Source organism: Chelatococcus sp. XZ-Ab1 (assembly GCF_029309855.1).
Classification (GTDB): Bacteria; Pseudomonadota; Alphaproteobacteria; order Rhizobiales; family Beijerinckiaceae; genus Chelatococcus_A; species Chelatococcus_A sambhunathii.
This window is the reverse complement of the sequence record NZ_JARKII010000001.1, coordinates 111,982-222,160: the sequence shown is the minus strand read 5'-3', so window position 1 is coordinate 222,160 and position 110,179 is coordinate 111,982. Positions and strand designations below refer to the sequence as shown.

The following is a 110,179-nucleotide window of genomic DNA, read 5'->3' as shown; positions in this document are numbered from 1 at the left end:
ATGTCGCCCTGCCGGGCGCGGTCTGGGACGCAATCGAGGCCGGCGAGAACGCGGTGCGCGTCCTGCGCAAGCACCGCGGCCTCACCCAGGCCGCGCTCGCTGAGGCCGTGGGTGTGTCCCAGGGCTACATCGCCGAGCTCGAGGGCGGCCGGAAGTCCGGCACGCCCGAGACGCTGCGCGCCCTCGCCAAGGCCCTCGGCGTCCCGCTCGACGTGCTGGTGGAGTGAGGGTGCGCTCATAGACCGCACCCCGCTTCGCAGACCATGAGCATGCCATGACCGCGCTCTGCGGCGGTGGAAAGGTCCACCTCGGCGAGCGGCTGACGTGAGCTGTGCAGGAACTCCAGCTCGCGCATTCCCGGCGTGCTTCGGATCAGGCGGTCGATTTCGACCGCCTCAGCCCAGCCCTCCGGGTCGTTGTCACGTAGCCAGCGCCATTCCGAGTCGCTTCGGTACGGGCAAAAGATGCAAGCGCTCTTCGGTGGCACGCGGAGACCGCGCTCAGAAAGCCACCGGACGCAGTCCTGGCGCGACATTCGCATCTCGAGCAGCGGATATCGGTTTACAACCCAGCCTGCGAACGCGGCGCCGGCGCGCACAACCTCGTCCGTGCTGATGCCGATCCAGACCTCGCACGAGCGAGCTGGAATGCGCTGCCGGGGCTTGTACCCGAGGAGGTCACGCTGTCGGCGCTCCAGCGGCTCAGTCTTGAATTCGCGCGTGCACTGCCGCCGCCCTTGGCCCCCGTTGGAGGTAAAGAACGGCGCGGCGACGAACCGCTTCCCGCTTCCGAAGCCACGGTCACCAGTCGATCTCGCCCGAATTGTCTCGGTGAGCGCCATCTCCTCTCCGACACGCAGAAACTGGACATAGTTGCTCGCCTGCCGGACGCGTTCCTCCATGCGCGCGACATGCTCGCGCGTCCGCTGACCATCATTGTTTTCCGCGTAGATGATGGCATCGACCCACGGCAGCACCCCGGCGATCATCATCTCGACAAGCGTCGTCGACTGGATCCCGCCTCCGAACGAGAGTGTCCGCAGCTTTGCACCCTCGACCGGTCCCCAGGACCAGCCGCCGCGACGGACGCGGGGCTTCTTCGGGGCGGCAGGAGACGTCAAGGCAAATTCGTTCATTGCGTCCTCCATCAGCCGAACAGGGCGAGCGCCTCGTCGGCCGGCCGGGCGCGATGGCGCATCTCGAGTGTCTCGTCGGGCACGAAGTTGGCGCCGACCAGGGCGGCGGCAATGGGCGGACACACGCTGTTGCCGCACATACGCACCTGTGCCGTCTTCGTCAGCGGCACCTCGACATGGCCATCGTCGAAGGCGCCGGTGACGCGCAGGCCCGTCTCGATCTCGTAGGATTCAGGAAAACCCTGCGCGCGGAACAGCTCGCGCGGGGTCAGCATGCGCATGCCGATATCGACGATGACGAACTCGCCGACCGTGGCATATTCACCTTCGACGGCTACCCCGTGAGCGCGCAGGAAGTCCGCGACCTGCAGGGCCCGGGCCCGCATGGCATCCGTCAGGGGCGGCACTGCGCCGTCGACCGCGGCAAGGCCGAACCGGTCCCGGGTGGTGACGGTGCGCATGGGCTCGCCCGTCCCGACGCCGTCGGTCTCAGAGCCGTAATACGGGATGAGAGAAGCCCCGACGACGGCCTGCGTGCAGCCCTTGCCGACGATGGTCGAGACCGGCTTGCGCGCATCGTGGCCGACCATGTCGGTGTTGTGCTGCGCGAGATAGGTGGCGACGAGATGCGATTTTCCGCCGCCTCCATCGGTCATGACCGTGCGGGTGGGCGAATCCACTGACGATCCGATGGCCGTGCCGAACTGGCGCGCCAGATGAACGGCGGCGAGGCTGCCGCCGTTCGCCGTTGGCACGACGACCGGCATCGGTTCCTCGATCGAGCGCGTGCGCGGTTCCTGCCCCGGCCGCTCGCCGTAGCGAGGCACGAGATACGGGACCGCGAGGCAGGTATCTGCCTTTGCCGTGCCCGTATGCGTTGGCTCGTTGGCACTGCGCGGGCGGCTCTGACCGGCGCGACCGCCGCAACCGACCAGGATGGGAGTGATAATCGCCTTCTCACCGCGATGTGCGGCTGTGACCGTCTTTACAGGCTCGCCGACGGGTTCAACCCGTTTGCCGCCGTGGTGTGTCAGGCTGACGATGAACGGCTCCGCGGCATCGATCACGTACCGCTGCACGCCTTTGGCGATGCGCGCCATCGTGGCCGGCGCGAGCGGGCGGTTCACGCCTTCGGCGCGGCCATCTTCGCGGGTCAGAAAGATGGAAGGGCACGGCAGCGACCAGTCGAGGACCTCGGCGGCCGTCCGCCAGGGCTTGAGCTTGCCGCATTGGACCGCCTCCGAATTCGGGTCGCCGTGCGTCGGTTCGGGCCACACGATGGGCCGGCCGTCACGCCGGGCGATGAGGAAGAGCCGCTTGCGGATCGTTGGCGCGCCGTAGTCGCAGGCCCGCAGCTCGCGCCAGGCGACACGGTAGCCGAGCCGCTTGAGGTCACCGATCCAGCGCCTGAACGTCTCGCCGCGCCGCTCCGGACACGGCCGATGGTCCGCGCCGACCGGTCCCCAATCCTGAAACTCCTCGACGTTCTCGAGGATGATGACGCGCGGTCGCACCTGCCGGGCCCAGCGCACCACGACCCATGCGAGATCGCGGATGTTGCGCTTCACGGGCTTGCCGCCCTTGGCCTTGGAGAAATGCTTGCAGTCCGGCGACGCCCAGAGCAGCCCGACCGGACGGCGGCCGCACACGTCGAGCGGGTCCACCTTCCAGACGTTGTGCGGCAGGTGCAAGGTGTCGGGGTGATTGGCCGCATGCATGGCGAGGGCCATGTCGTCGTGGTTGATGGCGATGTCTGGCGAGCGGCCGAGCGCCATCTCGATACCGGTGGAAGCGCCTCCGCCGCCGGCGAAGGAATCGACGATGATCTCGCGCATCACACCCACCCCCATGCAACATGCTGCGGCCGGGGGCCGTCCTTCCGCTTCTCCCTCACCGGCGCCGGCGCATAGCTGAGGCGCGTGTGCTCGGCGCAATAGGGCGAGCAGCCGTCGGAGAAGACGCCCGGCCGGCGCAGGCGCGAGGCGCCGCAGAAGCGCTGCCGGCCGTCGGGACCGGTGCCGACCGGATAGCGGCAATGCCGAAGATCGAGGTCGCCGATGCCGACGCCGCCTTCCGGCGCCGGCTCGTCGACCGGCACCGGCAAGGAACTGGGCACGGGCTTTGGCGGCAAGGCCACCGGCGCGCTGCCGCGCCTGTCCGCGATGGGCTCGGCTGCCACCGGCTCCGGCACGGGCCGAGGCTCCGGCCGAGCGACGGCCGCTCGCACGGCGCGAGGCGCCCGCCGAGGCCCGGCATTGTTGCGCGGGGCGGTGCCGCGCAGCTCGGCCGGCACATGGCGGTTCCACAGGCCAATCACAGCGTTGCGGCTGAGGCCATAGCGCTCGCCGACCGTGCGGGCCGATTCCCGTCCATAGGCGGCGACGATGGCGGCGCGGGTTTCGGGATCCGTCATGGCTCTCTCCACGACATGCGCATGAGTTCGATGGGTGTCCCCGCAGGGCGCGGGTCGGCGGAGAAGACGAACCAGGCAAAGGGGGCGCCGGAGTTCGTTAGGCGGTTCCCGCTCCAGCCTTCGCGATGCATCGTCGGCAGACGTTCGATGCCGGCCCACACGCGCACGAGGTGCCGGTCGATGAGGTCGGATCGCCCCGCCCCCTCGATCGCCATCAGGCGCAGCAGCACGATGACGGTCGGCACGAGAGCCAGCCCGTGTCGGATGAAGGCATCGGCCAGCTTGTAAGGCGGGTTCGTCACGATGCACGCGCATCCGGCGGGCGCCGCTCGCTCCAACAGGAAATCGATGGGCGTCACGATGCCGGGGTCGGCGCCCGCATGCGGCACGAGGTCGAACGCGACCACGTCATGGCCGGCCGCGGTCAGCTCGCGCGCGATGGCGCCCCGGCCGGCGCACGGCTCCCATATTCTTTGCGGCAGGGGCTGCACGCGCAGCAGCGCACGGGTCGCAACCGGCGGCGTCTCATAAAGGTCATCCTTGCGCGCAGCGAGCGCGTGCCTGGCGGCGCCCTGCCTCATCCCGCCACCCCTTCGAGAAGATCGTTGAAATCCGCCCCGGCCGGCGCCCAGGCGTTGCGGATGGTCCGGCCCTCGCGCGCATAGCGGGCGGCGCCGCGCTTGAGGGCGCATTCGGTGAGGAAGCGTTCGGAATCGCCGTCGCCGAGCTGCACCAGGTCCGTCACGCTGTCGTGCACGGGAATGCCCGGCTGGCTCAGTTCCGGCACCGGGCCGGGAACGAGAACGGGTCGCGCGCGCCCGGCGCGGTCCACCTGTGTCAGGGTCGGGTGCGGCACCGTCCCGGCATGCAGGCCGCCGAGGTTGCCGAGGTCGACCGAGGACTGGAACACCGTCGCGCCGAGGTCCGCCCCCTGCGCCACGAGCGCCTTGCGCACCGAGAGCACCGTCTCGATGCCCTCCCCGCGGATGATGCGCGTCGGCCGTGCGTCCGGCCCGAACGGCCCGGCAAGGTGGATGTGCCCGCCCCGCTTGGAGCCGCGCACCTTCTTCACGGGCAGCACCTCGCCCGTCTCCGGATCGACGATGAAGGCCTTGCCCTTCGGCCGCGACGGGTCCACCCAGGTGATGTGCAGCCCGGCGAAGCGCCAGTCGGGCCCGATGATGCCGGCGAGCATGGCCGGCCCCGTGTAGATCACGCGCTGGCGCGTCTTGCCCGGCCGCCGCGGGTCCGGCTCCTCGCCGTGGAAATAGGGCATCTCACGCGCGGCGCGCAGCCGCCCCTCAGGCGGGGGCTCCAGCCCGCGCAGGCGCAGGTATTCCTCGGCCGCCGTGCCGCGGATCGGCGTCGCGCCCTGCCACAAGCGGAACAGCCGCTCGCGCTCCTTTTCGCGGAAGATGGCCGCCGCGCGCTCGCGCCGGGCGCGCTTGCGCTCCCGCTCCTCCTGCCGGCGCCGCTCCTCCTCGGGGTCCAGCACCTCGGCCCCGCCGAGCCACGCGACGGCGGCGCGGAAGTCGAGCCCCTGCACCTTCTCCACGAGGCGGATGACGTCGCCGCCGTCGCAGCACACGGCGCACACCCAGCGCTCGCCATCCACCTCGAAGCGCCCGGCCGTCCGGCTCTGTCGGTCGTCGGAGCAGATCGGACACGGCCCGATGAACTTGCCGCCCGAGCGGCGCAGGCTCACCCACCGGCCGGCCACATCGGCCACCGGCTGGCGGGCGCGCAGATCGTCGAGGGAAGCGTCGGAAAGCCGCGCCATCACGCCGCCCTCCGGAACATGGCGCGCTCTTCCGCGCTCCACAGGCCCGCCCCCGCCAGCACCGCAGCCAGCCGCTCCGCCCGCATGCCGAGCGCGCGGCAAATCGCATGCGCCGGCCAGCCGGCAGCCGCCATGCGCCGGGCGATGCGCCCGCGGCGCGGGTGGCGCAGGTGGTGGACGGTGAAGCGCCGGCGCATGTCACTCGCCCTTGCCGGCGAGGCCGGTGAGCTTGCGCTGCACGCTGGTGAGGGCGTCGAGATGCTCGCCGATGGCCGCCTTCACGGCCTTCGCCTCGCGCGGCGTCACCACCCCGTCGGCGAGCGCCGAGCCGAGCTCGCTCGACACGCGGGCGCCCGTGCTCGTCGTCTTCACGAGGTCGCCCACCAGGTCGTCCGCGCCGGCGTCGTCCGCCAGCGGCACCAGCCGGTGGCTGGTGAGCGAGGCGAGCGCCCGCGAGACGATGGGCTTTTGGGTGACGAATTCGAGCTGGAAGATCACGTCTAGCGGCGGCAGGTCCTTGTAGGCGTCGCCCTGCCAGCGGCTGATGGTGCCGCGCGAATAGCCGGTGAGCTGCTCGACACGCTCGGGCCCCGTGGTGCCCGGCACCGCGCAGGCCGCAACCTGTGCGCGGATCGCGCTCTTGATGAGGGTGATGAGCCCATCTGGCAAAAGGATATCGCTCACGAAAAAAGCTCCTCGGCTTTTTCGTTCCGAAAACGGCGCGGTGGTGGGACAGTCAGGCGGTCAGATCACGGGGGACCACGCAGATGCAGCAGCACGAGACGGAGAGGCAAAGGCGTATCGAAGCGGCGCGCGAGCGCCTGCGCGGCGCAATGCAGCGCTACGCCCTGGCCGAGGCCATGGCTGAGGCACTCTCCGAGGGCCTGGTCGACACGTTGGAGGCTGACGTTGCCCAAACTCATGCCGGCTCCTCCGAAAGGGCCGGGGCGGAGGCGCGCTCCGCCCCGGCAGGAGTGCCCAGGTCAGGGGCACGGGAGGACCGTCGATGAGATTGACAGGGATCCACAACGCACGGCACAGCTTCCCGCGCCATGCGCTCACGAATGAACTCCCGCACGCGGTCCGCCGTCTCGATGCGGATGGATCGCCCATCCCGCAGCCGACGGAGCAGCTTGCTGTTCCCTACAGCGATTTGGCCGAAGTACGACTCACTCATGCCGGTCGAGGACAGAAATGAATCGATCTCCGCGAGGAGGTCTTCCCGGGCTGTCATGGCCCTAGAATGTGGGCTACGGCCTACACTGTCAATAGGCTACAGCCGCAATGTCTGAGAAGCGCGAGGCGGGCATGGTCCCGCATGTGCCAAGTGCTCCCTACAATCGCCTGCGCGCTGACTGGCGCGACATATTGCGCCGCGCGCTCGCGGAGCGTGGGCTGAGCTATCGCAAGGCATCGCTCGCCGCCGGCCTCAACGAAACAGCGGTGAGCGAGTGGCTGCGCCAGACGCCAGGCCACAAGCCCAAGCAGCCGTCCTTTGATTCCATGGCCAAGGTGGCCGCCGTCCTTAACGTCTCGATGGACATCTTCACCGAGGGCGAGCCCGGCGAACGACCCGAGCCCTCGACATTGAAACAGGTTGTGCACAAAGCCGTGCCGGTCGTAGGCTACATCCAAGCTGGGATGTGGCAAGAGCCTGAAATGTTAACTGTCGAAGATGAGACCTATGTTCCTTACATTCCGAATCCAAAATACACCGGAATGAGGCAAGTTGCTTGGCGCGTCCTCGGGCCGAGCATGAACCGTATCGCCAAGAACGGCGAGTATATTATAGGCGTCTCCATTATAGAGTTGGGCTATACGCCGCCGGAAGGCTCGCCCGTCGTCGTGGTGCGACGGCGCGGCAGCACCTATGAATATACCGTTAAGCGCGTGCATTATTTGCCGGCCGGCGGCGCGGAGCTGCGCCCCGACAGCGAGGACCCGCGCTTTCAGGAGGTCGTCTGGACGGTGAACCACGCCGAGGACGGCGACGAGGTCGAGATCACCCACCTCGTCATCGGCGTCTACCGCGATCTGGGCATGCTGTAGGTCGCAGATCGCAGCAGCCCACATTCTGTAGGCTGCTAGCTTGACAGTATAGGCCACAGCCCATATCGTCCCTCCATCAACCCCGATGGAGGGCATCATGCTCGCACCCACCGCTTCCCTCACGCCCATCCATGATGCGCCGGCGCAGGACCGCGCGCTGCACAAGGCGGCGATGAATGCCCGCGTCGCGGCCATGGCGCGCGTCATGTACGAGACGAGCCTGCAGTCCGGCGGCTGCACGGCGGACGATCTCGCCCGCGCCGGCTTCACCGCCGCCGAGATCCTCGAGCACGCCGACGACGCCCGCGCCCTCGCCGGGCTGATCGATCAGGAAGCCGCGTGATGTGGCCCGCCTGCGCCGTCGCGGCCGGGCACTTCCTCTGCCGCGCCCTCTACGACGCCTTCGAGGTCCTGTGCCTCGCGGCCTTCTCGGCGCCATCGGCCTTTGGGCCGATGCGCTCCGCTATGGAGGCTGAGGTGGCGGACGTTCTCTCCAACATCGCCGCCGTCGTCCTCATCGGGCTCGGCCTCTGCCTCGCGGGCATCGCCTGGGCGCGCCTCTTCGGCGCCCCGGCCCGCGAGTACTTCGGCGACCAGATCGACGAGGACCGGCCATGAGCGGCTTCGCATTCTATGCGCAGGGGTTCGAGAACAGCGAGCACCCTTGCGTCATCCGGGACGATCCGGCCGGCGGGGACCCGCATGTCCTTTGCACGGTCCGCCGCATCCACAACCCGGGCGCGCTCAATGAGCTCTGCGCGAAGGCAAACACCATTGAGCCGCTGACGGACGCGCTCGCAACCGCGCAGGCCTTCATCCAGGCATATCGGGACGAGGTCTTCGCCAGCGTCACGGTCGGCGGCGACGCCGCCACGATGGACGACATAGACAAGCCCATCGTCGAGGAGATGGACGCGCTGCTGGCGACGATCGACGCCGCCCTCTCTGCCGCGCGGGAGGCTCGCCAATGACCTGGCTCCCCACCACCACCGGCAAAATCGTCGACCTGCTGCGGCCGGACCCGGCGTCGATCGACTTCCGCGGCGACGTGGCGCCCCAGCTCGCCCGCGTGGCCCGCTTCGGCGGTGCCACGGGCGGCGGCATCTTCTCGGTCGCCCAGCACTGCGCCGTCGGCGCCGACGCCCTCTTTCACGAGACGCGCGACCCCGCCCTCGCTGCGGCCTTCCTGCTGCACGACGCCCACGAATACCTCATGGGCGACATCATCACCCCCGTGGTCGAGGCCCTGTGCGTGCACCTCACGCTCGACAGCAACGGCCGCGAGGTCGCCGTGCGCGTGCCGGAGGTGAAGGCGCAGATCACGCGCCTCAAGTCCCGCCTCGACCATGCCATCCACCGCGCCGCCGGCCTGCCCTGGCCGTTGCCGCAGCACGCGGCGAAAGCCGTGAAGGCGATGGACCTGCGCATGCTGCGCACCGAGCGCGACCATCTCACCGTGTCCTGCGGCCGCAAATGGGCGGCCGAGGTGGAGGCGGCCGAGCCGGTCCCCATGCGCGGACGCCTCACCATCTGGCCGTGGCCCAAGGCCGCCGACGAATGGCTCATGCGTCTCGACCGCTACTGCCCCCAAGCCCTCAACCGCGCGGCGTGAACCGCAACCGAAGGAGGCCCCATGTCCGCCCGCCCGATCCGCCGCATCGAGGAGCTTCTGCCGCTCCTCTCCCGCGGCAACTTCCTCGACAAGTGCAACGAGCACCTTGCCAAGTCCATCGAGACCCTGGAGGCCCTGCCGCAGGAGAAGGGCACCGCCACCATCACGGTGACGCTCACCTTCACCTACGAATCCGGCCGGCTCGACGTGAAGCCCGCCGTGAAGTCCAAGCTGCCGGAGGAGAAGGCGTTCTCCGGCACCCCGTTCTGGACCTACGAGGGCGCCCTCTCCGTCCAGCATCCCAGCCAGATCGACATGTTCGCCGGCCCGCGTGACGTGGGTATGGGCGCGCGTGCCGAGGGCTGATCCACCGGAGCCTCGCCACATGAACAAGCCTGCCCCTCTCTCCAACGACGTGCCGGCCGCCGGCGCCGCCGCGCTGATCGCCGATCTCGCCACCCGGGCGTCGGCGCCCGAGGTCGTGAATATCCCCACCGCCGGCCTCGGCCCCGGCCTGCCGCCGACCGTGCCGGTGCTGTTCGACCGCCACAATCAGCGCGCCATTGCGCTCATGGCGGAGATCGAGGCCGCCCGCCAGTTGCCGAAGCGGCGCACCGGCACGGCAAAGGTCGATACGCTGTCGTCCTTCATCGACCTCGTGAACCGCCACAAGGACGAGCATTCCGTCATCTTCGCCAAGGCGCAGTGGCCGGATCCGGCGCTCATCGCCGTGCTCGACTATCACGAGACCACCCACGGCCCGCGCTGGGGCAAGCACCGCGTCGTCTACACCTTCCCGGTGACGGACGAGCTCAAGACGTGGATCGAGCTCAACAAGAAGCCGATGGAGCAGGCCGACTTTGCCGCCTTCCTCGAGGAGCACGCGGCCGAGCTCGCGGCACCGAGCGACGGTGAAGTGGCCGAGTTCGAGCGCCTGTTCAAGGAACGCTTCGCCACGCCGGCCGAACTCATCGACCTGTCGCGCTCCCTCGAAGTGTTCGTCGGCGCCAAGGTCAAGCGCGCGGAGCGGTTGCAGACGGGCGAGCGGACGGTGGAGTTCGTTGAGGAGCACCTCAACGGCAAGGGTGAGAAGGTCGACATTCCCGGCATCTTCATGGTGTCGGTTCCGGCCTTCCTCGACGGCGAACCCGTGCGCATCCCCGCCCGCCTGCGTTATCGCGTCAGTGGCGGCGGCATCACGTGGTTCTACCAACTCTATCGCTGGGAATACTGGCTGCGCACGCGCGTGCAGAATGATCTCGGCATCGCCGGAGACAAGACCGAGCTGCCCACCTTCGAGGGCGCACCGGAGATGAGCGCCTGACGCGCGACGCCTCCTGCCCCCTCTCCCCGCCCGCGGGGAGAGGGTTGGGGTGAGGGGCAACCACCACCCGACACCGCCAGCCGAGAGCCCGAGCCCCATGAAACTCGTCATCGATCGCGCCGACCTATTGAAACCGCTCGCGGCCCTCAATCGCATCGTCGAGCGCCGCACCACCATCCCCATCATCGCCAACGTGCTGCTGCGCGCCGAAGGCGGCCGGCTCAACCTGGCGGCGACGGATCTCGACATCTCGGCCGAGGCCAGCGTGCCCGCGGCCATCGGCGAGCCCGGCGCCCTCACCGTGCCGGCCGCCACCCTCAACGACATCGCCCGCAAGCTGCCGGACGGCTGCCAGATCGAACTTTCCGCCGAGGCCGACGGCTCCCGCCTCACCGTCAAGGCCGGCCGCTCGCGCTTCGTCCTGCAGGCCCTGCCGGTGGACGACTGGCCCGACGTCTCCGCCGACGACCTGCCGCACCAATTCGCGCTGCCGGCCAAGACGCTACAGCGCATCCTTGCGCACACCACCTTCGCCATCTCGACGGAGGAGACGCGCTACTACCTCAACGGCATCCATCTCCACGCCGACGGCGAGGGCCGCCTCAACGCCGTGGCGACCGACGGGCACCGTCTGGCGCACCTCACCGTGCCCCTGCCCGAGGGCGCGGGCGACATGCCGCCCATCATCGTGCCGCGCAAGACGGTGGGCGAGATCGCCCGCCTCGTGGCCGACGCCGAGGGCGACATCGACATCGCCGTCTCCAGGGCCAAGGTGCGCTTCGTCGTCGGGGGCATCACGCTCACGTCGAAGCTCATCGATGGCACCTTCCCCGACTATCAGCGGGTGATTCCGACGAGCAACGACCGCGTCGCGGTGCTCGACACCGCCACCGTGAAGGACGCCGTCGCCCGCGTCGCCACCATCACAGGCGAGAACGGCCGGGCCGTGAAGATGGAATTCGCCCCGGGCGTCCTCACCCTATCCGTCAGCAACGCCGACACCGGCGAGGCACGCGAGGAGATCGAGGCCGACTTCGAGGGCGAGCCGCTCGGCATCGGCTTCAACGGCAAATATCTCGCCGAGGTCCTCGGCATCGCCGCAGCGGACACGGTGCGCCTCGCCCTCGCCGATCCCGGCTCCCCCTGCCTGATCAAGAGCCACGAGAGCGCCGACGCGCTCATCGTGCTCATGCCGATGAGGGTGTGACATGGCACGCATCTACGCAGCATCATCGTGGCGCAATCCCTATCAGCCGATGGTCGTCGAGCATCTCCGCATGCACGGCCATGAGGTCTACGACTTCCGCAACCCGCCCAACGGCGTGCCCGGCTTCGCCTGGTCGGAGATCGATCCGGATTGGCAGGCATGGTCGGCCGAGCTGTATCGGCACCTTCTGACCACCCATCCGATTGCCGCGCGAGGGTTCCTCAACGACCTGCGCGGCATGCAGTGGGCCGATACCTGCCTGCTCATCCTCCCGTGCGGGCGGTCTGCACACCTCGAGGCCGGATGGTTCTGTGGGCAGGGCAAGCGCTGCATCATCCTCACCCAGGACGGGGAGGAGCCGGAGCTGATGGCGCTCCTGGCGAACGATATCTGCATCTCGATTCCCGAGGTCATCGAGAAGCTCGCCGAGGCTCATCCCTGTGGCCTCCGCAGCAACAAGATGGTGCCCAGCCTTTCACTGCGGAGGGGCGAATGAGGTGCCTCACCATGATCGAGCGCTTCGAGGCCGAGCGCCACCGCTGCCGGCAGGCCTACGAGAAGGCCCGGCGCGGCCACCGCAATGTCGGCCGTGCCGCCGAGGCGCTGCGGACGGCCACCCACGCCGCCCTGAAAGCCGAGGTCGACGAGCTCCGCCGCCTGAAGCGCGCCGTCGAGAAATCCGCCCGCCGCCGCGACGAGCGCATCCCCGACCTGTTCATGGAGGCCGCCCATGGGTGACCGCTCCGCGATCGAATGGACCGAGGCAACGTGGAATCCCATCGTCGGTTGCTCGGTCGTCTCGCCCGGCTGCGCCAACTGCTACGCCATGAAAATGGCCGCCCGCATCGAGCGGATGGCGGCCGGCGCCGGCAAGTGGACGCACTACAACGGCACGACGCAGGCGAGCAAGGCCGGCCCGGTGTGGACCGGCAGGCTCACCCTCGCCCCCGACGAGATCCTGACGGCGCCGCTGCGCTGGAAGCGCCCGCGCCGGATATTCGTCAACAGCATGTCGGACCTCTTCCATGAGAGCGTTCGAGACGAGTGGATCGACCGCATCTTCGCCGTCATGGCGATGTGCCCTCAGCACACGTTCCAGGTGCTGACGAAGCGCTCCAGCCGGATGCGCGAGTACATGAACGGCATCCAGTCGAAGATCCCGTTCTTCGGCCGGATGCCACTTGAGCGCATCCACCTTGAGGCTGCCGCGCATATGGAAGGCGACAGCGGCTTCATGGATACGTTGAAAGATCGAGGCAACGTCTACAGCCTCTATCTCGACGCGCCCTGGCCCCTCCCAAACGTCTGGCTCGGCGTCAGCACCGAGGACCAACGCCGCGCCGACGAGCGCATGCCGGATCTGCGTGAGACGCCGGCGGCCGTGCGGTTCGTCTCGGCGGAGCCACTGCTCGGCGCGATCGACTTCGAGCCGTGGCTTGACCGGATCGACTGGATCATCGCCGGCGGCGAGAGCGGCCCCGGCGCCCGGCCGATGCATCCCGATTGGGCGCGCTCGATCCGCGACCAGTGCGCGGCGGCGGGCGTGCCGTTCTTCTTCAAGCAGTGGGGCGAGTGGCTCGACGAGCAGGTCGCTACCGCAATGCATCTCGCTCCCGACGCGGCGATGTTTGATCGCTTCGGCGCGCCAAAGGGGCCGAAATGGCATCCTTACGAGGCGAGCGATCGCAATGGCGGCGCGCTGATCTGCGTCGGCAAGAAGGCCGCCGGCCGCCTGCTCGACGGCCGCGAGCACAGCGACATGCCGGAGGCGAGGCCGCTATGATCGAGATCCCCCGCTTCGCCCTCTCGGTACGGCAGCCGTGGGCCTACTGCCTCGCGGTCGGCTGGAAGCCCGTCGAGAACCGCTCCTGGCACAAGCCGAACCCGGCCCTCAAGTTCCGCGGCCCCTTTGCCATCCACGCCTCGACGGGCATGACACGTGACGAATATGCCGATTGCGCCGATCTGTGCGCGCGGCTCGGCTTCGCGTTGCCCGCGCCGGGCGATCTGTTGCGTGGCGGCATCGTCGGCGTCGCCACGATCGTGGACATCGTGAGGGAGTTCGACAGTCGATGGTTCTTCGGGCCGTGCGGGCTGGTGATCGCCGATGCGCGGCCGGCGGATTTTATCCCGGTCGGTGGCCGCCTCGGCTTCTTCGACTGGCGCGAGCTGCTGCCGTACCGGAAGAGCGACGCTCCGGCGCCGCCCGCAAAATGGATGCTGCCGCGGGCAGGCGCTCCGAATCCACTCTCGGCCGCAGGCATGCAAGGGAGGCTACTTTGACGCCGCCCACCCGCATCCAGCTCTCCCGCCGAAAGGGCTGGCGCATGCCGCCCGACACGGTGAAGGTCGACCGCTCCACTCGCTGGGGCAATCCCTTCGTCGTCGGCCGGCACGGCACCCAAGCCGAATGCGTAGCGCTTTACGCCCGGCTCGCCGGCGGCCATGTCCCCATCAGCTTCGGCCGCGAGACGTATGAGGCCGCCCGCGAAAGCCTGCGGCTCATCTGCGAGGACATCGGCGAGCTGCGCGGCAAGAACCTCGCCTGCTGGTGCCGGCTCGGTGAGCCGTGCCATGCCGACGTGCAGCTCGCCCTCGCCAATCCCCCCAAATGTGAGGAAATCGCCTGATGGCCGGATCCGTCAACAAGGTCATGCTCATCGGCCACCTCGGCCGCGATCCCGAGATCAGGCGCAACCAGGCCGGGGAGCCAATCGCCAACCTGCGGCTCGCCACCTCCGAGACGTGGCGCGACAAGGCCACCGGCGAGCGCCGGGAGCGCACGGAGTGGCACACCGTCGTCATCTTCAATCCGCGCCTTGCCGAGGTCGCGGAGAAGTACCTGCGCAAGGGCTCCAAGGTCTACCTCGAGGGCCAGCTCGCCACCCGCAAGTGGCAGGACCGTGACAACAAGGACCGGTACACCACCGAGGTGGTGCTCTCCCAGTTTCGCGGCGAGATCACCCTGCTCGACAGCCAGCGCAACGCCCCGCCACCGGCCGCCGACCCGGAGGACTACGGCACCACGCGCTCGCGCGACGATGGCGGCTATGCGGCTGCGAGGGGCGGCGACAGCCCCACCCGGTCGGCGCCCGCCGACCTCGACGACGATATCCCGTTCTGAGGCGCCGCCATGCTGATGCGCACTCCCGGCCACCCGAATCCCCGCAGCGCGCCCCGGCGCTTCCGCCGGCATGCCGCGATCATCCTCGGTGGACTCATCGCGCTCTACCTCATCATATTCGCCGCGCTCAGCGTCGCGAACGCGGCCGAACCGCTCATCGTGGCGGTCGACGGCGACACGATCCATGTCGACGACGAGCGCATCCGCATCGTCGGCCTCGACGCGCCGGAGACGTACCAGGCACGGTGTGAGAGCGAGCGCCAGCGCGGCCACCGCGCCACCGCCCACCTGCGGCGTCTGCTCGCCGGCGGCACCATCACCATCCGCCGGCAGGGCCGCGACCGCTACGGACGCACGCTTGCCCGCGTCTTCGTCGACGGTCGCGACGTTGCCGGCCTCATGATCCGCGCCGGGCACGCTGTGCGCTACACCTGCCCGCGCGGGCGCTGCCCGCGGCGCATCGACTGGTGCGGAGGCCGGCCATGATGGACGTCCGCCTCATCGCCGCCGTAGGCCGGCGCGGGCAGATCGGCCTCGCCGGCCGGCTGCCTTGGCACGAGCCCGAGGACCTAGCCTGGTTCAGGGCACAGACCTTGGGCCATGTTGTCGTCATGGGCTGGCGCACAGCCCGCATCGTCGGCAACCTTGCCAACCGCATCGTGGTGCCGTGGCTCGGCGAGGACGACCCGGCCAAGTTCCTCGCCCGGACTGCCCACCGCTTCCCCGGCCGCGTGATCTGGATCGCCGGCGGAGCGAAGACCTATCGCGCCTTCATGCCCCACGTCCGCCGGGCCGTAATCACCCTCGTCGACTACGACGGCCCGGCCGACGTGTGGATGCCGCCGCTTTGGGAGGGCGCCCGATGAGAATCACAGAGCGCCGCAACGCGCTGCCGCTCTCGCTCCCCCCGCGCGGGCTCTCGCGCGTGGAGGCTGCCACCTACATCGGCGTGTCGCCGTCAAAGTTCGATGAACTGGTGAGAGACGGTCGCATGCCGCCCCCGATCCATATCGACGCCCGCCGGGTATGGGACCGCAACAAGATCGACATCGCTTTCGACGGCTTGCCACAGAATCACACCGACGATCATAATCCATGGGACGACTGAACCGTGAGCGCATCCGTGGCCGCAATCGAACTGCCCTACCTTGTTCGCGACCGGGATAGGCACGGAAACGTTCGGTATTACGTTCGCGTCCCCGGGCAGAAGAAGGTGCGCCTGCGCGGTGAGCCGGGATCGGAAGCGTTCATGGCACAGTACCATGCCGCACGATCCGGCGCCGCAGACGACAAGACGCGCGCCGCGGCTCGCCCTGGGTCCTTCCGATGGCTATGCCAAGCCTATTTCGGCAGCCATCAATTCAAAGCGCTCGATGCCAGCACCAAGAGCTGGCGCAGGCGTGCTTTGGAGAGCGCGTGCCAGAAGCACGGCGACAAGCCGGTGCGCCTCATGGAAAGCCGCCACGTTCGCAAGCTGCGCGACGAGCTGGCGGACAAGCCCGGCGCGGCCAATCAGAGGCTCAAGGCCATGAAAGCGCTATTCGCGTGGGGGGTGATCGAGGAGCCGGACATCGTCAAGAACAACCCCACCCGTGACGTGAAACTCATCAGCTACAAGAGCGACGGGCATCACACGTGGACGCTGGAGGAAGTGGCGACGTTCGAGGAGAAGTACCCCATCGGCACAAAGGCCCGGCTGGCCATGGCCCTGCTTCTCTATACCGCATGTCGGCGGGAGGACGTGGTGAGGCTCGGCCGCCAGCACATCCGTGGCGGTCGTATCAAGTTCGTTCAGGCCAAGAACGAGCACCGGAAGCCGGTCGAGATCGATATTCCTGTGCACCCCGACCTCGCTGCGGCCATCGCCGGAGCGGACGCCGGGAATTTGACCTTCCTCATCACGGACTACGGCAAACCCTTCACCGTCGCCGGCTTCGGAAATCGATTTCGGGAGTGGTGCAATGCGGCCGGTCTGCCTCATTGCAGCGCTCACGGGCTGCGCAAGGCGACGGCTGCCCGTCTCGCCGAGCGAGGGGCCACCCCGCACGAGATCATGTCCATCACTGGACACCGGAGCCTTGATGAAGTCGAGCGCTACACACGCGCTGCGCAGCAGGCGAAGCTCGCTGACCGCGCCATGGGGAAGCTCTAAAGGTGAACATATGCTGTCCCACCTCGTGTCCCACCTGCGATTTTTTTGATGTTTTTCAGGCGCTTATGAGGCGGGTGGCGCTCCCAAGGGGACTCGAACCCCTGTTTTCGCCGTGAGAGGGCGACGTCCTAGACCGCTAGACGATGGGAGCGTCTCGCGTGAGGCCGCTTCTATATAAGCGCTTCGCCCCCTGTTCAAGTCCTGTCGCGGCACTTTGTGTCAAAAACCGTCCGTCTCCACAGTCTCAAGACGGTTCTGTTGCCGGGAGAGGCTTGACTGGACTGCCGCGACGGGCGACGAGCGCTCATGAGCGACAAGATGGCGGATGCCGGCCGAACCATCCATCTGACCGCCGGGGCAGATGATGCCGGCGTGCGGCTCGACCGCGCGCTCGCGCTCAGGCTTCCGGACCTGTCGCGCAGCCGCATCCAAGAACTCATTAAGGATGGTCACGTCAGCGTCGGCGGAAAGCCCGAAACGAATGCATCGCGCAAGCTCGCCGCCGGCCTCCCTCTCGCCGTCACCGTGCCTCCGGCGGCGGCGGCGGAACCGTCCGGCGAGGATATCCCCCTCAGTGTGCTCTATGAGGACAACGCGCTCATCGTGATCGACAAGCCGGCGGGTCTTGTCGTGCACCCGGCCCCCGGCAACGAGACGGGCACGCTCGTCAACGCCCTCATCGCCCATTGCGGCGCGAGCCTCTCGGGCATCGGCGGCGTCCGGCGGCCGGGCATCGTGCATCGCCTCGACAAGGACACGTCCGGCGTCATGGTGGTGGCGAAGACCGACGAGGCGCACAAGGGGCTGAGCGCCCAGTTCGCCGACCACGGCCGCACCGGGCCGCTTCACCGGGCCTATGTGGCGGTGGTCTGGGGCGTGCCGCAGCCGCTGGCCGGCACGATCAGTGCGCCGATCGACCGCGCCCCGCACAACCGGGAGAAGATGGCGGTCGCCCGCGCCGGCCATGGACGCGAAGCGGTCACGCACTATATGGTGGAGGAGCGTTTCGCCGCCGGGCACGCGGCGGATGTGGCGAGCTTTGTGCGCTGCCGCCTTGAAACGGGGCGCACGCACCAGATCAGGGTGCATCTCGCCCACCGCGGCCATCCGCTCCTCGGCGACGCAATCTACGGCAGCGGCTTCCGGACGAAGTCGGCCCTTCTCGGAGAGGCGGCGCGCCAGGCGTTGAGCGTGCTGTCTCGCCAGGCGCTTCATGCGGCCGAGTTGGGCTTCGCCCATCCAGTGACGGGCGAAGAAATGCGCTTTGCAAGCCCGCTGCCGCCAGAGCTACTGAGGCTCGTGAACGCGCTGCGCGCGAACACCTGAAAGCGCGGGTGCGGAGTCCGATGTGTGCGCTAGCGCACATGCCGGACGAAACCAACGGCCGAAACTGCGGTTCTGAGACAGTCGGATGCCCTCTTTCGGACAATGTGTTCCCGGATGTAGGGTGTTCAGGACGGCTGGCCAGGGGGCGGCCGTCACACGGCCTGCCGACAGGGGGCCGAAAGGAGGTGAAAATGGCTACCGGCGCACTTCCCACGCTCGCCAGCGAGGGCGGGCTTTCGCGCTATCTCGAAGAGATCCGCCGTTTCCCGATGCTGAAGCCCGATGAGGAATTCATGCTCGCGAAGCAGTGGCGGGAACACGGAGACCGCGACGCGGCGCACAAGCTCGTAACGTCGCATCTGCGGCTCGTCGCGAAGATTGCGATGGGCTACCGCGGCTATGGTCTGCCCATCGCCGAGGTGGTCTCGGAAGGCAACGTCGGCCTGATGCAGGCCGTCAAGCGCTTCGAGCCCGACAAGGGCTTCCGTCTCGCGACCTACGCCATGTGGTGGATCAAGGCTGCGATTCAGGAATACATCCTGCGTTCTTGGTCGCTCGTGAAGATGGGCACGACCGCGAGCCAGAAGAAGCTGTTCTTCAACCTGCGCAAGGCCAAGGGCCGCATATCCGCCTATGAGGAGGGCGACCTGCGACCGGAACAGGTCAGGGCCATTGCCAAGCGCCTGGGCGTGCCCGAGCAGGACGTGGTCGAGATGAATCGCCGCCTCGGCGGCGACACTTCGCTCAACGCTCCCCTGCGCCAGGACGGTGACGGGGAATGGCAGGACTGGCTGGTCGACGAGAGCGACGACCAGGAAGCCAACCTCGTGGCCGAGGAGGAGGGGCGCAACCGGCTCGCTGCCCTGCGCCAGGCGCTCGGCGTGCTCAACGAGCGCGAGCGGCGCATCTTCGAGGCGCGTCGCCTGCGCGACGATCCGATCACGCTCGAGGATCTCTCCAGTGAATTCGGCGTCTCCCGCGAGCGCGTGCGCCAGATCGAGGTCCGCGCCTTCGAGAAGGTACAGGAGGCCGTCAAGCAGGGTCTCGCCCGCATTGAGGCGCCGAAGGGCGACGGTCAGGCGCTGAGCCCCGCCTGACGTTGCGGCCGAGTGGCCTCTGAAGAGCAACGGCGGCCGGGGGCCGCCGTTTTGTTGTGCAGGTCTGCCCGTCCGATGGGTGTCGCGGGGGCTGCCTCACCGGCGCCCCACAAGGCTTGCTATTGCTGGCCTGCCCAGACGCGCAGGGCGGCCTCGAGCGCCTGCTCGCCCGACAATCCCTTCTCGAAGGCGAGCACGGCGCGCCGGCCGGATGCATAGCGCAGCGGAATGTCCATCCACGACCGCGACCGCAGCAGCTCGGTGTTGCGCTCCACATCGCTGGCGAGGTTGGAGAGCCCGACCAGGAAGAAGTTCGACGTCACCGGCACCGGCAGCCCGGCGAGCGGCGTGCCGCGCGCCCCTTCGTCCGTCTTGAGCTGCGGCACGCCGACTTCCCGGACCGCCCGTTGGGGATCCGTTTCCTCGAACGTCATCTCGACGGTATGGGATGCCGGCAGCGTCGCGTCGGTGTTGCGGCGGAAGGTCAGATTCAGCGTGAAGCCTGCCTCGGGCACGGCAACTTCGGCACGTACCACCGTTTCGAGCGGCTGCCCTTCGCCGGGGTTGACGGTGTCGAGCCGCCAGACCGCACGCCCGCCAGTGGCCCGCGGCGCCTGGTTGGCATCGCCGGTCTCCTCATAGAGGATGGCCCGCTGCGAGACCGCCACCGCGCCGCCGGGCGGCGTCGCCTGCTGCGGCGGCTGCGGCTGCGGCTGCGCCGGCGGGGCCTGGTCGGACGGCGGACCGCCGATGCGATCGTTGAACTTTGCCTCACCCTCCGTCGGCGTCTCGCCGGGCTCCGTCTGTGCCTGGTCCGGCACCGGTGCGGGCGCCTCCTGCCGCAGCCACAGGGCCGTGCCGGCTATTGCCGCGATGGCAAGGGCGAGGACGCCGGCAACGATCAGCGTGCGACGGCGCTCGCCACCGTCGCGAGCGCCGCGCGACGGAGACAGGCGCGGCCGCGCCGGGCGCTCGTCCTCGCCCCGGGGCAACGCTCCGTATCCGCCCGGCATACCGGGCGGCTCGGCCGACTGGTCGTCGCCCGGCCCGTAGCGGTCAATCTCGCCATAGCCCCCGCCGCTCCGGTAGGGATCCCGGTCATCGTCGTAGCCTGCCGTCGCCCCTACCGCCTCATCGAAACGCGGCTCCAGCGGATCGTCATAGAGAGGCGGCGCATATTCGTTCTCGATCCGCGCGATGACATCATCGAGCGCGATCTGTTCGCGCTCGATATCGGCCTCCGACAACGGCGGGTCCACCGCCCGCAACTGCTGCAGCAGCACGACGCGCGCCCGGTCGTAGATCGCGCGCCGCGTCTCGGGGGTGTTGTCCGGCAGGCCGGCCACGGCCCGCGAGAGCAAAGGATAATAGTCCGCCATCGGCTCCCGAATGTCCCGAAAACGTGGGGCCCGTCAACCTTCGAAGGGATTATGCACGAGGATCGTATCGTCGCGCTCCGGGCTCGTCGACAGAAGCGCGACGGGGGCGCCGATCAACTCCTCGATGCGCCGGACATATTTGATGGCCTGGGCCGGCAGGTCCGCCCAGGAACGCGCGCCCGCTGTCGTGCCGGGCCAGCCCTCGATGGTCTCGTAGACCGGCTCGACGCGCGCCTGAGCGCCCTGGCTTGCCGGCAGATGATCGAGCACCTCGCCGTCGAGGCGATAACCGACACAGACCTTGATCTCGTCGAAGCCGTCGAGAATGTCGAGCTTCGTCAGCGCGATGCCGTCAATACCCGAGGTGCGTACCGTCTGGCGCACCAGAACGGCGTCGAACCAGCCGCAGCGACGCTTGCGCCCCGTTACCGTGCCGAACTCGCGGCCACGCTCGCCGATGCGCTGCCCGATCTCGTCGTCGAGCTCCGTCGGGAAAGGCCCCTCGCCCACCCGAGTCGTATAGGCCTTGGCGATACCGAGCACATAGCCCACCGCCTTCGGCCCGAGGCCGGTGCCCGTCGCCGCCTGGCCCGCCACCGTGTGCGAGGAGGTGACGAAGGGATAGGTGCCGTGGTCGATATCGAGCAGGGCCCCCTGCGCGCCCTCGAAGAGGATGCGGCTGCCGTGGCGGCGTTCCTCGTCGAGCAGGCGCCACACCGTGTCCATGTAGGGCAGCACCTTCGGCGCCACGGCGGAAAGCTCGTCGAAGATCTCCTCGGCGCCGAACTCGGCGAGACCGAAGCCGCGGCGCAGGGCGTTGTGATGCGACAGGAGGCGCTCGATCTTGGCGGGCAGCGTCTCGAGGTCTGCAAGGTCCATCAGGCGTATGGCGCGACGGCCGACCTTGTCCTCATAGGCCGGGCCGATGCCGCGGCGCGTGGTGCCGATGCGCGTGCCGGCGTTGGAATTCTCGCGCAGCGCATCAAGCTCGCGGTGCAGCGGCAAGATGAGCGTGGCATTGTCGGCGATGCGCAGGTTGTCGCGCGTGATGCTCACCCCTTGGGTGGCGAGGCGATCGATCTCGTCGACGAGCGCCTGCGGATCGAGCACGACACCATTGCCGATGACGGCGAGCTTGCCGGGGCGGACGACGCCGGACGGCAAAAGCGAGAGCTTGTAGACGGCATCACCGATGACGAGCGTGTGGCCTGCATTATGCCCGCCCTGGAAGCGCGCGACGATGTCGGCCTGCTCGCAGAGCCAGTCGACGATCTTGCCCTTGCCCTCGTCGCCCCACTGGGCGCCGACCACCACGACATTCGCCATTTACGTCCAGCCTCCGGCTGTTCCGGCCATCAACATGATAAACCCCGGCGCAAGCTCACCTTGGCCGGGGTTTCCTTGCACCCTCTCTTGGGCGATCGGGAGGCGAAAATCAAGCCCGGCGCATGCGCCCACTGCGATTTGCGACGGCTCCCGGGTCAATGCCGCATCGTGCCGCCGTTGCGGCAACCGGCGACGAAATTGCGGATTTCGAGCGTGCGCAACGCCTCCACGAGCACCTGCTCGTCGAGGCCGTGTCGCCAGGCGAGGTCGCGTCGGCTGCGGTCGGCATCGAGCGCCCTGAGGTCACCGACATAGCCGGCAACTTCGGCCGGGTCGCGGAAGAAGCCTTCGTCGGTCAGCGGCCCGGCCATGCGGTCCATGATCGCGGCGAGCTCGGTCAGCGAGAATTCCGGGTGATACTGCACGCCCCAGAAGACGCCTCGCCCGTGGCGGATCTCCGCCGCCTGCACGCCGGCCATGCCGTTGGACGCAAGCACGATGGCGTTCGCCGGCAGGCTGGCGACCACATCGAGATGCACGCAGGGCGCATCGAAGGCACCGGGGCGTCCCGCGAGCAGCGGATGCCCCCTGCCCGCCTCGCTCGGCGTGATTCGTCGCGCAAAACCCACCTCGCGTCCGAGCGGGTTGGGCGTCACCGTCCCGCCGGCGGCGACTGCCGCCACCTGCAGCCCCCAGCAGGAGCCGAAGGACGGCACGCCGCTGTCGTAGACCGCCCGCATCAGCTCGATCTGCCGCCGCACCGGCGCCTCGTCATGGTAGACGTGCAGCGGCGAGCCCGTGAGGATCACCGCATCGTAGGAGGAGAGCCCGGCGCCGGACGGCAGCTGCGCATCGGCATCGGCAGGCAGCGCGATATCGCAGGCGGCGGCCGGCGCGATGCCCTTCACGACGGCAGCATAAGCCTCGCCCGGCGTCAGACCGAAGCCTGCATGGTGGCGTTCGCGAGCATCTGCCGGATAACCATCGACGATCAGAAACCGCATCCTGTGACACCTTCTGCCGCAATGCTCCCCTGCGTCTAGGCCCCTTACAGGCCGGCGGCAAGCACCCTAGTCTGCAAAGCCATCTTCACGGAAGCCGATCTTGACCCTCCAGCCGTTGACCGCCGCCCGCCATCGCCTCGACCACGCCTACCTGCTCCTGACGCTCACCACGCTCATGTGGGGTGGCAATGCCGTCGCGAGCAAGCTTGCGGTCGGCCACATCACGCCGATGGTGCTGACGTCGGCGCGCTGGATCGTCGTCTGCCTCATCCTGCTGCCGCTCTACGGCCGGGCCCTGCGCGACAACTGGCGCATGATCGCCTCCCACCGGCACCGCGTAATCCTGATGGGTGCCTTCGGCTTCACCGGCTTCAACGCGCTCTTCTATCTCGCCGGCCACCATACGAGCGCGGTCAACATCGCGATCATGCAGGGATCGATGCCGATCCTCGTACTCGTCGGCGCGCTCATCTTCTTCGGCGTTCGGGCCACCTGGCTGCAGATCGTCGGCGTCATCGTGACGCTCGGCGGCGTCGCCATGACGGCGACCCACGGCGATATCGCCACCATCACGCAGTTCGCCTTCAACATCGGCGACGTGTGGATGTTGATCGCCTGCGTATTCTACACGGGTTACACCCTTGCCCTGCGCGGCCGCCCGGACGTGCCGGGGCTCGTCTTCTTCCTGGCGCTCGCCATCGTCGCCTGCCTCACCTCCTTGCCGCTGCTGGCCTGGGAGATCAGCGCCGGCGACGCCTACTGGCCGACCTGGCAGGGCTATCTCGTCCTCATCTTCGTCGCGCTGTTTCCGTCCCTGCTCTCGCAGATCACCTTCATGCGCGGGGTCGAACTCATCGGGCCGAGTCGCGCCGGCGTCTTCGTCAATCTCGTGCCCGTCTTCGGCGCCCTGCTCGCCGTCCTCATCGTCGGCGAGCCCTTCGGCTGGCACCACGCGGTCGCCATGGCCATGGTGCTCGGCGGCATCTTCATCGCCGAGCGCCTGGGGCGGAAGATCGGCTGAGCAGGTGCGGCAAGCTCGCCTCCGTGGCTTGCCCGAGCAGGGCCTATTGTGTACACATATGAGTGCACGCGAGGATCGCCATGGCTCAGGCACGGAAGGACAATCAGGTCAGGGTCGGCGTCCGTGAGTTGCGGGCCAATCTCAGCGGGCTGCTCCGGCAGGCCCGCCAGGGAACATCGGTCCTCGTCATGTCGCGCAACGAAATCATTGCTGAGATCGGCCCACCTCCCGGGGGAGAACGTCCGCGCCGGATGCCGGGGATGCTCAAGGGAAGCATCCGCATGGCGCCGGATTTCAACACGCTCCCCGAGGAGATCCTGTCCGCCATGGAAGGGGACGCTGATTGAGGCTGCTGCTCGACACGCATGCCCTCTTGTGGTGGCTGTCGGGCGACGCGCGGATTGAGAGTAGGGCTGAGGATCTCATCAGCGACCCAGCGAACGACATCTTCGTCAGCACGGCTTCGCTGTGGGAGATCGTCGTGAAGGTGCGTATTGGCAAGCTCGAAGCCGGCATCGGGGACATCCTTGCCGCGATTGACGCCCAAGGCTTCGAAATGCTCGACATCCGCCCGGATCACCTCGACGAGCTTGCCCGTCTGCCGATGCACCACAGGGATCCCTTCGATCACCTGCTCATCGCCCAGGCCATCGCCGAACGCCTCACCCTCCTGTCGGACGACCGGCACGTGCCAGCCTACCCGGTGGCGCATGTCACGTGTCGCGACGGCGATCCATAATCGGCTTTGACACTGGTCCGTCAGGTCGGATCAACATCGAAGACGGCTTTCCCCGAAACAAAAACCCGGCGCGTCGGTCGCGTCGGGTCTTGTTGCTGCAGCAGTCGCGTCGGGTCTTGTTGCTGCAGCAATTGTCTCACGCTGCCCCCGTCACGGCATGGCCGGGCTTGTCCCGGCCATCCACGCGTTGCTCGCTTCCCGGCGTGGATGCCATGCGACGAGCGCGGGCATGACGGCGAAGCGCGGCGCGGTTTGTCCCCCTCAGAACGTCAGCGCCTTGGCCTGCTTCACGCCCGGGATGGTCTGGATGTCCTCCAGCACCTTGGCGGGCACCTCGCCGTCCACCTCGACGAGCGCGATGGCGGAGCCGCCGGGGGTGTCGCGGCCGAGGGCGAAAGTGGCAATGTTGACACCCGCATTGCCCAGGATGCCGGCGAAGCGACCGATGAAGCCGGGCTTGTCCTCGTTCGTCACATAGATCATCGACGGGGCGAACTCGGCGTCGACCGTGATGCCCTTGATGTTGACGATGCGCGGCTTGCCGTTGGCGAAGACCGTGCCGGCGACCGAGCGGGTCTGCCGTTCGGTGACGACCGTCAGGGTGATGAGCGCGTCGTAGTCGTGCTCGGCCTCGCGCACGGTCTCCTCGACGACGATGCCGCGCTCCTTGGCGACGACCGGCGCCGACACGACGTTGACATCCTGCAGGATCGGCCGCAGCAGGCCGGCGATGGCGGCCGACGAGAGTGCGCGCGTGTTGAGATGCGCCACGGTCCCCTCGTAGGTGATGTGCACGCTCTTCATGCCGGTCTCGGTAAGCTGCCCGGCGAAGGAGCCGAGCTTTTCCGCAAGCGCGATGAAGGGCTTGAGCTTGGGCGCCTCTTCGGCCGTGATCGATGGGAAGTTCACGGCGTTCGAGATGGCGCCGCGCAGCAGGTAGTCCGACATCTGCTCGGCCACCTGCAAGGCGACGTTCTCCTGCGCCTCCGTCGTCGCGGCGCCGAGATGCGGCGTGCACACGACGTTAGGGTGGCCGAACAGTGGGTTCTCCGTCGCAGGCTCAACGGTGAAGACGTCGAAGGCGGCACCCGCCACATGCCCTTCGTCAAGCGCCTTGCGCAGCGCCACCTCGTCGACGAGGCCGCCACGGGCGCAGTTGACGATGCGCACGCCCTTCTTCGTCTTGGCGATGTTTTCGGCCGAGAGGACGTTCTTCGTCTTCTCGGTGAGCGGCGTGTGCAGGGTGATGATATCGGCCCGCGCCAGAAGGTCGTCCAGTTCCACCTTCTCGACGCCAATGTCGAGCGCGCGCTCGGGTGACAGGAACGGGTCGTAGGCGATCACCTTCATCCTCAGGCCGAGCGCCCGCTCGGCGACGATTGAACCGATGTTGCCGCAGCCGATGATGCCGAGCGTCTTGCCCGTGATCTCGACACCCATGAAGCGGTTCTTCTCCCATTTACCGGCCTGGGTCGAGGCGTCGGCAGCGGGAATTTCACGCGCGAGCGCGAACATCATGGCAATGGCATGTTCGGCGGTGGTGATGGAATTGCCAAAGGGCGTGTTCATCACGATGATGCCCTTGGCCGTTGCGGCCGGGATGTCGACATTGTCGACGCCAATGCCGGCCCGGCCGATGACCTTGAGGCGCGAGGCCTGCTCCAGAATCTTCGGCGTGACCTTGGTGGCCGAGCGGATGGCGAGGCCGTCGTAGTTGCCGATGATCTCGGCAAGCTTGTCCTTGTCCTTGCCGAGGTTCGGCTGGAAATCGACCTCAATGCCGCGATCCTTGAAGATCTGCACGGCAGCGGGCGACAGGGCATCAGAAATGAGAACCTTGGGGGCGGTCATGGGTTTTCGCCTCGATGGAATTGGGCAGTCGGCAATCGGCAGATAGGCAGTCGGAGAAGGCAGATCGACGATTGCCGACTGTCCCGACTGCCCCCGCCGTCAGGCGGCAGCGGCGAGCTTCGCCTTCTCGGCGGCGAAGGCCCAGTCGAGCCAGGCCGTCAGGGCCTTGACGTCGTCTGTCTCGACAGTGGCGCCGCACCAGATGCGCAGACCGGGAGGTGCGTCGCGATAGGCGCCGATGTCATAGGCGACGCCCTCCTTCTCGAGGGCGGCGGCGATGCCCTTGGCGACCGCGGCGACCGTTTCGGGCCCTTTCGTCACCACCTCGGGATCGACGATCTTGAGGCAGACGGAGGTGTTGGAAGCCGTCGCCGGATCCTCGGCGAGATTGGCGATCCACGGGCTCGCCTCGACCCAGTCGAGGAGCGCCTTCGCATTGGCGTCGGCCTTCGCGACGAGCGCCTTGAGGCCGCCGAGCGACTTCGCCCATTGGAGCGCGTCGATATAGTCCTCGACACAGAGCATCGACGGCGTGTTGATCGTCTCGCCCTGGAAGATGCCCTCGATGAGCTTGCCGCCCTTGGTCATGCGGAAGATCTTGGGCAGCGGCCAGGCGGGCGTGTAACTCTCGAGCCGTTCGACGGCGCGCGGCGAGAGGATCAGCATGCCGTGCGCCGCCTCGCCGCCGAGCACCTTCTGCCAGGAGAAGGTGACGACATCGAGCTTCTGCCAGTCGAGGTCCTGCGCGAAGGCGGCGGAGGTCGCGTCGCAGATGACGAGGCCTTCGCGGTCGTCGGCGATCCAGTCGGCATTCGGCACGCGCACGCCCGAGGTCGTGCCGTTCCAGGTGAAGACCACGTCGCGCGTCCGGGTGTCGACCTCGGCGAGGTTCGGCAGCGTGCCGTAGGGCGCCTTGATGACGCGCGCGTCGTTGAGCTTGAGCTGCTTGACGACGTCGGTGACCCAACCCTCACCGAACGATTCCCAGGCGAGCATGTCGACGCCGCGGGCGCCGAGCATCGACCACAGCGCCATCTCCACGGCGCCGGTGTCGGACGCCGGCACGATGCCGATGCGATACTCCGCCGGCACGTTCAGAACTTCGCGGGTGAGGTCGATGGCGAGCTTCAGCTTCGCCTTGCCCACCTTGGCGCGGTGTGAGCGGCCGAGCGGCGCGTCGTTGAGGGCTTCAAGGGTCCAGCCGGGGCGCTTGGCGCAGGGGCCGGAAGAAAACTGCGCGCGCGCGGGCCGCGCGGCGGGAGCATTCGTCGTCATGTATCCATCCTCTCAGATGGGCGCTTCCCGTTGGGGGGAAGTGTCCCGCGGATGGGGATACGCGAGCCCCGCTCCCGCGTCAACGGCGGAATTTGGACAACGATGCCGCAGGGGGCAAAGAGACCGTCGGCGGTCGGGCGATCTCCCGCCACTCCCTCACGAGCGGCCTCGTTTCCCGGACGCATGCGACGAGGCGGTATGCCGCCCGGGGACCCAGCACAGGGAACCGCCGACGGCGCCATGACAGAGGCCCCGGATCAGCTCCGCATCCTTCTCGTGAGCGGTGTGTCCGGGGCTCGAAGGTGCGGTGGGGACCAGAGGTTCGCCTGTGAGCGCCTCGCAAGCCCCATTCAGAACTTCGCCGCCACCGCGCCCCGCACGGTGTGGAGATCCGCGTTCACGTTCTCGAACGAGCCGAACCGGACATATTCGTATTCGCCGCGAAGGAAGAGGTTCTCGGTCAGGAGAATGTCGAGACCCAGGCCTGCGGCAATGCCGACCGCATAGGTATCCTTCTTGCGCTCGCTGGCCGAGCCGTAGAGCCCCGCCGCGCAGGCCGGCGGTGTGCTGCCCGTCGTGTCCTCGCACAGATAGACGTTCGCGCTGCGGGTCACATCGGCGCGACCAACCGCAAGACCGAGCGTCGCATAGGGCAGGAAATTGCCAAGATCGTAGCCGGCGCGTCCGCGGAACGTCAGATAGTCGGTCAGCTTCACCTGGGCGCTGGATTCCAGCCCGACATTATACGTGTAGCCGTTGCTGGTGGCCGTCCAGAACCTGTTGCTGTCCGAAGCCGTCGCATCGAGATTGAGTCGCGTGTAGCCGAGCTCGACGCCGAGGACCACATCCTCCCACTGGCTGTTGTAGCCGACGAGAAAGCCGTAGTTGCCGCCGCGCACGTCGCGCTCCGGCAGCACCGTTGCGCCCGAGATGCGGCGCTCCTGCTCGACGGAGAGATTGCGCAGGATATAGGCGATCTGGCTGCTGTTCGCCGTGCCGAAATCGATATTGGCGTTGGAATAGCCGCCCTGCACGCCGATGTAGAAGCCGCCCCAGGCGCCGGTCGGCTCGCTGTCGCCATAGGCGGGCATCGAGCCGCGCAGCCAGCTGTCGCCGAGATCGGCAGCATGAGCGGCCGGAGCCGCGAAAGCCCAGCCGAGACCAATGACCAGGCCCGGAAGAAGCGCGCGCATCGATCAGAACTCCCCAACCTCCAGTACAGCCTCGATCATTGCCCGTTAACCTTAATATTCCGTTGCGAATGCCGCTCAATCGAAGGTGTAGCGCAGGCCGAAGCGCACCTCGTGGCTGCGCAGGTCGCCGACGCGCACCGCCCCGCCCGCCGCCCGCGCCTTGCCGAGATCGGCGAAGCGATAGCCGAGATCGAACTTGAGCGAGGTGGTGATATCGATGGCCGCGCCCGCCATCAGCGCCCAGGCGAATCCGGTGCGCGTGCCGCCGTCATAGGCGATGTCCGTACCGGTCGCCGTCGCGGTCTCCCGGACGGAGCCGAGCCGGTTGACCGCAAGACCGGCACCCGCGCCGACATAGGGTGTGATGCCGGACCACGTGCCGAGGTCGGCATAGAGATTGGCGAGCACCGCGACGGAATTGAGCTTGGCCGTGGCGGCAAGGCCCGGGGCGGAGGCCGAGAGGCTGCGCTCGGCGAAGACATCCCCCGTCACGTCCGCCCGCAGCCAACCGAAGTCGTAGCCGAGCCCGAGCCCGAAGGTGGCGTTCTTGTCCAGCCGCTCCCCGATGTAGCCGAGGCCGTTGATGGACAGCGCGGGGTCGATCGGCATGGCGTAGCCGACGTCGCCGCGCAGGTAGAAACCCTCCCCGCTCGCCAGCACCCCCGGCTCGGGATCGAGCACCGGCGCCGGCGGAAGCTCGGCCGCAGCGACGGGGGCCGCCACGACGAGGGACAGGGCTGCGACGAGAAAGGCATGACGCATCGAGAAATACTCCCGGGACGGACGCAATGGGCGCGGGCAAGGGAGGCACCACCATTTGCCGGGAGCTTGCCGCCAAGAAGTTAAGTGACCATTAACCTTAACGAATGTTGACCGAAGATCTCGACTCCTTTCGCCGACGGCCGGCAAAAAGAAAGCGCGGCGTAGGACGCCGCGCTCCTAGAACTGCGATGATGGCCCGCTCTGCAGCCGATCAGTATTTGGCGACGATCGGCTCGTAGCTCTCGGCAACCACGGGGCCGCCGAACATCCAGCGCATGCCGAGCTTCACGTCGTGCGAGGACAGGTCCTTGAACTTCATCGGGTTGTACACGTTGTTCGTGCCCGTGTACGTGATGATGTCGCCGCTCTGCGCATCGCCCAGATTGACGTAGCGATAGCCGAGCTCGACTGTAAAGTTCGGCGTCACGGCATAGGCAAGGCCCGCATAGAGCGCCCAGGCGAAGTTCCACTTCGAGGCATCGCGCGCATAGGCCGAACCGAGGTTCGGCACGTTCTCGTCGCGGAAGCTGTGGATGGTGTTGTAGGAGCCGCCAACGCCGGCGCCGACGAAGGGCGTCACGCCGTGCCAAGTGCCGAGGTCGAGATAGGCATTGGCAAGGAACAGCCATTCGGACTTCGAGCCCGAATAGTTGTTGGAGCCCGCGGCATAGCCGGGGCCGGCCGGATAGACGTCGTAGCCGTGGAAATTCGCCCGGGCGCGATATTCGCCCGTGACGTCGAAACGTAACCAGCTGTTGAACTGGTAACCGAGGCCGACGCCGAAGAACGGTGCCGCATCGAAGGCCTTGTCGATGTTCACGACGGTGGCGTCGTAGAGCACGTTGTCGAGCTTGTCGACTTCCTGGTTGCTGAAGCCGATGTCGCCTCTGAGATACCAGCCGCCGAAAGCGACGGGTTCGGGCACCGGCAGGGGCGCCGGCGCAGGCAGAAGATCGGCCGCCCGGGCGCCGGAGACGAGCCCGGCGGCCATGAGGCCGGCGCACGCAATGAATTTCAGGCTGCCCATGAGTATTTCCTTCGTACCGGGCAAATCGTGCTTGCCCGCAAAACCGCAGACGAAGGCAATCTAGGCACTACTCGTTAAATATCGCTTAAGCCTAACGCTTAACCCTACCGATCCGTTAAGATGAATCGACAGCGGCGGCCGCCGGAACGGCGCTGGAGGACGGCCGGCGACCTTCCTTGCCCTCGACGGGTGGGACGTGCCGCCGCATCGCCGACCGCTCGCTCCTGTTGCCGGGTGCGCAGACCCTGCACGATGCCGGCGTCAGGCGGCGGCCCTCGTCAGCGCGTCGCAGACCTCGCCCACCACCTGCTCCACGAGGTCGCGGTCGTCGCCCTCGGCCATCACGCGGATCACCGGCTCGGTACCGGAGGGCCGGATCACCAGGCGTCCGTTGCTGCCGAGCCGCTCGCGCGCCGCATCGACGGCATTGGCGACGGAATCGTTCTTCAGCGGCTGGCCGTCCCGGTAGCGCACGTTCTTCAACACCTGAGGCAACGGCTCAAAGCAGTGGCACACCTCGCTCACCGGCCGGTCCTGCGCCTTGAGGACGGCCAGCAGTTGCAAGGCCGCGATGAGGCCGTCGCCGGTCGTCGTATGGTCGGACAGGATGATGTGGCCGGACTGCTCGCCGCCGAGATTGTAGCCGTGCGCCCGCATGTGCTCCAACACGTAGCGGTCGCCCACCGCCGTGCGGGCGAGTTCCAGTCCGCGGCCCGCGAGATAGCGCTCGAGGCCGAGGTTCGACATGATGGTGGCGACGATACCGGGCTTCGACAGGCGCCCGTCAGCCTGCCAGCTCGAGGCGATGACGGCCATCAGCTGGTCGCCGTCCACAAGATGGCCCTTCTCGTCGACGATGAGCACGCGGTCGGCATCGCCGTCGAGCGCGATGCCGATGTCGGCACGGGTCTCGCGTACCTTGCGCACCAGCGCCTCCGGTGCCGTCGAGCCGACCTCGTGATTGATGTTGAAGCCGTCCGGCTCGTCGCCGATGGTGATGACCTCGGCCCCCAGTTCCCACAGCGCCTCGGGCGCAACCTTGTAGGCGGCGCCATTGGCGCAGTCGACGACGATGCGCAGGCCCTCGAGGTCGAGCTGGCGCGGCAGGGTGCGCTTGGCAAATTCGATGTAGCGCGCGTGCACGCTCTCGATGCGCTTGGCCCGGCCGAGCCCCGCGGGCGGCGCCAGCCGGCTCGTCAGATCGCTCGTCATCAGAGCCTCGATCTCGCGCTCGACCTCGTCGGACAGCTTGTAGCCGTCCGGGCCGAAGAGTTTGATGCCGTTGTCTTCGTACGGATTGTGCGAGGCGGAGATCATCACGCCGAGGTCGCAGCGCATGGAGCGCGTCAGCATGGCGACCGCCGGTGTCGGCACTGGCCCGAGCAGCAGCACGTCCATGCCGACCGAGGTGAATCCGGCCTGCAGGGCGGATTCGATCATATAGCCGGACAGGCGCGTGTCCTTGCCGATGACGACACGGTGGCGATAGTCGCCGCGATGGAAGACGAGGCCGGCCGCCTGGCCGACGCGCAGGGCGAGCTCGGGCGTGATGGTGCCGTTGGCCCGGCCACGGATGCCGTCGGTTCCGAAGAAGCTGCGTGTCATGTGCGTAGAGCTCGGTGCGTGCAAGAAGAGGCCACTCTTATCTGAACCCGCGCGAATATATCATCCGGCATCGGCCAATGATGCGCGCGCTTTGTTCACAAAGTATGAGCGCAGATTACAGCCGCTCGATCAGAAAGACGAACGGCGCCCGACGGCGCCGTTCGGCCTGCGTTGGGCGTAAGCGTATCAGGCCTGCGGCTGCGGCTCGAGGCCGGCGTCCGGCTCGCCGCGCGGGCGGTTGAAGCCAGCCGACGGCACGGGCGAGTGGCGCGTGGGCGCCGCCGGCTCGCCGGCATCGCGCACGGGTGGCTTGCCGTCGAGCAGATCGCGGATTTCCTCGCCTGTCAGCGTCTCGTATTCGAGCAGCCCCTTCGCCAGAAGCTCCAGCTGATCGGCCTTCTCCTTGAGGATGCGGGTCGCCTCGGCGTAGCCCGCCTCAACGAAGCGGCGGATCTCGGCATCGATCTTCTGGGCGGTCGCCTCCGAGACGTTCTGCTGGCGTGCCACCGACATGCCGAGGAAGACCTCGTCCTGATTCTCCCCGTACATGACGGTGCCGAGCTCGTCGGAGAAGCCCCACTGCGTCACCATCATGCGGGCGAGCTTGGTCGCCTGCTGGATATCGGAGGCAGCGCCGGAGGTCACCTTGTCCTTGCCGAAGACGAGTTCCTCTGCCACGCGGCCGCCCATCATGATGGCGAGGCGCGAGGTCATCTGCTCGTAGCTCATGGAGAGCTTGTCGCGCTCCGGCAGCTGCATGACCATGCCCAGCGCGCGGCCGCGCGGGATGATGGTCGCCTTGTGTACCGGGTCTGTCGCCGGAACGTTGAGGGCAACCACGGCGTGGCCGGCCTCGTGATAGGCGGTGAGACGCTTCTCCTCCTCGCTCATGACGAGGGTGCGGCGCTCGGCGCCCATCATCACCTTGTCCTTGGCGTCCTCGAACTCGCGCATGGTGACGATGCGCTTGGAGCGGCGGGCAGCAAGCAGGGCCGCCTCATTGACGAGATTCATCAGGTCGGCGCCGGAGAAGCCCGGCGTGCCGCGGGCGATGACCTTGAGGTCGACATCCGGAGCGAGCGGCACCTTACGCACGTGCACGCGCAGGATCTTCTCGCGGCCGGCGACATCCGGGTTCGGCACCACGATCTGACGGTCGAAGCGACCGGGGCGCAGGAGAGCCGGATCAAGCACGTCCGGGCGATTGGTGGCGGCGATGATGATGACGCCCTCGTTGGCCTCGAAGCCGTCCATCTCGACGAGCAACTGGTTCAGGGTCTGCTCGCGCTCGTCATTGCCGCCGCCGAGGCCGGCGCCGCGGTGGCGGCCAACCGCGTCGATCTCGTCGATGAAGATGATGCAGGGCGCGTTCTTCTTCGCCTGTTCGAACATGTCGCGCACGCGGCTCGCGCCGACGCCCACGAACATCTCGACGAAGTCCGATCCCGAAATCGTGAAGAAAGGCACGTTCGCTTCACCCGCGACGGCGCGGGCGGTTAGCGTCTTGCCGGTGCCCGGCGGGCCGACGAGCAGGCAGCCGCGCGGGATGCGCCCGCCGAGCCGCTGGAACTTCTGCGGATCGCGGAGGAACTCCACGATCTCCTGCAGGTCCTCCTTGGCCTCCTCGATGCCGGCGACGTCCTCGAAAGTCACGCGCCCGTGCGCCTCGGTCAGGAGCTTGGCCTTGGACTTGCCGAAGCCCATGGCGCGACCGGCGCCGTTCTGCATCTGGCGCGACAGGAAGATCCAGGCGCCGATGAAGACAAGCAGCGGCAGCCAGTTGACGAGCAGGGCGATGAACCAGGGCGTGGAATCCTGCGGCGGCTTGGCCGTGATCTGCACGCCCTTCTGCGACAGCTTGCTGATCAGGTTGGGGTCGTAGGGCGCGTAGGTGGTGAAGGTGCCGCCCCCGCCGATATAGGTGCCCGTGATGTTCTGGCCCGAGATCACCACGGAGCCGATGCGGCCGTTCTCGGCGTCGGCGATGAGCTGCGAATAGGGAATTTCGTTCGCGGCCTGCCGCTGCCCAGGGTTCTGGAAGAGCGTGACCAGTGCCAGCACCAGGAGAAAGATGACTACCCAGAGGGCGAAATTACGAAAATTGGGATTCATCGTTTCCCTGTCGCTTTGTTCTTCGGCACCGGAACCCGGGCCGCACTCATGTCCAAGCTAATTTAAGATCGCGCTAAACCCTTGCCAAGGGAAACCCAACCCGAGAGGCCCCTTAAGGGAATGTTCGTATCAGCTCCGTATCAGCCAGATGTCGGCGGCTTTTCTGGGGCGCGCCGGCCGCGCCGGCGTGGGGGTTCGGGCGTGATGCGCACGCGACCGCCGGCATCGAGCGCAACGAGCATCCCCGCCAGCGTCGCGCGCATGGTGCTGCCGGCTGCTTGCACCCGCCGCAGGGACGAGGCCAGGGCCTCCAACCGCTCGAGACGCAAGGGCATTGTCGGCGAGGTCGCTCCACCCGCGGCTTCCGCAATGGCACGCTCGAGCACGCGCAGCATCAACTCCTCCGGCAGGCGAAAGATCTCAGCCAATATTTCGACACCCCCATTTCCTTCCGCAAAAGGGTGGATGAGCCGGGCCGCCTCGGCCTGCGCGACCGACGCGAGGGCCTCATCCGCCCTTGCAGCCCGCGCCGCGAGGCGCACGAGCCTCTCCCGCGTCAAACCGAGCGTAGCGGCAGCAGCTCGCGCCGCGGGGCCGCGCAGCCGCGCCCGCGCGTAGGTCGGATCGCGGTTCGAGGGATCGTCCGTTGGCACCAGACCGGCTGCCGTCACCGTCGCCGCGAGACGCGCCTTGGGAATGGCGATGAACGGCCGCGCGAGGCACAGGCTTGGCGCGACCGCGACCCGCGGTCGCATGGCAGCCAGGCCGGCGATGCCGCTGCCTGCGGCAAGACGCATCAGCACGGTCTCGGCCTGATCGTCGCCGTGATGGGCTGTGGCGATGCAATCGGCGCCGATCGCGGCGGCATGGTCAGCGAGCAGGCGGTAGCGCGCCGCACGGGCCGCTTCCTGGATGCCGTGCGCCGGTTTCTCGCCATGCCAGCGTAGGGTCGCGTGCGCCAAGCCGAAGCCAGCCGAAATCCGCGCCACGGCCTCGGCCTCCGCCGCGCTTTCAGCCCTGAGGCCATGGTCGACGGTGGCGACGCTGACGCGCGGCTTGCGTCCGGCACGGTCCAGCCAGCCGGCAATGGTGATCAGAAGGGCAAGGGAATCGGGGCCGCCGGAAACGGCGAGAAGAAGATGGCGGCTGTCGACGAGTTTCAAGAAGGCCGCATCGACCTCGTCCGGAGCGAGAGGCTCATCTTTGGCGTGCGAGGACCCGTTCACGGGTCAGCAGCGCGCCCGCTCGCGCTCGGCCGCCTGACGCACGGCTCCGGGAGCCTGCGGATATTTGCGGGTGACTTCGGCGAAGGTGGCGCAGGCCTGCTCGCGGGCGCCGATCGCGTTGAGCGCCTGTCCGAGCTTGAGCAGCCCCTCGGGGGCACGGCCGGCACTGGGATAGTCTGTGGCGAGCTTCAGATACTGCTCGGCCGCCTCGTTGTAGCGCTTGCGCTGGTAATAGGTTTCGCCGAGAAAAAAGGTTGCGTCGGGCACGAGCCGGTCGCGTGGATGTGACTGGAGAAATTGGCGCAGGCCCATCTCCGCCGCATCATACTGGCGTTGCCGCAGCAGTGCGACGGCCGTTTCATAATCCTGCGCCGGGTTCGCCGATCCCGTCGCAGCGATGCTCGGTCCACTGCGCGCCGTCGGCGCAGAAGCCGCCATCGCCTCCCGCGCCAGCGAATTGATGTCCAGTGGCGTGCCGGCACCGGGTGCAGGATCGTCGCCGATGATGGCGACCCCGCCCGTGGCGCTGTTGGCCGTGTTCACCGGCGCCTCGCCGAGATTGCGCGGAGCCCCCGGCGCCGCAGGCGCGGCCGTGGGGTCGAAGGCATCGCCGCGCCGCTGCGGTGCAGGGGCAGGCGCCGGCTGGGTGCGCGGTGTCGTGGCGCCGGAGCGACCAGCCCCGCCCCCTTCCTGGAAGCGGAATTCCACGTCCTCCTGGAACCGCTGCAGCGTTTGCATGAGCTGCCGGTTCTGGTGCTGCAGCTGCTCGACCTGGCCCGAGAGTTCCCGCACCTGCCCTTCGAGGCGGTTGAGGCGCACGAACATGTCAGCGGCATCCTGCGCGCGTGCGCCTTCGGGCAGGACGATCATGACAGCGGCCGTCGCGAGGAGCGCGACGGCGATGCTTCGGAAGGTCTGGATCATGCGATGCATTCGGTTAGCCGCGTTTGTCGCGTCGGCCTAGCAGAACAGGCCGGTTGCGGCCACAATATGGCTGCAGACCGGCCCTTCCCCACGCAGACGCCACGTCGGGCGAGGGCAGCACCTGTCAGGCGCCGGCCCCGGCATCGAGCACCGTGACGGCGCGGCGGTTCTGCGACCAGCAGGAAATGTCGTTGCACACCGCCACCGGGCGCTCCTTGCCATAGGAGATGGTGCGCATGCGTGAGGCGGGCACGCCGCGCGAGGCGAGATAGTCGCGCACCGTCTGCGCGCGACGGGCACCGAGCGAGAAGTTGTACTCGCGCGTGCCGCGCTCGTCGGCATGGCCCTCGATGAGGAAGGTATAGCGCGGATACTGCGCCAGCCACTGCGCCTGCTTGTTCAAGGTCGCGATCGCGGTCGGCGTCAGATCGGAGGAATCGGTTTCGAAGAAGACGCGATCGCCGACATTCACCACAAAGTCCTGGGCAGTGCCGGGGGCCGCATAGCCGCCGGTACCCGCACCACCGGCGAGGCCGTCCTTGTTGGGATCGGACGAGCAGGCGGCCAGCGTCAGGGCCGCAGCCAGGGCGGCCGCCACCTTGAGGCCGCCCGACGAGAAGAGCGAGGACATCATCTGACAACTCCTTGACGCACCTCCGGCTGTCGGCGACCACCGGACAGACGCGGAACGAAGCCTGATCAATGAGCCGTCAACCTTGACGAGAGGTTGACGACAGGGACCCGAAAGCGACAGGTGCCGTAAAGCTCGCTTTGGGGTTAACCGCCGGTAAACGCCGCCGTCAGCGCACGTCCGTCAGAAGCGGCGACCAAGCGGGATCGGAGCCGAAGGACGGTGTCGGCACCGGCACCTCCACGCGGCCGGTCACGTCCACCATGTAGAGCTTGCCGCCGCCCTGCCCGCCAGGATCGCGCCAGAACATGAGATACTGGCCGTTCGGCGCCCAGCTCGGCCCCTCGTTGTGGAAGCCTTCGGTCAGGATGCGCTCGCCCGTACCATCCGGCCGCATGATGCCGATGGAAAAGGTGCCGCCCTTCTGTCGCGTGAAGGCGATGTAGTCGCCACGCGGCGACCAGACTGGTTGGGCGTAGGAGCCCTCGCCGAAGGAAACGCGCTGCACGTCGGATCCGTCGACGTTCATCACGTAGATCTGCTGCCGCCCGCCACGGTCGGATTCGAAGGCGATGCGCGCGCCGTCGGGCGAGAAGGACGGCGAGGTGTCGATGGCGTTGGTCGAGGTTATGCGGGTCGTCGTGCGCGAGCGCAGGTCCATGATGTAGATGTTGGCATTGCCGCCCTGCTGCAGACTCATGACGATGCGCTGGCCGTCCGGCGAGAAGCGCGGGCTCGACGTCATGTCGGGAAAGTTACCGACGATCTCGCGCTGGCCGGTGTCGAGATTGAGCAACTGCACGTGCGGCTGCTCGCCCGTGCGCTGCGACATGAAGGTGATCTCCTGCGCCACCGGCGAGAAGCGCGGCGTGACGACGAGGTCCTCGCCACGCGTGAGATAGCGCAGGTTGGCGCCGTCCTGGTCCATGATGGCGAGGCGCTTGCGCCGCGCCTCCTTCGGCCCGGATTCGTCGACGAAGACGACGCGCGTGTCGAAGAAGCCCTTGAGGCCGGTGATCCGCGTGAAGATGGCGTCCGAGATGATATGCGCGATGCGCCGCCAGTTGTTTGGATCGGTGAAATACTGCTGGCCGGTGAGCTGCTGGCCGGCGAAGACATCCCACAGGCGGAACTCGGCCTTGAGCCGCCCGCCCCCCTCGCGCGTCACCCTCCCCGTCACCAGTGCCTGGGCGTTGATCGCCTGCCAGGCACTGAACTGGGGCGCGGCGTCGAAGGCCGGCGACGGCTCGACGAAGGCCTGCGCATCGATCGGCACGAAATAGCCGCAGCGGCGCAGGTTGGCGGTGATGACCTCGGCGATGCGCGCGCCGAATTCGACGTCACCGCCGAAATTGGTGACGGCGATCGGCAGCGGCTGAAAGTTCGCACGGTCGAGCGTGATGGTGATTTCCGCGCGCGCTGGCGTCAGCACCGCCGGCACCAGGGTCATCGCCGCGATCAGCGGCAGCGCGAGGCGCGCCATCAGGGTCTTCATCATCGGGCTTTTCTTGGCTCTTGCCGGGAGAGACATGACGTTCGTGGGGCGTTGGTTATGGATGAGGCTGACGGCGAAACCATGTCAGCCCAGGAATTCACTCGGGTCGAGGATGACATTCCACTCCTGCCAGTCGGCATAGAAGGGCTGGAAGCGCTCGGGAATGCGGAAGGGCGCACAGCGCCGCACGGCCCTGAGCGCGCTGTCCGCTACCGAGCGGAATGCGGCCTCGCCGGATGCGTTCGCCAGCGTCGGCGTTGCCCTCAGCGAGCCGTCCGGATTGAGGCTCATGCGCACGATCGGCTTCACCGCGGGATTGGCACCCGGTGGCGGCGACCAGCACTGGGCCAACTGCTCGCGCACGATCCCGCCGAGAATATCGGCGTCGGCGGGCGACAGCCTGGCGGCATTCCCGGTGCGTGTGCCGAGCGAGGCGGTGCGGTTCACCTCCTGCCCGGTCGCTGCGGCGTTCTGCGGCTTGTCCTTGCTCTCGAGCAGCTTGCGGATGTCGTTCGGGCTGAACTTGCGGTCCGGCTCCTGTGACCGCGCGGGCGCCGGCCTCTCCTGCGGCTTCGTGTTCTCGATGAGCTTGGCGAGGTCCTCGCGCTTCGGCTCGGGCTTGGGCTCGGGCTTCCTGGGTTCCGGCTGGCGCTCGGGCGGCTTGTCCGCGATCTCGGGCCGCTTCGGCGGCTGCGGCGCGGGCTCCGTCCGGGCGGGTTCGGGCTTTTCTTCGGCCTGCTTCTCGGCGGTCTCGGTAGTGGGCGCCGGCTGTGGCTTCGGCGGCGTGACCTGCTGGGGTGGAGGGGGCGGCGGCGGAGGCGGCGGCTTCGGCGTCTCGGGCTGCTCGGTCTCGGCTGTCTGCGGTCGCGACGGCGGCGCCGGCACGTCACGCGGCGCCTCGCCTGGCTTCGGCTGCTCCTCGACCTTCTCCGACTGCTTGTCGACCACCGGCCGCGGGTTCTCGGCGACCTTCTTTTCGGTCGGCGTGCCGCGCGTCAGTTCGCGCAGATCGCTCTCGCTGATCACGTCTACGGCAATCGCCTCCTGCTGGTCGGCGAAGGGCGTCGCCGTCGAAAAGGCGACGAGCCCCGCCACGAGCACGGCGGCATGGCCGACGCCCGAAACGATCAAACCCGGTTGCTGGCGAAAGAAGCGCAGCGCCACGGTCCCGCCCTCAGCTGTGCTGCTCCGGCTCCGTCACCAGCGCAACGCGCTTGAAGCCGGCAGCGGTGACGAGCGCCATGACCTGGGCGACGCGGCCGTAGTCGACCTGGCGGGCGCCGCGGATATAGATGCGTTCCTCGGCCCCGGCCTTGGCCACCGCCATCAGCTTGGGGACGATCTCGCCGTCCTCGAGCGGCGTCTCCATCAGGAAGACGCGTCCCTTGTCGTCGATCGACAGCATCAGCGGCTTCTGCTCGACGTTGATCGGCTTGGCGGCCGTCTCGGGCAGGTCGAGCGGCACGCCAACCGTGAGGAGCGGCGCCGCGACCATGAAGATGATGAGCAGCACGAGCATGACGTCGATGAACGGCGTCATGTTGATCTCGGACATGGCGCCGTGGCCGCGGCGCCCACCCCCGCCCCGGCCCCCCCCCCCCCGGCCGCGGCCACCTCCGCCCGCTCCTGCTCCGATGGACATGGCCATGGCAGTTCCCTCTCGTTCCTCGCCCGTCAGGCAGCCGCGCGCTCGTCGATCTGGCGCGACAGGATGGCGGAGAACTCGTCGGCGAAGCCCTCCAGGCGCCCCTGCGCCTTCGCCGCCTCGGCCTGAAGCCGGTTGTAGGCGATGACGGCGGGAATGGCAGCGAAGAGGCCGATGGCCGTGGCGAAGAGCGCCTCGGCGATGCCCGGCGCGACGACCGCGAGGCTCGTATTCTTCGAGGCGGCAATGGAGCGGAAGGAGGTCATGATGCCCCAGACCGTACCGAACAGGCCGATGAAGGGCGAGGCCGAGCCGATAGTGGCGAGCACGAGCAGCTTCGATTCGAGCCGTTCCACTTCGCGCTGGATCGACACATCGAGCACCTTGTCGATGCGCTGGGCAAGGCTCGCGACCGCCCGGCCGCTGCCCTCGAAGGAGCGCTTCCACTCGCGCATGGCGGCGACGAACAGGGCACCCATCCCCGAGACCGGACGGTTCGCGAGCGAGCGATAGAGATCCTCGAGCGACTGGCCGGACCAGAAGACCTCTTCGAAACGGTCCATCTGCCGCTTGGTGCGCATGAACAGCAGCGTCTTGTCGACGATGATCGCCCAGGACCAGATGGAGGCACCGAGAAGGCCCAGCATCACGAGCTTGACGACGAAATGCGCCTGCCAGAACAGCCCCCAGAGGGATACCTCGTTCACAGCCTGCAGGGCACCTTGCGTCACTTCGGCGGGGTCCATTCGCTTGTCCTTTGCACTCTCGCGCGCCGCATGCGCCGCGGCATTCGCCGTCGTCAACGGCAAACGGCAGGCTGTCGAAATTCCGGAAGCGTCACGCAGATGCTCACTCGCTTCCGAATCTGTCGAAATGAGGGCGCCCCTGGCCCCCGCTTCCCGCGCAACGGGCAACTTGCCGTTGTCACAGTTAGTCCCCCGACACGGTTAACGCCGGGTTTCCGAGGCGCGCGGCATTGAGGGCAAGGCTGGTCGGCAACGGCAAATGAAAACGCCCGCCTGATGAGGCGGGCGTCCGCAAGGCAGCTGGCCTTTCGGCAAGGTAGGCGGCGTTACGCCGCGGGCGCCTCGGGCTGCGGGCGCTGGCGACGCTCGGCCATGAACTGGTCGAACTCGGCCTTGTCCTTGGCAAAGCGCAGCTTGTCGAGGAAGGTCTTGAACTCGCGCTGCTCCTCCTCGAGCCGGCGCAGCGTTTCCTCGCGGTATTCGTCGAAGGCGCGGTTACCGCTGGTGCCGCCCGTCCAGCCGCCATGGCCTTCCATACGGGCGCGCAGACGATCCATCTTCTCCTGCAGGCGCGACATCTTATGCTCCCAGCGGTCACTGCCTCTTCCGCACATCATGCGTCCGCTCCACATTGCATAAATCAGGACAAACAGGCCGAGAGGCCACCAGACGAGAAAGCCGAGGATCGTGAGCGCAATCCATGCCCCCCGTCCCATCTCGTCGAGCTTCGCCGCGATCGGCATGACTGGGCTCCATCGGTGAGTGTCGATCGGCTGTGAATGTAAATCACATTTACATAGGTAGGCAAGGGGCGTGGCCTTGTCAAGCGAAAGCGGTCGTTGGTCGGATCGGGCGCCCGCTGCCGCCGGGCGCTGCCTTGTGTTCTTGGCGTATCGCGCACGCCGACGGCAGCAGGACTCCCGCACGAGGGATCGGAGCGAATATCCGGGACCAGCATACCGGGGTGCCAGTGTGCACCCGGCGGCCATGGCGCGCGATCCGACGAAGCCCGCTTGCGGCCGCCATCGGGAGGCTTCATCGCTTGTGGACAGGCCGGTTGCCCCGGTTGTAGCCCGTGCCCGAATCTCCGAGCGTTCAAAGGTGTTCTGTGCGTCGGGACTCCGGCGCGCTATAGTCGAAGAGAAAGGTGATTCGTCGCAGGCCTCCGGTCTATTTGGATCAATGCCTGTAACGAATACGTCGTTGGCGCGATATCTCTTCGAAATATAGCGGCAACGGCGTGGTCGCGTCGCCCGTGTACTGCGTTGCTTCACGGCAGCCGGGGTCATGGCCGGTTGCCCGAACCGTCCGAGCGAGCCGAGGTATCGGCAATGACCCACGTCGAGTTTGATTACGAACGCAGTGAACACCCGCTCGATGTCGTCGAGCGGCTTGCCAATATCAACGACTGGACTTTCGACCGGGCCGAAGACGACGAGATGTCGATTTCGGTAGCGGGCGTGTGGGCGGAATACCACATCGCCTTCACCTGGATCGAGGACGTCGAGGCGGTGCATGTCGCCTGCGCTTTCGACCTCAAGGTGCCCGAGCGGCGGAAGGCGGAGTTGCTGCAACTCGTCGCGCTCATCAACGAGCAGCTCTGGGTCGGGCATTTCGACCTGTGGAGCGCGCAGGACGTCGTCATGTTCCGTCATGCCCTGCTCCTGAGTGGCGGCGCTGAACCGACGCGCAGCCAGTGCGAGAGCATGCTGCGGACCGCCCTCGAAGCATGCGAGCGGCACTACCAGGCCTTCCAGTTCGTGCTCTGGGCCGGCAAGAGCGCCCGCGAGGCGCTGGAGAGCGTCCTGTTCGAGACCGAAGGCGAGGCCTGACGCCGCAGCCCGACAGGTCGCGGTGGCAAGTTGTGCCCGCGCGGCCTACAACGGCGGGCATGGGCTGTGCCTTTGGCGCAGGTCGATCTTCTTCGGATAGGGCCCGATGTCTCTCGTATTTCCCGAAACCCTCGTTCTCGTCGGCGCCGGCAAGATGGGCGGCGCCATGCTCGACGGCTGGCTCGCCAATGGCCTGGCGCCGGAGGCCGTGACCATTCTCGACCCACACCCCGCGCAGGAACTGACGGCGCTGGCGCGCGAGAAGGGCCTCCGGCTCAACCCGCCACTCGCCGAAATCGCGCCGCCGGCCGCCCTCGTACTCGCCATCAAGCCACAGTCGCTCGATGCGAGCGCCGACACGATTGCACGACTCGCCGGCGCCGGGACGCTCGTCGTCTCGATTCTCGCCGGCAAGACCATCGCCAACCTGCGCGCACGCCTGCCCGCCGCCGGCGCCATCGTGCGCGCCATGCCGAACCTGCCGGCGGCCGTACGCCGCGGCGTCACCGCAGCCGTCACCGGCCGCGAGACCAGCCGCGAGCGGCGCCTCATTGCCGACAGCCTGCTGAAGGGCGTCGGCACCGTCGAATGGCTCGACGACGAGAGCCTGATCGATGCGGTCACGGCGGTATCCGGCTCGGGCCCAGCTTATGTCTTCCACCTTACCGAATGCCTTGCCGAAGCGGGCGCCGCCGCCGGCTTGCCGCCGGACCTCGCCGCCCGGCTCGCCCGCGCCACGGTGGTCGGCGCCGGCGAGATGCTGCGCCAGACGGAGCTCACCCCCGCCAAGCTGCGCCAGAACGTCACCTCCCCCGGCGGCACCACGGCCGCCGCCCTCGACGTGCTGATGGCGAAGGACGGGCTGCAGCCGCTGCTGACGAAGGCCGTCGCGGCAGCCAGGAAACGCGCCGGCGAACTGTCGGGCTGACAGAGCTGCCGGCCGCCATTCGCCGGCAGCGTCGACGGGCTGTCGGGGCGCGCAATCGCGCCCTGCCGGCACGATTCCCCTTCCGATGCCGGCGGCAATGCCTATCTTGAAGACAGACCGTGCATCGAGGAGGACGACATGGCAGCCAAGGGCACCGAAAAGGCGCGCGACATCCGCGGTGACATCGTCGAGGCCCTCATGCGCCTCGCCGCCGAGAGGGACTGGGACGCGATACGCCTCTCCGACATTGCTGCCGAGGCGGGCGTGACGCTGGCCGAGTTCCGCGGCGCCTTCGGCTCCAAGGGCGCTGTCCTCGCCGAGTTCAGCCGCCGCATCGACAAGGCGGTGCTCGAAGCCATGCCGGCGCCCGAGGCGCCCGACAGCATGGCAGACCAGCCGGCCCGCGAGCGCGTCTTCGACGTCATGATGCGCCGGCTCGATGCGCTGACGCCCTACCGGGCCGCCCTCAAGCGCCTGTCCCGCAGTCTCCGGCGCGAACTGACGGCCCTGCCGGAGCTGGCGCGGCTGGCACTCAATTCCCAGCGCTTCATGCTGGAGGCCGCTGGCATCGACACGGAAGGCGCCATGGGGCGGTTGCGCCTGCAGGGCGCCGTCCTCGTCTACGCCCGCGTGCTCGACACCTGGTACGACGACGACGATCCGGCGCTCGCCGCGACCATGGCCCGGCTCGACCGGGAGTTGACGCGCGGGGAGCGCATGCTGCGCTGCGCCGAGGATGCCTACCGTCTTGCCGCCCCGTTCCGGGCCGCCGCACGCGTCTTCTGCGAGGGCCGCGCCCGCAATCGCCGCTATTGGCGCGAGCGGGCGCGCAGCCGCCGCGACATCGACGGCGACGACAACGAATCCTTCGCCCCGGCCATCTGACCCCCATCATTCGGGCCCGCCGCAGAATCTGCTGCGGCGGGCCCGGATGCGGCATCTTCTGTCATCATCGGTCGTTTCTCCACGCCGACGTTGGGATGCGTTGCGCGATGATCTTGCATTGGAGCGTCGCCGGCGGCACATGCGGCGACGCCCGCAACCGATGGAGAATTCCTGCCCATGTCGACGACGGACCTCGCAAGCGAACGCATCACCTTCGACGATTTCCTCAAGATCGACATCCGCGTCGGCACCATCGTCGAGGTCGCCCCCTTCCCGGAGGCCCGCAAGCCGGCATTCAAGCTCGTGATCGATTTCGGCGGTGACATCGGCCGCAGGAAGTCGTCGGCCCAGATCACCCAGAACCACGCGCCCGAGGATCTCGTCGGCCGGCAGGTGCTGGCGGTCGTCAACTTCGCCCCGCGCCAGATCGGCCCCTTCATGTCCGAGGTACTGACGCTCGGCGTGCCCGACGCGGCCGGCAACGTCATGCTCATCGGCCCCGACCGCCCCGTGCCGAATGGCGGGCGGCTGTACTGAGGCCTGCTAGACGGGTATGCGCACCATCGCCCGGAGGCCGCCGAGCGGGCTGTCCATCAGCGTCACGTCGCCGCCATGGGAGCGGGCGATGTCGCGGGCGATGGCAAGGCCGAGGCCGGTGCCGCCGTCGTCGACGTTGCGCGCCTCGTCGAGACGCACGAAGGGCTTGAACACCTCCTCGCGCAGCTCCTTCGGCACGCCGGGGCCGTCGTCGTCCACCGTGATGATGAGCCAGCGCAGGTCGCGTAGGGCATTGATGGCGATGGTCTTGCCATGTCGCGCCGCATTGGCCACCAGGTTGACGAGGAGGCGCCGGAAAGCGTCCGGCCGCACGGTGACGACGAGGTCATCGGCCACGGTCACGCTCGTCGCATGGCCCTGCCGCTCGAGATCAGCCTGCAGGTCCTCGAGCAGGTCCCGCATGTCGGTCGGTGCCGGCTGCTCGCCGGCATCGCCGCGCGCGAAGGCGAGATAGGCCTCGAGCATGCGTGTCATCTCGTCGACGTCCTTGCGCAGGGCCTCGACGTCCGGTGTGTCCTCCAGCATGGCGAGCGACAGCTTGAACCGCGTCAAGATTGTGCGCAGGTCGTGGCTGACACCGTTCAGCATGGTCGTGCGCTGGTCGATGGCCCGCTCGACGCGCTGCTTCATCTCGAGGAAGGCCTGGCCGGCCCGGCGCACCTCGCGCGCGCCGCGCGGGTGGAACTCGACCTCGCGCCCCTTGCCGAAGGCTTCGGAAGCGTCGGCAAGGCGCAGGATCGGCTTGATCTGGTTGCGCAGAAAGAGGATGGCGACGGCGAGCAGCACCAGCGATGCCGTCACCATCCACACGAGGAAGATGTGGGAGTTCGACGCATAGGCGAGGCTGCGCCGCGCGATGATGCGCATCACCGCCTTGTCGAGCTTGATGCGGATCTCGATGAGGTTGGAGCGCCCCACGGTGTCGATCCAGAACGGGCGCGCCACCTGCTTGCGGATCTCGTCGGAGAGCACGCTGTCGAGGATGGAGAAGAAGGGCTTCGGCCCCGGCGGCGGCAGTTCCTCGCCCGGCAGGATGTCTACGTCGAGCCCGAGATCCTGCGCCGCGATGCGCGTAAGGATCGTCGCCTCGGCATCCTGCGGATAGCTCTCGTAGACGTGGATGAGCGCCGCGACGTCGCCTGATACGGCGGACGACAGCCGCCGGGTGACGAGTTGCCAGTGCCGCTCCATGAAGACATAGGCAACGACGGACTGCAGGATAACGACCGGTGCGATGATGATGATAAGCGAGCGGGCATAGAGGCCCTTGGGCATCATCGAGCCAACCCAGCGCAAGGCCCGGTGGAAGAAGGCCGACGGTCGACCCATCGCACTGATTAGGCTCATGAGGTCACGTCATTCGTCCACGAGCAACCGGTAGCCTATGCCGCGCACGGTCTGCAGATGCACCGGGTTGGCCGGGTCACGCTCGATCTTGCGGCGCAGCCGGTTGATCTGCACATCTACCGTGCGCTCGCTGGCACCGGCCCCGAGCCCGGCGAGCGCCTCGCGCGGCACCTGCTGGCCCGGGCGCGAGCCAAGGATGCTCAGGATCTCCCGCTCCCGGTCCGTGATGCGGATGATCTCGTCGCCGCGGCGCAGTTCGCCCCGGTCGAGGCGGAAGGTGAACTCGCCGAAGCGGATGGCATCGGCCGGCGCCTGGGCGCCCTCGCCGTTGCCCGCCCGCTTGAGGATGTTGCCGACGCGCAGCAGGAGTTCACGCGGTTCGAAGGGCTTCGACAGATAGTCGTCCGCACCGATCTCGAGCCCCCTCACCCGGTCGCCGGCATCCGCCCGCGCCGTCAGCATCAGGATCGGCATGCCCGACAGCAGCCGCAGGCGTCTGGCGAAGTCGAAGCCGTTCTCGCCGGGCATCATGATGTCGAGCACCATCAGGTCGAAGACCATGTGGCCGAGCCGTGACTCGGCCTCGGCCGCATTGGCGGCCGGCGTCACGCGGTAGCCGTTCTCGCTGAGGAACCGTGTGAGGAGATCGCGCAGGCGCCTGTCGTCATCAACCACGAGAATGTGCGGTGCATCGTCCGCCAGCGAGATCGCCCTTCGCATCCGTCAATCCCCGACAGGCGGCACCCGCCCGTCACTGCCCCTTCCGTTGGCCCGCACCGTACACGAGGCGCGCCACGTGGTCGCGATCGTTTTCGTCGATCATGGCGAAAAGAAAGCGTAGCGCCGCCTGCCTGTCGTCCTCGCCACAGCGCTCGATCGCCCGGCGAATGCGCTCGCCCTGCAACCGGGAGAGCGCGAGCGCCAGGTCGCGGCCCTTGACGGTGGGGAACAGGAGGCGCTGGCGCCGGTCCTGCACGCCGGTGCGCTGCTCGACGAAGCCCTTTTCGACCAGCTCCTTGAGCACGCGGTTGAGGCTCTGCTTGGTGATGCGCAGGATGTCGAGCAGCTCGGCGATGGTGAGACCCGGCTGGCGGTTGACGAAATGCAGTACCCGGTGATGGGCCCGGCCGAAGCCGTAGTCCGTCAGGATGCGGTCGGGATCGCTGACGAAGTCGCGATAGGCGAAGAAGAGAAGCTCGATCACGTCGAAACAAGATTGCGTCTCGACGGGGTCGATCGCAGCCGCGGGCGGCGCCTCGGCAAGGGCTCCAGACAATGCGTCACTCCGTTACGTCAGCCTTATTGACATATCTCAAGCCGATTGTTACTCGTCAAGCGCGATCCGCGAAACGAATGAACTTTGCCGGGCTGTTTTGGGTAGCATTCTGACCCTCCGGCACCGAAGGCGGACGAGGTCGTGAGGAGAATCTCCCAATGTCAGTCATTCCGTTCGATCAGCGTGAAGGTGTCATCTGGTTCGATGGCAAGCTCGTCCCCTGGCAGGACGCGACGCTGCACGTACTCTCCCACGGCCTGCACTATGCCTCCTGCGTGTTCGAGGGCGAGCGCGCCTATGGCGGCGCTATTTTCAAGTCTACCGAGCACTCGCAGCGCCTGAAGAAGTCGGCGGAATACCTCGATTTCGAGATCCCGTTCTCGGTCGAGGAGATCGACGCCGCCAAGCGCCTGGTGCTGGAGAAGAACGGTCAGGTCGACGCTTATGTGCGCCCGGTCGCCTGGCGCGGCTCGGAGATGATGGGCGTCTCGGCCCAGCACAATAAGATCCACCTCGCCATCGCCACCTGGGAATGGCCGAGCTATTTCGACCCGGCCCAGCGCCTCAAGGGCATCCGGCTCGACATGGCCGAGTTCCGCCGCCCGGATCCGGCGACGATCCCGTGCAAGTCCAAGGCTGCCGGCCTCTACATGATCTGCACGATCTCCAAGCACAAGGCCGAGCGCAAGGGCTATGCCGACGCCCTGATGCTCGACTGGCGCGGCCAGGTCGCCGAGTGCACGGGCGCCAACGTCTTCTTCGTGAAGGACGGCGCGCTGCACACGCCGACACCGGACTGCTTCCTCGACGGCATCACCCGCCGCACGGTCATCGACCTCGCCAAGCGCCGCGGCTTCGAGGTCGTCGAGCGCGCCATCCTGCCGGGCGAGCTCGAGGGCTTCTCGGAGTGTTTCATCACCGGCACCGCCGCCGAGGTGACGCCGGTCGCCGAGATTGGCCCCTACACCTTCGTGCCCGGCGCCATCACCAAGGCCCTGCTCGATGACTACATGGCCGAGGTGCAGCCGAAGGCCCGGGCGGCGTGAGGTATGGCGGCGGGTGCCTCCCGGCGCCCGCCCGCCTTTTGCGATGAACGATATCCAGCGCCATGGCCGGGCTTGTCCCGCCATCTACTTCTGAACGCGGCGCTTGCCTGTTGAAGGCGTGGATGCCCGCAGCAGGCGCGGGCGTGACGCGCCGGGATACGCTGTTCCCTCACTCCCAGCGTGTTGTCGCCTCGTCGTCCTCCTGCCGCGGCGCCACCCAGCCGCCGCTGGTGCCGTCGGCGAGATACTCCTTCTTCCAGAACGGCGCGCGGGTCTTCAGGTAATCCATCAGGAACGACGCCGCCTCGAAGGCCGCCTGCCGATGATCCGAGGCGGTGACGACGAGCACGATGTTCTCGCCGGGGCGGATGAGGCCGTAGCGGTGGATGACGCAAAGGCCCTTCAGCGGCCAGCGCCGCTCCGCCTCCGCGGCCACGCGCGCGATCTCCTCCTCCGCCATGCCGGGATAATGCTCGAGCTCGAGCGCGGCGAGCCGCCCGCCGTCGTTCCGGCACACGCCGATGAAGGTGACGACGGCACCAATGTCATGAGGGCCGGGCTCCCGGGCACCCGCATCCCCGCCGGCCTGCAGCGCCGCCACTTCCGCCGCGACATCGAAATCGGCCGACTGGACGCGGATATCGGCCATGGTGTCAGCCGCCTGTCATGGGCGGGAAGAAGGCGATCTCGCCCGCTCCCGCGATGGGCGCATCGGGCCTGACGTGGCGCCGGTCGATGGCCGCGCGCACGATATCCGGCTCGGCGAAGGCATGGGCATATTCCTCGCCCCTGCCCCTGAGCCAGCCGGCGAGTTCGGCGACCGTGCGCACCTCGTCCGGTGGCGTCACGGTTTCCTCGGTCTTGCCGATCCGCTCGCGCACCCACGCGAAATAGACGATTTTCATGACCGCCGCGCGTCCTCCTCGAGGAGATGCTTGATCCCGGCCTTCATATAGTCCCACCCGGTGTAGAGCGTCAGCACCGCGGCGAGCCACAGGAGCACGATGCCGATCACGATCGTGCCGGGCAATACACGCTCCCCGGCCGGACCGGCCACGAGAAAGCCGATGGAAAGGAGCTGGAACGTCGTCTTCCACTTGGCGACACGCGTCACCGGAACGCTGACGCGCAGTTCCGCCAGGAATTCGCGCAGACCCGAAACGAGGATCTCGCGGCACAGGATGATGATGGCCGCCCACATGCTCCAACCGCGGATGGTCCCGTCCGAGGCGAGCATGAGGAGGCACGCCGCCACGAGGAGCTTGTCGGCGATGGGGTCGAGCATGCGCCCAAGCGCCGATTGCTGCGACCAGGCGCGCGCCAGCCAGCCGTCGAGATAATCCGTCACCGCCGCTGCGATATAGAGGCCAAGCGCGATCCAGCGCGTCCACAGGTCCTCCGGCCAGAAGAGGCAGACGACCACCGCCGGCACGGCCGCGATGCGACCATAGGTCAGGAGATTCGGCAGGCTCAGCGCGCCATTCCGGCGCGTGGTGGCAGTCTCACTCATCGGGCGCGAGCAAACCTTTTCTGTTGCGGTGCGTCAACCTCGGGCAGTCTATCGCCCATCCGTCTCGTGGAAGAAATCATAGACGAGTCGCGCTGTGGCGGCATTGATCCCGGGCACGCGCTGCAGGTCGTCGAGCGAGGCGCGCGAGACCGCCTTCGCCGTGCCGAAGTGGTGCAGCAGCGCCCGCTTGCGCGCCGGGCCGACGCCGGCGATCTCGTCGAGCGGATTGCGGCCGATGTCGCGCCTGCGCCTGGCCCGGTGCGTGCCAATGGCGAAGCGGTGCGCCTCATCGCGCAGACGCTGGATGAAATAGAGGGCCGGATCGCGCGGCGGCAGACGGAAGGGCTCGCGTCCGGGGATGACGAAGGTCTCGCGACCGGCATCGCGATCCGCTCCCTTGGCGACACCGACGAGCGGCACGTCCGTGATGCCGAGTTCGGCGAGCACCTGGCGCGCGGCCTCGATCTGGCCCTTGCCGCCGTCGATGAGCACGAGATCCGGCCAGGCGGGAAAGGCTCCGTCCCCGTCCCCGTCCGTTTCCGGCGGGAGGTCCGGAAGGCCATCGGCACCTCGTTTCTCCGCCGAGCGGGAGGGATCGGACGCCATATCCGCCTGCGACATGTCGCGGGCCTCCTCCGGCCTCACCCGCGGCGCCTCCTTCAGCAACCGCGCGAACCGCCGCTGCATCACCTGGCGCATCATGCCGTAGTCGTCGCCGGGCGTGAGGTCCTGCGAGCGGATGTTGAAGGTGCGGTAGTGGCTCTTCATGAACCCGTCCGCACCCGCGACGATCATGGCGCCGACGGCGTTTGTGCCGGAGATGTGCGAGTTGTCGTAGACCTCGATGCGCCGCGGTGCTTCGGCGAGGCCGAGCGCCTCGCCCACCGCGGCAAGCAGCTTGCGCTGCGAGCTCGTGTCGGCCAGACGCCGGCCCAGGGCCTCGCGCGCGTTCTGCGCCGCGTGCGCCACAAGGTCGCGCTTCTCGCCGCGTTTCGGCGCCGCGATCTCGACGCGCTGGCCGGCGCGGGCCGACAGGGCTTCCACGAGCAGATCGCGCTCGGCCGGCTCGTGCGAGACGAGTACGAGCCGCGGGCACGGCTTGTCGTCGTAGAACTGGGCAATGAAGGAGGTCAGCACCTCCTCCGGCGGCAAGCTCTTGTCGGCCTTCGGAAAATAGGCGCGGTTGCCCCAGTTCTGGTGATTGCGGAAGAAGAAGACCTGCACGCAGAACTGCCCGGCCTGTTCATCGAGCGCGAAGACGTCCGCCTCTTCCACGCCCTGCGGGTTGATGTCCTGGCTCGTCTGCACGGCCGACAGCGCCGCGAGACGGTCGCGGTAGCGCGCCGCTCTCTCGAATTCGAGCGCCTCGGAAGCCGCCTGCATCTCGCCTGCCAGCATCTGCTTCACCGCGCTGGAGCGGCCGGAGAGGAATCCGCGCGCCTCCTCGACGAGATGGCCGTAATCCGCGAGCGAGATTTCCCCGGTGCAGGGCGCGGCGCAGCGCTTGATCTGGAACAGCAGGCACGGGCGCGTGCGGTTCTCGTAATAGCTGTCGGTGCAGGTGCGCAGAAGGAAGGCGCGCTGCAGGGCGTTGACGGTGCGCGTCACGGCGCCCGCATTGGCGAAGGGGCCGTAGTAATTGCCCTTGCGCGTACGGGCGCCACGGTGCTTGACGAGTTGCGGCGCCTCATGGTCGCCGGTGATGAGAATGTAGGGGAAGGACTTGTCGTCGCGTAACAACACATTGTAGCGCGGCCGCAACTGCTTGATGAGATTGGCCTCGAGCAGTAACGCCTCGGTCTCCGTCTGCGTGGTGACGAATTCCATGGCCGCCGTCTCGGCGATCATCCGCATGGTGCGATGCCCGCCGTGGCCGATGCCGCGCATGTAGTTGGCGACGCGCTTCTTGAGGCTGCGCGCCTTGCCGACATAGAGCACGTCGCCCGAGGCGTCGATCATGCGATAGACGCCGGGGCTGTTGGGCAATGTCTTCCAAAAGTCGCGGATGACCTCCGCGCCAGCGCGCACGGAAGCCGGCGCATCGGCGACGAGATGCTCGATCTCGCGCAGTTCGCCGCCATTCTCGCCCGTCTCCGCCGGGACGTCCTCGTCCTGCCGCGCGGGGGCTCTTCCGCTCTTCGAGTCGTCCGCCATCATGGCGATGAGGTGACGCCGTGCGGATGGAAGGTCAAGAGGCCGGCGCGGGATGCAGCATCACGCCGGCGCGAGGCCGATCCGGGCGTCGCGCTGGCGCAGCCAGTGGATGAAGGGCACGGCGAGAAGCACCATCCATGCCTTGCCGATGACCTGGCCGGCGAAGAAGTCAAGGCTGCCGAAGGCGAGTTGCAGGAAGACGGCGCTGTCGACCACGAGGCCGACGACGCTCGACAGCACGACCGCCGTCACGAAGCGCTTGCGCTGCAGCGGCGTATAGACGGCGAAATCGGCCAGTTCCGACAGGAGGAAGGCCGCGGCAGACGCTATGACTATGGCCTGCGGCGCAAGCAGGGCCGAGAGCGCCGTGCCGACGACGATCGCTCCGAGCGCGGCCTTGGCGCCGAGGCGCCGCTGCACGATGTCGCGCGCGACGAGCGCAAGGCCGATCATCAGCACGCCACTCGGCGCCATGATGCCGGGTGCAACCGGGATGAGGCACGGCCCCTCCGGCACGCAGACCGTGCCGGCATTGCCGATGAGCCAGTTGGCGGCGGGGATGGTGAGGCCGAAGACGAGGAGGGCGAGGATGCCCTCGAACTGTTTCTGCCGGATCTTGTCGGTCGTCGGGTTCATGGTCCGTCGTTGTCTTCCGTGTTGCGCCCGGTGCGCCATTTCGCCCAGCCGGCGGCGCGCAACTCGCAGGCCGGGCAGGTGCCGCAGCCATAGCCCCAGTCGTGGCGGCGCGAGCGCTCGCCAAGGTAGCACGTGTGCGTCTCCTCGACGACGAGGGCGAGGAAATCCGCGCCGCCCAGCCGCTCGGCGAGCGCGAAGGTCTCCGCCTTGTCGCGCCACATCAGCGGCGTGTGCAGCACGAAGCGGCTGTCGGTGCCGAGATTGATGGCGACCTGCATCGCCTTGATTGTGTCGTCGCGGCAGTCAGGATAGCCGGAGTAATCCGTCTCGCACACGCCGAGCACGATGTGGCGCGTCCCGCGCCGATAGGCGAGCGCCGCCGCGAAAGTGAGGAAGATGAGGTTGCGGCCGGGGACGAAGGTCGTCGGCAGGCCGTTCTCGCCCGTCGCGATCGCGACCTCGCGCGTCATCGCCGTGTCGGAGATGGCGCCGAGCGCGGCAAGCGGCACGACATGGTCGCGGCCGAGCCGCCTCTCCCCCATCGCGCCCGGCCGGGCAAGGCGCTCGCGGATCACCCCGCGGCAGGTCAGCTCCACCGCATGGCGCTGGCCGTAGTCGAAGCCGATCGTTTCCACATGGGCGAAGCGCTCAAGCGCCCAGCCGAGGCAGACGGTGGAATCCTGCCCGCCGGAAAAGAGGACGAGGGCCTTGTCGTCGGCGAGCTCGGGCATCGCACCGATCAGTCGAACAGGCTGGAGACGCTCGATTCCGTCGCCGTGCGGCCGATGGCCTCGCCGATGAGCGGGGCGATGGTGATGACGCGGATGTTCGGCGCCACCTTCACGGCCTCGGTCGGCTGGATGGAATCGGTGATGACGAGTTGCTTGAGGCGCGAGGACGAGATGCGCGCCACGGCCCCGCCGGAGAGCACGCCATGCGTGCAATAGGCGTAGACCTCGCGCGCGCCCTTGGCGAGCAGCGCGTCGGCGGCGTTGCACAGCGTGCCGCCGGAATCGATGATATCGTCGACGAGAATGCAGGAACGACCCTCGACATTGCCGATGATGTTCATCACCTCCGACTCGCCCGGCCGCTCGCGGCGCTTGTCGACGATGGCAAGCGGTGCGTCGATCCGCTTGGCGAGCGCGCGGGCGCGCACCACGCCGCCGACGTCCGGCGAGACCACCATGACATTGGCGAGGTCCATGTGTTCGCGGATGTCGCGCACCATCACCGGCGCGCCATAGAGGTTGTCGGTCGGGATGTCGAAGAAGCCCTGGATCTGCCCGGCGTGCAGGTCGAGCGTCAGCACACGGTCGGCGCCGGCGCGAGTGATGAGGTTGGCGACGAGCTTGGCCGAGATCGGCGTGCGCGGGCCGGGCTTGCGGTCCTGCCGGGCATAGCCGAAATAGGGCAGCACGGCCGTGATGCGGCGGGCGGAGGAGCGGCGCAGCGCATCGATGATGATGAGCAGCTCCATCAGGTGGTCGTTGGCCGGGAACGAGGTCGACTGGATGACGAAGACATCCTCGCCGCGTACGTTCTCCTGAATCTCGACGAACACCTCCATGTCGGCGAAGCGCTTGACCTGGCAGGTCGCGAGCGGCACCTCGAGATAGTTCGAGATGGCCTCGGCGAGCGGACGGTTCGAATTGCCCGCGACGAGCTTGATCGAGGGTTTCATCCAGCGCGTTCCCGTATGTTGAGCGGAGCTGTGGAACTAGAGCCTGGCCGTCTGCCACGGGTCGCGCTGTCACAACCCGGACATATTGGTCTGCGCGGCTCTTATCAGCGATGGCGCGGGTGAACAATAGCACTTGTGCTGCAGCGCGGCATCTGGATGGCCGGCATGCCCCTCCCCGCTAGTGGCAAGAGGGTTCCAGGCCTTGCTCAACACAGCACGAGATCGAGTGAGGGCAGGTTCAGCGCGTCGGGCGCACCCTCCGTCACGAGATAGGTGCGGCCGAGGCACATGGCGGTCCCGCTTTGCGAATCCATCAGGATCATGTGCGCGAACATCACCATGCCCGGCACCAGCGGCCAGTCGTTATCCTCGTAGAACATCGGCCAGTCCATCCACGACGGGGTGAACTTGGCGCCTAGCGAATAGCCGCAGGCGTTGAGGCGGTGGCCGGCGAGCCCCGCCGCGTCCAGTGCCTTGGCATGGGCTGTGAAGACGTCCCCCGCCGTCTTGCCCGGCCGCATAGCCGCCTCGCAGGCGAGCAACGCCTCCTGCGCCGCTCGGTGATAGGTGAGATGCTCGGGCCGCGGGTCGCCGATGACGAGCGTGCGCATGGCCGCGACGTGGTAGTGCCGGTAGACGCCGGCGAATTCGAGCGTCAGCTGGTCGCGCGGATCGAGCACGCGCCGGCCGCTCTTGTAGCGGCACAGCAGGGCCTCGCGTCCGGAGCCGATGATGAACTCGTTGGCGGGATAGTCGCCACCGCCGCGGAAGATCGCCGCGTGCTGGGCGGCGAGGATCTCGCCCTCGTCGGCCCCGGCCCGCGTCAGGGCGATGGCCGCCCGGTCGGCCTCATCCGCGAGCACCGCCGCCCGGCGCACATAGGCGAGTTCCTCCTGCGACTTCACCGCCCTCAGGCGCGTGACGACGAGCGAGGCATCCGTGAGCTGCGCAAGGCCATCGAAGGCGGCGTCGAGCCTGCGGCCGTTGGCGGCGACGAGGCCGTAGGATTCGTATTCGACGCCGATGCGTTTGCCGGCGAGGCCCTTCTCGGCCGCGATGGCGCTGAGCTCGCCCGCCGGGTCGGCGTCCCGGCCGTCCCTCCAGATGCGGATGTCCTCGATATTCGACGTCAGCTCCGCCTGCCGCAGATCGGCGGAGCGGGTGAGAAGCACGATGTCGCCGCCGGCCGTAACGAGAAGGCTCTGGAAAAAGCAGAAGCCGAAGGTGTCGTAGCCGGTCAGCCAGTACATCGATTCCTGCTGGAACAGGAGGAGCCCGTCGAGCTTCTCCCGTTCCATCGCGGCAAGCAGGCTTTCCTTGCGGCGGGCGAATTCGGCTGGCGAGAAATGCAGGGCCATGCGGGTTCCTCATGGGTGGACCGGGCGGATGCAATCCACTCATCAATGCCAGCTTCGGACCCGCCCCGTCGAGGCCGCACGGCGCTTTCCGCAGTAAGAATTCCTTGTCTTCTGCGCGCTACAGACATCATCCTGAAGCAACTGATGCGTCGGGGACGGGAATGCGTGCAGCGGCAGGGCTCGGATCGGGGTTGATCGCCGGCAACGCCGCCGATGCGCACGCAGGCCCCCTGACCGGCGGCAATGAAGGCTTCATCGACGCGCTGGCCATGCACATCGGCCAGGCGGGGCGCGCCCTATGGGACGTGCTCGTTGCGACGCCACAGATCCCCTCCGCCTTTGCCGACGTGTGGGATGTCATGACGGCCGACGTCCCCGAGGCCGGCACGCTCCTCGCCCACGCCGTCGTCATCGGCGTCGCGGTGCTCTTCGTTCCCACGCTGGTGCGCCGCCTTGCCGGGGGTGCAGAGATTCATGCGGATGACGACGGGCGAGCACGGCTCAAGAAGGCCGTGCGTCGGCTCGTCGTCGATGCGGCCGGCCTCATCGTCATGGTTGCTATCACGGCATTGCTGGCGCGGCTGTTCCTGCGCGGCGACACGCCGGTGCATGGGCTTGCCGTTGCGATCGTCGGGGCGGCCGTGCGCTGGCGGCTGGCCATGCTGCTGCCGCTCACCCTCCTGCGCCCTCAGGAGCCGCAGTTGCGCCTCGTGGCGGTCGGAGAGGACCGGGTGCGCGCCGTACTCGTCGGCGCCGGCGCGACGCTCGCCATCCTTCTTGTCTTCTACACGCTCATGCCGGTCTTCGTCCGCGCCGGCATCGCGCGCCCGCCGGCACAGGCCCTTGGCGTGATCGTCGGCACGCTCGCCGCCACAGCCGCAGGCATGACGCTCGCTCGTTTCTTCGCGCACGCCGCCGAGGCGCCGCGTGCCGTCGTCATTGCCGCCGGTGCAATCGTCGTCCTCGTCTGGGTGGCGTGGATCTACGGCATCGTCGCGCTCGACTTCGACCTCTATCACGCCGCTGCCTTCTCGGCGCTGCTCGCCCTTGTCGTGGCGACGCTCGACCGCTTCCTCGCCTATGCCATCGCCTGCTGCCGCCCGCAGGAGGCTCCGGAGACGACCGAAGCCGAGGAGCCCTCGGCCGAGCTCGCCCTCGTGGCGGATGCGGAGGCAGCGGATGCAGCCGTGCCTGACCCCGGGTCGCCATATCTCCTGCAGATCCTGATCACGGCGCGCCGCATCGTGATCGCTGTTGCCATAACTGCCCTCGCGACCTTCTTCGTCCGGCTCTGGGTGGTCGAGATCCTCGCGCTCGTCAGCCAGGAACTCTGGTACGCCTGGCGCGAGGCGCTCCTGACGGCGGTCGGCATTCTCGTCGTCGGCTACATCTTGTTCGAGCTGCTGCGCGGCTGGGCACGCCTCAAGTTCGCCCCGCGGACGCACGGATCGGCGGACGATCACGACGCCGCCGGCCTGCCGCGGCCGGCGGGGCGGCTCGCCTCGGTCCTGCCGCTGCTCGAAGGCTTCGTCGGCGCGCTCATCGTCGCCACCGCCATCCTCGTCGCCCTGTCGCATCTCGGCGTCAACATCGGCCCGATCCTCGCCGGCGCCGGCATCTTCGGCCTCGCCTTCAGCTTCGGCTCGCAGGCGCTGGTGCGCGATATCGTCTCCGGCATCTTCTATCTTGCAGACGACGCCTTCCGCGTCGGCGAATACATCCAGGCCGGCAGCCACAAGGGCATGGTCGAGCGCATCTCGGTGCGCTCGCTGCGCATCCGCCACCAGAACGGGCAGTTCCACACCATTCCCTACGGCCAGCTCGGCGCCGTGACCAACTTCAGCCGCGACTGGGCGACGGTGAAGTTCAACCTGCGCCTCGCCCGCGATGCCGACGTGGAACAGGCGCGAAAGATCGCCAAGAAGATCGGCCAGGACCTCCTGACCCACGAGGAATATGGCAAGGATTTCATCGGCCCCGTGAAGATGCAGGGCGTCGCCGACGTGCAGGAGAACGCCCTCGTCTGCCGCTTCAAGTTCACCGTCAAGCCGGGCCGGCAGGCCCTCATCCAGCGCGAGGCCGTCAAGCGCCTGTTCAAGGGCTTCACCGACGCCGGCATCCGCTTCGCCTCCAATGCGGTCGTCGTGCAGGGCGGCGACGGCCGGAGCGACACCTCCGCCGCCGCGGCAGCCGACCTGTCGCGCCATCTGGCCGAGGAGCGGGCGCAGGCGCAGGGCTGACGTCCGGCCACGCAGCGTTGCAAAATCGAGGACTTGCTGCTAAAGGCAACGCGCGCCCGCCAGACACCCCTGGAGGCACGGGTGCGCCACACATGTTCTGTTGAACGTGAATGGCCGTGCGCGAGCACGGCCGTTTCTGTTCCGTGACCACAAAGGATCGAAGCCATGTCCGCTGTCAAGCAGCTCAAGGCCTCGGCTCGCGAGCGGGTCGGCAAGGGGGCCGCCCGTGCCGTTCGCCGTCAGGGCCGTGTTCCCGCAGTCATCTACGGTCTCGGCGAAGCGCCGCAGCCGATCGCGCTCGACTTCAACGAGACGAAGCGCCTGATCTTCTCCGGCGGTTTCCTCACCACCGTTTTCGAGATCGACGTCGACGGCAGCAAGACCCGCGCCATTCCGCGCGACTTTCAGCTCGATCCGGTGAAGGACACGCCTCTCCACGTCGACTTCCTGCGCGTGACGCGCGATGCCACCGTCAACGTCGAAGTGCCTGTGCACTTCCTGAACCAGGAAGCTTCGCCCGGCCTCAAGCGTGGCGGCACGCTCAACGTCGTACGCCACACGGTCGAGCTCATCGTGCCGGTCGATGCCATCCCCGATGCGATCGACATCGACCTCACGGGCCGGGAGATCGGCGATTCCATTCACATCTCGGCCGTCAAGCTGCCGGCCGGCGTCACCCCCGTGATCCAGGACCGCGACTTCACCATCGCGACCGTGGTCGCGCCGTCCAAGCTCGTCGCCGAGACGGCCGAGGAAGCTGCTGCCGGCGAGACCGAAGAGAAGTAATTTTCCCCAAGAGCGGGGCGGGCCTCTTCGTCCGCCCTGTCTGCCTCTCCCTGGGCACCGCCCGAGGATCGAGCCCGGTGCATGCTGGCCGCACTGGCCGGCCGCGCCGGGTTTCGGGAGCACCATGTGCTTCCTTCCGTTCACGGGGCTTCGCCATGCTGCTGTTCGTCGGGCTCGGCAATCCGGGCGCGCGCTATGCGCACAATCGGCACAACATCGGCTTCATGGCCGTCGACGAGATCGCCCGCCGGCACAATGCCGGCCCGTGGCGCCGTCGCTTCCAGAGCGAGGTGGCGGAGGCCGTCGTCGGCGGCGAACGCCTCCTGCTCATGAAGCCCCAGACCTACATGAACGAATCGGGCCGTGCGGTTGGCGAGGCGCAGCGCTTCTTCAAGGTCGCCCTCGCGGATATCGTCGTCTTCCACGACGAGCTCGACCTTGCACCGGCCAGGCTGCGCATCAAGACGGGCGGCGGCATCGCCGGGCACAACGGCCTGCGGTCGATTTCCGCCCACGTCGGCAACGACTATCGCCGGGTGCGCCTGGGCATCGGTCACCCCGGCGACAAGGCGCTCGTGCACACCTATGTGCTCAGCGATTTCGCCAAGGCGGAGGAGCCCTGGGTCGAGGATCTCACGGGCGCGGTGGCAGAGTTTGCGGCGCTCCTTGCCAGGGGCGAGGACGCCAGTTTCCAGAACAAGGTGCATCTGGCCATGGATGCGCGGGGTTGGGGCGACGTGAAGCGCCCGGGCGAACGCGCCGGAGGATAGGTGATGGGTTTCAAGTGCGGCATCGTCGGCCTGCCGAACGTAGGCAAGTCGACGCTCTTCAACGCGCTCACGCAGACGGCGGCGGCCCAGGCGGCCAACTATCCCTTCTGCACCATCGAGCCGAATGTTGGCGAGGTCGCGGTCCCGGACCCGCGCCTCACGACACTCGCCGGGATCGCAGGCTCGGCGCAGATCATCCCGACGCGGCTCACCTTCGTCGACATCGCCGGCTTGGTGCGCGGCGCCTCGAAGGGCGAGGGCCTCGGCAACCAGTTCCTCGCCAACATCCGGGAGGTTGACGCCATCGCCCATGTGGTACGCTGCTTCGAGGACGGCGACGTCACACACGTCGAGGGCAAGATCGACCCCATCGCCGACATCGAAACCATCGAGACCGAGCTTATGCTCGCCGATCTCGACAGCCTCGAAAAGCGCGTCACCGCCCTCGAGAAGAAGGCCCGCGGCGGCGACAAGGAGGCGAAGGAATCCCTCGACCTCATCTCGCGCGCCCTCACCCTGCTGCGCGCCGGCAAGCCGGCCCGGCTCGTCGAGCGCAAACCGGAGGAGGAGCGCGCCTTCGGCATGCTCGGCCTGCTGACGTCGAAGCCCGTCCTCTATGTATGCAATGTCGATGAGGGCTCGGCCCGCGATGGCAACGCATTCTCCGCCCGCGTCTTCGCGCGCGCCGCGGAGGAAGGGGCCAAGGCCGTCGTCGTCTCGGCCAAGATCGAGAGCGAGATCGCCGTGCTACCGGCCGAGGAGCAGGCGGACTATCTCGCCGCCATCGACCTCGAGGAGCCCGGCCTCAACCGCGTGATCCGCGCCGGCTACGAATTGCTCGGCCTCATCACCTATTTCACGGTAGGGCCCAAGGAGGCGCGCGCCTGGACCATCACCCGCGGCACGCGGGCACCGCAGGCCGCCGGCGTCATCCATACCGACTTCGAGAAGGGCTTCATCCGCGCCGAAACCATCGCCTATGCCGACTATGTGGCGCTGAAGGGCGAGGCCGGGGCGCGCGATGCCGGCAAGCTGCGCCTTGAAGGCAAGGACTATCAGGTCGCCGACGGCGATGTTCTGCACTTCCGCTTCGCGACCTGAGGTTTTGGTCGGACGAATGGCGAACCGCCAGTGCCACGCGCAACCATTGGCCGGGCGCAGGCGGAACAGCCCGGGTGCCGACGCAAGAACCTCATGAGCATCCGGGACCGGCAGCCACTTTCCCCTCGCCTGCTATCGATCGGTCTCCACCGGGGCGCCGATGCCGAGCCCCTGAAGGTAAACGAGCATCCCCGCCTCCAGTAGTTCCTCGGGCGTCATGGGCAGCGCGCGCCGTCCGGCGTCACCGCGAGCGAACAGGGACGCGATACCGTGCGACATTGCCCAGATATGCAGGGCCATCATCAGGGCCGGCGGCCGCTTGCCGGCAGGCACGGTGGCGACGAGCGCGTCCGCCGCATTGCGCAGCACCAGGAAGGCCCGCTCGGCGGCGAGCCTCAGCTCCGGGCTGGTATCGAGCGAGACGCCGGCCTCGAACATGGCGGAATAATAGGCCGGCTCGTTGCGGGCAAAGGCGAGATAGGCCTTGCCGAGACGCTCGAAGGCCGTGCCCGGATCGGGCGCCCCGCTCGCCCAAGCGGCCGCGAGTTCGCCCTCGAACTGGCTGAAGCCGCGCAGCGCCACATCGGCGAGCAGTTCTTCCCGATCCCGGAAATGGCGATAGGGCGCAGCGGGACTCACGCCGGCCCAGCGCGCCGCCTCGGCAAAGGTGAAGCCGGCCGGTCCCTTCTCGGCGATGAGCTCGAGAGCGGCACGGACGAGCGTTTCCTTCAAATTCCCGTGATGATAGCCCCGGGAGCCATCCGATCCGCCGCGTTTCCAGCTCATGTGAAAAGGTCTTACATGCCTTTAAGGGCGCTGTCGATGCAATGGCTCGGTGCCTATGCCTCGCCGCCGAGAATCCTGCGCAGATGGCCCGGAATGCGCGCCGGCCGGCCGCCGGCGATGGCCGCCACGCGCACGTCGGCCGTAACGATGACTTCGTCACCACGGAGGATGCGCTGGGCGATGACGAGCGAGGCGCCACGCACCTCGTCGGTGCGCGTCTCGACCGTCAGGACGTCGTCCATGCGCGCCGGCAGGATATAGTCAATCGTCATGCGTCGCACCGCGAAGATGAGGCCTTCGCCATCGGCATGCAGATCCGACTGGGCAACGCCGGCGAGGCGCAGGAAGTCCGTGCGCCCGCGCTCCAGGAAGCGCAGGTAGTTCGCGTGATAGACGATGCCGGAGAAATCGGTGTCCTCGTAATAGACACGCACCGGCAGGATATGGGTGCGCCCCTCGAGCACGCCGGCAAGATGCGGCCAGTGCCGGCCCGCTGTGTCAATCGTCATCACATCGTCCCTTTGCCCGTCCATCTCGTCCTTTCCATCGGCCGCTTCTCCCGCCGCACTGACCTACACATACCGGTCGTCGATTTCCATCCCCTGCCACCGGCGGAAGCCTGTGCTATCGTCGCAGCGATCCGGCCGTCGGCCGCCACATGACCGGTCCCTCGATGAAGTCCCTCATCAACAGCTGGCAACTCTGGGCTTTTCTGTCCGCCACCTTCGCGGCCCTGACGGCGGTCCTCGCCAAGGTGGGCGTGGAAGAGATCAATTCCGATTACGCGACGCTGGTGCGCACGCTCGTCATCCTCGCCGCCGCGGCGGCCATCGTCGCAGCGACCGGGCAGTGGCAGTCGCCCGTGTCGGTGCCTGGCAGGAGCTATCTCTTCCTCGTCCTCTCCGGCCTTGCGACGGCAGCCTCCTGGCTGTGCTACTTCCGTGCCCTGAAGCTGGGCGACGCCTCGCGCGTCGCACCCATCGACAAGCTCAGCGTCGTCCTCGTCGCCGTCTTCGCCGCCCTCTTCCTCAACGAGCGGCTGGCCTCGATCAACTGGCTTGGCGTCGTCCTCATCACGGCCGGCGTCGTTCTCGTCGCCTACAAGCCCTGAGCCTCAGGCCTCGTCGTCGCCGCCGAACAGGCCGAACTGCACTGTCTCGCGCTGCGGCTCCTCGAGGCCGAGGTGGCGGAAGGCGTGCGGGGTCAGGATGCGCCCGCGCGGCGTGCGCTGCACGAAGCCCTTCTGGATGAGGAAGGGCTCGATGATCTCCTCGATGGCGTCGCGCGGCTCCGACAAGGCTGCGGCGATCGTCTCGATGCCCACCGGCCCGCCGCCGAAGGAGAGCGCGATGGTCGAGAGATAGCGCCGGTCCATCAGGTCGAGCCCGGCGCCGTCGACCTCGAGCAGTTGCAGCGCCTTGTCGGCGATGGCGCGGGTGACCGTGTCGGCCCCGTCGACCACCGCGAAATCGCGCACCCGGCGCAGGAGGCGCCCGGCGATGCGCGGCGTGCCGCGGGCCCGGCGGGCGATCTCGTTGGCACCGTCGTCGCTCATGCCGATGCCGATGACCCGCGCGCCCCGCTTCACGATGAGCTCGAGTTCCTCCACCGTATAGAACTGCAGACGGATGGGGATGCCAAAACGGTCGCGCAGCGGGGTGGTGAGCAGGCCCTGGCGCGTGGTCGCGCCGACGAGCGTGAACTTCGGCAGGTCGATCTTGACCGAGCGCGCCGCCGGCCCCTCACCGATGATGAGGTCGAGCTGGTAGTCCTCCATCGCCGGATAGAGAATTTCTTCCACGGCCGGGTTGAGGCGGTGGATCTCGTCGATGAAGAGCACGTCGCGCTCGTCGAGATTGGTGAGCTGGGCGGCAAGGTCCCCCGCCTTGGCGATGACCGGCCCGGACGTGGAGCGGAAGTTGACGCCGAGCTCGCGGGCCACGATCTGCGCGAGCGTCGTCTTGCCGAGGCCGGGCGGGCCGACGAAGAGCACGTGGTCGAGCGCATCGCCCCGCGTCTTCGCCGCCTCGATGAAGACCGAGAGATTGGCCCGCGCCTGCGCCTGGCCGATGAACTCGCCGAGCGCGAGTGGTCTCAGCGACTGATCGGGGTCGTCGCCCCGCCGTTCGGCGGAGACCAGGCGCTGAGACGTCATTGTATGCCTCCCCAGCGCATCGGAGCGGCCGCGACCGCACGGTCGATGCCGCGCCGGTCCCTCGCCCTCCGAGCCGCCCCGATGCTGCTCCTGCAAGTCATTCGTCGTTCCCTGCGTCGGCCCCGCTCCCAGACGAGCCTATACCCCGGCCGTGACGCCGGCCAAACGGGTCGGATCGTCCGCTGCCGCCCCTCGTCACGCAACTGTTCCCTAAGGGGATGGTCATGCCCTCTCATCGCATCTCGAGTCGATATGTCCCGCTTGCGGCATTCCTGATCACCGCTGCGATCCCGGTGGCTGCCGAAGGCCGCCCCCCACGACGTCCGAAAAATGCGCTCCGTTCCGCAGCGGCGCGTGCAAGCCGCTCGCACAGCCCTTCACCGACTTTTCACCTGAATGGCAACCCGCGCCCCCACCGCCGCCCGACCTGCTCTACGCGCCCGGCAAGAAGGCGGGATCGCTTCCCTCTCGTGAGGACCTGCCGGCCGCCATGCGCCGGCCACCGGAGAGGAAAAGCCGCTGAGACCCGTCGCGCCCAAGCCGCCCGTCATCGCGCCAGCTCCTTCAGGCCGAGGCGGATGAGGGTGGCGGTCTGCGCCTCCTCTCCCGCCGCTTTGAGGGCCGCGGCAACGGCCGCCGCCGCCTGCGGCTGCCCGTAGCCCAGATTGACCAGAGCCGAGACGGCATCGGCCACGGGCGCCGGCGCATCGCCGTCCGTCACTGCCCCGGAAAGGCGGATGACCGCCGGATCGACCGCCCCGAACACCGGCGCCTTGTCCTTCAACTCGGCAACGAGGCGGGCGGCGAGCTTCGGCCCGACGCCAGGCGCGCGTGCGATCGCGGCCTTGTCGCCCATGCCGACGGCCGAGGCGAGAGCGCCAGGGTCGAGCACCGAGAGGATGCCGAGCGCAACGCGCGACCCTACACCCTGAACCGTCTGCAAGAGGCGGAACCATTCCCGCTCCGCGTCGCTGCGGAAGCCGTAGAGGCGGATCATGTCCTCGCGCACGATGGTCTCGATGGCGAGGGTTGCCGCCTCGCCGGCCGGCGGCAGGTTCTGCAGCGTGCGCGAGGAACAGTGCACCAGATAGCCGACGCCGTGCACGTCGAGGATGACGTGGTCCTCGCCGTAACTGTCGACGACACCCTTGAGCTTGCCGATCATGCCCGCACCCGCCTGTCGAATCGTGCCGTCATCATAGGGCAAGAGCCTTGCGCAGCGCCCGTGCCTGCCGGTGCTGGGCGTGGGTGATGGCGACCGCGAGCGCATCGGCCGCATCCGCCGTCGTCGCCACTGCCTTCGGCAGCAGCACCTTGATCATTGCCGCGATCTGGCGCTTCTCGGCATGGCCGACGCCCGTGACGGTCTTCTTGACGAGATTGGCCGCATATTCGGCGACGTCGAGGCCGGCGAGCGCCGGCACCAGCAGCGCCACGGCGCGCGCATGGCCGAGCTTCAGCGTCGCCTGCGCATCCTTGTTGACGAAGGTCTCTTCCACCGCCACCTCGTCCGGCCCGTGATCGCGCACGATGGCCGTGAGCCCGTCGTGCAATTCGCGCAGCCGCTCGGCGAGCGGCAATTCGCCGTTGGAGGTCACGCAGCCGCAGGCAACGAAGGACAGGCGCGTGCCGGCAATGTCGACGACGCCCCAGCCCATCTTGCGCAGGCCGGGGTCGATACCGAGGATGCGAATCGCGTCAACGCCCATGCCTTCGGCTTTAGCCGAACAAAGGGCGAACGGCCAGCCTCTTTACCCGCGCCGCCTGCCGACGCCCGCCAGTGCCCCGACGGCGCCGCTCGCGAAGAGGAAGCCAGCGGTGACGAGCACGAGGGCGCCGATGGCGAGCGGGGTGAGACGCTCGCCGAGGAGCAGCATGCCGCCGAAGGAGGACATGGCCGGCACGAGTGCCGAGAAGGCCGCGGCCACCGTGACGCCGAGGCGGCGCACGGCGAGCGAATAGGCCGCGATGCCGACGACGCCGGACAGGACGCCCTGCCACAGCACCTGCATTGCGAGTTCCTGCCAGGGAGCGGTGAGGAAGCCGCTGTCGCCGGACAGATACCAGATCGGCAGGAGCAGCAGGAAGGACCAGGCGTTGAGCACGGCGGCCGCCTGCCAGCCGGTCAGCCCGCTCTGCCGGATGCCGAAGGTGTAGACCGCCCACAGCGCGCCACCGCAGACGAAAAGCAGGTCGCCACGCCAGCTGCCGGCGGCGTCGCCGAGGCTCGGTCCGATGATGGCTGCGACACCGGCGAGGATGAGGGCAAAGCCGACGAGATGGACGCGGGTCGCCCGCTCGCCGAACCACAGCGCGCCGAGGAGCATGACGAACATCGGCACGGTGGTCGGCATGATGGCGCCCATGTGGGCGACCGGGGCCAGGCGCGCGCCGGCCATCGCAACGAGCCCGAACGGCAGGCCGGCGCCAGCCACCATGGCGGCGATCGTCCAGGGATTGGCCTTGCGGGGCAGGAGGCCGCTGCGCAGCAAAACCGGCGCCAGCAGTAGAGACGCCACGCCGTAGCGCAGGAAGGCGAGATCGAACGGCGTCAGGCTGGTCGAGGCGCTGTGGCGCGTGGCGATCTGCCAGCCGGCCCAGATGGAGATCGCGGTGAGCGCGGCGAGGATGCCGAGGAGCCGCCCGTCACGCACGGGGGTGCGCGCCGCCGCGTTAGCATCGACCGCGCCCTCGGTATGCACCGCCATCCACGCCTCCGGAACGCCGCTGTAACAAGTGGCGCATCCATAGCCGCTGGTCGGGCGGCGCACATCGTCGCGCGGCGGGCAGCAGCCGTGCGCCGGGCGCACGGCCGCGCCCGATCAGGCGCTCAGCTTCGCCAGGAGGCTGTCGGAGATCTCGAAATTGGCGAAGACGTTCTGCACGTCGTCGTGTTCCTCGAGCGTGCCGATGAGGCGCATCAGCTTCTCGCCCGTCTCGTCGTCGACGGCGATGGTGTTCTGCGGCTTCCACACGAGCTTGGAGGCCGTCGGCTCGCCGAACTTCTCCTCAAGGGCCTTGGAGACCTCGTTGAGGGCGCCCTGCTCGCAATAGACCTCGTGGCTCTCCTCGCCCGAGACCACGTCGTCGGCGCCGGCGTCGATGGCCGCTTCCAGCATGTCGTCGGCGGAAGCCACCGAGGCGGCGAAGGCGACATAGCCGACGCGATCGAACATGAAGGAGACGGCACCCGTCTCGGCGAGGTTGCCGCCACTCTTGGTGAAGTAGGAGCGCACGTCCGAGGCGGTGCGGTTGCGGTTGTCGGTCATCGCCTCGACGATGACGGCGACGCCGCCCGGCCCGTAGCCCTCGTAGCGGATTTCCTCGTAGTTCTCGCTGTCGCCACCGCTCGCCTTCTTGATGGCGCGCTCGATGTTGTCCTTCGGCATGTTCTCCGCGCGCGCCGCCAAGATGGCCGCGCGCAGGCGCGGGTTCATGGCTGGAACGGGCAGGCCGAGCTTGGCGGCGACGGTGATCTCGCGCGCCAGCTTGGAAAAGAGCTTCGACCGCATGGCGTCCTGCTTGCCCTTGCGGTGCATGATATTCTTGAACTGCGAATGTCCGGCCATCGGTCCTCCGGCGGATGCGGGGCACCACGGGCCGCTCCCGGCCGCCCTGAGGTCGTCCCCGTCTGGAATGAGTGGGCGCCTTATAAGCCGCCTGTCGCCGAAAATAAAGGAAGCGGCGCAGCCGTGGCTATTCCCAGAAATCCGGCCCGCTCGGCGCAAGATGTGGCCCGATGCGCACATGTGCCACGCGGTGGGCAAGGCCGGTCGCATCGTCGGTCTCGACGGCGATACCGGCAAGCGTGCCCTCGCCACTCGCGGCCTCCAGCCGGCTGCCCGGCGTCTTCTCGAGGAAGCGGCGGATCGGCTCGTCCTTCTGCATGCCAAGGATGGAATCGTAGTCGCCGCACATGCCGGCGTCCGAGAGATAGGCCGTGCCCCCGGGCAGGACGCGCCCGTCGGCGGTCGGCACGTGGGTATGCGTGCCGACGACAAGGCTGGCGCGCCCGTCGACGAAGGCCGCGAGCCCCTGCTTCTCGCTCGTCGCTTCGGCATGCATGTCGATGACGACCGCGTCGCACGCCGCACCCAGGGGGCAGGCTTCCAGTTCCTGCGCCACGACGTTGAAGGGATCGTCGAGCGGATCCATGAAAAGCCGACCCATCACGTTCATCACGAGGACGCGCGCGCCATTGCGGGCCTCGACGACGGTGGCGCCGCGGCCGGGCGTGCCGCGCGGATAGTTGGCGGGGCGCAGGAGACGCGGCTGGCGCTCGATGAAGACGAGCGCCTCGCGCTGATCGAAGGAATGGTTGCCGAGGGTGATGACGTCGGCACCGGCCGCGAGCACCTCATCGCAGATCGCCTCGGTGATGCCGAAACCGCCGGCCGCGTTCTCACCGTTGATGACGACGAGGTCGAGGCTCCAGCGCTCGCGCAGGCGCGGCAGCCGCTCCACGACGGCCGTGCGCCCCGGACGGCCGACGATATCTCCGAGGAAGAGAAGGCGCATGTGAACTCCCCGATTGCGGGCGGGATGCGGATTCCATGCGGCACTCAGGCCGCCTGAGGGCGGATGACTTCGCTTTGCGTGACGACGACGTCAAGCCGCTGGTCGTGATTTTCTGCCGGCACGCTCGCGACCTCCTGGCAGGCGAGCGCCAGGCCGATCGTCGTCAACGCCCCGGCTGCCGAGAGCCGGGCTATCGCCCCGTCGTAGTGGCCCTTGCCGTAGCCGATGCGATGACCAGCCCTGTCGAAGGCCGCGAGCGGCACGAGGAGGACGCGCGGCGTCACCTCCGCAGCCGTCTCCGGCGGGCCCAGGGTGCCGAAACCGGCGGGTACCAGCGGCTGCCATGGTTGCCATGCCCGGAAGAGCAGCCCTTGCGGCGAGCATACCGGCAGGGCAAGCGTGACCCCCCGGTCGGCCAGGATCTCCAGGATGGGGCGAGGATCGATCTCGCTGCGCAGCGGCCAGTAGCCTGCCACAGGGCCCGTCAAGGGGCAGGTGAGTTCCGGCAGGGTCAGCGCGTTGTCGCGCAGGGCCTCGGCCGCCTCCAGCATCGTGTCGACGTCGAGCGCCGCCTCATCCCGCCGGGCAAGGGCGGCCCGGCGCAGATCTTCCTTGGAGGGGGAACCGGAAAGGGCGTGCACGCGTCGACTGGCCTCGCCGGCGGATGAAGACAGTGCGGAGCCACGATGGCCGTTGGAGGATCGATCCCGGGAAACCTACAACGTAGGTGGGCGCCGTGTCGCCGAGTCCACGGACAAGGCAAGGAACAGCTCCCGTTAGGATCGATAAGGCCCCGGGGATATGTTCTCCTGACGCACCCCGCAGCACCGCGCGGCAAACATAGGCCGGCGTCGGAAAGATTGCTAGAGGCCCGCGTGCTCTGCCGAAAGCCGCCTCGTTCAACCCGGCTGGCTCGGCTGCGCCGGGGGCGTCAGCGACTTCGTCACGCGCTCGACGCGCTCGGCGAGCGTCGAGACGGCCTCCGCAAGCCGCTCCTCGATCACACCTATCCGCTCGTCGCCCGCGCCCACGGCGTCCTTCAGCGTGGCGACCTCATTCTCCAGCCGCGCCAGGGCCCGCTTCGCCTCGCTCAGCTCGTCAGCGATGGTGAGCGCGGCCATGACGTGCAGGCGCATGTCGCCGATCTCGCCGAAGGCCGTGCGCATTTCCTCGATGCGCCCGTCGAGGGTGGCGGCGAGCCCCTCGATATGCGCCTCCTCGCCCTCCCCGCAGGCCATGCGGTAGAGACGCCCGGCGATGGTGACGGAAACCTGCGGCATTACCCTTACCTCTTGGCTTCAAGGCTGGCTTTCGGCCCCCATGACCGTTCTGACCGCCCCCATAGCACGCTCGACCCGCCGCGACACGTCATCCGCCGCCGCCTCCAGGCGCTCCAGCCGGGCGAGCGCCCCGTCGAGTTCGACGGCGAGCCGCGCCCTGTCGTCCTGCATCAGCGACAGCTCGGTCTCGAGGTCGCCGCGCCGCTGTTCCAGCTCGAGCCGCCGTGCTGCCGCGCGCTCGAGCCCCGAGACGGCCGCCTCCAGCCGCTCGAGAGCTGCATTGAGCATTGCCTGCGATCGCGCCATGATCTCACCCGATGACTGTCGGCGGCGCGGGGAATCGCATGCCGGCCGTCGTTCCATTGACTCGCAAAGATGACCTGCTATCAAGCCCGCGCCCCCCGCGGCTGTGCCGGCCCACGTCGGAAGCGGCGTCGAACGCGCAGTCAGACCCTGGTTTCGAGCGTACCGGAAACGATCCAGTGACTTCTCCTGTCGAGCACGCCCGCCTTGCCAATGCCATCCGCGCCCTCAGCATGGACGCCGTGGAACAGGCCAAATCCGGCCATCCCGGCCTGCCCATGGGGGCGGCAGACATCGCCACCGTCCTCTTCTCGCGCTTCCTGAAGTTCGACGCGGCCGATCCGCGCTGGCCCGACCGCGACCGCTTCGTCCTGTCGGCCGGTCACGGTTCGATGCTCATCTACTCGCTGCTGCACCTCACGGGCAACACGGATGTGACGCTCGACGAGATCAAGCGCTTCCGCCAGCTCGGCTCCAAGACGCCGGGCCATCCCGAGAACTTCATCACCTCCGGTGTCGAGACGACCACCGGCCCCCTCGGCCAGGGGATTGCCACAGCAGTCGGCATGGCACTCGGCGAGCGCATGCTCAACGCCCAGTTCGGCGACGACCTTGTCGATCACTATACCTATGTGCTCGCCTCCGACGGCGACCTCATGGAGGGCGTCAGCCAGGAGGCCATCGCGCTCGCCGGCCACCTCAGGCTCAACCGCCTCATCGTCCTCTTCGACGACAACGGCATCTCGATCGACGGGCCGCTGTCGCTCGCCGATTCCGTCGACCAGCTGAAGCGCTTCGAGGCGGCCGGCTGGGCAACGGTCCGCGTTGACGGGCATGACCCGCAGGCCATCGCCGATGCGATCTCTGCCGCCCGCAACAGCGAATACCCTACGCTCATCGCCTGCCGCACCACCATCGGCTATGGCGCTCCGAACAAGGCCGGCACCTCCAAGGCACACGGCGAACCGCTCGGCGCCGAGGAACTCGGCGGGGCCAAGCAGCGCCTCGGTTGGCAATACGGCGCCTTCGAGATCCCCGAGGACATCCGCTCCGCCTGGCTCGCCATCGGCGAGCGCGGCCGCGCGACACGCGAAGCCTGGCAGGCCCGCCTCGCCGCCATGGACACCGAACTGCGTGAGGAATTCTCCCGCCGCATCACTGGCACGCCGCTCGCCGGCCTCGACGAGGCCGTCGCACGGCTGAAGCGGGAACTCGTGGAGATGGCCCCGACGCTCGCCACCCGCAAGGCGAGTGAGACAGCGCTTGCGGTTCTGACGGAAGCGGTGCCCGAACTGGTCCTTGGCTCCGCCGACCTGACCCCCTCCAACAACACGCGCACCAAGAACCTCGCCGCGGTCAGTGCCGGCAATTACGGCGGCCGCTACATCCACTACGGCATCCGCGAACACGGCATGGCCGCGGCCATGAACGGGCTTTCGCTGCACGGCGGCTTCATCCCGGCCGGCGGTACCTTCCTCGTTTTCGCCGATTATGCGCGCCCGGCGATGCGCCTCGCCGCCCTCATGGGCACGCAGGCCATCTACGTCATGACGCACGATTCGATCGGCCTCGGCGAGGATGGGCCGACGCACCAGCCGGTCGAGCACCTCGCGAGCCTGCGCGCCATGCCCAACATGCGCGTCTTCCGCCCGGCCGATGCCGTCGAGACGCTGGAGTGCTGGCAGCTGGCGCTCGAGCGGCGCGACGGCCCGACGGTCCTCGCGCTGACGCGCCAGAACCTCCCGGCCCAGCGCACGGCCTTCACGGACTGGAACATGTGCGCCACCGGCGCTTACGAACTCGCCGCCGCCGAGGGCGAGGCCGTCGTCAGCCTCTTCGCCTCGGGCTCCGAAGTCGAGATCGCCGTCGCCGCCCAGTCGCTGCTCGCCGAGCGCGGCATCGCCGCCCGCGTCGTCTCCGTGCCGTCGCTCGATCTCTTCCTCGCCCAGCCCGAGGATGTGCGCCGCGACGTCATCGGCAATGCGCGGATCAAGGTCGCCGTCGAGGCCGCCGTCCGCTTCGGGTGGGATGCGGTGATCGGCCCCGACGGCATCTTCGTCGGCATGTCGGGCTTCGGCGCCAGCGCCCCGTACAAGGAGCTGTACAAGCATTTCGGCATCACGGCCGAGGCCGTCGTCGAGCACGTCCTTGCCAGGCACACCGCCTGAGCAGGCACGCTTCGCCTCAGTTTCGCCGAACGCGCCGTGTCTCACGGCAACAGATCGAGGGAGTGATACCATGACGGTTCGGGTAGCCATCAACGGTTTCGGACGCATCGGCCGCAACATCCTGCGTGCCATCATCGAGAGCGGGCGCAAGGATATCGAGGTCGTCGCCATCAACGACCTCGGGCCAGTGGAGACCAACGCCCACCTGCTGCGCTTCGATTCGGTTCACGGCCGCTTTCCGGCCGAGGTTAAGGTCGACGGCGACACGATCGACGTGGGCCGCGGCCCCATCAAGGTCACCGCCATCCGCAATCCGGCCGAGCTGCCGCACAAGGACCTCGGCGTCGACATCGCCCTCGAGTGCACGGGCATCTTCACCTCGAAGGACAAGGCAAGGGCCCATCTCGACGCCGGCGCCCGGCGCGTGCTCGTCTCGGCCCCGGCCGACGGCGCGGACCTCACGGTCGTCTACGGCGTTAACCATGACAAGCTGGCGAAGGACCATCTCGTCGTCTCCAACGCGTCCTGCACCACGAACTGCCTCGCGCCGGTGGCGAAAGTGCTCAACGATGCCGTCGGCATCGAGAAAGGCTTCATGACCACGGTGCACGCCTACACGGGCGACCAGCCGACGCTCGACACCATGCACAAGGACCTCTACCGCGCCCGCGCTGCGGCCCTCAGCATGATCCCGACCTCGACCGGTGCCGCCAAGGCCGTCGGCCTCGTGCTGCCCGAGCTCAACGGCAAGCTCGACGGTGTCTCCATCCGCGTGCCGACGCCGAACGTCTCGGTCATCGACTTCAAGTTCATCGCCCGCAAGGCGACGACCAAGGACGAGGTCAACGAGGCCATCAAGCGCGCCGCCGCGCAGGAGCTGAAGGGCATCCTCAACTTCACGGCGAGCCCCAACGTCTCGGTCGACTTCAATCACGACAGCCACTCCTCCACCTTCGCCCTCGACCAGACGAAGGTGATGGAAGGCACGCTCGTGCGCGTCATGTCCTGGTACGATAACGAGTGGGGCTTCTCCAACCGCATGGCCGACACGGCCGTTGCAATGGGCAAGCTGGCCTGAAATGCATCGGGACGCGGACCCAAGCTCCGCGTCCCGCGTTACTTGAGGGGGTCGGCGGGGGGCGAGCTGGAGACCGCAATGAGCGACACAGGTGGCCAACGCATTGAACCCTTTCTGCCTCAATCAGCCCCTGATGCCGAGCCGGCCGCGCCCCCTGCCGAGCCAGCCCCTGCGCCAGCCCCGCCCCCGGCTGCTCCCCCCGCACCCGTCGAGGACCCGCCGGCGCCCCCCGCCACCCCGAGCGCCCGCTCCCTGGCGGAGCAGCTCGCCCGCATCGAGGAAAAGGCGGCACGGCTCGAGGAGAAGCACGCCCGCAGTGAGGCGCTGATGCTGCGGCTCGACGACAAGGTGCAGGCGACCTCGAACCTCTCTGGCGAACTCGCCCGCCAGAGCGACCTTGCCGCGCTGCACGATCGCGTCGCCCGGCTGCCGGGCTATTCCGCCCTCATCGTCGCGGCGGTCATCGCGGCGGTACTCGCCGCGAGCTTCACCGTCGCCCTCATCAAATTCCTGCCCGGAGGCATTGGATTATGAGCCATGGGACATCGAGCCCTGGAACCCGGAGCTTTCGCACGCTCGATGAAGCGCAGGTGAAGGGCAGGCGCGTCCTGTTGCGCGTCGACCTCAACGTGCCGATGGAGAATGGCCGCGTGAGCGACGCCACCCGCATCGAGCGGGTCGTGCCAACCATTCGCGAGATCGCCGACAACGGCGGCCGCGTGGTGCTGCTCGCCCATTTCGGCCGCCCGAAGGGCAAGCCCGAGCCCAAGGACAGCCTGCGCCCGGTCGCGGCCGCGGTCGCCGAGCACATCGGCCGGCGGGTGGCCTTCGCCGAGGACTGCATCGGCGAGGCGGCGACCGAGGCCGTCGACGCCCTGAAGGATGGCGATATCGTCCTTCTCGAGAACACCCGCTTCCACGCGGGCGAGGAGCAGAACGACACTGATTTCGTGAAGGCGCTCGCCGCCAACGGCGATCTTTACGTCAACGACGCCTTCTCCGCTGCCCACCGGGCGCACGCCTCCACCGAAGGGCTCGCCCATGTGCTGCCGGCCTATGCCGGACGCACGATGCAAGCCGAACTCGAGGCCCTGGCCAAGGCGCTGGAAGCACCGAAGCGACCCGTCGTCGCCATCGTCGGCGGCGCCAAGGTATCGTCGAAGATCGACCTCCTGGAGAATCTCGTCACCAAGGTCGATGCTCTCGTCATCGGCGGCGGCATGGCCAATACCTTCCTGCACGCCCAGGGTGTCGCCGTGGGCAAGTCGCTGGCCGAGAAGGATCTGGCGACGACGGCCTTGAAGATCATGGAGAAGGCGTCGGCGCACAACTGCGCCATCATCCTGCCGGTCGATGCGGTGGTGGCCTGGCATTTCGAGGCCAACGCCCCTTCGCAAGCCTATGGCCTCGACGCCATCCCAGAGGATGGCATGATCCTCGACATCGGCCCGCAGTCGATTGAGCGCGTACGCGCCGCCATCGACGATGCTGCGACCCTTGTGTGGAACGGCCCGCTCGGCGCCTTCGAGCTGACACCTTTCGACGCCGGCACGGTCGCAGCCGCTCGCTATGCTGCGGAGCGCACAGCGGGCGGCAAGCTCGTGTCGGTGGCCGGCGGCGGCGATACGGTCGCAGCGCTGAATCACGCGGGCGTCGCGGAAGCCTTTTCCTATGTCTCGACGGCGGGGGGCGCCTTCCTCGAGTGGATGGAAGGCAAGGCCCTGCCCGGTGTCGAGGCCTTGCGCGCCGGCTAAGGCCCGGCAACCATAACGAGGCGGGCAACCAACGCCCGCCCGGCCAGTCTAGCGGAGAAGTACAGTGGCTCGCATCACCCTGCGTCAGTTGCTCGACCACGCTGCCGAATACGGCTACGGCGTGCCGGCCTTCAACATCAACAACATGGAGCAGGGCCTCGCCATCATGGCGGCGGCCGATGCCGTCGATGCGCCCGTCATCATCCAGGCGAGTCGCGGCGCCCGCCAGTATGCCAACGACGTGGTGCTCGCCCGCCTCATCGACGCGCTCGTCGAGCTCTACCCGCACATCCCCGTGTGCATGCATCTCGACCACGGCAACAACGAAGCAACCTGCGTCACCGCCATGCAGCACGGCTTCACCTCCGTGATGATGGACGGCTCGCTGAAGGAGGACGGCAAGACGCCGGCCGACTGGGACTACAACGTCGGCATCACCCGCCGGGTGACCGAGATGGCCCATTACGGCGGCGTCTCGGTGGAGGGCGAGCTCGGCGTGCTCGGCTCGCTCGAAACGGGCATGGGCGACAAGGAGGACGGCCACGGCGCCGAGGGCAAGCTCAGCCACGACCAGCTGCTGACGAACCCGGACGAGGCGGTGAAGTTCGTCAAGGAGACTCAGGTCGATGCGCTCGCCATCGCCATGGGCACCTCGCACGGCGCCTACAAGTTCACGCGCAAGCCGGATGGGGCTATCCTCGCCATGCACGTGATCGAGGAGATCCACCGCCGCCTGCCCGAGACGCACCTCGTCATGCACGGCTCCTCCTCCGTGCCGCAGGAACTGCAGGACATCATCAACAAGTACGGCGGCAAGATGCCCCAGACCTGGGGCGTGCCGGTGGAAGAGATCCAGCGCGGCATCAAGCACGGCGTGCGCAAGATCAACATCGACACCGACAACCGCATGGCGATGACCGGCCAGATCCGCCGCATCCTCACCGAGAACCCGGGCGAGTTCGACCCGCGCAAATATCTGAAGCCGGCGATGGAGGCGATGACCAAGCTCTGCAAGGAGCGCCTCGAGCAGTTCGGCACGGCGGGCCAGGCCGGCAGGATCAAGCCCGTCTCCCTGTCCGAGATGGCCAAGCGCTACCGCTCCGGCGAGATCGCCCCGAAGATCGCCTGATCCATGCCCGGCCGGTTCCCGGACCGGAGCAGGACGCGAGGGTCGCCGCACGGCGGCCCTCGGTGTTTCAAAAACAGGTTTCCACTTTCAGGCACGGCGCTCTAGAGTCCTTCCCCGCGACCTCGCGCTGCCGGCAGCCGGCGCGGACGACGCCGCCTTGGAGCCGATGCCGGTCGATTGTCCTGCAATCGGACCGGCATGGCTCTCGTTACTCGGGTACCTCAACGGCCATGTCCGACTTCACGCCCCGTCTCTATCTCGTCTCGCCCCTCGTGACCGATGTCGAGGCCTTCGCGCCACAGCTCGAAGCGGCCTGCAGGGTCGGCGACATCGCGGCCGTGCTGCTGCGGCTCGCCGCGAGCGACGAGCGGACGGCCATCAAGCAGGTGAAGGCGCTCGCGCCCATCGCCCAGAACGAGGGCGCCGCCGTCGTCGTCTCGGGCGCCCCTGTCATCGCCATGCGCGGCGGGGCGGACGGCGTTCACATCGCGGGCACCGGCTCGCCCGCCGAGGTCGAGGCGGCCCGCGAGGCGCTCGAGGCCATGAAACCGGATCGTATCGTCGGTATCGGTGGGTTGCGCAGCAAGCATGATGCCATGGTCGCCGGCGAGATGGACATCGATTACGTCATGTTCGGCGAGCCGCTGCCCAATGCCACCCTGCCCCCCTTCGCGCAGGTGATGGAGCGTGCGGCCTGGTGGGCGGAGATCTTTGCCGTGCCTTGCGTCGCCTTCGCGCCGGCGCTCGAGGACGTAACGCCGCTCGCGGAGACAGGGGTCGAGTTCGTCGCGGTGGGCGATGCGGTCTGGTCCGCGCCCGAGGGGCCGGCCAAGGCCGTGGCTTGCGCGCTCGGGGCGCTCGCCTCCGCCGAGGTGCCGCAGCGATGAGGTTGCGCCTGGCGGTCGCTCTTGCCGCGCTCCTCCTCCCCACCGCTGCCATCGCGCAGCCGGCCGCATCGCCAACGTTGCCCGCTCCTGCGGAAGGCGCAGCGCCGGCCGAGGCCGGACGCGCTCCCCAGCTGCCGACACCGCAGAGCACCCCTCTCATTCCGACGCTGCCGAGCGACCGCACGGATCTCGCCTATGGCGCCTACCAGCGCGGGCTTTATGTCTCGGCCCTGAAATATGCGACGGCGCGTGTGGAAGCCAATCGCAACGACACGGCCGCCATGACACTGCTCGGCGAGCTCTATGCGCAAGGCCTTGCCGTGCCGCAGGACTTCGCGGAGGCCGCCTCCTGGTACCGGCTTGCCCACGAAAAAGGCGATGCCAACGCCACTTTCGCCCTCGCCATGCTGGCCATGGATGGACTGGGGCTCCCGAAGAACCGGGCGCAGGCCGAGACGCTGCTCGAACAGGCTGCCGCCAAGGGCCACCCGGTCGCATCCTACAACCTCGCCCTGTTGCTGCTGCCGCGTCGCACCGAAGGCGGCGACGAACGGGCCGTCGCCCTGCTCGAGCGGGCGGCTCAGGCCGAGATCGCCGATGCCCAATATGCGCTCGCGGTACTCTATCGCGAAGGCAGAGGCGTGCCCGTCGACCGCATCAGGATGGCCAACTGGCTGGCGCGGGCGGCCGACAACGGCAACCTGCCGGCCCAGGTGGAATATGCCATCGCGCTTTTCAACGGCGATGGCACCGCACGCAGCGAGGAAGAGGCGGCGCGCTGGTTCGAGCGAGCGGCTTGGCGCGGCAATCCCATCGCCCAGAACCGCCTGGCGCGCATCCTCGCTGCCGGTCGCGGCCGCCCGACGGACCTGGTCGAGGCCGCCGCCTGGCACATGCTGGCCGCGCAGGCGGGCCTCGCGGACAGCTGGCTCGACGATACCCTCAAGACCCTCACCGATGCGCAGCGCAAGGCTGCCGCCGACACCGCCCATGAACGGGCCGAACGCCTCGAATTCGGCATCGGCCCTTGACCCCGCCGCGCAGCGAGGGCAAACCCGCCGCCCGGCCGCCATTCCAGTGACGAAAGACCCCAAGGCATGATCCGCTCTCCCCTCATCACCGTGATGACCGACGCCGTCATGAAGGCGGCTCGCTCGCTCAAGCGCGACTTCGGCGAGGTCGAGGCGCTGCAGGTCACGCTGAAGGGGCCGGGCGACTTTGTTTCCGCCGCCGACCGCAAGGCGGAGAAGACGCTGCGCGAGGCGCTGGAGAAGGCCCGCCCCGGCTATGGCTTCGTGATGGAGGAAAGCGGCATCGTCGAGGGAAGCGACAAGAGCCACCGCTGGCACATCGATCCGCTCGACGGCACGACGAATTTCCTGCACGGCTTCCCGCACTTCGCCATCTCGGTCGGCCTCGAGCGCGACGAGCAACTGGTGGCCGGAGTCATCTACGACCCGATCAAGGACGAGATGTTTGTCGCCGAGAAGGGCAAGGGTGCCTTCCTCAACAACAGGCGCGTCCGCGTCTCGGCCCGGCGCGAGATGCCCCAGGCCCTTGTCGGCTGCGGCATCCCGCACCTGGGCAAGAGCGGCCATGGCCAGCTCATCCGCGAGCTTGCCGCCGTCTCCGTGCGCGCCGCCGGCGTGCGCCGCTCGGGCTCGGCCGCGCTCGACATCGCCTATGTCGCCTGCGGGCGGCTCGACATCTTCTGGGAGCGCGGCCTCAACTCGTGGGACATGGCGGCCGGTCTCGCCATCCTGCGCGAGGCGGGCGGCTTCGCCAGCGACGCCGACGGCGGCGTCAACCCCATCGCCAGTGGCTCCATTGCCTGCGGCAACGAGACACTCCACCGCGAGCTGCTCGACGTGCTGAAGAGCGCACGCGCCTGAGCGATCGCTGACAGGTCGCGGTGAGCTTGCGGCACAGTCACGAAGATGCCGACAAGACGTGCGACGAAGGGCCATTGTCGGCACGCCGCGCAACGCGTGCCGGCTTGATCGCCGGGTATTCCCCGGCGAACATGGGTGTATAGTCCCTTCGGACACAACCCGATGGTTTGAGATGGCGGCCGGCGATTCCCTCAAGCTTTCCTCCCCCCGGATCTACCTGGTCCGCATGGGCGTCTTCCTCATTCTGGTGGGCTTCCTCGCCTTCGTGCTCTACCGCCAGATCTGGTCGGCCTTCCTCACCAACCCGGCGCTGAATGGCATCATCCTTGGGGTGCTGCTCATCGGCATCGTGCTCGCCCTGCGGCAGGTAGCCCGGCTCTTCCGGGAGGTGCGCTGGGTCAACAACCTGCGCCGCAGCGGCGAGGGCGTCGCCCTCACCGACATGCCGGTGCTGCTCGCACCCATGGCGACGCTGATCGGCGACCGCTTCGGCCGCGGCGGCGTGCCCACGGCGACCCTGCGGGCCATACTCGATTCCATCGCCGCGCGCCTCGACGAGAGCCGCGACATCACGCGCTATCTCGCCGGGCTGCTCGTCTTCCTCGGCCTGCTCGGCACCTTCTGGGGCCTGCTCGAGACCGTGAGCTCGGTGGGCAAGGTCATCCAGTCCATGCGCACCGGCGGGGAGGCGAGCGCCCTCTTCGACGAGCTCAAGGCAGGCCTCGCCGCGCCACTCGGCGGCATGGGCATTTCTTTCTCGTCCTCGCTCTTCGGCCTCGCCGGCTCACTCGTTCTCGGCTTCCTCGACCTTCAGGCGGGCCAGGCGCAGAACCGCTTCTACACCGAGTTGGAGGACTGGCTCGCGGCCTCCGTCGCCGACGTCACGCTTGATGCCATGCCCGGCACGCCGGCCCTTGCCGCCGGGCAGGATGTCGCAGCGGCGCTGGAGCGGCTCACCACCGCCGTCAGCGAGGGCCAGAGCGGGCGGGCCGCCACCCATGCCATGGCCAATCTCGCGGAGGGCATTCAGGGCCTCGTCCAGCACATGCGCACCGAGCAGCAGATGATCCGCGACTGGGTGGAGGCTCAGGCGAGCCACCAGCGCGAGATCAAGCTGCTGCTCGAGCGCCTGAATGCCGAGCGCGCGCGGATCGACTAGCATGGCCCTGTCCCGCGCCCGCCGGTCAGACCGCCGGATCGATTACTGGCCCGGCTTTGTCGACGCGCTGTCGACGCTGGTTCTCGCCATCATCTTCCTCTTGTCGGTCTTCATGCTGCTGCAGTTCTTCCTGTCTCAGGAGATCTCGGGCAAGGACACCGCACTGCAACGGCTCAACCAGCAGATCGCCGAGCTGACCGAACTTCTCGCCCTGGAGCGCGGCTCGAAGAAGGAGCTGCAGGACAATCTCTCCGTCCTCCAGTCGACGCTGTCGGCGAGCGAAGCCGAGCGCAACCGCCTCTCCGGCCTGCTCACGAGCGGTACGGCCGAGGGCGACGCGGCGAACCGGCGCATCGGCGAACTGGAAGGCGCGCTGTCAGCAGAACGGGACATTTCCGCGCGCGCCCTTGCCCAGGTCGAACTGCTCAACCAGCAGCTTGCCGCCATGCGCCGGCAACTGGCAGCACTGGAGGAGGCGCTGGAGGCGTCGGAGGCCCGCGACAAGCAGTCCCAGGCTCGCATCGCCGACCTCGGCTCGCGCCTCAACACCGCGCTTGCCCAGCGGGTACAGGAACTTGCCCGCTTCCGCTCCGACTTCTTCGGGCGCCTGCGGCAGATTCTCGGCAACCGCTCGGACATTCGAGTCGTCGGTGATCGCTTCGTGTTCGAATCCGAGGTGCTGTTCGATACCGGTCAGGCGACGCTTCTGCCCGCGGGAACGGCCGAGCTCGACAAGATTGCAAGCGCGGTGCTCGAGCTCGCCCGCGAGATCCCGCCCGACATCCCGTGGGTGCTGCGCGTGGACGGGCACACCGACAAGCGCCCCCTGTCAGGCACCGGCCAGTACAAGTCCAACTGGGCCCTGTCGGCGGCGCGCGCCATCTCCGTGGTGCAATATCTCGTCGAGAAGGGCGTGCCGCCCCAGCACCTGCTCGCCGCCGGCTTCGGCGAATTCCAGCCCATCGAGCTCGGCGACACCGAAGACGCCTTCCGTCGCAACCGCCGCATCGAGCTGAAGCTCACCGAGCGGTGACGGTCGGCATAGGAGGAACTGGAGGGCCTGGAGCAACCCGTCCCCCTCCCCCCGCTTGCGGCGGGGAGGGGCCAGGGGCGGGCGGCGCCGCCTGAGCGGCGCATCCGTTACCCTCGTCCCCGAATTCGCTGCCGCCTGCCTGCTGAACCACCCCCCACCCCGACCCTCCCCGCCACTTCGTGGGGGGAGGGAGAAGAGGCCGCCCTTCTCCGCTCCAAAAATCTACTTCGCAGCGAGCACCTCGGCCGGCACGTCGCCGAACTGCAGGCGGGCGAGCTTGGCATAAAGACCGCCCCGCACCGCAAGCGTCGCGTGCGTGCCCTCCTCCACGATGCGCCCCTCGTCCATGACGAGGATGCGGTCGGCGGACTGGACAGTCGCGAGGCGGTGGGCGACGACGATCGTGGTGCGGCCCTGCATCAGCCGGTCGAGCGCTGCCTGCACGAGGCGCTCGCTCTCGGCATCGAGCGCCGACGTGGCCTCGTCGAGCAGGAGGATCGGCGCGTCTTTCAGGACGGCGCGGGCGATGGCGAGGCGCTGGCGCTGGCCGCCCGAGAGCGTGACGCCGCGCTCGCCGAGCATGGTGTCGTAGCCCTGCGGCAGGGCCGTGATGAAGGCGTCGGCGGCCGCGAACTCCGCTGCACGGCGCACCTCTTCCATGGAGGCATCAGGGCGGCCGTAGCGGATGTTGTCGGCGACACTCGCGCCGAAGATGACCGCCTCTTGCTGCACATAGGCGATACGGCTGCGCAGCGCCGCAAGGTCCGCGCGGCGCACGTCGACGCCATCGACCAGCACCCTGCCGCCCTGGCAATCGTAGAACCGCAGGATGAGCTGGAACACCGTGGTCTTGCCGGCACCCGACGGCCCGACGATGGCAACGCGCTCGCCCGCCGCAACCGAGAAGTCGAGTGCATGCAGCGACGAGCGTTCGGGCCGGCTCGGATAGGCGAAGGACACGTTCTCGAAGGCCACCGTGCCACGCGGCGGCTGCGGCAGGGCAACCGGCGAGGCGGGCGAGGCGACGCTCGCACGCGTGGCGAGCAACTCCGACAGGCGGCCCGCCGCACCTGCCGCCTGGGATACCTCGCCCCAGACCTGGCTGAGCTCGCCGAGCGCGCCGGCGGCGAAAACCGCGTAAAGCACGAACTGGGACAGCCGCCCAGCGCTCATGCGGCCGCCGAGCACGTCCTGCGCGCCGTACCACAGCACGGCGACGACGCTCGCCGCGATGAGGAAGAGCGCGACGGCGGTGAGATAGGCACGGGCGCGGATGGAGGCGCGCGCGGCCTCGAAGGCGTCCTCGGCGGCCGCCTTGTAGCGCCGGGCGGTCGCTGCCTCGACGCCGAAGGCCTGCATGGTGCGGATGGCGCCGACCGCCTCTGTGGCGAAGGCGGAGGCGTCGGCCAACCTGTCCTGCGCGGCGCGCGAGCGCCGGCGCACGCTGCGCCCCGAGGCGACCAGCGGCAGGACGATGACCGGGATGGCGGCGAGGACGAGGGCCGACAGACGCGGGCTCGTCACCACCATCATGGTCGCCGCGCCGATGAAGAGAAAGAGGTTGCGCAGCGCGATCGAGGCACTCGCCCCGAATGCGGCCTTGATCTGCGTCGTGTCGGCGGCGAGGCGCGAGGCGAGATCGCCGCTGCGCGCACTGTCGTAGAAGCCGGGATCGAGCCACAGGAGATGGCGGAAGACAGCCGTGCGCAGGTCCGCCACCACGCGCTCGCCGAGCGTCGTGACGATGTAGTAGCGGGCCGCGCTCGCGACGGCGAGCACGGCGACGACGATGACGAGCATGCCGAAATAGGCATTGATCATGCCGCTGTCGGGGTCGGAGAAGCCGCCGTCGATCACTCGCCGCACCGCCAGCGGCAGCGCAAGCGTCGCGCCCGCAGCAACGACGAGCGCCACGAGAGCCGCCGCGATGCGGCCACGGTAGGCGAGCGCGAAGGGCACCAGCGGCTTCAGCGCCGCCATCGGCGCGCGCTCGCCCCTTCCCTCGCCCGCCGCCCCGCCGTCCGCGGCTTCGCCCTCCATCCGCATGCGGCCCCTGCCCGCTGCCATCGTCCCGTCCTTTCCTCCTCGCCGGATCGCCCGCGGCGATTTTGGCCTTTCTGCCCTGCTTGTGTCCGACTTGGCGCTGCGCTATAGGGTCGCGACCTTTCAGGAATATCCGTCGTCGTCACGATGCGCTGCTGCCGGCGCGAGGCGTGCGGCGCAGTGTTGGACAAGGACACCGCCATGAAAAGCGATACGCATCCCGATTACCACTTCATCAAGGTCGTGATGACCGACGGCACGGAATATGTCACGCGCTCGACCTACGGCAAGGAAGGCGACGTGCTGAACCTCGACATCGATCCGCGCACCCATCCGGCCTGGACCGGCGGCTCGCAGCAGCTGCTCGACCGCGGCGGCCGTGTCTCGCGCTTCAACAACCGTTTCGCCGGCCTCAGCTTCGGCAAGAAGTAAGGGCGGGGCGGAGCCTTCCGCCTCTCTCCCCAAATGCAAAGCCCCGGCGCTGCCGCCGGGGCTTTTGCTTGTCGCGGGGAGGCTGTCGTGATCAGTGCCGGGAAAAGGCCGACTGCAGACGCCCGAGCTGCAGGGCGACCGGGCTCGTCGACGAGGTAAGCAGACTTTCCCCGCTCAGGAGCGCGTCGAGATGCAGCACGCGCTCCTGCAGGCGCAGCGAATGGTCGATGAGCTCGCGCATGCGCTCGGGCAGGAGCGAGACCAGATCGTCCGACGTCGGTGAATTCTGCCAGGTCAGCTTGACCTTGTGCTTTTCCTGCATCGCCTGCTCGGGCGTCAGTTCCCCTTCCGCCACCGCGCGCTGCAGCAGCAGCCAGGACGCGACCTGCATGAGGCGTGTCGTCAGCCGCATGCTCTCGGCGGCATAGGCGAGCGCTGCCTGCCTCTGCAGTTGGCGGCTCTCCTCGCGGCCCGGCCCGTCGAGATAGGCAGCCGATTCCTCGATCAGGTCCATACCCTCGCGGAACAGCAACCGAAAAGCCTCGGAAGCCACGAAGCTGCGCCCGAAGGGAATGGGGGCCGTATCGTCGTTGTGCTCGCTGCGGAGCTTGCTCTGTTCGCTCATGGTTCCTCGCGCCTCCCTCGGTTCCGCCACCATGCTGCTCCGAAATGGAACGTTGCACTCGTTGCGGGAGACACGCTGCAAGTTTGCCGCCAATCACCTCAGCAATAGGTTAACGAAACTGCCGATGGAGAGAAAGCGGCAGAATTTAAGAGCATGCATGCGGAGCGGCCCCGACGTCGGCCTCACCGATCCACGGCAGCGGAAATGGTGATCAAGCCTCTTGTGTTGATCAGATTTCCCTGGCGCTTCCGGCGCCCGGCCCCGCCGCGCGGGTATCAAAAAAGAGCCGCCCGAGGGGCGGCCCGAAGTGATAACAGGGAGGCGTCAAACAGAGTGGACAGGAGCCACTCGGCATCCAGAAGACTGGATAGCTGCCGTTATAAATCGGAAACCTTAACGCTCCGTTAAGCTGCGGCGTGCCAGCGAGGGCGCTCGCGTCCCGCTACGGCACAGGCTGATCCATCATCCAGAATGGATCAGCGGAAGAAGGCGTTCGCCGCCTGCCGTGAAGCCTGCTTCGCCTCTCTCATCCCCTCGAGCCGGGCAATCTCCGCCTTGAGCAGCGTGATCCTGTCCTCGAGCTCGTCGAGCGACAGCGCCGACAGATCCTGCCCGATCTCGTGAGCGAGGGGACTCTTGCCGAGGGGACCCTTGCGCGGCTCGTCGCCGAAGATGTCCTGCATGTCCTCCCTCCCGTCGCCAGTTGCGGACCCCTCAGTTTACGGCGAGGCGGCCGGGATTGTCACCCGCCCGGGCGACGGTGACCCGCTGTCGGCCCTCCACCGTGCCTCGGTCGAAAAAATTTCGCGTGCCATGTCGATCCCGGCGATGCTCGCTCGTCGTAGGGGCAGGAAGGCCATCGGGGCCTCTCCGGAAGACAAGGAGACGAGACGATGCGTGTGATGGTCATGGTCAAGGCGACCAAGGACAGCGAAGCCGGCGCCATCCCCTCGGCCGAGCTGCTCGAGGCCATGGGCAAGTACAACGAGGAGCTGATCAGCGCCGGTGTGCTGCTGACCGGCGACGGGCTGAAGCCTTCGTCCGCCGGCAAGCGCGTGGCCTTCGACGGCCCCAACCGCTCCATCATCGACGGCCCTTTCGCCGAGACGCGCGAACTGGTCGCCGGCTTCTGGCTCTGGGAGGTCAAGGACATGGACGAGGCGGTCGCCTGGGTGAAGCGCTGCCCCAATCCGATGCCCGGGCCGAGCGAGATCGAGATCCGCCCCGTGGTCGATGCCACCGATTTCGGCGAGGAGCTCGCCCCCGAATTCGGGGAGCGGCTCAACCGTCTGCGCGAGAGGCTGCCGGAACGCTGAGGCATCCCCTCGTCGCCATGCTTGCCTTGCCGCCTGTTTCTCGCCTAAGCGGGAGGCATGGCGGCAAGCGACACCCACCGCGCGATCGAGACGGTCTTCCGGATCGAACGCGCGCGGCTGGTCGGCGGCCTCGCCCGCATCGTACGGGACGTCGACCTCGCCGAGGAGCTGGCGCAAGACGCGCTCCTTGCCGCCCTCTCCGAATGGCCGCGGGCGGGCGTGCCACATAATCCCGGCGCGTGGCTGATGGCCACCGCCAAGCGCCGGGCCATCGACCGGCTGCGTCGTACCGCGATGCTCACGCGCAAGCACGCCGAGATCGGCCGCGATCTCGCCGAGGACGGCGCGGATCCTGTGGCGGCGCTCGAGGCGGCGCTCGACGACGATGTCGGCGACGAGGTGCTGAGCCTCATCTTCACGGCCTGCCACCCCGTCCTCTCGCCCGACGCGCGCGCAGCCCTGACGCTGCGCCTCATCGGCGGCCTGACGACGGACGAGATCGCGCGCGCCTTCCTCGCGGGCGAGCCGACCATCGCCCAGCGCATCGTCCGGGCCAAGAAGACCTTGCGCGAGGCCGGGCTGAGCTACGAGGTGCCGCGCGGCAGGGAGCGGGCGGAGCGCCTCGCCTCGGTGCTGAAGGTGATCTATCTCATCTTCAACGAGGGCTATGCCGCCACGGCCGGCGCGGACCTGACTCGCCCTGCGCTGTGCATGGAGGCCCAGCGCCTCGGCCGCATCCTGGCCGGCCTGATGCCCGAGGAGCCGGAGGTCTTCGGCCTCCTGGCGCTGATGGAGCTGCAGGCCTCCCGCCTCGCCGCGCGCCTGGGGCCGGACGGCATGCTCCTGCCCTTGACAGAGCAGAACCGCGCCCGCTGGGACCAGCTCCTCATCCGCCGCGGCCTTGCCGCCCTCGCGCGCGCCGAGGCCCTGAGCGGGGCTCGCGGGCCCTATGCCCTGCAAGGGGCCCTCGCCGCCTGCCACGCGCGGGCGCGGCGGGCCGAGGAGACGGACTGGGCGCGGATCGCCGCGCTCTACGGCGTGCTGCGCGAGGTCATGCCCTCGCCGGTGGTCGACCTCAACCGCGCCATCGCGCATTCCATGGCCTTCGGCCCTGAGGCCGGCCTTGCCCTCCTCGCAGCGATCGACGCCGACGCCCTGCGCAACTATGCACCCCTGCCCGCCGCCCGGGGCGATTTCCTCTTCCGCTCCGGCCGCCTCGCCGAGGCGAAGCGGGCGTTCGAGGAGGCGGCCGCCCTCACCCGCAACGAGCGCGAGCGGGCTTTTCTCCTCAAGCGGGCGGCCGCCTGCGGCGGCTGAATGCGGGAAGAGGCGGGCGCCGACAAGACGTCGCCGCGATCCTCTGCGATCATTTGCCAGATCGACGCGACGCGCTTATATAGCGGCCAGTCCCCGTCATCGACGATCGATGATTGCTTCGGCCCCGCCGGGTCGGAGCGCAGGGAAACCGTGTCTGCCAGGCCGGGGCGCCAGGCGCCCGCCGAAATGTCTTAAGGAGCCGACCATGTCCACCGGACCGCTGATGCCCAAGGCGACCGCCGTCTGGCTCGTCGAAAATACGGCGCTGACGTTCGACCAGATCGCCGACTTCTGCAAGCTGCATCCGCTCGAGGTGAAGGGCATCGCCGACGGGGAGGTCGCGGCCGGCATCAAGGGGCTCGATCCGACGGTAAACGGCCAGCTCACCCGCGAGGAGATCGCCCGGGCGGAGGCCAATGCCGCCTACCGGCTCAGGCTCGCCCCGCCCAAGGTCAAGCTACCGGAGGTCAAACGCAAGAAGGGCCCGCGTTACACGCCCGTCTCGCGCCGCCAGGACCGGCCGAACGCCATCCTCTGGCTGCTGCGTAACCACCCCGAGCTGAAGGACGCGCAGATCATGCGCCTCGTCGGCACGACCAAGACGACCATCCAGCAGATCCGCGACCGCACGCACTGGAATGCGGCGCATCTGACGCCGATGGACCCGGTCACGCTCGGTCTTTGCTCGCAGATCGATCTCGACTTCGAGGTGGCCCGCGCCGCCAAGGACCGTCCGCAGGTGGCGCCCGAGGGCGACCAGACGCTGCTGCCGGCCGAAGTCACCACCGCCCCCGAGGAGGAGGTGCAGCCCTTCGGCGACACCTCGCGCCCGCGCCGGGAGGAAGAGGAAAAGCTCGACGTCGATTCCGTCTTCGCCAAGCTCAAGCAGCTCAAGCGCCCGGACGACGAGGAGGACGAAGAACTCTGAGAAGCCGCCGGGAACGGCGCTTCCGACCGATCGGACCCCGCGGCACCATCCGCGGGGTTTTTCTTATGGGGCAGCCGATCCGCCCGGACGGCGGGCGAGCACGGCGGCGATCTCGTCGAGCGCCGCCGGATCGTCGATCGTCGCGGGCACGGACCATGCGTCGCCGTCGGCGATCTTCTTCATGGTGCCGCGCAGGATCTTGCCCGAGCGCGTCTTGGGCAGGCGGGCGACGACGAGGGCGAGCTTGAAGGCGGCGACGGGGCCGATCTCCGCGCGCACGCGGGCGACGATCTCGGCCTCGATCTCTGCGGGCGTGCGATCGACACCGCTCTTCAGCACGACGAAGCCGACGGGCACCTCCCCCTTCACAGGGTCGCTCGCGCCGACGACGGCGCATTCGGCAACGTCGGGATGGGCGGCGATCACCTCTTCCATGCCACCGGTGGACAGGCGATGGCCGGCGACATTGATGATGTCGTCCGTCCGCCCCATGACGAAGAGATAGCCGTCCTCGTCGATGTAGCCTGCATCCGAGGTCTTGTAGAAGCCGGGGAACGCCTCGAGATAGCTCTCGCGGAAGCGCTCGTCGGCCTGCCACAGGGTAGGCAGGCAGCCGGGCGGCAGCGGCAGCTTCACCGCGATCTCGCCCATGGCGCCTCTCGGCTGGTCCTTGCCCGCCTCGTCGAGGATGTGCACGTCGTAGCCGGGCATCGGCACCGTCGGCGAGCCGTGCTTGACCGGCAGCGCGCCGAGGCCGAGCGGATTGCCCGCGATAGCCCAGCCGGTCTCCGTCTGCCACCAGTGGTCGATGACCGGCACGTTCAGCACCCGTTCCGCCCATTGCACGGTGTCGGGGTCGGCGCGCTCGCCGGCGAGGAAGAGGGCGCGGAAGGCCGTCATGTCGACATTGTCGATCAGCGCACCCTGCGGATCCTCCTTGCGGATGGCGCGGAAGGCCGTCGGTGCGGTGAACAGCGTGGTGACGCCGTGCTCGGCGATGACGCGCCAGTAGGCGCCGGCGTCGGGCGTGCCGACGGGCTTGCCCTCGTAAAGGATGGTGGTGCAGCCCGTGAGCAGCGGTCCGTAGACGATGTAGCTGTGGCCGACCACCCAGCCGATGTCGGAGGCCGCCCAGAACACTTCGCCCGGCGCCACGCCGTAGAGGTTCTGCATGGACCATACGAGCGCCACCATGTGCCCGCCGTTGTCGCGCACCACGCCCTTGGGCTTTCCGGTCGTGCCCGAGGTATAGAGGATGTAGAGCGGGTCGGTGGCCTCCACCGGCGTGCAGTCCACGTCCTTGCCGGCCGCGCGGGCCTTGCTCACCGTCTCCGTCCAGTCGAGGTCGCGGCCCTTGACGAGGCTCGCCTCTTCCTGGGCGCGCTGCAGGATGAGGCAGGCCTCGGGCTTCGCCGGGGAGAGCTCGATCGCCTCGTCGAGCAGCGGCTTGTAGGGCACGACCCGGGTCGGCTCGACCCCGCAGGAGGCGGACAGGATGACCTTCGGCTCGGCATCGGCGATGCGCTGTGCCAGTTCCCGTGCGGCGAAGCCGCCGAAGACGACGGAATGGATGGCGCCGATGCGGGCGCAGGCGAGCATGCCGACCACCGCCTCCGGCACCATGGGCATGTAGATGACGACGCGGTCGCCCTTGCCGACCCCTAGGTCGCGCAGCACGGCCGCGAGCACGCGCACCTCCGACAGAAGGCCGTTGTAGGAGATGATGCGCTTCGCCCCCGTGACCGGGCTGTCGTAGATGATGGCCGGCTGGGAGCCGCGCCCGGCGTCGACATGCCGGTCGACCGCGTTGAAGCAGGTGTTGCAGGTCGCCCCCGGGAACCAGCGCCCGTAGACGCCGAGGGAGGCGTCGAAGACCTGCACCGGCGGGCGCATCCAGTCGATGGCCTTGGCCGCCTGCCCCCAGAAAGCGAGCGGATCCCTGCGCCAGGCCTCGTAGACCTCCCCGTATCGGCTGCGTGCTGCGGATGCCTTGGGCACGGCGATCATGCTGGCTGTCCTCCCCCTTGGCCGGAGCGTGCCCCGGCGGACAGATGGTGCGACCGGTGGCGGCGCCTTGCAACATGCCCGACAGCATGTCCGGCCCTGTGAGCATAGCAGCCCGGCGGCCGGCCGCCTTGAGACTTTCGGCGGGTCTGACTACCAAGAGATGCCTGCCGAGCCCAGCCCGAATGATCAACGATCCCCTTTTCTATTTCGCCGCCATCCCGGCGGTTGTCATCATCGGCCTTGCCAAGGGTGGCTTCGTCGGGCTCGCGATCCTGGGCATTCCGCTGATGGCGCTGTTCGTGCCGCCGGTGCAGGCCGCGGCGATCATGTTGCCCATCCTTATCGTGCAGGACGCGGTCGGTATCTATGCCTTCCGTCGGCATGTGAACAAACGCCTGCTCGCCATCACCCTCACGGGCGCGCTGGCCGGCATCGTCCTTGCGACCTTCACGGCCGCTGCCGTCTCGGAGGCGGCGGTGCGGCTCGCCGTCGGCCTCATTGCCCTCGTCTTCGCCCTCAACTGGTGGCTCAATCTCGCCAAGCAGGCGGCGGGCGAGCGGCCGGGCGGCATCGCCTGGGGACTGTTGTGGGGCAGCGTATCCGGCTTCACCAGCTTCATCAGCCATGCCGGCGGGCCGCCGTTCCAGGTCTACGTGCTGCCTCTGAGGCTCTCACGCGACGTTCTCGTGGGCACCACCACGTGGTTCTTCGCCACCGTCAATCTGATGAAGGTGGCGCCTTATGTCTGGCTCGGCCAGTTCACGCACGAGAACCTCACAACCTCGCTCGTGCTCATGCCCGTCGCCGTCGGTTCGACCATGGCGGGCGTTTGGCTGGTGCGGCGCGTCGACCCGACCGCCTTCTATCGCCTCATCTACGCCCTGCTCGTGCTCGTCGGCCTCAAACTGACATATGATGGGCTTATTGCACTCATCTGATTCTTCCCGTCCCGCCCGGGATGAGAGCACGACAGGAAAAGCCATGCCGCCGTTCGCACCTTCCATTATCCTTCGCACCGGCGTGGCCTGCCTTGCCATCCTCCTGGCAGGCGCTAGCGCGGCCGCCTTCGACCTGCAGGGCCACCGCGGCGCGCGCGGGCTCTCGCCCGAAAATACTCTTCCCGCCTTCGAGAAAGCCCTGCGCACCGGGGTCGCGACCCTCGAGCTCGACATCGGCATGACGAGCGACGGCGTGCTCGTCGTCTCGCACGACCCGAGGCTCAATCCCGACATCACGCGCGGGCCCGACGGCAGCTTCCTGACCGGGCCGGGCAAGGCGCTGACCGCCATGACGCTCGAGGAACTGCGGAGCTTCGACGTCGGCCGCACCAGGCCGGACAGCCGCACCGCCAAGTCCTTCCCGGAGCAGACGGCGGTCGACGGCACGCGCATACCGACGCTCGAGGATGTCTTCGCCCTCGCCGAACGCCTCGGCGCGAAGGACGTGCGCTTCAACATCGAGACCAAGTCGAGCCCGGCGCCGGATGCCGGCACGCCCGAGCCGCGCACCTTCGCCACGGCGCTGGCGAAGGCCATCGACAAGGCCGGGCTCGGGGAGCGCGTCACGGTCCAGTCCTTTGACTGGCGCACCCTCATGGCCCTCAAGGAGGTCTCGCCCGACATTCCGCGCGTGTGCCTGACGAGCGAGGGCAATTTCGATACGCTCCAGCGCGGCAAGGACGGGGGCTCGCCCTGGCTCGGTGGCCTCGATGTTGACGATTTCGATTCGGTGCCGGCGCTCGTCGCGGAAGCCGGCTGCACCACCTGGTCGCCCAATTTCCGCAACCTCACGCAGCCGCTCGTCGAGGAAGCCCAGGAGATGGAGCTGGCGGTGGTGCCCTGGACGGTGAACGAGACCGACGACATGGCGCGCCTGATCGACTGGGGCGTCGACGGGCTCATCACCGACTATCCCGACCGGGCCCGCACCGTCATGGCCGCCAAGGGCCTGCCCCTGCCCGCGCCGGTCGCACCCTAGGCCGACGAGGCGCCTCTCCCTTTGGCTGATTGATCGCCCGCAACCTCGCCGGCTAGGCTGCCACATCGCAAGTTCCGAAGCGGACTGGAAAGATGACGGCCTCAGCCTACGACCTCCACCTCGACCGCAACCCGGCCAATTTCCAGCCGCTGACGCCGCTGACCTTCCTCGAACGGGCCGCAAGCGTCTTTCCCGAGCGTACGGCCATCATCCACGGCAGTTTGCGCCGCAACTATCGCGACTTCTATGCTCGCGCCCGGCGCCTTGCCTCGGCGCTCGCAGCTCATGGCATCGGCCGCGGTGACACCGTCTCGGTGATGCTGTCGAACACGCCGGCGATGCTCGAATGCCACTACGGCGTGCCCATGACCGGAGCGGTGCTCAACACGCTCAACACCCGGCTCGACGCGGCCATCATCGCCTTCACGCTCGACCATGCCGAGACCAGGGTGCTCATCACCGACCGCGAGTTCTCGAAAACCATCCGCGAGGCACTCGCCCTCGCCAAGGCGAAGCCGCTCGTCATCGACTACGACGACCCCGAATACGACGGCCCCGGCGAGGTCCTCGGCAAGACGGATTATGAGACCTTCCTCGCCGGCGGCGACCCCGACCATGCATGGCAGATGCCGGACGACGAGTGGGACGCGATCTCGCTCAACTACACCTCGGGCACGACCGGCGACCCCAAGGGCGTCGTCTACCACCACCGCGGTGCCTACCTGCTTGCCATGGGCAATGTCGTCACCTGCGGCATGGGGAAGCATCCCGTCTATCTGTGGACGCTGCCGATGTTCCACTGCAACGGCTGGTGCTTTCCCTGGTCCATCTCGGTGGTCGCCGGCACGCATGTGTGCCTGCGCCAGGTGCGCGCCGGCGCCATGTATGCAGCGCTCGCCGAACATGGCGTCACGCATCTTTGCGGCGCGCCCATCGTCATGGCGACGCTGCTCAATGCGCCTGCCACGGACAAGCGCGATTTCACGCAGAAGGTCGCCTTCTTCACCGCGGCCGCGCCGCCGCCCGAGGCGGTGCTGGCCGCCATGAAGGACGCCGGCTTCGACGTGACCCATCTCTACGGCCTCACCGAGACCTACGGTCCCGCTGTCGTCAACGACTGGAACAGCGCCTGGGACGACCTGCCGACGGGTGACTATGCGGCGAAGAAGGCGCGCCAGGGCGTGCGCTACCTCGTGCTCGAAGGCCTCGACGTGCGCGACCCCGAGACGCTCGCATCCGTGCCGGCCGACGGCGAGACGCTAGGTGAGGTCATGTTCCGCGGCAACGTTGTGATGAAGGGCTATCTGAAGAACAAGGCTGCCACCGACAAGGCCTTCGCCGGCGGCTGGTTCCACTCCGGCGACCTCGGCGTCAAGCACCCCGACGGCTACATCCAGCTCAAGGATCGCTCGAAGGACATCATCATCTCCGGCGGCGAGAACATCTCCTCCATCGAGGTCGAGGATGCGCTCTACAAGCATCCGGCGGTGCAGGCCGCCGCGGTCGTCGCCAAGCCGGACGAGAAATGGGGCGAGACGCCGTGCGCCTTCGTCGAGCTCAGGCCCGGGGCGGAGGCGACGGCGGAGGAACTGATCGCCTTCTGCCGCAGCCGACTCGCGGCCTTCAAATGCCCGCGCCACGTGGTCTTCACCGAACTGCCCAAGACCTCGACGGGCAAGATCCAGAAATTCCGCCTGCGCGAGATGGCCCGCGAGGCGTGACGCGTCGGCTCGCCCATATGAAAACGGCCACCCTGAGGGGTGGCCGTCGTGCCGGTCGTGCGGCCGGCAGATCCGTCAATGTATCGATTGCGATATCGTCGTATGACGCAAGCGCTCCATCTCGTCCTTCAACTGCAGCTTCTTGCGCTTGAGTTCCGCGATCTTGAGCTCGTCAGCCGAGGGGCTGGCCTGCACCGTTTGGATCTCGCGCTCAAGCGCTTCGTGCCGCTTTGCGAGTTCGGCCAGATGGGCGTTCAAAGACATCGCTTTCCTCCTTCGGATCACTCCGACGACAGAACTGTGACACAGCATTGTGGCGGAGTCGAAGCAGATTCCGCCATCGGCGGTGCACCGGCGGCGAGCCGTGGGCAAGCCACCCTTTTTGCAGGGGCTCGGCTTGCCGAGCGTGCGGCCACGCCGCATACTTCCGACTTCCGTCATTCACCGGATCGATGCCCCCGGGCAGCGCCATGATGACCATCGATATCGACGACGAAGACGAGCGCCAGCAACTGATGGGCGAACTCAATCGCCTGCGCGAGGAACACCGCGACCTCGATGCGGCGATCGCGGCGATCGAATCCGTCGGCCCCGCCGACCAATTACAGATCCAGCGGCTGAAGAAGCGCAAACTCATCCTCAAGGATCGCATCACCTTTCTCGAGGACAGGCTGACGCCGGACATCATTGCCTAGCGGCAGTCGGGCGGACACCCCCCTCGCAGCAACCGGACGCAATTTCGTGTCCCGAACGCCCGCAGCGTCGGCGCGTCGCGCGAGCGGAGCCGATTGCTGATTGCCGACTGGCCGCCTGTTACTGTATGCCCCGCGCGGAAGACTTTTCGCAGGATCATCAATGACGACGCAAACGCCGGTCGCCATCGTCATGGGCAGCCAGTCGGACTGGCAGACCATGCGCCACGCGGCGGAGACACTGGCCGCGCTCGACATCGCCCACGACGCGCGCATCGTTTCTGCCCATCGCACGCCGGAGCGGCTGTTCGCCTTTGCGAGGGGGGCGCGGGACGAGGGCTTCAAGGTGATCATCGCCGGAGCTGGCGGCGCGGCCCACCTGCCGGGCATGGTCGCCTCGCTCACCCCGCTGCCGGTCTTCGGCGTGCCCGTGCAGTCGAAGGCCCTGTCGGGCCAGGACAGCCTCCTGTCGATCGTGCAGATGCCGGCCGGCATTCCCGTCGGCACGCTCGCCATCGGGCGGGCCGGAGCCGTCAACGCTGCTCTTCTCGCCGCCGCGGTGCTCGCCCTCTCCGACACGGGGCTCGCGGCGCGCCTCGACGACTGGCGCGCCGCCCAGAGCGCGGCCGTGGCCGAGCGGCCGCAAGATGACTGACGCGATGCTCGCCCCAGGCTCCACCATCGGCATCCTCGGCGGCGGCCAGCTCGGCCGCATGCTGGCGCTCGCCGCCGCACGCTATGGCCTTAAGGCCCATGTCTATGCGCCGGAGCCTGACAGCCCGGCGTTCGAGGTGGCGGCCCGCCATACGGTTGCTTCCTACACCGACGAGGGAGCGCTCGTCGGCTTTGCAGCGAGCGTCGACGTCGTCACCTACGAATTTGAGAATGTGCCCGCCGACACGGCCCATATCCTCGAATCGCACGTGCCGCTGCGCCCCGGCGCACGGGCGCTCGCCGTGGCCCAGGACCGGCTCGAGGAAAAGACCTTCGTCAGCAACCTCGGCATCGCCACTGCGCCCTTCCGCGCCGTCTCCAACGAGACGGACCTGCGCGCCGCCCTCGCCGCTGTCGGCCGGCCGGCGGTGCTCAAGACGCGCCGCTTCGGCTATGACGGCAAGGGCCAGGTCATCATCCGGACGGGCGACGACCCGGCGACGGCGCTCGGCGCCATTGGCCACGTGCCGGCGATTCTCGAAGGCTTCGTGCCTTTCTCCCGCGAGGTGTCCGTGGTTGCGACCCGCGGCCACGATGGCTCCGTCGCCGCCTATGATCTGTGCGAGAACGAGCACCGCGACCACATCCTGCACATCACGCGGGTGCCGGGCACCCTGCCCGCGAACCTGTGCGACGAGGCACGCGCCATCGCCGGGCGCATCGCGACGGCACTCGATTACGTCGGCACGCTGTGCGTCGAGATGTTCGTCGTCGAGACGGACGGCGAGCCGCCGCGCCTTCTCGTAAACGAGATCGCACCCCGCGTGCACAATTCCGGCCACTGGACGATCGAGGGCGCGAAGACCTCGCAATTCGAACAGCACATCCGTGCCATCTGCGGCTGGCCGCTCGGCTCGGTCGTGCTCGTCGGATCGGTGGAGATGACCAACCTCATCGGTGAGGACATGGCGGCCTGGCCGGAACTCCTCGCGGAGGAAGGCGCGCATCTGCACCTCTACGGCAAGGCGACAGCCCGGCCCGGTCGCAAGATGGGCCATGTCACCCGCGTCAAAACCTGAGGCTGGGGCCGGTTTCAGGCGCCGGACCTGTGGACAGGCGCCGTCCGATCTGTTATCCACCCTGCCACGGTTGTGGCGCGCCGTTCGCGCCATTATGGCGTTTCGCCACCCATCACGAATTCAAAAGCGGGAAGACGACGCGTGCAGGTTCTCGTTCGCGACAACAACGTTGATCAGGCGCTCCGTGCGCTGAAAAAGAAGATGCAGCGCGAAGGCATCTTCCGGGAAATGAAGCTCCGCGGCCATTACGAGAAGCCGTCGGAGAAGCGTGCCCGCGAGAAGGCCGAGGCCGTCCGCCGCGCCCGCAAGCTGATGCGCAAGCGCCTGCAGCGCGAAGGCCTGCTGCCGAGCAAGCCGAAGCCGACCCGCTGAGGGGCCGCCGCAGCAGGAATTGCCTCCCGCTCCGGCATCGCGGCATTGGCTTATCATCACGGGGTCCTGGCCCCGGCAGCGCAAGCGCCCTCCTCGCGGATGGGCGCTTTGTTTGCATGTGCCGGCCCCGCCTCTCGGGGGAGTGCCTGCGAGGCCACGGCCGCGCCAGGGTCTTCACGCTCCTGCCTCACTTGTGTCCGAGAACCGGCACGCAACAAACGATTCAAGTTGTTCGGGGTGGAGGATTGACGTGATCGAACGGAGGAAGTCGGCCTCTGGTGCCATCCTGTCGGCGACAACGCTCGGCCGCAGCCTGCTGCCGCTTGCCGTGGCGCTTGCATTGGCCGGTTGCGAGACGGTGAGCGGCGTCGGTGGCTCGCGCGGTGTGGCCGAGCTCGTCCAGGAGAATCCGGACGCGAGCAAGACCAATATCGCCTCTCTGTCGGATGTGATCCGCGCCAACCCGAACGATCCCCAGGCCTACAACGCTCGCGGGGCGGCCTATGCGCGCTCCGGCCGCTACAGCGACGCAATGAGCGACTTCAACCAGGCCATCAAGCTCGATCCAAACTTTGCCGCCGCCTACACCAACCGGGCGCTGTCGCTGCGCCAGACCGGCCGGGACGACCAGGCGCTGGCCGATTTCAACCGTGCCATCCAGGCCGATCCCAACTACGGGCCCGCCTATCTCGGCCGGGCCAATCTGCTGCGCGTCAAGGGCGACTTCAACCAGGCGCTGGCCGATCTCTCCCGGGTCATCCAGCTCAACCCCGAATCGGCGGAGGCCTATCATGCTCGTGGCCTCGTGCACCAGCGCCAGGGGCAGAACGAGCTTGCCATCGCCGACTTCCGCTCGGCCATCGACCGCAATCCCTTCGCCGGCGCGCCCTATGCCGCGCGCGGCCAGAGTCTCGTCGCCGTCGGCAAGTATCAGGAGGCGATCGAGGACTTCAACGCCGCCCTCAACGCAGACAACCGCAATGCGGTGGCCTGGGCTTGGCGCGGCGTCGCCTTCGAGCGCCAGGGCGACCGTACGCAGGCGACTGAGTCCTATCAGCGGGCTCTCGCCATCGACAGCGGCAACCAGGTGGCGCGCGAAGGCATGTCCCGCGTCGGCGGCGGCCTCGCCCTCTTCCGCTGATCCGCCCTTTACTGCCGGCCGGCCGCCTGCGGCGCCGAAACGGTCAGAACATCCGCGCCGATAACCCTCCCTGTGAGGGCATCGGCGATAAAGCGCCGGATGTGCGGTACCGCGCCATGGTCGAAGAGATCGACGTGGCCGCCGTCCACGAAGCGCACGAAACGGCGTGCCGTTATGGCAAGGCCGAATAGCGCTTCGCCATGGGCGAAGGGGATGACGCCGTCGCGCATGCCGTGCAGGACGAGCATCGGCACGCCGATACGGTCCACGATTTCCTCGCTGCGGAACTGGTCGCTCATGAGCAGCGACACCGGCACGAAGGGATAGATGCCGGCGGCCACCTTGGCCGTCGACAGGTAGGGCGCCTCGAGGATGACGCCAACCAGCCGCTGCTCGGCCGCAAGGCGTACGGCAACGCCCGTGCCGAGCGATTCGCCATAGGCGAAGAGCCGCTCGGTGCCAAATCGATGGGCGGCATAGGCATAGGCCGCTGCGCCATCGCGGTGCAGGCCCGCCTCGCTCGGGCTGCCGGTCGATCCGCCATAGCCCCTGTAGCTGACAGCAACGAGGCCGGTACCGTCCGCGACCAGCTGCCTGAAGCGGCTGACACGGAAGGCGAGCGCGAGATTGCCCGCATTGCCGTGGAAGAAGACGAGCACCGCCCTGCCCGGCGCCGGCGGCACCACCCAGGCGTTCAGCCTTTCGCCATCGCTCGTCTCGATCTGCACCTGCTCGAGCCCGGGGATGGCTGCGACGCTGCCGTCGATCGGTGCGGCGTCGGCTGGAAACAGCAGGTCGCGCTGGAATACGACAAGCCCCGCCACGATCAGCCCGTAGACGATAGCGAACAGCGCTGCGGCATTGAGCGCGATCTTGATCATGTCGGCGCCATATCATGAGCGGGGCGGCTGCCGCCAGCCACGGCCTCGTGAGAGGCAGCCAGGAAAAAGGCCGCCTCGCGGCGGCCCTTCCGATGCCTGTTGGCCAAGCGCCGCTCAGTCCAGCGCCTTGACGATCTCCTCCACCATCTTCTTGGCGTCGGCGAAGAGCATCATGGTGTTATCCTTGAAGAACAGCTCGTTCTCGACGCCGGCATAGCCCGAACCCATGCCGCGCTTGACGAAGAGCACGGTCTTGGCCTTCTCCACGTCGAGGATCGGCATGCCGAAGATCGGCGAGGCCGGGTCGGTCTTGGCCGCCGGGTTCGTCACGTCATTGGCGCCGATGACGAAGGCCACGTCCGCCTGCGCGAACTCGGAGTTGATGTCCTCGAGCTCGAACACCTCGTCATAAGGCACATTGGCCTCTGCGAGCAGCACGTTCATGTGGCCCGGCATGCGGCCCGCCACAGGGTGAATGGCGTATTTGACCTCGACGCCCTCGTGCTTGAGCTTGTCGGCCATCTCGCGCAGCGCGTGCTGCGCCTGTGCCACCGCCATGCCGTAGCCCGGCACGATGATGACCTTGCTCGCATTCTTCATGAGGAAGGCGGCATCGTCGGCCGAGCCCTGCTTGATGGGCCGTGCCTCGGCCTCACCGCCGGCCGCCATCGCGCTTTCGCCGCCGAAGCCGCCGAGGATGACCGAGATGAACGAGCGGTTCATCCCCTTGCACATGATGTAGGAGAGGATCGCACCCGAGGACCCGACCAGTGCACCCGTGATGATGAGCGCGAGATTGCCCAGGGTGAAGCCGATGCCGGCCGCCGCCCAGCCCGAGTAGGAGTTGAGCATCGACACGACGACGGGCATGTCGGCGCCGCCGATCGGGATGATGAGCAGGACGCCGAGGGCGAAGCTGACGAGCGTGATCAGCCAGAAGACCAGCCGGCTCTCCGTCAGCACGAAGAGGATGATCAGAACCACGAGCGCCGCCGCGAGCGCAATGTTGATGGCGTGCCGGCTCGGCAGCATGATCGGCTTGCCGCTCATGCGCCCGTCGAGCTTGAGGAAGGCGATAACGGAGCCGGTGAAGGTGATGGCGCCGATAGCGACACCGAGCGCCATCTCGACAAGACTGCCGCCGTGGATGGCGCCAACCTGGCCGATGTCGAAGGCCTGCGGCGCATAGAGCGCGGCAGCCGCCACCAGCACCGCCGCCATGCCGACCAGTGAGTGGAAGGCCGCGACGAGCTGCGGCATCGCCGTCATCGGCACGCGCTTGGCGATGACGGCGCCGGCGCCACCGCCGATGGCGATGCCAACGACGACGAGCAGCCACGCGAACCCGCCCGCCGGCGGATGGCCCACCAGCGTCGTCACGATGGCAAGGCCCATGCCGATCATGCCGTAGAGGTTGCCCTGCCGCGACGTCACCGGATGCGAGAGGCCGCGCAGCGCGAGAATGAAGAGGACGCCCGCTGCGAGATAGAGAAGGGTCGAGAGATTGGCCGACATTCGCTCAGCCCTTCTTCTTGTACATGGACAGCATGCGCTGCGTGACGAGGAAGCCGCCGAAGATGTTGACGGAAGCGAAGACGAGGGCGATGAAGCCGAAGATCCGCGCCCACACCGGGCCGTCGCCGAGGGCCGGCGCCGTCTCGACGCCGACGGCAAGCAGCGCGCCGACGACGATGACGGAGGAGATGGCGTTGGTCACCGACATCAGCGGCGTGTGCAGCGCCGGCGTCACCGACCAGACCACGTAGTAGCCGACGAAGACCGCGAGCACGAAGATGGCGAGGCGGAACACCGTCGGGTCGACGGCGCCGCCCGTCGCGGCATGCGCGGCAGCCCCCAGCGCCGCGGCCGCCTGATCGGCATAGCTCTGTGCGGCTTCGGCCGCTTGTCTGGCGACGTCGGCCGCCGCACGGGCCTGTTCGAGCGCCTGTTCCGGCGTCAGGTTGGCCATGGCTCGCTTCCCCCTGCTGATCCTCGCCCCGGACGGGGCCTGTCGGACTGACTTAACCCTGCGGCTGGAAGGCCGGATGGACGACGGCGCCGTCGCGCGTCAGGCAGGTGGCCTTGACGAGTTCGTCGTCCCAGTTCACGGCAACGGCCTTCGTCTCCTTGCTGACCAGCGTCTCGACGAAGGCGTAGAGGTTCTTGGCATAGAGGCTGGAGGCGGTGGCTGCCAGCCGTCCAGGCACGTTGAGATGGCCCACGATCTTGACGCCGTTGTGCACCGCGACCTCGCCGGGCTTGGCCAGTTCGCAGTTGCCGCCGCGCTCCACCGCGAGATCGACGACGACCGATCCCGGCTTCATCGATTCGACCATCGCCCTACTCACCAGCTTCGGCGCCGGCCGACCCGGAATGAGGGCGGTGGTGATGACGACGTCCTGCTTGGCGATATGCGCGGCAACGAGTTCCGCCTGCTTCTGCTTGTAGGCGTCCGACATCTCCTTGGCGTAGCCGCCGGCTGTCTCCGCCTGCTTGAACTCCTCGTCCTCGACGGCAATGAACTTGGCGCCGAGCGATTCCACTTGTTCCTTCGCCGCCGGGCGCACGTCGGTCGCGGTCACGACGGCGCCGAGGCGCCGGGCGGTGGCGATGGCCTGCAGGCCAGCGACGCCCGCGCCCATGACGAAGACGCGCGCGGCCGGGACCGTGCCCGCCGCCGTCATCATCATCGGGAAGGCACGGCCGTATTCCGCCGCGGCGTCGACCACGGCGCGATAGCCGGCGAGATTGGCCTGTGATGAAAGGACGTCCATCACCTGAGCTCGGGTGATGCGGGGCATCAGCTCCATGGCGAAGGCGGCTACGCCGGCCTCGGCGAGGCCCTTCACTGCAGCCTCGTTGCCATAGGGATCCATGATGGCAATGACGAGCGCACCCTTGTTGACGCCCTTCAGCGCCTGCGGCTCCGGCCGCCTGACGGCGAGTACGATGTCGGCACCCTTCACGGCTTCCGCCGCCGTCTTGGCGATGGTCGCCCCGGCGGCTTCGTAATCTGCGTCCGTGACGCCGGAGGCCAGTCCCGCTCCGGTCTCGACGGCGACGACCGCCCCGAGCGCCGTGAACTTCTTGACCGTCTCCGGCGACGCGGCCACGCGGCTTTCGAGATGAGCCGTCTCCTTCGCAATCGCGATGCGCATTGTTTCCCCCCGGGAACAAGGCCATCCCGCCAGGGCAGGGGCCGATCGTGATGAAAACCGCGGGGCCCGGCCGGGCCCGCCGTCAGAGCAGGAAGATCGCCAGGAAGACGAAGACGAGCACGACCGCGATGGTGGCCCATTTCGAGAAGGTGATGAACGCTGCGTAGGTGCGCTCGTGGGCGGGATAATCCATGTCCGGGTGCCCCCCGGCGGGAACGGCGTGCTTGTGTTCTGCCATGGTAATCCTCGGTATGATCCGGCGTCGTCCGGCTTTACCGCATGGTGCCGCCGCATGCAACGCGGGCCGCGAAGCATGGCCCCGTTCATTCGGCAGGCTTTGCTATTAAACCGTTTTAATCGACGCGCAAGAGCGTTTCTTCACGCCGGCGCGGAAAGGCCGGCCGCGGACAGAGCCCGGCCCTGCGCCGCCGCGACCGTATCGAGTCCGAAACGGTCGATCTCCGCCTCGAACAGGCGATGAAAGTTCAGCTCGGCCCCGAGATGCAGGAAGACCGCCCCGAGACCGATGGCTGCGCGATCCATGAAGACGAACTCGCGCGGCACCCGTACCGGCCCCTTCTCCCGCAACGCCTGCTTGACGCGCCAGGCCTCACGCCGGCCGTACTCGCCGGGCGCCACGCCGTCGGCGATCGTGCGCACCCGGTCGTCCAGAAGGGGGCCGTAGATGAAGCGCGCCCACAGGTTGAGCACCTCGATGAGGTCCTTGCGCAGGCCGCGGAAGCCCCAGGTCTCGTAGGCCGCGACGACCCGGTCCGGCTCGTCGTCGCGCAGGCCCTGGTAGAGGTCCACCACCCCGCCCACGAAGCGGGCGGGGAAGATGCGGATGCAGCCGTAATCGAGCAGGTTGATGCCGGCGGCGTGGCCCGCCGCATCGTCGAAGACCGTGTAGTTGCCGAGATGCGGATCGCCGTGGATGACGCCGAAATGCGAGAAAGGATGCCACCAGGCCTTGAACATGGCCGTGGCGAGGCGATTGCGGGTCTCCAGCGGCGCCTGCTTGTAGGCGAGGATCGGCCGCCCCTCCAGCCAGTCGAGCGTGAGCAGCCTCAGCGTCGACAGTTCCGCCCACACGCCCGGCACCCGCACCTCCGGCACGTCGGCGAGCATGTGGGCGTAGAGCCTGGCATGGCGCGCCTCGCGCCGGTAGTCGAGCTCCTCGCGCAGCCGCGCGCCGATCTCCTCCTGGATCTCGGCCGTGTCGATCTCCGGGCTCAGCCGCCGCTGCACGGCGAGCAGCATGCCGAGCTGGCTGAGGTCTGCCTCGACGGCCGACTGCATGTCCGGATATTGCAGCTTGCAGGCGAGCGGCACCCCGTCGTGCGAGCGCGCCCGATGCACCTGACCGAGGGACGCGGCCGCCGCCGGCTGCAGGTCGAACGCGCCGAAGCGCCCGGCCCAGTCGGGCCCGAGTTCAGCCATCATGCGCCGGCGCACGAAGGCAGCCCCCATGGGCGGGGCCTGCGACTGCAGCTTCTGCAGTTCCGCCGCATATTCCGGCGGCAGGGCGTCGGGGATGGTGGCGAGCAGCTGCGCCACCTTCATGAGCGGCCCCTTGAGGCCGCCAAGCACCCCCGTGAGCTCCGCCGCATAGCGCGAGCGGTCAGCCTCCCGCCCGAACATCCGCGTGCCCATCATCCGCGCGGCGATGCCGCCCACATTGGCGCCGACCCGCGCATAGCGGGCCGCACGCGCCGAGAACCGATTGCCTTCGGGATCGCTCATGGGGCGTTTTCTCCAACTGCCCCTATCTGGTGTCGACCAGAGCGAATTGCGACGGCCACGGAATGCTTCTCAATCCTCCAGTCCTTCCAGTTCGGTGATCAGCCGGTCGACCATACCGAGGCCGATCTGCCAGAAGGCCGGGTCGCGCGCGTCGAGGCCGAAGGGGGCGAGCAGGTCGGAATGATGCTTGGTGCCGCCAGCCGCGAGCATGGCGAGATAGCGCTCGGCGAAGCCCTCGCGCGCGCCCTCGTAGACGCCGTAGAGCGAATTCACCAGGCAGTCGCCGAAGGCATAGGCATAGACGTAGAACGGCGAGTGAATGAAGTGGGGGATGTAGGCCCAGAACACCTCGTAGCCCGGGCGCAGGTCGACGCTCGGGCCGAGGCTCTCGGTCTGCACCTTCAGCCACAAGTCGCACAATCGCTCCGAGGTCAGCTCGCCGGCCCGCCGCTCGGTATGGACGTGCCGCTCGAAGGTGTAAAAAGCGATCTGCCGCACCACGGTGTTGATCATGTCCTCCACCTTGGCGGCGAGCATGGCCTTGCGCTGGCGCTTGTCGCTCGTGGCATCGAGGAGGCGGCGGAAAGTGAGCATCTCGCCGAAGACGGAAGCCGTCTCGGCCAGCGTCAGCGGCGTCGGCGCCATGAGTGCGCCGTTCGGCGCGGCGAGCACCTGATGCACCCCATGGCCGAGTTCGTGGGCGAGCGTCATCACGTCGCGCGGCTTGCCGAGGTAGTTGAGGAGCACATAGGGGTGCGCCGAGGGCACGGTCGGATGCGCGAAGGCGCCCGGGGCCTTGCCGGGCCGCACCGGTGCATCGATCCAACGCTCGTCAAAGAAGCGGCGCGCGATGTCGGCCATCTGCGGTGAGAACTCACCATAGGCGCCGAGCACGGTGTCGCGCGCCTCCTCCCAGCCGATGGTGCGCATCTCCACCTTGGGCAGCGGCGCGTTGCGGTCCCAGTGCGCCAGCTTGTCCTTGCCGAACCAGCGCGCCTTGAGCGCGTAGTAGCGGTGCGACAGGCGCGGATAGGCCTGTTGCACGGCCTCGACCAGCGCTTCCACAACCTCGCGCTCGACGCGGTTGGCGAGATGGCGTGAATCGGCCACGTCCTCGAAGCCGCGCCAGCGGTCCGAGATCTCCTTGTCCTTGGCAAGCGTGTTGGTGACAAGCGTGAAGATGCGCAGGTTGGCGCGGAAAACTTGGGCCAGCGCCTCAGCGCCGGCCCGGCGCACCTCCTCCTGCGGCTCCTGCAGCTTATTGAGGGTCGGCTCGAGCGTCAGTTCCTCACCGTCGACGGTGAAGCGCAGCGAGGCGATGGTCTCGTCGAACAGGCGGTTCCAGGCCGCCCGGCCGGTGACCGACTTCTCATGGAAGAGCTGCTCGATCCTGTCGTCGAGTTGGAAGGGCTTGTCCTTGGCGATGTCCTCGAGCCACGGGCGCCAGTGGGCGAGCGGCGCCTTGGAGGCCGCCTCCGCAAGGACCTTGTCGTCGATGCGGTTGAGTTCGAGCGTGAAGAACAGGAGATCGGAGCTTGCTGCCGTCAGGCGCTCCTGCGTGTCGCCATAAAACTTGCCGCGCTTGGGGTCTGTCGTGTCGCCCGAGTAGACGAGCCCGGCGTAGGACATGAGGCGGCCGAGAAGATCCTCCAGCTTTTCGTAGCGGGCGACCACAGCCGCCAGTTGCTCGCTCGCATCCGGTGCCGCCGCCATCGCCGCAAGCTTGCCCCGGTAGGCGGCGGCGAAAGCCTTGCATTCCTCCTCGGCCCGCGCGAGATCGTCGGCGAAGGCCTGGGACTCCATGCCCGGATAGAGATGCGACAGGTCCCATTCCGGCAGGCCGCCGAGCGTGTTGCCGTCCCGCGCCTGCGCGCCCGTGCTGCTGATCGTCATCGTCTTCCTGTCGTTGTCCATAGGTCCCGCAGGTTCCTACCGACCCACGGACCGATTCCGTTTCTGGCCGATCATCGGGCTTTGAATCGCGATGATCAACGCCGCGACGGCGGACAGGATCCGTCTTCGGCACACGGCTGCGTTAACAAGAGCTTTACCGTTCTCGCCCAGCATCGCCCCGAAACGGAACACAGCCGGGCGATTGAGCGAGATGACGACGATCCTGATCGTGGACGACGACCCGGTGCAACGCCGCCTCGTCGAGGGCATGGTGCGGCGCTTCGGCTATGAGCCGCTCATCGCGAGTTCGGGCGAGGAGGCGCTCACGCTGATGGCCGGCGGCCAGCCGCCCGTCGATCTCGTGCTGCTCGATCTCGTCATGCCCGATCTCGATGGCATGGGCGTGCTCTCGGCGATGCGCGAGAAGGGTATCGCGCTACCCGTCATCGTGCAGACCGCGCACGGCTCCATCGAAACCGTCGTCTCGGCCATGCGGGCGGGAGCGGCGGACTTCGTCGTCAAGCCGGTGGGGGCGGAGCGCCTGCAGGTTTCCATCGCCAATGCCCTGCGCACCGATGCGCTGGAGGACGAGATCCGCCGCATGAAGCGGCGCGTCGAGGGCGCCCTGTCGATCCGCGACATCGCCACGCGCAGCGAGGCCATGCGCCGGGCGCTGCACCTCGCCGAGCGCGCGGCCCGCTCCGGCATCCCGGTGCTCATCGAGGGCGAATCGGGCGTCGGCAAGGAGGTGCTGGCCCGCGCCATCCAGGGCTCGGGCGAGCGCAAGGGCAAGCCCTTCGTCACCGTCAACTGCGGCGCCATTCCCGAGAACCTCGTGGAATCGACCCTGTTCGGCCACGAGAAAGGTGCCTTCACCGGCGCCACCGAGAAACATGCCGGCAAGTTCGTCGAGGCGAACGGGGGCACGCTCTTCCTCGACGAGATCGGCGAATTGCCACTCGATGCACAGGTCAAGCTCCTGCGCGCCATCCAGGAGGGCGAGGTCGATCCGGTCGGCGGGCGCCGGCCGGTCAAGGTGGACATCCGCCTGATCTCGGCGACGAACCGCAGCCTGCTCGACCTCGTCAAACAGGGCCGTTTCCGCGAGGATCTCTACTACCGCCTCAATGTCTTCCCGATGACCCTGCCGCCGCTGCGCGCGCGCCGTGAGGACATTCCGGAACTCGCTCTCGGCTTCCTCGCCCGGTTCGCCGCCGAGGAAGGCAAGCGCGTGCGCGCCATCGCGCCCGAGGCCATGGCACTCATCACTCGCTACGACTGGCCGGGCAACGTGCGCCAGCTCGAGAATGCGATCTTCCGCGCCGTCGTGCTCGCCGACGGGCCCGAGCTGACGGTAGCGGAATTCCCGCAGATCGCGAGCCAGGTCGAGGGCTACGCGATCGACATCCCGCCCGCCCCCGCGGGCCCTGCGCCCGCCCCTGCCCCGGCGCGCGAGATCGTCCATGTCGAGGTGCGCGATCCGGGCAGCCTGCGCCTTCTCGACGATATCGGCGAGGTGCGCCCGCTCGCCGACATCGAGGCCGACGCCATTCGCTTCGCCCTCAACCATTATCGCAGCCACATGTCCGAGGTGTCGCGCAAGCTCGGCATCGGCCGCTCGACGCTCTACCGCAAGCTCAAGGAACTGGGCCTCGCTGAGGCCCCCGAGGGGGACGCGGACGGATCCATCGAATGACGACAGCAGGTATGGCAGCACACGGTGCCGAACCCGTCAGCATGCGAATCGTTTACAAGACACTCGCTCCGGCCGGAACAGCGGGAAAGGGGGCACTCATGCGGGCAAGCACTGCCGCGTGCATCGTCGCCGTTGGCATCGGTCTTCTGACCGCTGCCATTACGGGCCGCGCAGCGGCCGAGCCGATCGTGCCGGCGCAATCCGAGAGCCTCGTCCTGCCCACCCCGCCCGCTGCGGCGGTCGATGTGAGGGACATCGCCCCAACAGAGCCCGAACCGCCCGCGTCCGCAGGCACGGGCACGCTCGCCCCGCCCGATCTCCCCGATATCGCGGTGTCGATCACCGCGGATGAGCCGTCCGTCGCCCTGGCCGGCCGCATCCTCGACGCGCGCGACTGGACGCTGCCGCGCCTCGGCGAGGAGCAGCGCGGGGCAATCCGCGCCTTCTATGAAGCGCGCGGCTTCAATCCCCTGTGGATCGCCGACGGCGCCTTCACGCCGGCGGCCCGCAAAATCATGGCGGTCCTGACGGACGCGGCGGCCGAGGGGCTCGACCCGGCGGATTATCCACTGCCGCAGATTGACGGTCTCGAGGGTTCCAGCCGCGGCAGGGCTCTCGCGGATGCCGACCTGAAGCTCAGCGCGGCCGCCGTCCTCTACGCCCGCGATGCGCGCGGCGGGCGCCTCGAGCCGACCAAACTCTCGAAGCTGCTCACTCCGACGCGCGAACTGCCGGAAGCAGGCGACGTGCTGGAGCGGCTCGGCGCAGCCCCGGATCCTGGCGCGGCGCTCGCGGCCTACAATCCGCAGCATGCGCAATATGCTGCGCTGAAACGCAAGCTCGCGGAGGTACGCTCCGAACGGCCGGCGCAGACGCCCATGGTGCGCGTGCCCAAGGGGCCGACGCTGCGGCTCGGCATGCAGGACGAGCGCGTGCCGCTCATCCGCGCCCGCTTCGGCCTCGACGTGACGCCGGACGGCGACCACACCTATGACGAGAAGGTGGCTGCGGCCATCGCCGATTTCCAGCGTGCGCACGGGCTCGCCGCCGACGGCGTCCTGGGCGCACAGACCCTGGCGGCGCTCGGTGGCGGCGAGACGACGAACGGACGCCTCGAGGCCGACATCATCGCCAACATGGAGCGCTGGCGCTGGCTGCCGGCCAACCTCGGCGACAGGCACATCTCCGTCAACATCCCCGCCTACATGGTCCGCGTGCTCGACCGGGGCGAGGTGATTCACGAGGCGCGCGTCATCGTCGGCAAGCCGGAGACGCCGACGCCCGTCTTCTCGGACGTGATGCGCCACGTCGTCGTCAATCCCTACTGGAACGTGCCGCCGTCAATCCTGCGCAAGGAGTTCCTGCCGCACATGGCCCAGGACCCGGATTATGCGGCGCGTCGCGGCTACGAGGTGATTCGGCGCGGCAACAGCATCTCCATCCGCCAGCCGCCGGGCGAGCGCAACGCTCTCGGCCACATCAAGTTCATGTTCCCCAACCAGCACGCCGTCTACCTGCACGACACGCCGAGCCGCTCGCTCTTCAAGCGCAGCGAACGTGCCTTCAGCCACGGCTGCGTGCGAGTGGACGATCCCTTCACCTTCGCCGAGATCGTACTTGGCGACGCCTGGCCACAGTCGCGGATGAAGAAGCTGATCGGCAAGGGGGAACGCCTCGTGCGTCTCCCCGAACTTATCCCCATCCATCTCACCTATTTCACCCTCATGGTCACCGACGAAGGCAAGCTCGTTCGCTACCCGGATATCTATAGCCACGACCAGCGTGTCGCGGCCGCCCTCCGCGATTTACACTGAACGTGGCGACAGGAGCGATCGATCGGCATTATTTTGCCATCGTCTCGCCTTAACCGGTTCTTGTCCGCAGCCGGTCCCGACGCTAACCTTGCGTTAAGGCTTTGCGGTAAGAGTTCGTTCATCGTTTGACTGACGGCCGCGTTCAAGGCCGTCTCAGCAACGGATGAGTTGGCTTTGTATTCGACACGCTTCAGGCAAGCGTTGTCCCGGGTGGGGCCTTGTTCGCGCGCGGCGTGCAAGATCCTGATCGCGTGCGCCGCGGTCGTGGCCGGGACCCGCAGTCTCCAGGATGCGGTCGCCAATGGCGACACGCGGGCGCTCAGCCTGTACCAGACCCACACCAAGGAAAGCGTGACAGTTACCTTCAAACGCAACGGCGTCTATGACCGCGAAGCGCTGGAGAAGCTCAACTGGATCCTGCGCGACTGGCGCCGGGACGAGCCAATCGCCATGGATCCCAAGCTGTTCGACGTGGCTTGGGCCGTGCACCGCGAGGTGGGCTCGCGCCAGCCGCTCCATGTCGTCTCGGGTTACCGGGCCCCTGAAACCAACGCCATGCTGCGCCGCCGCTCCAGCGCGGTCGCCAAGCAGAGCCAGCACATGCGCGGCAAGGCGATGGACTTCTACCTGCCGGACGTCAACATGGCCCAGGTGCGGGCCATCGCCATGCGCCTGCAGCGCGGCGGCGTCGGCTATTATCCGACGGCCTTCAACCCCTTCGTGCATCTCGACGTCGGCAGCGTGCGCTCGTGGCCGCGCATGACGCGCGACCAGCTCTCGCGCCTCTTCCCCGACGGCAAGACCGTCCACATCCCCGCGGATGGCCGGCCGATGGAGGGCTACGAACTCGCCCGCGCCGAGATCCTGTCGCGCGGCGATGCGGTCGCCGGCTCCTATTCGGCCTATGCCGAGGCCGAGACAGCCCGGCCAAGCGGATCGCGCAAGAGCTTCTGGGCCTCCCTCTTCGGCCTCGACGAGGAGGAGGATGAGGATTTCGCCAAACCGAGCGGCAATGCGCGCACAAGGGTCGCCACTGCCGAAACCGCGCCGGCGGGGGGCGATGCCGCCGTCGCCGCCGACAACAGCAACGTGTCCTTCTTCCTGCGCGACCGGCGCGGCGGCGGTGCACCGACAGCGCAGCCACAGCCCCCCCGACCCACCGCAGTCGCGGCGGCGCCTCAAGCGGAGCCACTGGTCCAGGCGCCCACCGCGGTACCGGCAGTGGTGCCGCTGCCCCAGGCGCGGCCGGACGGCATC

General features: G+C 68.0%; 119 protein-coding genes, 1 tRNA gene and 1 other RNA gene (2 of these 121 running past the window's edge). 59 read left to right on the top strand and 62 right to left on the bottom strand.

Annotated elements, in window-relative coordinates; translation table 11 throughout:
- On the top strand, positions 1–227 hold the 3' portion of the coding sequence (locus P2T65_RS01135) for a helix-turn-helix domain-containing protein (RefSeq protein WP_276199033.1). The gene continues 163 nt to the left of window position 1, outside the view; 227 of the gene's 390 nt are visible here — the last part of the coding sequence; its start codon lies off the left edge, out of view; it ends in the stop codon at positions 225–227.
- An 8-nt stretch (positions 228–235) separates the two neighbouring features.
- Here the strand turns inward: P2T65_RS01135 and P2T65_RS01130 are convergent, their stop codons facing one another.
- From P2T65_RS01130 to P2T65_RS01095, 8 genes are all read right to left on the bottom strand, one after another.
- The gene (locus tag P2T65_RS01130; RefSeq protein ID WP_276199032.1) at positions 236–1,135 is read right to left on the bottom strand and encodes a hypothetical protein; all 900 of its coding nucleotides are present in this window, start codon (positions 1,133–1,135) and stop codon (positions 236–238) included.
- Between the two features lie 11 nt (positions 1,136–1,146).
- Positions 1,147–2,970, bottom strand: a complete 1,824-nt coding sequence (locus tag P2T65_RS01125; RefSeq protein ID WP_276199031.1) for a DNA cytosine methyltransferase — start codon at positions 2,968–2,970, stop codon at positions 1,147–1,149.
- Positions 2,970–3,548 (bottom strand): GcrA family cell cycle regulator, encoded by a 579-nt coding sequence (locus P2T65_RS01120; protein WP_276199030.1) that lies wholly within the window; start codon positions 3,546–3,548, stop codon positions 2,970–2,972. The genes P2T65_RS01125 and P2T65_RS01120 overlap by 1 nt, the downstream gene beginning before the upstream one ends.
- On the bottom strand, positions 3,545–4,039 hold the full coding sequence (locus P2T65_RS01115) for a class I SAM-dependent methyltransferase (RefSeq protein WP_276199029.1): 495 nt from the start codon (positions 4,037–4,039) through the stop codon (positions 3,545–3,547). Before P2T65_RS01115 ends, P2T65_RS01120 begins: the two co-directional genes overlap by 4 nt.
- A gap of 86 nt (positions 4,040–4,125) precedes the next feature.
- Positions 4,126–5,328: a CHC2 zinc finger domain-containing protein gene (locus P2T65_RS01110; protein ID WP_276199028.1), complete on the bottom strand. Its 1,203-nt coding sequence runs from the start codon at positions 5,326–5,328 to the stop codon at positions 4,126–4,128.
- Positions 5,328–5,525, bottom strand: coding sequence for a hypothetical protein (locus P2T65_RS01105; RefSeq protein WP_055460616.1), 198 nt, complete (start codon positions 5,523–5,525; stop codon positions 5,328–5,330). Before P2T65_RS01105 ends, P2T65_RS01110 begins: the two co-directional genes overlap by 1 nt.
- 1 nt (position 5,526) lies before the next feature.
- On the bottom strand, positions 5,527–6,012 hold the full coding sequence (locus tag P2T65_RS01100) for a phage regulatory CII family protein (protein ID WP_276199027.1): 486 nt from the start codon (positions 6,010–6,012) through the stop codon (positions 5,527–5,529).
- Between the two features lie 65 nt (positions 6,013–6,077).
- A complete protein-coding gene (locus tag P2T65_RS01095) occupies positions 6,078–6,251 on the bottom strand; it encodes a hypothetical protein (protein ID WP_276199026.1) in 174 nt (57 codons plus the stop codon).
- Positions 6,252–6,612: 361 nt separating this feature from the next.
- On the opposite strand from P2T65_RS01095, the gene P2T65_RS01090 reads away from it, so the two are divergent.
- From P2T65_RS01090 to P2T65_RS01005, 18 genes are all read left to right on the top strand, one after another.
- On the top strand, positions 6,613–7,377 hold the full coding sequence (locus P2T65_RS01090) for a S24 family peptidase (RefSeq protein WP_276199025.1): 765 nt from the start codon (positions 6,613–6,615) through the stop codon (positions 7,375–7,377).
- A gap of 97 nt (positions 7,378–7,474) precedes the next feature.
- Positions 7,475–7,720 (top strand): hypothetical protein, encoded by a 246-nt coding sequence (locus tag P2T65_RS01085; protein WP_141659709.1) that lies wholly within the window; start codon positions 7,475–7,477, stop codon positions 7,718–7,720.
- On the top strand, positions 7,717–7,995 hold the full coding sequence (locus P2T65_RS01080; RefSeq protein WP_276199024.1) for a hypothetical protein: 279 nt from the start codon (positions 7,717–7,719) through the stop codon (positions 7,993–7,995). The genes P2T65_RS01085 and P2T65_RS01080 overlap by 4 nt, the downstream gene beginning before the upstream one ends.
- Positions 7,992–8,348 (top strand): hypothetical protein, encoded by a 357-nt coding sequence (locus P2T65_RS01075; RefSeq protein ID WP_276199023.1) that lies wholly within the window; start codon positions 7,992–7,994, stop codon positions 8,346–8,348. The genes P2T65_RS01080 and P2T65_RS01075 overlap by 4 nt, the downstream gene beginning before the upstream one ends.
- A complete protein-coding gene (locus P2T65_RS01070; RefSeq protein ID WP_276199022.1) occupies positions 8,345–8,989 on the top strand; it encodes a hypothetical protein in 645 nt (214 codons plus the stop codon). Before P2T65_RS01075 ends, P2T65_RS01070 begins: the two co-directional genes overlap by 4 nt.
- A 21-nt stretch (positions 8,990–9,010) precedes the next feature.
- On the top strand, positions 9,011–9,355 hold the full coding sequence (locus tag P2T65_RS01065; protein ID WP_055460609.1) for a hypothetical protein: 345 nt from the start codon (positions 9,011–9,013) through the stop codon (positions 9,353–9,355).
- A 19-nt stretch (positions 9,356–9,374) separates the two neighbouring features.
- Positions 9,375–10,313, top strand: coding sequence for a DUF2303 family protein (locus P2T65_RS01060; protein ID WP_276199021.1), 939 nt, complete (start codon positions 9,375–9,377; stop codon positions 10,311–10,313).
- Between the two features lie 97 nt (positions 10,314–10,410).
- A complete protein-coding gene (gene dnaN, locus P2T65_RS01055; protein WP_276199020.1) occupies positions 10,411–11,520 on the top strand; it encodes a DNA polymerase III subunit beta in 1,110 nt (369 codons plus the stop codon).
- A 1-nt stretch (position 11,521) separates the two neighbouring features.
- Entirely contained in the window at positions 11,522–12,016 is a 495-nt protein-coding gene (locus P2T65_RS01050) for a hypothetical protein (protein ID WP_276199019.1), read from the top strand.
- Positions 12,013–12,258, top strand: a complete 246-nt coding sequence (locus P2T65_RS01045) for a hypothetical protein (protein WP_055460605.1) — start codon at positions 12,013–12,015, stop codon at positions 12,256–12,258. The genes P2T65_RS01050 and P2T65_RS01045 overlap by 4 nt, the downstream gene beginning before the upstream one ends.
- Positions 12,251–13,303 (top strand): phage Gp37/Gp68 family protein, encoded by a 1,053-nt coding sequence (locus P2T65_RS01040; RefSeq protein WP_276199018.1) that lies wholly within the window; start codon positions 12,251–12,253, stop codon positions 13,301–13,303. Before P2T65_RS01045 ends, P2T65_RS01040 begins: the two co-directional genes overlap by 8 nt.
- Entirely contained in the window at positions 13,300–13,803 is a 504-nt protein-coding gene (locus P2T65_RS01035; protein ID WP_276199017.1) for a hypothetical protein, read from the top strand. The genes P2T65_RS01040 and P2T65_RS01035 overlap by 4 nt, the downstream gene beginning before the upstream one ends.
- Complete coding sequence (locus tag P2T65_RS01030; RefSeq protein ID WP_276199016.1) at positions 13,800–14,150, top strand: DUF4326 domain-containing protein; 351 nt, start codon at positions 13,800–13,802, stop codon at positions 14,148–14,150. The genes P2T65_RS01035 and P2T65_RS01030 overlap by 4 nt, the downstream gene beginning before the upstream one ends.
- Complete coding sequence (ssb, locus tag P2T65_RS01025) at positions 14,150–14,644, top strand: single-stranded DNA-binding protein (protein WP_276199015.1); 495 nt, start codon at positions 14,150–14,152, stop codon at positions 14,642–14,644. The genes P2T65_RS01030 and ssb overlap by 1 nt, the downstream gene beginning before the upstream one ends.
- A gap of 9 nt (positions 14,645–14,653) precedes the next feature.
- Positions 14,654–15,130, top strand: a complete 477-nt coding sequence (locus P2T65_RS01020) for a thermonuclease family protein (RefSeq protein ID WP_276199014.1) — start codon at positions 14,654–14,656, stop codon at positions 15,128–15,130.
- Positions 15,127–15,510 (top strand): dihydrofolate reductase, encoded by a 384-nt coding sequence (locus P2T65_RS01015; RefSeq protein WP_276199013.1) that lies wholly within the window; start codon positions 15,127–15,129, stop codon positions 15,508–15,510. The genes P2T65_RS01020 and P2T65_RS01015 overlap by 4 nt, the downstream gene beginning before the upstream one ends.
- Positions 15,507–15,752 carry a hypothetical protein gene (locus tag P2T65_RS01010; RefSeq protein ID WP_276199012.1) on the top strand — a complete coding sequence of 82 codons (246 nt, stop codon included), beginning with the start codon at positions 15,507–15,509 and terminating at the stop codon, positions 15,750–15,752. Before P2T65_RS01015 ends, P2T65_RS01010 begins: the two co-directional genes overlap by 4 nt.
- A gap of 15 nt (positions 15,753–15,767) precedes the next feature.
- A complete protein-coding gene (locus P2T65_RS01005) occupies positions 15,768–16,796 on the top strand; it encodes a tyrosine-type recombinase/integrase (protein ID WP_276199011.1) in 1,029 nt (342 codons plus the stop codon).
- Between the two features lie 75 nt (positions 16,797–16,871).
- Here the strand turns inward: P2T65_RS01005 and P2T65_RS01000 are convergent.
- Positions 16,872–16,947: transfer RNA gene (locus P2T65_RS01000), tRNA-Glu, on the bottom strand.
- Between the two features lie 167 nt (positions 16,948–17,114).
- On the opposite strand from P2T65_RS01000, the gene P2T65_RS00995 reads away from it, so the two are divergent.
- Positions 17,115–18,122: an RluA family pseudouridine synthase gene (locus tag P2T65_RS00995; RefSeq protein ID WP_055457911.1), complete on the top strand. Its 1,008-nt coding sequence runs from the start codon at positions 17,115–17,117 to the stop codon at positions 18,120–18,122.
- A gap of 191 nt (positions 18,123–18,313) precedes the next feature.
- Positions 18,314–19,219 (top strand): RNA polymerase sigma factor RpoH, encoded by a 906-nt coding sequence (gene rpoH / locus P2T65_RS00990; RefSeq protein WP_055457610.1) that lies wholly within the window; start codon positions 18,314–18,316, stop codon positions 19,217–19,219.
- A 119-nt stretch (positions 19,220–19,338) separates the two neighbouring features.
- On the opposite strand, the gene P2T65_RS00985 is transcribed toward rpoH, so the two are convergent.
- The 3 genes from P2T65_RS00985 to P2T65_RS00975 form a co-directional block, all read right to left on the bottom strand.
- Positions 19,339–20,598: a hypothetical protein gene (locus P2T65_RS00985; protein ID WP_055457611.1), complete on the bottom strand. Its 1,260-nt coding sequence runs from the start codon at positions 20,596–20,598 to the stop codon at positions 19,339–19,341.
- Positions 20,599–20,631: 33 nt separating this feature from the next.
- Positions 20,632–21,924, bottom strand: coding sequence for an adenylosuccinate synthase (locus P2T65_RS00980; RefSeq protein ID WP_055457612.1), 1,293 nt, complete (start codon positions 21,922–21,924; stop codon positions 20,632–20,634).
- A 155-nt stretch (positions 21,925–22,079) separates the two neighbouring features.
- Positions 22,080–22,928, bottom strand: a complete 849-nt coding sequence (locus tag P2T65_RS00975; RefSeq protein WP_276199010.1) for a type 1 glutamine amidotransferase — start codon at positions 22,926–22,928, stop codon at positions 22,080–22,082.
- A gap of 100 nt (positions 22,929–23,028) precedes the next feature.
- Between P2T65_RS00975 and P2T65_RS00970 the strand changes: the two genes are divergently transcribed.
- From P2T65_RS00970 to P2T65_RS00960, 3 genes are all read left to right on the top strand, one after another.
- On the top strand, positions 23,029–23,949 hold the full coding sequence (locus P2T65_RS00970; protein ID WP_055457614.1) for a DMT family transporter: 921 nt from the start codon (positions 23,029–23,031) through the stop codon (positions 23,947–23,949).
- Between the two features lie 80 nt (positions 23,950–24,029).
- Complete coding sequence (locus tag P2T65_RS00965) at positions 24,030–24,296, top strand: type II toxin-antitoxin system prevent-host-death family antitoxin (RefSeq protein WP_055457615.1); 267 nt, start codon at positions 24,030–24,032, stop codon at positions 24,294–24,296.
- The gene (locus P2T65_RS00960; RefSeq protein ID WP_055457616.1) at positions 24,293–24,688 is read left to right on the top strand and encodes a type II toxin-antitoxin system VapC family toxin; all 396 of its coding nucleotides are present in this window, start codon (positions 24,293–24,295) and stop codon (positions 24,686–24,688) included. The genes P2T65_RS00965 and P2T65_RS00960 overlap by 4 nt, the downstream gene beginning before the upstream one ends.
- A 261-nt stretch (positions 24,689–24,949) precedes the next feature.
- On the opposite strand, the gene serA is transcribed toward P2T65_RS00960, so the two are convergent.
- From serA to P2T65_RS00885, 15 genes are all read right to left on the bottom strand, one after another.
- The gene (serA, locus tag P2T65_RS00955; protein WP_055457617.1) at positions 24,950–26,539 is read right to left on the bottom strand and encodes a phosphoglycerate dehydrogenase; all 1,590 of its coding nucleotides are present in this window, start codon (positions 26,537–26,539) and stop codon (positions 24,950–24,952) included.
- Positions 26,540–26,638: 99 nt separating this feature from the next.
- A complete protein-coding gene (locus P2T65_RS00950; RefSeq protein ID WP_276199009.1) occupies positions 26,639–27,814 on the bottom strand; it encodes a phosphoserine transaminase in 1,176 nt (391 codons plus the stop codon).
- 350 nt (positions 27,815–28,164) lie between these two features.
- A complete protein-coding gene (locus P2T65_RS00945; RefSeq protein ID WP_276199008.1) occupies positions 28,165–29,007 on the bottom strand; it encodes an outer membrane beta-barrel protein in 843 nt (280 codons plus the stop codon).
- Between the two features lie 75 nt (positions 29,008–29,082).
- The gene (locus P2T65_RS00940) at positions 29,083–29,769 is read right to left on the bottom strand and encodes an outer membrane beta-barrel protein (protein WP_055457620.1); all 687 of its coding nucleotides are present in this window, start codon (positions 29,767–29,769) and stop codon (positions 29,083–29,085) included.
- Positions 29,770–29,980: 211 nt separating this feature from the next.
- Positions 29,981–30,796 (bottom strand): outer membrane beta-barrel protein, encoded by an 816-nt coding sequence (locus tag P2T65_RS00935; protein WP_055457621.1) that lies wholly within the window; start codon positions 30,794–30,796, stop codon positions 29,981–29,983.
- Between the two features lie 261 nt (positions 30,797–31,057).
- Entirely contained in the window at positions 31,058–32,401 is a 1,344-nt protein-coding gene (gene glmM, locus P2T65_RS00930; RefSeq protein WP_055457622.1) for a phosphoglucosamine mutase, read from the bottom strand.
- Between the two features lie 186 nt (positions 32,402–32,587).
- On the bottom strand, positions 32,588–34,513 hold the full coding sequence (gene ftsH / locus P2T65_RS00925) for an ATP-dependent zinc metalloprotease FtsH (protein ID WP_055457623.1): 1,926 nt from the start codon (positions 34,511–34,513) through the stop codon (positions 32,588–32,590).
- Between the two features lie 140 nt (positions 34,514–34,653).
- The gene (gene tilS / locus P2T65_RS00920; RefSeq protein ID WP_276199007.1) at positions 34,654–35,676 is read right to left on the bottom strand and encodes a tRNA lysidine(34) synthetase TilS; all 1,023 of its coding nucleotides are present in this window, start codon (positions 35,674–35,676) and stop codon (positions 34,654–34,656) included.
- A 66-nt stretch (positions 35,677–35,742) separates the two neighbouring features.
- Positions 35,743–36,663: a tol-pal system protein YbgF gene (ybgF, locus tag P2T65_RS00915; protein WP_055457625.1), complete on the bottom strand. Its 921-nt coding sequence runs from the start codon at positions 36,661–36,663 to the stop codon at positions 35,743–35,745.
- Between the two features lie 124 nt (positions 36,664–36,787).
- Entirely contained in the window at positions 36,788–37,294 is a 507-nt protein-coding gene (gene pal, locus P2T65_RS00910) for a peptidoglycan-associated lipoprotein Pal (protein WP_276199180.1), read from the bottom strand.
- Positions 37,295–37,463: 169 nt separating this feature from the next.
- Entirely contained in the window at positions 37,464–38,792 is a 1,329-nt protein-coding gene (gene tolB / locus P2T65_RS00905; RefSeq protein WP_055457626.1) for a Tol-Pal system beta propeller repeat protein TolB, read from the bottom strand.
- 81 nt (positions 38,793–38,873) lie between these two features.
- Positions 38,874–39,953, bottom strand: a complete 1,080-nt coding sequence (locus P2T65_RS00900) for a hypothetical protein (RefSeq protein WP_071924102.1) — start codon at positions 39,951–39,953, stop codon at positions 38,874–38,876.
- A 10-nt stretch (positions 39,954–39,963) separates the two neighbouring features.
- Positions 39,964–40,437, bottom strand: coding sequence for a biopolymer transporter ExbD (locus P2T65_RS00895; protein WP_276199006.1), 474 nt, complete (start codon positions 40,435–40,437; stop codon positions 39,964–39,966).
- 26 nt (positions 40,438–40,463) lie between these two features.
- Complete coding sequence (gene tolQ, locus P2T65_RS00890) at positions 40,464–41,180, bottom strand: protein TolQ (protein ID WP_055457629.1); 717 nt, start codon at positions 41,178–41,180, stop codon at positions 40,464–40,466.
- 326 nt (positions 41,181–41,506) lie between these two features.
- Complete coding sequence (locus P2T65_RS00885; RefSeq protein ID WP_055457630.1) at positions 41,507–41,923, bottom strand: DUF2852 domain-containing protein; 417 nt, start codon at positions 41,921–41,923, stop codon at positions 41,507–41,509.
- Between the two features lie 588 nt (positions 41,924–42,511).
- Here P2T65_RS00885 and P2T65_RS00880 point away from each other — a divergent pair.
- From P2T65_RS00880 to P2T65_RS00865, 4 genes are all read left to right on the top strand, one after another.
- Entirely contained in the window at positions 42,512–43,012 is a 501-nt protein-coding gene (locus tag P2T65_RS00880) for a YbjN domain-containing protein (RefSeq protein WP_055457631.1), read from the top strand.
- A 106-nt stretch (positions 43,013–43,118) separates the two neighbouring features.
- Entirely contained in the window at positions 43,119–43,940 is an 822-nt protein-coding gene (gene proC, locus P2T65_RS00875; RefSeq protein WP_055457632.1) for a pyrroline-5-carboxylate reductase, read from the top strand.
- A 138-nt stretch (positions 43,941–44,078) separates the two neighbouring features.
- Positions 44,079–44,825, top strand: coding sequence for a TetR family transcriptional regulator (locus P2T65_RS00870; RefSeq protein ID WP_055457633.1), 747 nt, complete (start codon positions 44,079–44,081; stop codon positions 44,823–44,825).
- Positions 44,826–45,002: 177 nt separating this feature from the next.
- Positions 45,003–45,362, top strand: a complete 360-nt coding sequence (locus P2T65_RS00865) for a tRNA-binding protein (protein ID WP_055457634.1) — start codon at positions 45,003–45,005, stop codon at positions 45,360–45,362.
- A gap of 6 nt (positions 45,363–45,368) precedes the next feature.
- Here P2T65_RS00865 and P2T65_RS00860 read toward each other — a convergent pair whose 3' ends face one another.
- Genes P2T65_RS00860 through P2T65_RS00850 form a run of 3 tightly spaced genes read right to left on the bottom strand, consistent with a single transcriptional unit; the run spans position 45,369 to position 47,967 of the window.
- Complete coding sequence (locus P2T65_RS00860) at positions 45,369–46,712, bottom strand: ATP-binding protein (RefSeq protein WP_245280452.1); 1,344 nt, start codon at positions 46,710–46,712, stop codon at positions 45,369–45,371.
- A 27-nt stretch (positions 46,713–46,739) separates the two neighbouring features.
- Complete coding sequence (locus tag P2T65_RS00855; RefSeq protein ID WP_055457636.1) at positions 46,740–47,450, bottom strand: response regulator transcription factor; 711 nt, start codon at positions 47,448–47,450, stop codon at positions 46,740–46,742.
- A gap of 31 nt (positions 47,451–47,481) precedes the next feature.
- A complete protein-coding gene (locus tag P2T65_RS00850; protein ID WP_245282670.1) occupies positions 47,482–47,967 on the bottom strand; it encodes a MarR family transcriptional regulator in 486 nt (161 codons plus the stop codon).
- 197 nt (positions 47,968–48,164) lie between these two features.
- Here P2T65_RS00850 and P2T65_RS00845 point away from each other — a divergent pair, with 197 nt between their 5' ends.
- Positions 48,165–49,052, top strand: a complete 888-nt coding sequence (locus tag P2T65_RS00845; protein WP_055457638.1) for a branched-chain amino acid aminotransferase — start codon at positions 48,165–48,167, stop codon at positions 49,050–49,052.
- A 169-nt stretch (positions 49,053–49,221) separates the two neighbouring features.
- Here P2T65_RS00845 and P2T65_RS00840 read toward each other — a convergent pair whose 3' ends face one another.
- The 8 genes from P2T65_RS00840 to P2T65_RS00805 all read right to left on the bottom strand — a co-directional run bounded on the left by P2T65_RS00840 (position 49,222) and on the right by P2T65_RS00805 (position 56,394).
- A complete protein-coding gene (locus P2T65_RS00840) occupies positions 49,222–49,701 on the bottom strand; it encodes a molybdenum cofactor biosynthesis protein MoaE (protein WP_276199005.1) in 480 nt (159 codons plus the stop codon).
- 4 nt (positions 49,702–49,705) lie between these two features.
- Entirely contained in the window at positions 49,706–49,957 is a 252-nt protein-coding gene (moaD, locus tag P2T65_RS00835) for a molybdopterin converting factor subunit 1 (RefSeq protein ID WP_055457640.1), read from the bottom strand.
- Complete coding sequence (gene pgsA / locus P2T65_RS00830; protein ID WP_055457641.1) at positions 49,954–50,562, bottom strand: CDP-diacylglycerol--glycerol-3-phosphate 3-phosphatidyltransferase; 609 nt, start codon at positions 50,560–50,562, stop codon at positions 49,954–49,956. Before pgsA ends, moaD begins: the two co-directional genes overlap by 4 nt.
- 48 nt (positions 50,563–50,610) lie before the next feature.
- A complete protein-coding gene (uvrC, locus tag P2T65_RS00825; RefSeq protein WP_276199004.1) occupies positions 50,611–52,719 on the bottom strand; it encodes an excinuclease ABC subunit UvrC in 2,109 nt (702 codons plus the stop codon).
- Between the two features lie 57 nt (positions 52,720–52,776).
- Positions 52,777–53,352, bottom strand: a complete 576-nt coding sequence (locus P2T65_RS00820) for a VUT family protein (protein ID WP_055457643.1) — start codon at positions 53,350–53,352, stop codon at positions 52,777–52,779.
- Complete coding sequence (gene queC / locus P2T65_RS00815; RefSeq protein WP_071924105.1) at positions 53,349–54,083, bottom strand: 7-cyano-7-deazaguanine synthase QueC; 735 nt, start codon at positions 54,081–54,083, stop codon at positions 53,349–53,351. The genes P2T65_RS00820 and queC overlap by 4 nt, the downstream gene beginning before the upstream one ends.
- An 8-nt stretch (positions 54,084–54,091) precedes the next feature.
- Positions 54,092–55,036, bottom strand: a complete 945-nt coding sequence (locus P2T65_RS00810) for a ribose-phosphate pyrophosphokinase (protein ID WP_055457645.1) — start codon at positions 55,034–55,036, stop codon at positions 54,092–54,094.
- Positions 55,037–55,242: 206 nt separating this feature from the next.
- Positions 55,243–56,394, bottom strand: a complete 1,152-nt coding sequence (locus P2T65_RS00805; protein ID WP_276199003.1) for a Xaa-Pro peptidase family protein — start codon at positions 56,392–56,394, stop codon at positions 55,243–55,245.
- Between the two features lie 161 nt (positions 56,395–56,555).
- On the opposite strand from P2T65_RS00805, the gene P2T65_RS00800 reads away from it, so the two are divergent.
- From P2T65_RS00800 to ychF, 4 genes are all read left to right on the top strand, one after another.
- Complete coding sequence (locus P2T65_RS00800) at positions 56,556–58,634, top strand: mechanosensitive ion channel family protein (protein ID WP_276199002.1); 2,079 nt, start codon at positions 56,556–56,558, stop codon at positions 58,632–58,634.
- Between the two features lie 165 nt (positions 58,635–58,799).
- Complete coding sequence (locus P2T65_RS00795) at positions 58,800–59,420, top strand: 50S ribosomal protein L25/general stress protein Ctc (protein WP_055457648.1); 621 nt, start codon at positions 58,800–58,802, stop codon at positions 59,418–59,420.
- A 155-nt stretch (positions 59,421–59,575) separates the two neighbouring features.
- On the top strand, positions 59,576–60,190 hold the full coding sequence (gene pth, locus P2T65_RS00790) for an aminoacyl-tRNA hydrolase (RefSeq protein WP_055457649.1): 615 nt from the start codon (positions 59,576–59,578) through the stop codon (positions 60,188–60,190).
- A gap of 3 nt (positions 60,191–60,193) precedes the next feature.
- On the top strand, positions 60,194–61,291 hold the full coding sequence (ychF, locus tag P2T65_RS00785; RefSeq protein ID WP_071924107.1) for a redox-regulated ATPase YchF: 1,098 nt from the start codon (positions 60,194–60,196) through the stop codon (positions 61,289–61,291).
- 132 nt (positions 61,292–61,423) lie between these two features.
- Here ychF and P2T65_RS00780 read toward each other — a convergent pair whose 3' ends face one another.
- Positions 61,424–62,077: a TetR/AcrR family transcriptional regulator gene (locus tag P2T65_RS00780; RefSeq protein WP_055457651.1), complete on the bottom strand. Its 654-nt coding sequence runs from the start codon at positions 62,075–62,077 to the stop codon at positions 61,424–61,426.
- A 53-nt stretch (positions 62,078–62,130) separates the two neighbouring features.
- Entirely contained in the window at positions 62,131–62,586 is a 456-nt protein-coding gene (gene ybgC / locus P2T65_RS00775; RefSeq protein WP_055457913.1) for a tol-pal system-associated acyl-CoA thioesterase, read from the bottom strand.
- Between the two features lie 164 nt (positions 62,587–62,750).
- On the opposite strand from ybgC, the gene P2T65_RS00770 reads away from it, so the two are divergent.
- On the top strand, positions 62,751–63,188 hold the full coding sequence (locus P2T65_RS00770) for an EamA family transporter (protein ID WP_063190122.1): 438 nt from the start codon (positions 62,751–62,753) through the stop codon (positions 63,186–63,188).
- 3 nt (positions 63,189–63,191) lie between these two features.
- On the opposite strand, the gene ruvB is transcribed toward P2T65_RS00770, so the two are convergent.
- From ruvB to P2T65_RS00720, 10 genes are all read right to left on the bottom strand, one after another.
- A complete protein-coding gene (gene ruvB, locus P2T65_RS00765; RefSeq protein WP_055457652.1) occupies positions 63,192–64,232 on the bottom strand; it encodes a Holliday junction branch migration DNA helicase RuvB in 1,041 nt (346 codons plus the stop codon).
- Between the two features lie 547 nt (positions 64,233–64,779).
- On the bottom strand, positions 64,780–65,397 hold the full coding sequence (gene ruvA, locus P2T65_RS00760; RefSeq protein WP_055457653.1) for a Holliday junction branch migration protein RuvA: 618 nt from the start codon (positions 65,395–65,397) through the stop codon (positions 64,780–64,782).
- A 31-nt stretch (positions 65,398–65,428) separates the two neighbouring features.
- A complete protein-coding gene (gene ruvC, locus P2T65_RS00755) occupies positions 65,429–65,941 on the bottom strand; it encodes a crossover junction endodeoxyribonuclease RuvC (protein ID WP_019404024.1) in 513 nt (170 codons plus the stop codon).
- Between the two features lie 42 nt (positions 65,942–65,983).
- Complete coding sequence (locus P2T65_RS00750) at positions 65,984–66,940, bottom strand: DMT family transporter (RefSeq protein ID WP_276199001.1); 957 nt, start codon at positions 66,938–66,940, stop codon at positions 65,984–65,986.
- A gap of 114 nt (positions 66,941–67,054) precedes the next feature.
- A complete protein-coding gene (locus P2T65_RS00745; protein WP_276199000.1) occupies positions 67,055–67,801 on the bottom strand; it encodes a YebC/PmpR family DNA-binding transcriptional regulator in 747 nt (248 codons plus the stop codon).
- A gap of 127 nt (positions 67,802–67,928) precedes the next feature.
- On the bottom strand, positions 67,929–68,750 hold the full coding sequence (locus P2T65_RS00740) for a TIGR00282 family metallophosphoesterase (protein WP_276198999.1): 822 nt from the start codon (positions 68,748–68,750) through the stop codon (positions 67,929–67,931).
- Positions 68,751–68,794: 44 nt separating this feature from the next.
- Positions 68,795–69,391 (bottom strand): 5-formyltetrahydrofolate cyclo-ligase, encoded by a 597-nt coding sequence (locus P2T65_RS00735; RefSeq protein ID WP_276198998.1) that lies wholly within the window; start codon positions 69,389–69,391, stop codon positions 68,795–68,797.
- A 33-nt stretch (positions 69,392–69,424) separates the two neighbouring features.
- A non-coding RNA gene (ssrS, locus tag P2T65_RS00730) (6S RNA) lies at positions 69,425–69,581 on the bottom strand.
- A gap of 68 nt (positions 69,582–69,649) precedes the next feature.
- Positions 69,650–70,030: a cell division protein ZapA gene (locus tag P2T65_RS00725; protein ID WP_276198997.1), complete on the bottom strand. Its 381-nt coding sequence runs from the start codon at positions 70,028–70,030 to the stop codon at positions 69,650–69,652.
- A gap of 18 nt (positions 70,031–70,048) precedes the next feature.
- Entirely contained in the window at positions 70,049–70,318 is a 270-nt protein-coding gene (locus P2T65_RS00720; RefSeq protein WP_055457659.1) for a DUF4164 domain-containing protein, read from the bottom strand.
- A gap of 194 nt (positions 70,319–70,512) precedes the next feature.
- Here P2T65_RS00720 and tkt point away from each other — a divergent pair, with 194 nt between their 5' ends.
- From tkt to P2T65_RS00670, 10 genes are all read left to right on the top strand, one after another.
- Positions 70,513–72,501 carry a transketolase gene (gene tkt / locus P2T65_RS00715; protein WP_276198996.1) on the top strand — a complete coding sequence of 663 codons (1,989 nt, stop codon included), beginning with the start codon at positions 70,513–70,515 and terminating at the stop codon, positions 72,499–72,501.
- 70 nt (positions 72,502–72,571) lie between these two features.
- The gene (gap, locus tag P2T65_RS00710) at positions 72,572–73,579 is read left to right on the top strand and encodes a type I glyceraldehyde-3-phosphate dehydrogenase (protein WP_055457661.1); all 1,008 of its coding nucleotides are present in this window, start codon (positions 72,572–72,574) and stop codon (positions 73,577–73,579) included.
- Positions 73,580–73,657: 78 nt separating this feature from the next.
- Positions 73,658–74,113, top strand: a complete 456-nt coding sequence (locus tag P2T65_RS00705) for a hypothetical protein (protein WP_157672310.1) — start codon at positions 73,658–73,660, stop codon at positions 74,111–74,113.
- Positions 74,110–75,333, top strand: a complete 1,224-nt coding sequence (locus P2T65_RS00700) for a phosphoglycerate kinase (protein WP_276198995.1) — start codon at positions 74,110–74,112, stop codon at positions 75,331–75,333. The genes P2T65_RS00705 and P2T65_RS00700 overlap by 4 nt, the downstream gene beginning before the upstream one ends.
- Positions 75,334–75,397: 64 nt before the next feature.
- Entirely contained in the window at positions 75,398–76,462 is a 1,065-nt protein-coding gene (gene fba, locus P2T65_RS00695; RefSeq protein ID WP_276198994.1) for a class II fructose-bisphosphate aldolase, read from the top strand.
- A 230-nt stretch (positions 76,463–76,692) separates the two neighbouring features.
- Entirely contained in the window at positions 76,693–77,349 is a 657-nt protein-coding gene (locus tag P2T65_RS00690) for a thiamine phosphate synthase (protein WP_276198993.1), read from the top strand.
- Complete coding sequence (locus P2T65_RS00685; protein ID WP_276198992.1) at positions 77,346–78,380, top strand: tetratricopeptide repeat protein; 1,035 nt, start codon at positions 77,346–77,348, stop codon at positions 78,378–78,380. The genes P2T65_RS00690 and P2T65_RS00685 overlap by 4 nt, the downstream gene beginning before the upstream one ends.
- 66 nt (positions 78,381–78,446) lie before the next feature.
- Complete coding sequence (locus P2T65_RS00680; RefSeq protein ID WP_276198991.1) at positions 78,447–79,241, top strand: inositol monophosphatase family protein; 795 nt, start codon at positions 78,447–78,449, stop codon at positions 79,239–79,241.
- Positions 79,242–79,413: 172 nt separating this feature from the next.
- A complete protein-coding gene (locus P2T65_RS00675) occupies positions 79,414–80,400 on the top strand; it encodes a hypothetical protein (RefSeq protein ID WP_055457667.1) in 987 nt (328 codons plus the stop codon).
- A 1-nt stretch (position 80,401) separates the two neighbouring features.
- Positions 80,402–81,433: a peptidoglycan -binding protein gene (locus P2T65_RS00670; protein ID WP_055457668.1), complete on the top strand. Its 1,032-nt coding sequence runs from the start codon at positions 80,402–80,404 to the stop codon at positions 81,431–81,433.
- A 222-nt stretch (positions 81,434–81,655) separates the two neighbouring features.
- Here P2T65_RS00670 and P2T65_RS00665 read toward each other — a convergent pair whose 3' ends face one another.
- On the bottom strand, positions 81,656–83,473 hold the full coding sequence (locus P2T65_RS00665) for an ABC transporter transmembrane domain-containing protein (protein WP_071924515.1): 1,818 nt from the start codon (positions 83,471–83,473) through the stop codon (positions 81,656–81,658).
- Positions 83,474–83,677: 204 nt separating this feature from the next.
- On the opposite strand from P2T65_RS00665, the gene rpmE reads away from it, so the two are divergent.
- The gene (gene rpmE, locus P2T65_RS00660; RefSeq protein ID WP_026015329.1) at positions 83,678–83,908 is read left to right on the top strand and encodes a 50S ribosomal protein L31; all 231 of its coding nucleotides are present in this window, start codon (positions 83,678–83,680) and stop codon (positions 83,906–83,908) included.
- Positions 83,909–83,999: 91 nt separating this feature from the next.
- Here the strand turns inward: rpmE and P2T65_RS00655 are convergent, their stop codons facing one another.
- Positions 84,000–84,533, bottom strand: a complete 534-nt coding sequence (locus tag P2T65_RS00655; RefSeq protein ID WP_063185467.1) for a DUF1465 family protein — start codon at positions 84,531–84,533, stop codon at positions 84,000–84,002.
- A 476-nt stretch (positions 84,534–85,009) separates the two neighbouring features.
- Positions 85,010–85,216, bottom strand: a complete 207-nt coding sequence (locus tag P2T65_RS00650) for a DUF1192 domain-containing protein (RefSeq protein ID WP_019403323.1) — start codon at positions 85,214–85,216, stop codon at positions 85,010–85,012.
- Positions 85,217–85,426: 210 nt separating this feature from the next.
- Between P2T65_RS00650 and P2T65_RS00645 the strand changes: the two genes are divergently transcribed.
- From P2T65_RS00645 to P2T65_RS00635, 3 genes are all read left to right on the top strand, one after another.
- Positions 85,427–85,849, top strand: coding sequence for a YciI family protein (locus P2T65_RS00645; RefSeq protein ID WP_071924114.1), 423 nt, complete (start codon positions 85,427–85,429; stop codon positions 85,847–85,849).
- 57 nt (positions 85,850–85,906) lie between these two features.
- Positions 85,907–87,166: a sigma-70 family RNA polymerase sigma factor gene (locus tag P2T65_RS00640; RefSeq protein ID WP_276198990.1), complete on the top strand. Its 1,260-nt coding sequence runs from the start codon at positions 85,907–85,909 to the stop codon at positions 87,164–87,166.
- A 205-nt stretch (positions 87,167–87,371) separates the two neighbouring features.
- Entirely contained in the window at positions 87,372–88,094 is a 723-nt protein-coding gene (locus tag P2T65_RS00635) for a cell cycle transcriptional regulator TrcR (protein WP_276198989.1), read from the top strand.
- 63 nt (positions 88,095–88,157) lie between these two features.
- On the opposite strand, the gene P2T65_RS00630 is transcribed toward P2T65_RS00635, so the two are convergent.
- On the bottom strand, positions 88,158–90,101 hold the full coding sequence (locus P2T65_RS00630) for a propionyl-CoA synthetase (RefSeq protein ID WP_276198988.1): 1,944 nt from the start codon (positions 90,099–90,101) through the stop codon (positions 88,158–88,160).
- Between the two features lie 182 nt (positions 90,102–90,283).
- On the opposite strand from P2T65_RS00630, the gene P2T65_RS00625 reads away from it, so the two are divergent.
- The 3 genes from P2T65_RS00625 (at position 90,284) to P2T65_RS00615 (ending at position 93,799) form a co-directional block, all read left to right on the top strand.
- Positions 90,284–91,039, top strand: a complete 756-nt coding sequence (locus tag P2T65_RS00625; protein ID WP_055457674.1) for a sulfite exporter TauE/SafE family protein — start codon at positions 90,284–90,286, stop codon at positions 91,037–91,039.
- A 43-nt stretch (positions 91,040–91,082) separates the two neighbouring features.
- Positions 91,083–92,078: a glycerophosphodiester phosphodiesterase gene (locus P2T65_RS00620; protein WP_276198987.1), complete on the top strand. Its 996-nt coding sequence runs from the start codon at positions 91,083–91,085 to the stop codon at positions 92,076–92,078.
- A gap of 92 nt (positions 92,079–92,170) precedes the next feature.
- Complete coding sequence (locus P2T65_RS00615; RefSeq protein WP_055457676.1) at positions 92,171–93,799, top strand: acyl-CoA synthetase; 1,629 nt, start codon at positions 92,171–92,173, stop codon at positions 93,797–93,799.
- Between the two features lie 75 nt (positions 93,800–93,874).
- Here P2T65_RS00615 and P2T65_RS00610 read toward each other — a convergent pair whose 3' ends face one another.
- Positions 93,875–94,063, bottom strand: coding sequence for a DUF465 domain-containing protein (locus P2T65_RS00610; RefSeq protein ID WP_019403314.1), 189 nt, complete (start codon positions 94,061–94,063; stop codon positions 93,875–93,877).
- A 206-nt stretch (positions 94,064–94,269) separates the two neighbouring features.
- Here P2T65_RS00610 and P2T65_RS00605 point away from each other — a divergent pair, with 206 nt between their 5' ends.
- From P2T65_RS00605 to P2T65_RS00585, 5 genes are all read left to right on the top strand, one after another.
- A complete protein-coding gene (locus tag P2T65_RS00605; RefSeq protein WP_198300549.1) occupies positions 94,270–94,494 on the top strand; it encodes a DUF465 domain-containing protein in 225 nt (74 codons plus the stop codon).
- Between the two features lie 160 nt (positions 94,495–94,654).
- Positions 94,655–95,146 carry a 5-(carboxyamino)imidazole ribonucleotide mutase gene (gene purE / locus P2T65_RS00600; RefSeq protein WP_055457677.1) on the top strand — a complete coding sequence of 164 codons (492 nt, stop codon included), beginning with the start codon at positions 94,655–94,657 and terminating at the stop codon, positions 95,144–95,146.
- Complete coding sequence (locus P2T65_RS00595; protein ID WP_276198986.1) at positions 95,139–96,224, top strand: 5-(carboxyamino)imidazole ribonucleotide synthase; 1,086 nt, start codon at positions 95,139–95,141, stop codon at positions 96,222–96,224. The genes purE and P2T65_RS00595 overlap by 8 nt, the downstream gene beginning before the upstream one ends.
- A 141-nt stretch (positions 96,225–96,365) precedes the next feature.
- Positions 96,366–96,596, top strand: a complete 231-nt coding sequence (gene rpsU, locus P2T65_RS00590) for a 30S ribosomal protein S21 (RefSeq protein ID WP_019403310.1) — start codon at positions 96,366–96,368, stop codon at positions 96,594–96,596.
- Between the two features lie 250 nt (positions 96,597–96,846).
- The gene (locus tag P2T65_RS00585; protein WP_245280442.1) at positions 96,847–97,737 is read left to right on the top strand and encodes a tetratricopeptide repeat protein; all 891 of its coding nucleotides are present in this window, start codon (positions 96,847–96,849) and stop codon (positions 97,735–97,737) included.
- 8 nt (positions 97,738–97,745) lie between these two features.
- Here P2T65_RS00585 and P2T65_RS00580 read toward each other — a convergent pair whose 3' ends face one another.
- The 7 genes from P2T65_RS00580 to P2T65_RS00550 all read right to left on the bottom strand — a co-directional run bounded on the left by P2T65_RS00580 (position 97,746) and on the right by P2T65_RS00550 (position 105,412).
- On the bottom strand, positions 97,746–98,618 hold the full coding sequence (locus P2T65_RS00580) for an alpha/beta hydrolase (RefSeq protein ID WP_071924122.1): 873 nt from the start codon (positions 98,616–98,618) through the stop codon (positions 97,746–97,748).
- A gap of 114 nt (positions 98,619–98,732) precedes the next feature.
- A complete protein-coding gene (locus tag P2T65_RS00575; protein WP_055457680.1) occupies positions 98,733–100,133 on the bottom strand; it encodes an NAD(P)(+) transhydrogenase (Re/Si-specific) subunit beta in 1,401 nt (466 codons plus the stop codon).
- A 4-nt stretch (positions 100,134–100,137) separates the two neighbouring features.
- A complete protein-coding gene (locus P2T65_RS00570) occupies positions 100,138–100,587 on the bottom strand; it encodes an NAD(P) transhydrogenase subunit alpha (protein ID WP_055457681.1) in 450 nt (149 codons plus the stop codon).
- A gap of 52 nt (positions 100,588–100,639) precedes the next feature.
- Entirely contained in the window at positions 100,640–101,776 is a 1,137-nt protein-coding gene (locus tag P2T65_RS00565) for a Re/Si-specific NAD(P)(+) transhydrogenase subunit alpha (protein WP_055457682.1), read from the bottom strand.
- An 82-nt stretch (positions 101,777–101,858) separates the two neighbouring features.
- Positions 101,859–102,014 carry an aa3-type cytochrome c oxidase subunit IV gene (locus tag P2T65_RS00560; RefSeq protein WP_019403304.1) on the bottom strand — a complete coding sequence of 52 codons (156 nt, stop codon included), beginning with the start codon at positions 102,012–102,014 and terminating at the stop codon, positions 101,859–101,861.
- Positions 102,015–102,154: 140 nt separating this feature from the next.
- Positions 102,155–103,519, bottom strand: a complete 1,365-nt coding sequence (locus P2T65_RS00555; protein WP_063185481.1) for an AarF/ABC1/UbiB kinase family protein — start codon at positions 103,517–103,519, stop codon at positions 102,155–102,157.
- 69 nt (positions 103,520–103,588) lie between these two features.
- Positions 103,589–105,412 (bottom strand): M3 family oligoendopeptidase, encoded by a 1,824-nt coding sequence (locus P2T65_RS00550; protein WP_063185598.1) that lies wholly within the window; start codon positions 105,410–105,412, stop codon positions 103,589–103,591.
- Between the two features lie 211 nt (positions 105,413–105,623).
- On the opposite strand from P2T65_RS00550, the gene P2T65_RS00545 reads away from it, so the two are divergent.
- The 3 genes from P2T65_RS00545 to P2T65_RS00535 all read left to right on the top strand — a co-directional run.
- A complete protein-coding gene (locus P2T65_RS00545; RefSeq protein ID WP_055457684.1) occupies positions 105,624–107,108 on the top strand; it encodes a sigma-54 dependent transcriptional regulator in 1,485 nt (494 codons plus the stop codon).
- A 98-nt stretch (positions 107,109–107,206) separates the two neighbouring features.
- Entirely contained in the window at positions 107,207–108,922 is a 1,716-nt protein-coding gene (locus P2T65_RS00540; protein WP_276198985.1) for a L,D-transpeptidase family protein, read from the top strand.
- 264 nt (positions 108,923–109,186) lie between these two features.
- Positions 109,187–110,179: the 5' portion of a DUF882 domain-containing protein gene (locus tag P2T65_RS00535; protein WP_276198984.1), read on the top strand. 603 nt of this gene lie beyond the right edge of the window; 993 of the gene's 1,596 nt are visible here — the first part of the coding sequence; it begins with the start codon at positions 109,187–109,189; the stop codon falls past the right edge of the window.

Coding starts and splice junctions, on each gene's coding strand:
- P2T65_RS01130 (WP_276199032.1), bottom strand. CDS start 1,135: ATGAACGAATTTGCCTTGACGTCTCCTGCCGCCCCGAAGAAGCCCCGC.
- P2T65_RS01125 (WP_276199031.1), bottom strand. CDS start 2,970: ATGCGCGAGATCATCGTCGATTCCTTCGCCGGCGGCGGAGGCGCTTCC.
- P2T65_RS01120 (WP_276199030.1), bottom strand. CDS start 3,548: ATGACGGATCCCGAAACCCGCGCCGCCATCGTCGCCGCCTATGGACGG.
- P2T65_RS01110 (WP_276199028.1), bottom strand. CDS start 5,328: ATGGCGCGGCTTTCCGACGCTTCCCTCGACGATCTGCGCGCCCGCCAG.
- P2T65_RS01105 (WP_055460616.1), bottom strand. CDS start 5,525: ATGCGCCGGCGCTTCACCGTCCACCACCTGCGCCACCCGCGCCGCGGG.
- P2T65_RS01095 (WP_276199026.1), bottom strand. CDS start 6,251: ATGAGTTTGGGCAACGTCAGCCTCCAACGTGTCGACCAGGCCCTCGGA.
- P2T65_RS01090 (WP_276199025.1), top strand. CDS start 6,613: ATGTCTGAGAAGCGCGAGGCGGGCATGGTCCCGCATGTGCCAAGTGCT.
- P2T65_RS01085 (WP_141659709.1), top strand. CDS start 7,475: ATGCTCGCACCCACCGCTTCCCTCACGCCCATCCATGATGCGCCGGCG.
- P2T65_RS01075 (WP_276199023.1), top strand. CDS start 7,992: ATGAGCGGCTTCGCATTCTATGCGCAGGGGTTCGAGAACAGCGAGCAC.
- P2T65_RS01070 (WP_276199022.1), top strand. CDS start 8,345: ATGACCTGGCTCCCCACCACCACCGGCAAAATCGTCGACCTGCTGCGG.
- P2T65_RS01065 (WP_055460609.1), top strand. CDS start 9,011: ATGTCCGCCCGCCCGATCCGCCGCATCGAGGAGCTTCTGCCGCTCCTC.
- P2T65_RS01060 (WP_276199021.1), top strand. CDS start 9,375: ATGAACAAGCCTGCCCCTCTCTCCAACGACGTGCCGGCCGCCGGCGCC.
- dnaN (WP_276199020.1), top strand. CDS start 10,411: ATGAAACTCGTCATCGATCGCGCCGACCTATTGAAACCGCTCGCGGCC.
- P2T65_RS01050 (WP_276199019.1), top strand. CDS start 11,522: ATGGCACGCATCTACGCAGCATCATCGTGGCGCAATCCCTATCAGCCG.
- P2T65_RS01045 (WP_055460605.1), top strand. CDS start 12,013: ATGAGGTGCCTCACCATGATCGAGCGCTTCGAGGCCGAGCGCCACCGC.
- P2T65_RS01040 (WP_276199018.1), top strand. CDS start 12,251: ATGGGTGACCGCTCCGCGATCGAATGGACCGAGGCAACGTGGAATCCC.
- P2T65_RS01035 (WP_276199017.1), top strand. CDS start 13,300: ATGATCGAGATCCCCCGCTTCGCCCTCTCGGTACGGCAGCCGTGGGCC.
- ssb (WP_276199015.1), top strand. CDS start 14,150: ATGGCCGGATCCGTCAACAAGGTCATGCTCATCGGCCACCTCGGCCGC.
- P2T65_RS01020 (WP_276199014.1), top strand. CDS start 14,654: ATGCTGATGCGCACTCCCGGCCACCCGAATCCCCGCAGCGCGCCCCGG.
- P2T65_RS01015 (WP_276199013.1), top strand. CDS start 15,127: ATGATGGACGTCCGCCTCATCGCCGCCGTAGGCCGGCGCGGGCAGATC.
- P2T65_RS01010 (WP_276199012.1), top strand. CDS start 15,507: ATGAGAATCACAGAGCGCCGCAACGCGCTGCCGCTCTCGCTCCCCCCG.
- P2T65_RS00995 (WP_055457911.1), top strand. CDS start 17,115: ATGGCGGATGCCGGCCGAACCATCCATCTGACCGCCGGGGCAGATGAT.
- rpoH (WP_055457610.1), top strand. CDS start 18,314: ATGGCTACCGGCGCACTTCCCACGCTCGCCAGCGAGGGCGGGCTTTCG.
- P2T65_RS00985 (WP_055457611.1), bottom strand. CDS start 20,598: ATGGCGGACTATTATCCTTTGCTCTCGCGGGCCGTGGCCGGCCTGCCG.
- P2T65_RS00980 (WP_055457612.1), bottom strand. CDS start 21,924: ATGGCGAATGTCGTGGTGGTCGGCGCCCAGTGGGGCGACGAGGGCAAG.
- P2T65_RS00975 (WP_276199010.1), bottom strand. CDS start 22,928: ATGCGGTTTCTGATCGTCGATGGTTATCCGGCAGATGCTCGCGAACGC.
- P2T65_RS00965 (WP_055457615.1), top strand. CDS start 24,030: ATGGCTCAGGCACGGAAGGACAATCAGGTCAGGGTCGGCGTCCGTGAG.
- serA (WP_055457617.1), bottom strand. CDS start 26,539: ATGACCGCCCCCAAGGTTCTCATTTCTGATGCCCTGTCGCCCGCTGCC.
- P2T65_RS00950 (WP_276199009.1), bottom strand. CDS start 27,814: ATGACGACGAATGCTCCCGCCGCGCGGCCCGCGCGCGCGCAGTTTTCT.
- P2T65_RS00945 (WP_276199008.1), bottom strand. CDS start 29,007: ATGCGCGCGCTTCTTCCGGGCCTGGTCATTGGTCTCGGCTGGGCTTTC.
- P2T65_RS00940 (WP_055457620.1), bottom strand. CDS start 29,769: ATGCGTCATGCCTTTCTCGTCGCAGCCCTGTCCCTCGTCGTGGCGGCC.
- P2T65_RS00935 (WP_055457621.1), bottom strand. CDS start 30,796: ATGGGCAGCCTGAAATTCATTGCGTGCGCCGGCCTCATGGCCGCCGGG.
- glmM (WP_055457622.1), bottom strand. CDS start 32,401: ATGACACGCAGCTTCTTCGGAACCGACGGCATCCGTGGCCGGGCCAAC.
- ftsH (WP_055457623.1), bottom strand. CDS start 34,513: ATGAATCCCAATTTTCGTAATTTCGCCCTCTGGGTAGTCATCTTTCTC.
- ybgF (WP_055457625.1), bottom strand. CDS start 36,663: ATGATCCAGACCTTCCGAAGCATCGCCGTCGCGCTCCTCGCGACGGCC.
- pal (WP_276199180.1), bottom strand. CDS start 37,294: ATGTCCTCGCTCTTCTCGTCGGGCGGCCTCAAGGTGGCGGCCGCCCTG.
- tolB (WP_055457626.1), bottom strand. CDS start 38,792: ATGATGAAGACCCTGATGGCGCGCCTCGCGCTGCCGCTGATCGCGGCG.
- P2T65_RS00895 (WP_276199006.1), bottom strand. CDS start 40,437: ATGGCCATGTCCATCGGAGCAGGAGCGGGCGGAGGTGGCCGCGGCCGG.
- tolQ (WP_055457629.1), bottom strand. CDS start 41,180: ATGGACCCCGCCGAAGTGACGCAAGGTGCCCTGCAGGCTGTGAACGAG.
- P2T65_RS00885 (WP_055457630.1), bottom strand. CDS start 41,923: ATGCCGATCGCGGCGAAGCTCGACGAGATGGGACGGGGGGCATGGATT.
- P2T65_RS00880 (WP_055457631.1), top strand. CDS start 42,512: ATGACCCACGTCGAGTTTGATTACGAACGCAGTGAACACCCGCTCGAT.
- proC (WP_055457632.1), top strand. CDS start 43,119: ATGTCTCTCGTATTTCCCGAAACCCTCGTTCTCGTCGGCGCCGGCAAG.
- P2T65_RS00870 (WP_055457633.1), top strand. CDS start 44,079: ATGGCAGCCAAGGGCACCGAAAAGGCGCGCGACATCCGCGGTGACATC.
- P2T65_RS00865 (WP_055457634.1), top strand. CDS start 45,003: ATGTCGACGACGGACCTCGCAAGCGAACGCATCACCTTCGACGATTTC.
- P2T65_RS00860 (WP_245280452.1), bottom strand. CDS start 46,712: ATGGGTCGACCGTCGGCCTTCTTCCACCGGGCCTTGCGCTGGGTTGGC.
- P2T65_RS00855 (WP_055457636.1), bottom strand. CDS start 47,450: ATGCGAAGGGCGATCTCGCTGGCGGACGATGCACCGCACATTCTCGTG.
- P2T65_RS00845 (WP_055457638.1), top strand. CDS start 48,165: ATGTCAGTCATTCCGTTCGATCAGCGTGAAGGTGTCATCTGGTTCGAT.
- P2T65_RS00840 (WP_276199005.1), bottom strand. CDS start 49,701: ATGGCCGATATCCGCGTCCAGTCGGCCGATTTCGATGTCGCGGCGGAA.
- moaD (WP_055457640.1), bottom strand. CDS start 49,957: ATGAAAATCGTCTATTTCGCGTGGGTGCGCGAGCGGATCGGCAAGACC.
- pgsA (WP_055457641.1), bottom strand. CDS start 50,562: ATGAGTGAGACTGCCACCACGCGCCGGAATGGCGCGCTGAGCCTGCCG.
- uvrC (WP_276199004.1), bottom strand. CDS start 52,719: ATGATGGCGGACGACTCGAAGAGCGGAAGAGCCCCCGCGCGGCAGGAC.
- P2T65_RS00820 (WP_055457643.1), bottom strand. CDS start 53,352: ATGAACCCGACGACCGACAAGATCCGGCAGAAACAGTTCGAGGGCATC.
- queC (WP_071924105.1), bottom strand. CDS start 54,083: ATGCCCGAGCTCGCCGACGACAAGGCCCTCGTCCTCTTTTCCGGCGGG.
- P2T65_RS00810 (WP_055457645.1), bottom strand. CDS start 55,036: ATGAAACCCTCGATCAAGCTCGTCGCGGGCAATTCGAACCGTCCGCTC.
- P2T65_RS00805 (WP_276199003.1), bottom strand. CDS start 56,394: ATGGCCCTGCATTTCTCGCCAGCCGAATTCGCCCGCCGCAAGGAAAGC.
- P2T65_RS00800 (WP_276199002.1), top strand. CDS start 56,556: ATGCGTGCAGCGGCAGGGCTCGGATCGGGGTTGATCGCCGGCAACGCC.
- P2T65_RS00795 (WP_055457648.1), top strand. CDS start 58,800: ATGTCCGCTGTCAAGCAGCTCAAGGCCTCGGCTCGCGAGCGGGTCGGC.
- pth (WP_055457649.1), top strand. CDS start 59,576: ATGCTGCTGTTCGTCGGGCTCGGCAATCCGGGCGCGCGCTATGCGCAC.
- ychF (WP_071924107.1), top strand. CDS start 60,194: ATGGGTTTCAAGTGCGGCATCGTCGGCCTGCCGAACGTAGGCAAGTCG.
- P2T65_RS00780 (WP_055457651.1), bottom strand. CDS start 62,077: ATGAGCTGGAAACGCGGCGGATCGGATGGCTCCCGGGGCTATCATCAC.
- ybgC (WP_055457913.1), bottom strand. CDS start 62,586: ATGACGATTGACACAGCGGGCCGGCACTGGCCGCATCTTGCCGGCGTG.
- P2T65_RS00770 (WP_063190122.1), top strand. CDS start 62,751: ATGAAGTCCCTCATCAACAGCTGGCAACTCTGGGCTTTTCTGTCCGCC.
- ruvB (WP_055457652.1), bottom strand. CDS start 64,232: ATGACGTCTCAGCGCCTGGTCTCCGCCGAACGGCGGGGCGACGACCCC.
- ruvA (WP_055457653.1), bottom strand. CDS start 65,397: ATGATCGGCAAGCTCAAGGGTGTCGTCGACAGTTACGGCGAGGACCAC.
- ruvC (WP_019404024.1), bottom strand. CDS start 65,941: ATGGGCGTTGACGCGATTCGCATCCTCGGTATCGACCCCGGCCTGCGC.
- P2T65_RS00750 (WP_276199001.1), bottom strand. CDS start 66,940: ATGGCGGTGCATACCGAGGGCGCGGTCGATGCTAACGCGGCGGCGCGC.
- P2T65_RS00745 (WP_276199000.1), bottom strand. CDS start 67,801: ATGGCCGGACATTCGCAGTTCAAGAATATCATGCACCGCAAGGGCAAG.
- P2T65_RS00740 (WP_276198999.1), bottom strand. CDS start 68,750: ATGCGCCTTCTCTTCCTCGGAGATATCGTCGGCCGTCCGGGGCGCACG.
- P2T65_RS00725 (WP_276198997.1), bottom strand. CDS start 70,030: ATGCCGCAGGTTTCCGTCACCATCGCCGGGCGTCTCTACCGCATGGCC.
- P2T65_RS00720 (WP_055457659.1), bottom strand. CDS start 70,318: ATGCTCAATGCAGCTCTCGAGCGGCTGGAGGCGGCCGTCTCGGGGCTC.
- gap (WP_055457661.1), top strand. CDS start 72,572: ATGACGGTTCGGGTAGCCATCAACGGTTTCGGACGCATCGGCCGCAAC.
- P2T65_RS00705 (WP_157672310.1), top strand. CDS start 73,658: ATGAGCGACACAGGTGGCCAACGCATTGAACCCTTTCTGCCTCAATCA.
- P2T65_RS00700 (WP_276198995.1), top strand. CDS start 74,110: ATGAGCCATGGGACATCGAGCCCTGGAACCCGGAGCTTTCGCACGCTC.
- P2T65_RS00690 (WP_276198993.1), top strand. CDS start 76,693: ATGTCCGACTTCACGCCCCGTCTCTATCTCGTCTCGCCCCTCGTGACC.
- P2T65_RS00685 (WP_276198992.1), top strand. CDS start 77,346: ATGAGGTTGCGCCTGGCGGTCGCTCTTGCCGCGCTCCTCCTCCCCACC.
- P2T65_RS00680 (WP_276198991.1), top strand. CDS start 78,447: ATGATCCGCTCTCCCCTCATCACCGTGATGACCGACGCCGTCATGAAG.
- P2T65_RS00675 (WP_055457667.1), top strand. CDS start 79,414: ATGGCGGCCGGCGATTCCCTCAAGCTTTCCTCCCCCCGGATCTACCTG.
- P2T65_RS00670 (WP_055457668.1), top strand. CDS start 80,402: ATGGCCCTGTCCCGCGCCCGCCGGTCAGACCGCCGGATCGATTACTGG.
- P2T65_RS00665 (WP_071924515.1), bottom strand. CDS start 83,473: ATGGAGGGCGAAGCCGCGGACGGCGGGGCGGCGGGCGAGGGAAGGGGC.
- rpmE (WP_026015329.1), top strand. CDS start 83,678: ATGAAAAGCGATACGCATCCCGATTACCACTTCATCAAGGTCGTGATG.
- P2T65_RS00655 (WP_063185467.1), bottom strand. CDS start 84,533: ATGAGCGAACAGAGCAAGCTCCGCAGCGAGCACAACGACGATACGGCC.
- P2T65_RS00650 (WP_019403323.1), bottom strand. CDS start 85,216: ATGCAGGACATCTTCGGCGACGAGCCGCGCAAGGGTCCCCTCGGCAAG.
- P2T65_RS00645 (WP_071924114.1), top strand. CDS start 85,427: ATGCGTGTGATGGTCATGGTCAAGGCGACCAAGGACAGCGAAGCCGGC.
- P2T65_RS00640 (WP_276198990.1), top strand. CDS start 85,907: ATGGCGGCAAGCGACACCCACCGCGCGATCGAGACGGTCTTCCGGATC.
- P2T65_RS00635 (WP_276198989.1), top strand. CDS start 87,372: ATGTCCACCGGACCGCTGATGCCCAAGGCGACCGCCGTCTGGCTCGTC.
- P2T65_RS00630 (WP_276198988.1), bottom strand. CDS start 90,101: ATGATCGCCGTGCCCAAGGCATCCGCAGCACGCAGCCGATACGGGGAG.
- P2T65_RS00625 (WP_055457674.1), top strand. CDS start 90,284: ATGATCAACGATCCCCTTTTCTATTTCGCCGCCATCCCGGCGGTTGTC.
- P2T65_RS00620 (WP_276198987.1), top strand. CDS start 91,083: ATGCCGCCGTTCGCACCTTCCATTATCCTTCGCACCGGCGTGGCCTGC.
- P2T65_RS00615 (WP_055457676.1), top strand. CDS start 92,171: ATGACGGCCTCAGCCTACGACCTCCACCTCGACCGCAACCCGGCCAAT.
- P2T65_RS00610 (WP_019403314.1), bottom strand. CDS start 94,063: ATGTCTTTGAACGCCCATCTGGCCGAACTCGCAAAGCGGCACGAAGCG.
- P2T65_RS00605 (WP_198300549.1), top strand. CDS start 94,270: ATGATGACCATCGATATCGACGACGAAGACGAGCGCCAGCAACTGATG.
- purE (WP_055457677.1), top strand. CDS start 94,655: ATGACGACGCAAACGCCGGTCGCCATCGTCATGGGCAGCCAGTCGGAC.
- P2T65_RS00595 (WP_276198986.1), top strand. CDS start 95,139: ATGACTGACGCGATGCTCGCCCCAGGCTCCACCATCGGCATCCTCGGC.
- P2T65_RS00580 (WP_071924122.1), bottom strand. CDS start 98,618: ATGATCAAGATCGCGCTCAATGCCGCAGCGCTGTTCGCTATCGTCTAC.
- P2T65_RS00575 (WP_055457680.1), bottom strand. CDS start 100,133: ATGTCGGCCAATCTCTCGACCCTTCTCTATCTCGCAGCGGGCGTCCTC.
- P2T65_RS00570 (WP_055457681.1), bottom strand. CDS start 100,587: ATGGCCAACCTGACGCCGGAACAGGCGCTCGAACAGGCCCGTGCGGCG.
- P2T65_RS00565 (WP_055457682.1), bottom strand. CDS start 101,776: ATGCGCATCGCGATTGCGAAGGAGACGGCTCATCTCGAAAGCCGCGTG.
- P2T65_RS00560 (WP_019403304.1), bottom strand. CDS start 102,014: ATGGCAGAACACAAGCACGCCGTTCCCGCCGGGGGGCACCCGGACATG.
- P2T65_RS00555 (WP_063185481.1), bottom strand. CDS start 103,519: ATGAGCGATCCCGAAGGCAATCGGTTCTCGGCGCGTGCGGCCCGCTAT.
- P2T65_RS00550 (WP_063185598.1), bottom strand. CDS start 105,412: ATGACGATCAGCAGCACGGGCGCGCAGGCGCGGGACGGCAACACGCTC.
- P2T65_RS00545 (WP_055457684.1), top strand. CDS start 105,624: ATGACGACGATCCTGATCGTGGACGACGACCCGGTGCAACGCCGCCTC.
- P2T65_RS00540 (WP_276198985.1), top strand. CDS start 107,207: ATGCGGGCAAGCACTGCCGCGTGCATCGTCGCCGTTGGCATCGGTCTT.